This window comes from Thauera sp. DNT-1 (assembly GCF_055393985.1).
Window position 1 is genome coordinate 3,095,724 of the sequence record NZ_AP043752.1, and the last position, 112,498, is coordinate 3,208,221.

General features: G+C 69.0%; 98 protein-coding genes and 1 pseudogene (2 of these 99 only partly in view). 54 read left to right on the top strand and 45 right to left on the bottom strand.

The window, feature by feature from the left end; all coding sequences use genetic code 11:
* Together ACZ5PP_RS14285 and ACZ5PP_RS14290 are read right to left on the bottom strand one after the other, a co-directional pair.
* Positions 1-87, bottom strand: the 5' portion of a protein-coding gene (locus tag ACZ5PP_RS14285) for a Fic family protein (protein ID WP_012584460.1). The gene continues 1,095 nt to the left of window position 1, outside the view; the window shows 87 of its 1,182 coding nt (coding positions 1-87); the start codon lies at positions 85-87; its stop codon lies beyond the left edge, outside the window.
* Between the two features lie 209 nt (positions 88-296).
* Positions 297-1,922 (bottom strand): ABC-F family ATPase, encoded by a 1,626-nt coding sequence (locus ACZ5PP_RS14290; protein WP_273422348.1) that lies wholly within the window; start codon positions 1,920-1,922, stop codon positions 297-299.
* 220 nt (positions 1,923-2,142) lie between these two features.
* Here ACZ5PP_RS14290 and ACZ5PP_RS14295 point away from each other — a divergent pair, with 220 nt between their 5' ends.
* The 3 genes from ACZ5PP_RS14295 to ACZ5PP_RS14305 all read left to right on the top strand — a co-directional run bounded on the left by ACZ5PP_RS14295 (position 2,143) and on the right by ACZ5PP_RS14305 (position 3,477).
* Complete coding sequence (locus ACZ5PP_RS14295; protein WP_004265637.1) at positions 2,143-2,307, top strand: DUF1328 domain-containing protein; 165 nt, start codon at positions 2,143-2,145, stop codon at positions 2,305-2,307.
* Positions 2,308-2,396: 89 nt separating this feature from the next.
* A complete protein-coding gene (locus tag ACZ5PP_RS14300) occupies positions 2,397-3,032 on the top strand; it encodes a response regulator (RefSeq protein ID WP_004265641.1) in 636 nt (211 codons plus the stop codon).
* 13 nt (positions 3,033-3,045) lie between these two features.
* On the top strand, positions 3,046-3,477 hold the full coding sequence (locus tag ACZ5PP_RS14305) for a response regulator (protein ID WP_012584462.1): 432 nt from the start codon (positions 3,046-3,048) through the stop codon (positions 3,475-3,477).
* Positions 3,478-3,483: 6 nt separating this feature from the next.
* On the opposite strand, the gene ACZ5PP_RS14310 is transcribed toward ACZ5PP_RS14305, so the two are convergent.
* The 3 genes from ACZ5PP_RS14310 to ACZ5PP_RS14320 form a co-directional block, all read right to left on the bottom strand.
* Complete coding sequence (locus ACZ5PP_RS14310; protein WP_012584463.1) at positions 3,484-4,878, bottom strand: CHASE3 domain-containing protein; 1,395 nt, start codon at positions 4,876-4,878, stop codon at positions 3,484-3,486.
* 110 nt (positions 4,879-4,988) lie between these two features.
* Positions 4,989-5,300, bottom strand: coding sequence for a BON domain-containing protein (locus ACZ5PP_RS14315; RefSeq protein ID WP_012584464.1), 312 nt, complete (start codon positions 5,298-5,300; stop codon positions 4,989-4,991).
* Between the two features lie 257 nt (positions 5,301-5,557).
* Positions 5,558-6,013, bottom strand: a complete 456-nt coding sequence (locus tag ACZ5PP_RS14320; RefSeq protein ID WP_012584465.1) for a ferritin-like domain-containing protein — start codon at positions 6,011-6,013, stop codon at positions 5,558-5,560.
* A gap of 340 nt (positions 6,014-6,353) precedes the next feature.
* Here ACZ5PP_RS14320 and ACZ5PP_RS14325 point away from each other — a divergent pair, with 340 nt between their 5' ends.
* Both ACZ5PP_RS14325 and ACZ5PP_RS14330 read left to right on the top strand, forming a co-directional pair.
* Entirely contained in the window at positions 6,354-6,599 is a 246-nt protein-coding gene (locus ACZ5PP_RS14325; RefSeq protein ID WP_012584466.1) for a type II toxin-antitoxin system Phd/YefM family antitoxin, read from the top strand.
* Positions 6,596-7,021 carry a type II toxin-antitoxin system VapC family toxin gene (locus tag ACZ5PP_RS14330; protein WP_012584467.1) on the top strand — a complete coding sequence of 142 codons (426 nt, stop codon included), beginning with the start codon at positions 6,596-6,598 and terminating at the stop codon, positions 7,019-7,021. Before ACZ5PP_RS14325 ends, ACZ5PP_RS14330 begins: the two co-directional genes overlap by 4 nt.
* Here the strand turns inward: ACZ5PP_RS14330 and ACZ5PP_RS14335 are convergent.
* Positions 6,976-7,179: pseudogene (locus ACZ5PP_RS14335) on the bottom strand (hypothetical protein); the annotation flags it as partial. The gene ACZ5PP_RS14330 and the pseudogene ACZ5PP_RS14335 sit on opposite strands and share 46 nt — an antisense overlap.
* Positions 7,180-7,636: 457 nt before the next feature.
* On the opposite strand from ACZ5PP_RS14335, the gene ACZ5PP_RS14340 reads away from it, so the two are divergent.
* The 3 genes from ACZ5PP_RS14340 (at position 7,637) to ACZ5PP_RS14350 (ending at position 12,297) form a co-directional block, all read left to right on the top strand.
* Positions 7,637-9,142, top strand: coding sequence for a hypothetical protein (locus ACZ5PP_RS14340; RefSeq protein ID WP_464826171.1), 1,506 nt, complete (start codon positions 7,637-7,639; stop codon positions 9,140-9,142).
* A 398-nt stretch (positions 9,143-9,540) separates the two neighbouring features.
* Positions 9,541-10,554, top strand: coding sequence for an SIR2 family protein (locus tag ACZ5PP_RS14345; protein WP_004303621.1), 1,014 nt, complete (start codon positions 9,541-9,543; stop codon positions 10,552-10,554).
* Between the two features lie 9 nt (positions 10,555-10,563).
* Entirely contained in the window at positions 10,564-12,297 is a 1,734-nt protein-coding gene (locus ACZ5PP_RS14350) for an ATP-binding protein (RefSeq protein WP_464826172.1), read from the top strand.
* Between the two features lie 179 nt (positions 12,298-12,476).
* Here the strand turns inward: ACZ5PP_RS14350 and ACZ5PP_RS14355 are convergent, their stop codons facing one another.
* The 4 genes from ACZ5PP_RS14355 to ACZ5PP_RS14370 form a co-directional block, all read right to left on the bottom strand.
* Positions 12,477-13,430 carry a restriction endonuclease gene (locus tag ACZ5PP_RS14355; protein WP_004265719.1) on the bottom strand — a complete coding sequence of 318 codons (954 nt, stop codon included), beginning with the start codon at positions 13,428-13,430 and terminating at the stop codon, positions 12,477-12,479.
* Between the two features lie 133 nt (positions 13,431-13,563).
* The gene (locus ACZ5PP_RS14360; RefSeq protein ID WP_012584469.1) at positions 13,564-14,901 is read right to left on the bottom strand and encodes a ferredoxin reductase family protein; all 1,338 of its coding nucleotides are present in this window, start codon (positions 14,899-14,901) and stop codon (positions 13,564-13,566) included.
* A 164-nt stretch (positions 14,902-15,065) separates the two neighbouring features.
* Positions 15,066-15,395, bottom strand: coding sequence for a PepSY domain-containing protein (locus ACZ5PP_RS14365; protein ID WP_004265721.1), 330 nt, complete (start codon positions 15,393-15,395; stop codon positions 15,066-15,068).
* Positions 15,396-15,545: 150 nt separating this feature from the next.
* On the bottom strand, positions 15,546-16,430 hold the full coding sequence (locus tag ACZ5PP_RS14370) for a putative RNA methyltransferase (protein ID WP_464826173.1): 885 nt from the start codon (positions 16,428-16,430) through the stop codon (positions 15,546-15,548).
* A 119-nt stretch (positions 16,431-16,549) separates the two neighbouring features.
* Here ACZ5PP_RS14370 and ACZ5PP_RS14375 point away from each other — a divergent pair, with 119 nt between their 5' ends.
* From ACZ5PP_RS14375 to ACZ5PP_RS14415, 9 genes are all read left to right on the top strand, one after another.
* Positions 16,550-18,157 (top strand): bifunctional aminoglycoside phosphotransferase/ATP-binding protein, encoded by a 1,608-nt coding sequence (locus tag ACZ5PP_RS14375; RefSeq protein ID WP_012584471.1) that lies wholly within the window; start codon positions 16,550-16,552, stop codon positions 18,155-18,157.
* A 73-nt stretch (positions 18,158-18,230) separates the two neighbouring features.
* Positions 18,231-19,322, top strand: a complete 1,092-nt coding sequence (locus ACZ5PP_RS14380) for a metal-dependent hydrolase (RefSeq protein WP_464826174.1) — start codon at positions 18,231-18,233, stop codon at positions 19,320-19,322.
* Positions 19,319-19,951, top strand: a complete 633-nt coding sequence (locus tag ACZ5PP_RS14385; protein ID WP_004265725.1) for a redoxin family protein — start codon at positions 19,319-19,321, stop codon at positions 19,949-19,951. The genes ACZ5PP_RS14380 and ACZ5PP_RS14385 overlap by 4 nt, the downstream gene beginning before the upstream one ends.
* A gap of 48 nt (positions 19,952-19,999) precedes the next feature.
* Positions 20,000-20,296 carry a toxin-antitoxin system TumE family protein gene (locus ACZ5PP_RS14390; RefSeq protein WP_464826175.1) on the top strand — a complete coding sequence of 99 codons (297 nt, stop codon included), beginning with the start codon at positions 20,000-20,002 and terminating at the stop codon, positions 20,294-20,296.
* Entirely contained in the window at positions 20,277-20,624 is a 348-nt protein-coding gene (locus ACZ5PP_RS14395; RefSeq protein WP_004265728.1) for an HVO_A0114 family putative DNA-binding protein, read from the top strand. Before ACZ5PP_RS14390 ends, ACZ5PP_RS14395 begins: the two co-directional genes overlap by 20 nt.
* Before the next feature lie 12 nt (positions 20,625-20,636).
* Positions 20,637-21,617 (top strand): alpha/beta hydrolase, encoded by a 981-nt coding sequence (locus tag ACZ5PP_RS14400; RefSeq protein WP_004265730.1) that lies wholly within the window; start codon positions 20,637-20,639, stop codon positions 21,615-21,617.
* A gap of 398 nt (positions 21,618-22,015) precedes the next feature.
* Positions 22,016-23,047: a DctP family TRAP transporter solute-binding subunit gene (locus tag ACZ5PP_RS14405; protein ID WP_004265731.1), complete on the top strand. Its 1,032-nt coding sequence runs from the start codon at positions 22,016-22,018 to the stop codon at positions 23,045-23,047.
* 79 nt (positions 23,048-23,126) lie between these two features.
* Positions 23,127-23,612: a TRAP transporter small permease gene (locus tag ACZ5PP_RS14410; RefSeq protein ID WP_004265732.1), complete on the top strand. Its 486-nt coding sequence runs from the start codon at positions 23,127-23,129 to the stop codon at positions 23,610-23,612.
* The gene (locus ACZ5PP_RS14415; RefSeq protein ID WP_004265733.1) at positions 23,609-24,892 is read left to right on the top strand and encodes a TRAP transporter large permease; all 1,284 of its coding nucleotides are present in this window, start codon (positions 23,609-23,611) and stop codon (positions 24,890-24,892) included. Before ACZ5PP_RS14410 ends, ACZ5PP_RS14415 begins: the two co-directional genes overlap by 4 nt.
* 73 nt (positions 24,893-24,965) lie before the next feature.
* On the opposite strand, the gene ACZ5PP_RS14420 is transcribed toward ACZ5PP_RS14415, so the two are convergent.
* Positions 24,966-25,367, bottom strand: coding sequence for a DUF995 domain-containing protein (locus ACZ5PP_RS14420; protein WP_012584475.1), 402 nt, complete (start codon positions 25,365-25,367; stop codon positions 24,966-24,968).
* A gap of 128 nt (positions 25,368-25,495) precedes the next feature.
* The gene (locus tag ACZ5PP_RS14425; protein ID WP_464826176.1) at positions 25,496-26,119 is read right to left on the bottom strand and encodes a TetR/AcrR family transcriptional regulator; all 624 of its coding nucleotides are present in this window, start codon (positions 26,117-26,119) and stop codon (positions 25,496-25,498) included.
* A 198-nt stretch (positions 26,120-26,317) separates the two neighbouring features.
* On the opposite strand from ACZ5PP_RS14425, the gene ACZ5PP_RS14430 reads away from it, so the two are divergent.
* The 4 genes from ACZ5PP_RS14430 (at position 26,318) to ACZ5PP_RS14445 (ending at position 33,539) form a co-directional block, all read left to right on the top strand.
* Positions 26,318-27,517 carry an efflux RND transporter periplasmic adaptor subunit gene (locus ACZ5PP_RS14430; RefSeq protein ID WP_043742514.1) on the top strand — a complete coding sequence of 400 codons (1,200 nt, stop codon included), beginning with the start codon at positions 26,318-26,320 and terminating at the stop codon, positions 27,515-27,517.
* An 11-nt stretch (positions 27,518-27,528) separates the two neighbouring features.
* On the top strand, positions 27,529-30,684 hold the full coding sequence (locus tag ACZ5PP_RS14435) for an efflux RND transporter permease subunit (RefSeq protein WP_464826177.1): 3,156 nt from the start codon (positions 27,529-27,531) through the stop codon (positions 30,682-30,684).
* A 1-nt stretch (position 30,685) separates the two neighbouring features.
* A complete protein-coding gene (gene adeC, locus ACZ5PP_RS14440; RefSeq protein ID WP_464826178.1) occupies positions 30,686-32,164 on the top strand; it encodes an AdeC/AdeK/OprM family multidrug efflux complex outer membrane factor in 1,479 nt (492 codons plus the stop codon).
* Positions 32,165-32,405: 241 nt separating this feature from the next.
* Positions 32,406-33,539: a CobW family GTP-binding protein gene (locus tag ACZ5PP_RS14445; RefSeq protein ID WP_012584479.1), complete on the top strand. Its 1,134-nt coding sequence runs from the start codon at positions 32,406-32,408 to the stop codon at positions 33,537-33,539.
* A gap of 79 nt (positions 33,540-33,618) precedes the next feature.
* Here the strand turns inward: ACZ5PP_RS14445 and ACZ5PP_RS14450 are convergent, their stop codons facing one another.
* Positions 33,619-34,104: a hypothetical protein gene (locus tag ACZ5PP_RS14450; RefSeq protein ID WP_004265751.1), complete on the bottom strand. Its 486-nt coding sequence runs from the start codon at positions 34,102-34,104 to the stop codon at positions 33,619-33,621.
* Between the two features lie 65 nt (positions 34,105-34,169).
* On the bottom strand, positions 34,170-34,646 hold the full coding sequence (locus ACZ5PP_RS14455; protein ID WP_004265753.1) for a bacteriohemerythrin: 477 nt from the start codon (positions 34,644-34,646) through the stop codon (positions 34,170-34,172).
* Between the two features lie 208 nt (positions 34,647-34,854).
* On the opposite strand from ACZ5PP_RS14455, the gene ACZ5PP_RS14460 reads away from it, so the two are divergent.
* Both ACZ5PP_RS14460 and ACZ5PP_RS14465 read left to right on the top strand, forming a co-directional pair.
* Entirely contained in the window at positions 34,855-36,309 is a 1,455-nt protein-coding gene (locus ACZ5PP_RS14460; RefSeq protein ID WP_261789165.1) for a DUF2868 domain-containing protein, read from the top strand.
* Positions 36,306-37,694: a GTPase/DUF3482 domain-containing protein gene (locus ACZ5PP_RS14465; RefSeq protein ID WP_012584481.1), complete on the top strand. Its 1,389-nt coding sequence runs from the start codon at positions 36,306-36,308 to the stop codon at positions 37,692-37,694. The genes ACZ5PP_RS14460 and ACZ5PP_RS14465 overlap by 4 nt, the downstream gene beginning before the upstream one ends.
* Positions 37,695-37,818: 124 nt before the next feature.
* Here ACZ5PP_RS14465 and ACZ5PP_RS14470 read toward each other — a convergent pair whose 3' ends face one another.
* On the bottom strand, positions 37,819-38,097 hold the full coding sequence (locus tag ACZ5PP_RS14470; protein WP_004325032.1) for a type II toxin-antitoxin system HicA family toxin: 279 nt from the start codon (positions 38,095-38,097) through the stop codon (positions 37,819-37,821).
* Between the two features lie 34 nt (positions 38,098-38,131).
* Positions 38,132-39,580, bottom strand: coding sequence for a PEP-CTERM sorting domain-containing protein (locus tag ACZ5PP_RS14475; RefSeq protein ID WP_261789166.1), 1,449 nt, complete (start codon positions 39,578-39,580; stop codon positions 38,132-38,134).
* A gap of 187 nt (positions 39,581-39,767) precedes the next feature.
* Here ACZ5PP_RS14475 and ACZ5PP_RS14480 point away from each other — a divergent pair, with 187 nt between their 5' ends.
* Positions 39,768-40,823: a hypothetical protein gene (locus ACZ5PP_RS14480; RefSeq protein WP_012584483.1), complete on the top strand. Its 1,056-nt coding sequence runs from the start codon at positions 39,768-39,770 to the stop codon at positions 40,821-40,823.
* A 176-nt stretch (positions 40,824-40,999) separates the two neighbouring features.
* On the opposite strand, the gene ACZ5PP_RS14485 is transcribed toward ACZ5PP_RS14480, so the two are convergent.
* Both ACZ5PP_RS14485 and ACZ5PP_RS14490 read right to left on the bottom strand, forming a co-directional pair.
* Positions 41,000-42,676, bottom strand: coding sequence for an ATP-binding domain-containing protein (locus ACZ5PP_RS14485; protein ID WP_273422297.1), 1,677 nt, complete (start codon positions 42,674-42,676; stop codon positions 41,000-41,002).
* Between the two features lie 214 nt (positions 42,677-42,890).
* Positions 42,891-43,886 (bottom strand): DUF4351 domain-containing protein, encoded by a 996-nt coding sequence (locus ACZ5PP_RS14490; RefSeq protein WP_276658914.1) that lies wholly within the window; start codon positions 43,884-43,886, stop codon positions 42,891-42,893.
* 178 nt (positions 43,887-44,064) lie between these two features.
* Between ACZ5PP_RS14490 and ACZ5PP_RS14495 the strand changes: the two genes are divergently transcribed.
* Positions 44,065-44,658, top strand: a complete 594-nt coding sequence (locus tag ACZ5PP_RS14495; RefSeq protein WP_464826179.1) for an IMPACT family protein — start codon at positions 44,065-44,067, stop codon at positions 44,656-44,658.
* Positions 44,659-44,885: 227 nt separating this feature from the next.
* Here ACZ5PP_RS14495 and ACZ5PP_RS14500 read toward each other — a convergent pair whose 3' ends face one another.
* From ACZ5PP_RS14500 to ACZ5PP_RS14515, 4 genes are all read right to left on the bottom strand, one after another.
* The gene (locus tag ACZ5PP_RS14500; protein WP_464826180.1) at positions 44,886-45,656 is read right to left on the bottom strand and encodes a LamB/YcsF family protein; all 771 of its coding nucleotides are present in this window, start codon (positions 45,654-45,656) and stop codon (positions 44,886-44,888) included.
* A 94-nt stretch (positions 45,657-45,750) separates the two neighbouring features.
* On the bottom strand, positions 45,751-46,803 hold the full coding sequence (locus tag ACZ5PP_RS14505) for a 5-oxoprolinase subunit C family protein (RefSeq protein WP_464826181.1): 1,053 nt from the start codon (positions 46,801-46,803) through the stop codon (positions 45,751-45,753).
* Positions 46,800-47,561 carry a 5-oxoprolinase subunit PxpB gene (gene pxpB, locus ACZ5PP_RS14510; RefSeq protein ID WP_273422290.1) on the bottom strand — a complete coding sequence of 254 codons (762 nt, stop codon included), beginning with the start codon at positions 47,559-47,561 and terminating at the stop codon, positions 46,800-46,802. Before pxpB ends, ACZ5PP_RS14505 begins: the two co-directional genes overlap by 4 nt.
* A gap of 30 nt (positions 47,562-47,591) precedes the next feature.
* A complete protein-coding gene (locus tag ACZ5PP_RS14515) occupies positions 47,592-48,107 on the bottom strand; it encodes a winged helix DNA-binding protein (protein WP_004309481.1) in 516 nt (171 codons plus the stop codon).
* 182 nt (positions 48,108-48,289) lie between these two features.
* Between ACZ5PP_RS14515 and ACZ5PP_RS14520 the strand changes: the two genes are divergently transcribed.
* The 3 genes from ACZ5PP_RS14520 to ACZ5PP_RS14530 are packed head-to-tail and all read left to right on the top strand — an operon-like array spanning position 48,290 to position 51,167.
* The gene (locus ACZ5PP_RS14520; RefSeq protein WP_004309482.1) at positions 48,290-49,279 is read left to right on the top strand and encodes a TRAP transporter substrate-binding protein; all 990 of its coding nucleotides are present in this window, start codon (positions 48,290-48,292) and stop codon (positions 49,277-49,279) included.
* 58 nt (positions 49,280-49,337) lie between these two features.
* The gene (locus ACZ5PP_RS14525; protein ID WP_004309483.1) at positions 49,338-49,856 is read left to right on the top strand and encodes a TRAP transporter small permease; all 519 of its coding nucleotides are present in this window, start codon (positions 49,338-49,340) and stop codon (positions 49,854-49,856) included.
* A gap of 12 nt (positions 49,857-49,868) precedes the next feature.
* Complete coding sequence (locus tag ACZ5PP_RS14530; protein WP_004309484.1) at positions 49,869-51,167, top strand: TRAP transporter large permease; 1,299 nt, start codon at positions 49,869-49,871, stop codon at positions 51,165-51,167.
* A 28-nt stretch (positions 51,168-51,195) separates the two neighbouring features.
* Here the strand turns inward: ACZ5PP_RS14530 and ACZ5PP_RS14535 are convergent, their stop codons facing one another.
* On the bottom strand, positions 51,196-52,158 hold the full coding sequence (locus tag ACZ5PP_RS14535) for a LysR substrate-binding domain-containing protein (RefSeq protein WP_004309486.1): 963 nt from the start codon (positions 52,156-52,158) through the stop codon (positions 51,196-51,198).
* 142 nt (positions 52,159-52,300) lie between these two features.
* On the opposite strand from ACZ5PP_RS14535, the gene ACZ5PP_RS14540 reads away from it, so the two are divergent.
* From ACZ5PP_RS14540 to tdh, 4 genes are all read left to right on the top strand, one after another.
* On the top strand, positions 52,301-53,680 hold the full coding sequence (locus ACZ5PP_RS14540; RefSeq protein WP_464826182.1) for an L-serine ammonia-lyase: 1,380 nt from the start codon (positions 52,301-52,303) through the stop codon (positions 53,678-53,680).
* Between the two features lie 134 nt (positions 53,681-53,814).
* Positions 53,815-55,053: a serine/threonine transporter SstT gene (sstT, locus tag ACZ5PP_RS14545; RefSeq protein WP_004309489.1), complete on the top strand. Its 1,239-nt coding sequence runs from the start codon at positions 53,815-53,817 to the stop codon at positions 55,051-55,053.
* Between the two features lie 153 nt (positions 55,054-55,206).
* Positions 55,207-56,463, top strand: a complete 1,257-nt coding sequence (locus tag ACZ5PP_RS14550; RefSeq protein ID WP_276658904.1) for a glycine C-acetyltransferase — start codon at positions 55,207-55,209, stop codon at positions 56,461-56,463.
* Positions 56,464-56,496: 33 nt separating this feature from the next.
* Positions 56,497-57,534, top strand: a complete 1,038-nt coding sequence (gene tdh / locus ACZ5PP_RS14555) for an L-threonine 3-dehydrogenase (protein ID WP_004309492.1) — start codon at positions 56,497-56,499, stop codon at positions 57,532-57,534.
* Between the two features lie 66 nt (positions 57,535-57,600).
* Here tdh and ACZ5PP_RS14560 read toward each other — a convergent pair whose 3' ends face one another.
* Positions 57,601-59,136: a cryptochrome/photolyase family protein gene (locus ACZ5PP_RS14560; RefSeq protein ID WP_012584492.1), complete on the bottom strand. Its 1,536-nt coding sequence runs from the start codon at positions 59,134-59,136 to the stop codon at positions 57,601-57,603.
* A gap of 215 nt (positions 59,137-59,351) precedes the next feature.
* Between ACZ5PP_RS14560 and ACZ5PP_RS14565 the strand changes: the two genes are divergently transcribed.
* Positions 59,352-61,796: a sensor domain-containing protein gene (locus ACZ5PP_RS14565; protein ID WP_276658889.1), complete on the top strand. Its 2,445-nt coding sequence runs from the start codon at positions 59,352-59,354 to the stop codon at positions 61,794-61,796.
* Here ACZ5PP_RS14565 and ACZ5PP_RS14570 read toward each other — a convergent pair whose 3' ends face one another.
* On the bottom strand, positions 61,797-63,224 hold the full coding sequence (locus ACZ5PP_RS14570) for a fused MFS/spermidine synthase (RefSeq protein ID WP_004309499.1): 1,428 nt from the start codon (positions 63,222-63,224) through the stop codon (positions 61,797-61,799).
* Between the two features lie 176 nt (positions 63,225-63,400).
* On the opposite strand from ACZ5PP_RS14570, the gene ACZ5PP_RS14575 reads away from it, so the two are divergent.
* The 8 genes from ACZ5PP_RS14575 (at position 63,401) to ACZ5PP_RS14610 (ending at position 71,287) form a co-directional block, all read left to right on the top strand.
* The gene (locus ACZ5PP_RS14575) at positions 63,401-63,634 is read left to right on the top strand and encodes a hypothetical protein (RefSeq protein WP_004309500.1); all 234 of its coding nucleotides are present in this window, start codon (positions 63,401-63,403) and stop codon (positions 63,632-63,634) included.
* Positions 63,635-63,841: 207 nt separating this feature from the next.
* Positions 63,842-64,855: an extracellular catalytic domain type 1 short-chain-length polyhydroxyalkanoate depolymerase gene (locus ACZ5PP_RS14580; RefSeq protein WP_041589767.1), complete on the top strand. Its 1,014-nt coding sequence runs from the start codon at positions 63,842-63,844 to the stop codon at positions 64,853-64,855.
* An 845-nt stretch (positions 64,856-65,700) separates the two neighbouring features.
* A complete protein-coding gene (modA, locus tag ACZ5PP_RS14585; protein ID WP_004318987.1) occupies positions 65,701-66,501 on the top strand; it encodes a molybdate ABC transporter substrate-binding protein in 801 nt (266 codons plus the stop codon).
* A 292-nt stretch (positions 66,502-66,793) separates the two neighbouring features.
* Complete coding sequence (gene modB / locus ACZ5PP_RS14590) at positions 66,794-67,483, top strand: molybdate ABC transporter permease subunit (RefSeq protein ID WP_004318985.1); 690 nt, start codon at positions 66,794-66,796, stop codon at positions 67,481-67,483.
* Positions 67,483-68,631, top strand: a complete 1,149-nt coding sequence (gene modC, locus ACZ5PP_RS14595) for a molybdenum ABC transporter ATP-binding protein (RefSeq protein WP_004318983.1) — start codon at positions 67,483-67,485, stop codon at positions 68,629-68,631. Before modB ends, modC begins: the two co-directional genes overlap by 1 nt.
* Positions 68,632-68,708: 77 nt before the next feature.
* Complete coding sequence (locus ACZ5PP_RS14600) at positions 68,709-69,383, top strand: glutathione S-transferase family protein (RefSeq protein WP_004318981.1); 675 nt, start codon at positions 68,709-68,711, stop codon at positions 69,381-69,383.
* A 73-nt stretch (positions 69,384-69,456) separates the two neighbouring features.
* Positions 69,457-70,356 carry an LOG family protein gene (locus ACZ5PP_RS14605; RefSeq protein ID WP_004318979.1) on the top strand — a complete coding sequence of 300 codons (900 nt, stop codon included), beginning with the start codon at positions 69,457-69,459 and terminating at the stop codon, positions 70,354-70,356.
* A gap of 100 nt (positions 70,357-70,456) precedes the next feature.
* Positions 70,457-71,287 (top strand): IclR family transcriptional regulator, encoded by an 831-nt coding sequence (locus ACZ5PP_RS14610; protein ID WP_464826183.1) that lies wholly within the window; start codon positions 70,457-70,459, stop codon positions 71,285-71,287.
* A 4-nt stretch (positions 71,288-71,291) separates the two neighbouring features.
* Here ACZ5PP_RS14610 and ACZ5PP_RS14615 read toward each other — a convergent pair whose 3' ends face one another.
* The 4 genes from ACZ5PP_RS14615 to ACZ5PP_RS14630 form a co-directional block, all read right to left on the bottom strand.
* The gene (locus ACZ5PP_RS14615; RefSeq protein ID WP_004318975.1) at positions 71,292-72,686 is read right to left on the bottom strand and encodes an FAD-binding oxidoreductase; all 1,395 of its coding nucleotides are present in this window, start codon (positions 72,684-72,686) and stop codon (positions 71,292-71,294) included.
* A 28-nt stretch (positions 72,687-72,714) separates the two neighbouring features.
* A complete protein-coding gene (locus ACZ5PP_RS14620) occupies positions 72,715-73,995 on the bottom strand; it encodes a TRAP transporter large permease (RefSeq protein ID WP_464826184.1) in 1,281 nt (426 codons plus the stop codon).
* Positions 73,992-74,477 (bottom strand): TRAP transporter small permease, encoded by a 486-nt coding sequence (locus tag ACZ5PP_RS14625; protein WP_004318962.1) that lies wholly within the window; start codon positions 74,475-74,477, stop codon positions 73,992-73,994. The genes ACZ5PP_RS14620 and ACZ5PP_RS14625 overlap by 4 nt, the downstream gene beginning before the upstream one ends.
* Positions 74,478-74,566: 89 nt before the next feature.
* Positions 74,567-75,607 carry a TRAP transporter substrate-binding protein gene (locus ACZ5PP_RS14630; protein ID WP_276658873.1) on the bottom strand — a complete coding sequence of 347 codons (1,041 nt, stop codon included), beginning with the start codon at positions 75,605-75,607 and terminating at the stop codon, positions 74,567-74,569.
* A 306-nt stretch (positions 75,608-75,913) separates the two neighbouring features.
* Here ACZ5PP_RS14630 and ACZ5PP_RS14635 point away from each other — a divergent pair, with 306 nt between their 5' ends.
* Positions 75,914-76,543, top strand: coding sequence for an esterase/lipase family protein (locus ACZ5PP_RS14635; RefSeq protein WP_231570627.1), 630 nt, complete (start codon positions 75,914-75,916; stop codon positions 76,541-76,543).
* Between the two features lie 153 nt (positions 76,544-76,696).
* Here the strand turns inward: ACZ5PP_RS14635 and ACZ5PP_RS14640 are convergent, their stop codons facing one another.
* Entirely contained in the window at positions 76,697-77,332 is a 636-nt protein-coding gene (locus ACZ5PP_RS14640) for a hypothetical protein (protein WP_012584500.1), read from the bottom strand.
* Positions 77,333-77,430: 98 nt separating this feature from the next.
* Here ACZ5PP_RS14640 and ACZ5PP_RS14645 point away from each other — a divergent pair, with 98 nt between their 5' ends.
* Both ACZ5PP_RS14645 and ACZ5PP_RS14650 read left to right on the top strand, forming a co-directional pair.
* Positions 77,431-79,668: an ATP-dependent helicase gene (locus ACZ5PP_RS14645; RefSeq protein WP_464826185.1), complete on the top strand. Its 2,238-nt coding sequence runs from the start codon at positions 77,431-77,433 to the stop codon at positions 79,666-79,668.
* A gap of 146 nt (positions 79,669-79,814) precedes the next feature.
* A complete protein-coding gene (locus tag ACZ5PP_RS14650) occupies positions 79,815-81,806 on the top strand; it encodes an acyl CoA:acetate/3-ketoacid CoA transferase (RefSeq protein ID WP_464826186.1) in 1,992 nt (663 codons plus the stop codon).
* Between the two features lie 57 nt (positions 81,807-81,863).
* Here ACZ5PP_RS14650 and ACZ5PP_RS14655 read toward each other — a convergent pair whose 3' ends face one another.
* From ACZ5PP_RS14655 to cysK, 3 genes are all read right to left on the bottom strand, one after another.
* A complete protein-coding gene (locus ACZ5PP_RS14655) occupies positions 81,864-82,910 on the bottom strand; it encodes a patatin-like phospholipase family protein (RefSeq protein ID WP_374615400.1) in 1,047 nt (348 codons plus the stop codon).
* 179 nt (positions 82,911-83,089) lie between these two features.
* A complete protein-coding gene (locus ACZ5PP_RS14660; RefSeq protein WP_004313065.1) occupies positions 83,090-83,470 on the bottom strand; it encodes a DUF488 domain-containing protein in 381 nt (126 codons plus the stop codon).
* A 7-nt stretch (positions 83,471-83,477) separates the two neighbouring features.
* On the bottom strand, positions 83,478-84,455 hold the full coding sequence (gene cysK / locus ACZ5PP_RS14665) for a cysteine synthase A (RefSeq protein ID WP_004313067.1): 978 nt from the start codon (positions 84,453-84,455) through the stop codon (positions 83,478-83,480).
* Between the two features lie 173 nt (positions 84,456-84,628).
* Here cysK and ACZ5PP_RS14670 point away from each other — a divergent pair, with 173 nt between their 5' ends.
* The 4 genes from ACZ5PP_RS14670 to ACZ5PP_RS14685 all read left to right on the top strand — a co-directional run bounded on the left by ACZ5PP_RS14670 (position 84,629) and on the right by ACZ5PP_RS14685 (position 90,706).
* Positions 84,629-87,115 carry a patatin-like protein gene (locus ACZ5PP_RS14670; protein WP_004313069.1) on the top strand — a complete coding sequence of 829 codons (2,487 nt, stop codon included), beginning with the start codon at positions 84,629-84,631 and terminating at the stop codon, positions 87,113-87,115.
* Between the two features lie 69 nt (positions 87,116-87,184).
* Positions 87,185-88,456 (top strand): Eco57I restriction-modification methylase domain-containing protein, encoded by a 1,272-nt coding sequence (locus ACZ5PP_RS14675; protein WP_004313071.1) that lies wholly within the window; start codon positions 87,185-87,187, stop codon positions 88,454-88,456.
* 226 nt (positions 88,457-88,682) lie between these two features.
* Positions 88,683-88,991, top strand: coding sequence for a DUF485 domain-containing protein (locus ACZ5PP_RS14680; RefSeq protein WP_004313076.1), 309 nt, complete (start codon positions 88,683-88,685; stop codon positions 88,989-88,991).
* Positions 88,988-90,706: a cation acetate symporter gene (locus ACZ5PP_RS14685; protein WP_004313077.1), complete on the top strand. Its 1,719-nt coding sequence runs from the start codon at positions 88,988-88,990 to the stop codon at positions 90,704-90,706. The genes ACZ5PP_RS14680 and ACZ5PP_RS14685 overlap by 4 nt, the downstream gene beginning before the upstream one ends.
* 75 nt (positions 90,707-90,781) lie before the next feature.
* Here ACZ5PP_RS14685 and ACZ5PP_RS14690 read toward each other — a convergent pair whose 3' ends face one another.
* Both ACZ5PP_RS14690 and ACZ5PP_RS14695 read right to left on the bottom strand, forming a co-directional pair.
* Positions 90,782-92,224, bottom strand: coding sequence for a sensor histidine kinase (locus tag ACZ5PP_RS14690; protein WP_004313078.1), 1,443 nt, complete (start codon positions 92,222-92,224; stop codon positions 90,782-90,784).
* Positions 92,202-92,879 (bottom strand): response regulator, encoded by a 678-nt coding sequence (locus tag ACZ5PP_RS14695; protein WP_004313080.1) that lies wholly within the window; start codon positions 92,877-92,879, stop codon positions 92,202-92,204. Before ACZ5PP_RS14695 ends, ACZ5PP_RS14690 begins: the two co-directional genes overlap by 23 nt.
* 174 nt (positions 92,880-93,053) lie before the next feature.
* Here ACZ5PP_RS14695 and ACZ5PP_RS14700 point away from each other — a divergent pair, with 174 nt between their 5' ends.
* On the top strand, positions 93,054-94,316 hold the full coding sequence (locus tag ACZ5PP_RS14700; RefSeq protein WP_012584505.1) for an MgtC/SapB family protein: 1,263 nt from the start codon (positions 93,054-93,056) through the stop codon (positions 94,314-94,316).
* A 34-nt stretch (positions 94,317-94,350) separates the two neighbouring features.
* Here the strand turns inward: ACZ5PP_RS14700 and ACZ5PP_RS14705 are convergent, their stop codons facing one another.
* From ACZ5PP_RS14705 to ACZ5PP_RS14715, 3 genes are read right to left on the bottom strand one after another with little or no spacing between them, the layout of a single operon-like run.
* The gene (locus ACZ5PP_RS14705) at positions 94,351-94,518 is read right to left on the bottom strand and encodes a hypothetical protein (protein WP_004313084.1); all 168 of its coding nucleotides are present in this window, start codon (positions 94,516-94,518) and stop codon (positions 94,351-94,353) included.
* Between the two features lie 10 nt (positions 94,519-94,528).
* Positions 94,529-95,701 carry a YeeE/YedE family protein gene (locus ACZ5PP_RS14710; RefSeq protein ID WP_273423875.1) on the bottom strand — a complete coding sequence of 391 codons (1,173 nt, stop codon included), beginning with the start codon at positions 95,699-95,701 and terminating at the stop codon, positions 94,529-94,531.
* A 13-nt stretch (positions 95,702-95,714) separates the two neighbouring features.
* Complete coding sequence (locus tag ACZ5PP_RS14715; protein WP_004321574.1) at positions 95,715-96,710, bottom strand: sulfurtransferase; 996 nt, start codon at positions 96,708-96,710, stop codon at positions 95,715-95,717.
* A 229-nt stretch (positions 96,711-96,939) separates the two neighbouring features.
* On the opposite strand from ACZ5PP_RS14715, the gene ACZ5PP_RS14720 reads away from it, so the two are divergent.
* Positions 96,940-97,731: a DUF3750 domain-containing protein gene (locus ACZ5PP_RS14720; protein WP_043742579.1), complete on the top strand. Its 792-nt coding sequence runs from the start codon at positions 96,940-96,942 to the stop codon at positions 97,729-97,731.
* A gap of 81 nt (positions 97,732-97,812) precedes the next feature.
* Here the strand turns inward: ACZ5PP_RS14720 and ACZ5PP_RS14725 are convergent, their stop codons facing one another.
* From ACZ5PP_RS14725 to putA, 7 genes are all read right to left on the bottom strand, one after another.
* On the bottom strand, positions 97,813-98,736 hold the full coding sequence (locus tag ACZ5PP_RS14725; protein WP_004321577.1) for a DMT family transporter: 924 nt from the start codon (positions 98,734-98,736) through the stop codon (positions 97,813-97,815).
* Between the two features lie 344 nt (positions 98,737-99,080).
* Entirely contained in the window at positions 99,081-99,794 is a 714-nt protein-coding gene (locus ACZ5PP_RS14730) for an ABC transporter ATP-binding protein (RefSeq protein ID WP_004321579.1), read from the bottom strand.
* On the bottom strand, positions 99,794-100,627 hold the full coding sequence (locus ACZ5PP_RS14735; protein WP_004321581.1) for an ABC transporter ATP-binding protein: 834 nt from the start codon (positions 100,625-100,627) through the stop codon (positions 99,794-99,796). Before ACZ5PP_RS14735 ends, ACZ5PP_RS14730 begins: the two co-directional genes overlap by 1 nt.
* Complete coding sequence (gene livM, locus ACZ5PP_RS14740) at positions 100,624-101,955, bottom strand: high-affinity branched-chain amino acid ABC transporter permease LivM (RefSeq protein ID WP_004321583.1); 1,332 nt, start codon at positions 101,953-101,955, stop codon at positions 100,624-100,626. Before livM ends, ACZ5PP_RS14735 begins: the two co-directional genes overlap by 4 nt.
* Entirely contained in the window at positions 101,955-102,869 is a 915-nt protein-coding gene (locus tag ACZ5PP_RS14745; protein ID WP_004321584.1) for an ABC transporter permease subunit, read from the bottom strand. Before ACZ5PP_RS14745 ends, livM begins: the two co-directional genes overlap by 1 nt.
* Positions 102,870-103,078: 209 nt before the next feature.
* Positions 103,079-104,173, bottom strand: coding sequence for a branched-chain amino acid ABC transporter substrate-binding protein (locus ACZ5PP_RS14750; RefSeq protein WP_004321586.1), 1,095 nt, complete (start codon positions 104,171-104,173; stop codon positions 103,079-103,081).
* A 346-nt stretch (positions 104,174-104,519) separates the two neighbouring features.
* The gene (gene putA, locus ACZ5PP_RS14755; RefSeq protein WP_012584514.1) at positions 104,520-108,245 is read right to left on the bottom strand and encodes a trifunctional transcriptional regulator/proline dehydrogenase/L-glutamate gamma-semialdehyde dehydrogenase; all 3,726 of its coding nucleotides are present in this window, start codon (positions 108,243-108,245) and stop codon (positions 104,520-104,522) included.
* A 195-nt stretch (positions 108,246-108,440) separates the two neighbouring features.
* On the opposite strand from putA, the gene ACZ5PP_RS14760 reads away from it, so the two are divergent.
* From ACZ5PP_RS14760 to gshB, 4 genes are all read left to right on the top strand, one after another.
* Positions 108,441-108,905, top strand: a complete 465-nt coding sequence (locus ACZ5PP_RS14760; protein WP_004323527.1) for an Lrp/AsnC ligand binding domain-containing protein — start codon at positions 108,441-108,443, stop codon at positions 108,903-108,905.
* A gap of 158 nt (positions 108,906-109,063) precedes the next feature.
* Positions 109,064-110,926 (top strand): potassium transporter Kup, encoded by a 1,863-nt coding sequence (locus tag ACZ5PP_RS14765; RefSeq protein WP_012584515.1) that lies wholly within the window; start codon positions 109,064-109,066, stop codon positions 110,924-110,926.
* Between the two features lie 119 nt (positions 110,927-111,045).
* A complete protein-coding gene (gene gshA / locus ACZ5PP_RS14770) occupies positions 111,046-112,359 on the top strand; it encodes a glutamate--cysteine ligase (RefSeq protein ID WP_004323529.1) in 1,314 nt (437 codons plus the stop codon).
* Positions 112,360-112,408: 49 nt separating this feature from the next.
* On the top strand, positions 112,409-112,498 hold the 5' end (the start) of the coding sequence (gene gshB, locus ACZ5PP_RS14775; RefSeq protein ID WP_004323530.1) for a glutathione synthase. It continues 867 nt past the right edge of the window; 90 of the gene's 957 nt are visible here — the first part of the coding sequence; it begins with the start codon at positions 112,409-112,411; its stop codon lies beyond the right edge, outside the window.

A 112,498-nucleotide genomic window follows, 5' to 3' on the forward strand; every position in this document is an offset into this window, starting at 1 on the left:
AGTGTCGACGCCCACCTGAAAGAGGAAGGGGCCGAAGCGGTCGGTTTCGACGCGCAGCGCGAGCTCGGGAATCTCGGAGGCGATCATGTCTGCCGGAATGTCCGCTCAAAAAAACAGAATTTAATTCTATTTTCAATGAGATGGCGCGCGTTATCGGCGATCCGTGTCCGTCCGGATGTCCAGCGCTCGAGGCCTGATGGACCCGGCTCGGCAAAAGCGAAGGGGCGAACCGGCCGCCGCATCGCGCGGCAGCGGGTTCGCCCCTTGTCGTGCATGCGCGGCTATCGCCGCGCGGATCAATCCAGGCCTTGCGAGCTGAGATACTCCTCGTACGTCCCGCGGTAGTCGATGATCTGGTGGTCGAGCTTGATCTCGATGATGCGCGTCGCCAGCGAGCTCACGAACTCGCGGTCGTGGGAGACGAACACCAGCGTGCCGTTGAACTTGTCCAGGCCGGTGTTGAGCGACTCGATCGATTCCATGTCGAGGTGGTTGGTGGGCTCGTCCATCAGCAGCACGTTGGGCCGCGACAGCATCAGCTTGCCGAACAGCATGCGGCCCTGCTCGCCGCCGGAGATCACCTTCACCGACTTCTTCACCTCGTCGCCCGAGAACAGCAGGCGGCCGAGCGTGCCGCGCAGCAGGGTCTCGTTGTCCTCGCCGGTGGCGGCGGCGGTGATGCGCGAGTAGGGGGCGATCCAGTCGGTGAGGCTGACGTCCTCGGCGAAGTCGGCCGAGTGGTCCTGCGCGTAGTAGCCCGGCTTGGCCTTCTCCGCCCACTTGATGGCGCCCTTCTGCGGCGCAAGCTCCCCAACCAGCAGCTTGAGCAGGGTGGTCTTGCCGACCCCGTTCTCGCCGATGATCGCGACCTTCTCGCCGGCCTCGATGGCGATCGAGAAACGGTTGATCAGCGGCTTGTCCATGCCCGGATAGGCGAACGAGATGTTGTCCACCTCGCAGGCGAGGCGGTGCAGCTTGTCCTTGTCGTCGTAGTCGAAGCGGATCCACGGGTACTGGCGGGAAGACGGCTTGACGTCCTCGGGCTTGAGCTTGTCGATGAGCTTGAGGCGGCTGGTGGCCTGCTTGGCCTTGGACTTGTTGGCCGAGAAGCGGCGTACGAAGGCTTGCAGTTCCTGGATCTTGTCCTTGGCGCGCGCGTTGGCCGACGACTGGCGCTCGCGCGCCATGGTCGACGCTTCCATGTAGTCGTCGTAGTTGCCCGGGTAGATCGTGATCGTGCCGTAGTCCAGGTCGGCCATGTGGGTACAGACCTGGTTCAGGAAGTGGCGGTCGTGCGAGATGATGACCATCGTGCAGTCGCGGTTGTTGAGCACGTCCTCGAGCCAGCGGATGGTGTTGATGTCGAGGTTGTTGGTCGGCTCGTCGAGCAGCAGGATGTCGGGGTTGGCGAACAGCGCCTGGGTCAGCAGCACGCGCAGCTTCCAGCCGGGGGCGACCTCGCTCATCGGGCCGTTGTGCAGCTCGGTGGGGATGCCCACGCCGAGCAGCAGCTCGCCGGCGCGCGCCTCGGCGGTGTAGCCGTCGTACTCGCCGACCTTGCCCTCGAGTTCGGCGGCGTGCATGTAGTCGTCCTCGGTGGCGTCCGGGTTGGCGTAGATCGCGTCGCGTTCCTTGATCGCCGCCCACAGCTCCTCGTGGCCCATCATCACCACGTCGAGCACGCGCATGTCTTCGTAGGCGAACTGGTCCTGGCGCAGGTAGGCCATGCGCTCGTGCGGATCCTTGGAGACGTTGCCGGCGCTGGGGTCGAGGATGCCGCACAGGATCTTCATGAACGTCGACTTGCCGGCACCGTTGGCCCCGATGAGGCCGTAGCGGTTGCCGTCGCCGAACTTGACGGAGACGTTCTCGAACAGGGGCTTGGCCCCGAACTGCTGGGTGATGTTGGCTGCGACGAGCACGGAAGCGTCCTGATTTTCAGATAAAACAAAGCCTTGGATTATAGCGCAGCGACGCTGCGGCGTGCGCTGCGAGTCGGAGCCGATGCGCGGAGCTGTGCCCGCGTGTCGGAATCGTCCGACGCCGGTTTAGGACCGGGCCGATGGGGCGGAGCGGGGGTGGCGCCTAAAGTGAAGACGTGATCCGGGGCTGCACCGCCCGGCGCCCTCAAAGGAGAACATCATGCTGCACTACGCCGTCGTCTTCTTCGTCATCGCCCTCATCGCCGCCGTGTTCGGTTTCGGCGGCATCGCCGCGGGTGCCGCCGAGATCGCCAAGGTGCTCTTCGTCGTGTTCCTGGTGATGGCGGTCGCCAGCTTCGTCATCAACCTCGTCAAGGGACGGTGAGTCCATGGCCCGCGTCGTTGGTGGGGCCGGCCTCGCCGGCCCGCTTCGGCTATGCTCGCGCCCCTACACCGCATTCCGGACCTCCGCCCATGCTGCGCATCGCCATCGTCGACGACCACCAGATCGTGCGTGCCGGCTTTCGCGAGCTGCTGGCCGACGAGCTCGGCCTCGAGATCGTGTTCGAGGCCGCCTCGGGTGAGGCGGCGCTCGAGTCCCTTCGCGAACAGCCGGTCGACGTGCTGCTGCTCGATCTGTCGCTGCCCGGGCAGAGCGGCGTCGACGTGCTGCGCGCGGTGCGCCAGCGTTACGAGGGCATGCGCGTGCTGATGCTGTCGGGTTTCCCGGAAGAACGCTACGCGCTGGCGATGATCCGCAACGGCGCCGACGGCTACCTGTGCAAGGACTGCTCGCGCGAGGCGCTGCTGCAGGCCATCCGCACCGTGGCGCAGGGCCGGCGCTACGTGTCGGCGCGCACCGCCGAACTGCTCGCCGACGAGCTCGGCGGCGGGGGCGGCGGCGCGCCGCACGAGAAGCTGTCCGACCGCGAGCTGCAGGTCTTCCTGCGCCTGGCGCGCGGCGAGTCGGTGTCGGACATTGCCGCCGTGCTCAACCTGAGCGTGAAGACCATCAGCACCTACCGCACCCGCCTGCTCGAGAAGCTCGGCGTGGCCAGCAATGCCGAGCTGGCGACCTACGCGCTGCGCCACGGGTTGATCCTGGACTGAGGAGCTCGTGTCGATGAGCGCGCCACTCAATTCCGAATCTGCCACCGTCCCCGCGCTGCGCGTCGTGCTCGTGGAAGACTCCGCGATGCTGCGCGGGATGTTGTGCGAGATGCTCGCCGAGCTCGACGGCGTCGGCGTCGTGGCCGAGGCCGAGGACGAGCAAGGGGCGCTTGCCGCGCTCGAGGCGCAGCGCCCGGATCTCGCCATCATCGACCTCGAGCTGCGCATGGGCAGCGGCCTTGGCGTGCTGAGGCAACTGCAGGCCGAGCCGGAGCGCTTCGGCCGTCCGCGCGCGGTGGTGTTCTCCAACTACGGCCACGCGCCGGTGCGCGCGCGCTGCGAGCAGCTCGGCGTCGAGCGCTTCTTCGACAAATCCTTCCAGCTCGACGAGCTGATCGACTTCGTCCAGGGGGCCATTCCAGGCATTCCCGGCATTCCGGGCTGAGCCGCTTCAGTGCATGCGTGCGAACGGCACGCGTGCGGTGATGCGCGTGCCCTTGCCCGGCGCGCTGTCGATCTCCAGCCGACCGGCGAGCATCTGCACCCGGTGCGCCATGCCGGCCAGCCCGTGGCGGTTGTGGCCGCGCGCCGCCGGGTCGAAGCCCACGCCGTCGTCTTCCACCGCCAGCACCAGCTCGTCGCCTTCGACCCCCAGGCGCAGGCGCACCGAGCTCGCCTGTGCATAGCGGCGCACGTTGGTCAGGGCCTCCTGCGCGATGCGGTAGAGCGCAAGTGCCGTCTGCGCGGGCACATCGGGCAGGGCATCGGGCAGCTCGATCGCGAGCCGGCCGCCCTGTTCGCCGATGTCGCCGCTGTCGGGCAGGGCGCGCAGCGCTTCGAGCAGGCCGAGCTCGGACAGCAGCGGCGGACGCAGGCCGGCCACCACCTTGCGCTTGAGCGCGATGCCCTGGTTCAAGGTGTCGAGCAGGCGGTCGAAGCGGCTGCGCATCGGCGCCACGGTGTCGGCCGGAAGCTTGCGCGCGATCCAGGCGGCGTCGAGCTTGGCGGCGGTGAGCAAGGCGCCGAGTTCGTCGTGCAGCTCGCGCGCGAGGCGCGCCTGCTCGGCCTCGCGCGCATTGGTCAGGTAGGTCGCCAGGCTGCTCAGTTCCTCGGTGCGGTGGGCGACTTCGGTGTGCAGGCGCTCGTTCTCGGAGCGCAGCAACTGCGCCATGCGTTCGCGCAGGCGGTCCTGGCGGTAGAGCACCACGACCAGCACCAGCAGCAGCGCCAGCACGCTCGCGCCGAGCACCCGGTTCATCGTGCGCGCGTCGCCAAAGCGTGCGAAGGCGCCATCCTGGGTGGCGTCGATCTCGGCCTGGGTTGCGGTACGCAGGGCGAGGATGCGGGTGCGGATGTCGTCGGTGACCTGCTTGCCGGTGCCGCCGTCGGGCTGGTCGGCGCCGGGCGGAACCCCGCGTTCGATCGCCTGCGTGAGCAGGCTCCAGCGCATGTCGATCAGCAGCGCCAGGTGGTCGACGGTCTCGTGCTGGCGCTCGTCCGCCCAGGTGTCGGCGCGCAAGGCTGCGAGCGTGCTTTCCAGCGCGGCCTGGCCGTCCTGGTAAGGCCTCAGGTAGACCGGGTTCTGCGTCAGCAGGTAGCCGCGCACGCTCGACTCGGCGTCGAGCATCTGCAGCAGCAGGGTGTCGAGGTGATGCAGGCGCACCGAGCGCGCGCGCAGATCCTCCAGCGCGACGCGGCTCGACTCGGACTGCCACTGGCCGGCGAGCAGCCACGCCAGCCCGAGCACGAAGCTCAGCAGCAGCACGGCGATCAGGCGCCCCGCGCGCGGGTGCGGCAGGCGGGATGGGGCGGGGGGCAAGGGCAGAGGCTCCGGATCGGCATTCATGAACCTGTCCTATCCTGGCCCACGCCTGCGGGCTTGTCCGCAGCATGGGGCGGCAGCGCGCACGGCCCCGGGCGCGGGCTAGCGTGGAAACGGGGCTGCGGCGCGCGTCCTCAAGGACGGATCACGATGTCGTTCTTCACCGACTTCACGCCCGGGGTGGTGCGCGCGATCTCGACCGCGCGGTTGCGCTCGGCGGTGCTCTTGGCGAAGCCGGACAACTGCACCGTGCCCTTGAGCGTCTCCACGCTGATCGACATGGCGCTGACGGTCGGGTCTTCGGCGAACTTCGCCTTCACGCGCGTGGTCACGGTGGCGTCGTCGACGTATTCGCCGACCGTGGATTGGTCGCGGGTGACGGCGCAGCCGACGGCGGTGAAGGCGAGCAGGCCGGACAGGGCGAGGGTGGCGGCGGTGTGTTTCATGGCGGGTCTCCTGAGGGTTGTCGTGTCTTGGCGGGTCGGTCCCGCGAGTGGGTTGCAACTCCACTATAGGCGCGACTTCCTGCGGGCGTTGTCCGACGAGGCGGAAAACCGTGTAGGACGATTCCGTCACCTTCCCGTCGGGGGATGCCGATCATCGCGTGCCGGGGCGCTCGCCCGCGTCGCGCGGGAGCCTCCTGCGCGTGCGCAGGCCGCCGTCCTGCGCAGGGCGGACCGCCCTGGACGGTCCGCGTCCGCCCTCAGGGCCGCTGCGTCTGCGCGATCATCTTGTCGAGCGCCATCGTGTGGTCCGCCTCCTCGGTGGCGAACTCCATGGCCAGCGTCTTGATCTCCGGGTCGGTGCTGGTCTCGGAGACGGTGCGGTAGAAATTCATCGCGCGCGCCTCGTTCTCGCGCGCGTATTCCAGCGCCTGCCAGGCGTTCATGGTGTAGTCGAAGGCGTCCTCGTCGCCGACCTCGGTGGGCGCGACCCAGCGGTATTGCCAGGACTTGAGCCGCGGCAGCTCGTGGCCGGCGGCGCGCTCGACGATCGAGTCGCCGTGCATGTTGGAGTAGCGCACCATGTCGCGGAACAGCGAGGCGACCTCGAGGTTGTTGTGCGCCTCCATCATGTCGGCCAGTTCGAGGTAGCGTTCGGCGGCCTCGCGCTCCATGGCGATCGCGTGGGCGAGAAATTCGGGCATCGTGTAAGACATGGTCGTCCTCCTGGAATCGTGTCGTTTTGTTTGGCTTCACATATATCACGTGGTGAAACGGACGACAGGCTATACGCCGACGGTCTGCTTGTCTCGCCGCAGCGCACAAGGGGGGCCACGCACACACCGAAACCGGCTGTCGTCCATCTTCGTCAAGGCCGTCGCCCGGGCATCGGTCGTCGATGCACGCGCCGGAACGACCTCGCCCCCGCACTGGCCCGCACCCGCATGCCGTCTTGTGCCACTTGGCGCAGCTTCACCGTTGGAGAGCCTGTTGATGCCGTGCTTGATTCCCTTGTGAACTGGTCTATAAACTGGTCTATGGCAACCGGAGAACGTGATGAATCTTGAAATCGGCTCATACGAGGCCAAGACCAAACTGCCCGAACTGCTCCGCGGCGTGCAGGCGGGCAAGCGCTACACCATCACCCTGCGTGGCGAGCCCATCGCCGACCTGATACCGGCTGAAGGCGCCAAGCAAGCGGATGCCGCCGCGGCCGTCGATGCGATGCGCCAGTTCATGCGCGTGGCACCCGCCGTCGAGGGGATCGACATCAAGGCGCTGATCAACGAGGGGCGGGCATGAGCTTCGTGCTCGATAACTCGGTGGCGATGTGCTGGCTGCTGGCCGATGGCAAGCCGGCCGATGTGGCGTACGCCGAGGCCGTGCTCGATGCGCTGCGTGAGCAGCAGGCGCTGGTCCCATCGCTGTGGGCGCTCGAGGCCAGCAACATGATCGCCCGGGCCGAGGCCAAGGGGCTGCTCACCGAGGCACGCTCGCAGGCCTTCGTCGTCCTCCTGCAGCGACTGAACATCGCGACCGATCCGGCCACGGCCGCCCACGCCTTGGGTGACACCCTGCACCTGGCCCGGCGTCACAAGCTATCGGCGTACGACGCGGCCTATCTGGAGCTGGCCCTGCGAACCGGCCTGCCCCTCGCAACCCTGGACGCAGATCTCGAGAAGGCGGCGCAGGCCGCGGGCGTGGAGGCGTTCGCCCCGAACTGACCGGGCGCCGAGCCGTCGCCCTTGTAGCGGATGGGCTGATCGGCGATGGCCGTGAAATTGTCCAACTTCGCTTCGAGACGAAGTTCGTCGAAGCAGTTGCCCTTGATTTCCCAGGGGGGAGCCTGAAGCGGCGTCCCGAGTGAAGTGGGTGCGAATATCGCTGGTATCCCGGTGGAGAGACGGGCGTTTCCGAAAAGTTCGGGGGCTGACTGCTGGAGCGGCATGGGCAGCCACCCGGGATGTTGCTGCGTGCAGCCAGCCTGCGCGGACCGCAGCGTGGGTGCAGCTGTCGAGCAGCCCGGTGGGCCACGATCAACCACGGAGTCGATCGTATTCGCATGATGGTTGGAGCTCGTTTCCAATGATCAGTGGCCAATCGAGGCATCTGGCGGGTGACAGCAGCTCGGCCTGAGCCGACGTCCAAGAAGTCCAGCATCAACAGCCGCTCTTCGTCCGAACCGGTCGTGCATTACAATGGGATTATTGTCTGAACGACCGCTTGCGTCTGAGCGAAAGATCAGAAGATGCTGATTGTTACCTACGCCCATCTGCGGTCCCAGACGACTTCTGACCATTGCCAACAATGAGATTTGATGGAGATGCCGAGGCGATGACATGACGACAGCGGCAAAGATCTACTTCACCGACTTCTTTGAAGTCGTGCCCGAGGTGTTGGAAGACTATGGCGCGCTCAATATCTCCTTGATCAACGATCTCCCGCTGTTCGTCGATCCGTTCTTGCTTTTTGACAGCGAAGAGATTGAACACCAGCGCCTCCACGACGAAATTATCTGCTACGTGAAGTTTCTGCGCGATATATCGTGCGACCCTAGCATCAGCAAGGGACTGCTTGATAGCTGGTTCCGCTTTCCGGAGGTCAGCCAGAACTGGCTCGGATTCAGCAAGACGGGGAACAATGGAAGCGGCCTCGGCAAACAGTTTGCCGGAGCGCTTCATCGCAATCTCCATCAGGTATTCAAGGATTTCGGAAGCGAAACGATTAGTCGTGGAAGCCACCTCGAAAAGCTGTGTCTGCTAGCGGACGGCGTAGGTCGCGACCATTTAAGCGACTTTACAACCAATCTGATCAAGCAATACCTGCTTGACTATACACAGACTTTTGCGAAAACACATATTGCGTCGAGCTTCCGACGGAATTTCGCCGTCGAGAAGGTCGCCTTCGATTACAAGACAAGGCGGTGGAAGGGTGGGCGTTATGACCTGCCGGCTTTCGGCAACGACTATGTCCTGCTGACCCCGAAGGTGATTCTGACTAAAGACGAGGCATGGATTAATCGCAGCGACCTACTCGACAACTTTCAGGGCGTCTACAACTCGATCCCCGATGACCAATTGAGGGCGCAGGTTAATGAGTATTTCCTGCGCCGCTTGTCGGAGGACGCCAAGGAAGAAGAAATTCGAGAGGCTGCTGCGATCACCATCGAGCAGTTCCCGCAAGTGCTGGACTACTACATCCGACACAAGGAGGAGACGGGAGACGAGGCCCACAAGGTCAGCAACTCCAAGGTTCGCGACACAGAGCAGCAGTTCATTCATCAGATCCGTGCGCTGGTCGATCAGAAGCTGGTTGGTACAGAATTTTATCAAGAGGCGGATGACAGCTTCGAAGAATCCATGCGGCGCCTGCACTACCTGAAATCGGTCATCGAGGACCAAGATGGCTATCGCATGTTCTACCACAATGGCAAGCCGATTCATCGAGAGGCGGACCTGCAACTCATGTATAAGCTTACGTGGTGCGCCTCCATTTACGACGTGAATCGCGAGGTGAATAACGGCAGAGGTCCTGTCGATTTCAAGGTTTCCAAGGGCAGCCGGGACAAGACTCTGATCGAATTCAAGTTAGCATCGAATTCGAAGCTGAAACAGAACATGAAGCATCAGGTTGGCGTGTATGAGGCGGCGAACGACACGGCGAAGTCCATCAAAGCGATTCTGTACTTTTCGGAAAGCGAGTTCCGTAAGGTTCAAACCATTCTCGCCGAACTTGGATTGTCTGGGCGCCGAGATGTTGTCCTGATTGACGCATGTGCGACAAACAAACCATCAGCGTCGAATGTGTGCGATCCGCAGCAGGGTAGGCTGCCATGGATCGAATGAATCGCCCCTTGAGATCTTTACGCAGACCGTCAGGTCCACCCCGAAAACTGTCAGACGATCTACTTCGGCTGGTGGGCCGTTGCAGACTCTTGGTCGATTGCACAGGATGACAGCTCTCAGCTGCAACCAGACATTGCCCATCAGTTGATCACAATCGCATAATAGATAATTGCGCATCCTTTATATAGCCGATCCAACTGGAGCGCTCGTTACTTGTAGCCCCCTAAAGGTGGAGCGCTAGCATTGGGCAGGATGGTCTAATAAGAACCGGAGTTGTCTAGGATTGATGATCATCACTGGTCCCGATGGACATCGATAAGTTGAAGGTTTGGGGCATTGCTGACCGATAGAATTCTAGACTTTTTATTCGGACTGGCGTAATCAACGGGGATAATATTTTGTCTGACCTCAATTACCAAAAACAAGCGCAGGACTTTTACGGGAAGGCACCAGTCATCATTTTGGGCAGCGGCGCCTCGGCTGCACACGGCATGTCTGGAATGTGGGCGCTAGCGAACCATCTGGTCACAAATACCGACATTTCAGGCTTGAATGCTGCTGAAATCGAGGCATGGCAGAAATTCTGCCAGCTGCTGAAGGATAATGTTGACCTAGAAACCGCCCTACACCAAGTAACAGCTTCTGAAGAACTGACATCCAGAATTGTTAAAGCCACTTGGATCCTGATTGACTCTGAAGATAGCGAAATATTTCAAAAGAGTCTTCAGGATAATGCGATTTTTCCATTGAGCCGCCTTCTTGAACACATGTTCAAAAGCAGCCTCAAAGTCATAAATATCGTCACTACAAACTATGATCGCTTGGCGGAGTATGCCTGCGATCACGGGCGAATCCATCATTACACAGGGTTCACACACGGCTTCTGCCGCCAGCTCGCAGCCCCTACAGAAATTACCTCTGCGCGCAGGGCTAATATTTGGAAGGTCCATGGATCTCTGGATTGGTTCCAATCCCCTCTGGAAGATACTGTCGCACTCTCAAATATCCAAGGTATACCGGATGGCTACCAGCCGCAGATTGTGACTCCTGGTACGCAGAAATACCAAAAAACGCATCTTGAGCCGTTCCGCTCCATTATTAATAACGCTGACCAGGCTCTCAATGAAGCCGGTTCTTACCTTTGTATTGGCTACGGTTTTAATGATGAGCATATTCAGCCGAAACTGATGGTGAAGTGCCTTCGGCAGAGAACGCCTATAACCATTATCACCTATACGCTTTCCGACTCTGCGAAGAAGATTATTCTTGATGGTAAAGCACAGAACTACCTGGCAATAGAACGGGGCGAAACAGACGATCAATCCATCGTTTATTCCTCCCTAGATAGCGCTCCGTTGAAGGTGGAAAAGAATATCTGGAGTCTTGAAGGTTACCTTTCACTCATCATGTAGGACGAAGAGATGCCGACTTTTAACTTTAGGGACGAAGAAGCGCTTGGGAAGGTTGCCTCCGTCGACACCACAAATGTGATCGTAGAGGTGGAGAATGTCGACCAGCTCAAAAGGTTGCAGGTTAACCATCTCGCCGTGCTTCAAAGCAGCAGGCCCGGACAGCACCTCATCGGTCTCATTACGCAGGTGACTCGTAAGCGCGGCATCGAAGAAATTATCAATGACAGTATCAACGGCCACGCGTCAGAGTTAAATCTGTGCCGTATCGCTCTGATTGGCACGATGCTGGATCGTGACGGTGAAAAAGAAAACGTGTTCCGTCGTACGCTCGAAAGCGTTCCTGAAATTGACGCGAACTGCTTTTCGCTCGAAAGCGAAAACCTCACAGGTTTCATGCGTACCCTTTCCAGCGTCTCAGCCGGTGGGAATGCCCTGACTCTCGGCAAATACACGCTGGACGAGCACGCCGTTGCTTACCTCAACGGCAATAAATTTTTCCAGCGCCACGCCTTCATTGGCGGCAGCACCGGGTCGGGTAAGTCCTGGACGACTGCCAAGATCATCGAACAGATGTCGGGGCTAACTACGGCGAACGCTATTGTCTTCGACCTCCATGGCGAATACTCGCCACTAGTAGGACAGGGCATTCAACATTTCAAGGTCGCAGGACCAGCAGACGTTGAGGCCAAGAAAACCATCGGCGATGGTGTCCTCTATCTGCCGTACTGGCTGCTTTCGTATGAAGCGCTGGTGTCTATGTTCGTTGACCGCAGCGACCAGAACGCCCCCAACCAGGCCATGATTATGGCGCGCGAAATCAACCAGGCGAAGCAAAGGTACCTGGAGGAAAACGGCCAGCAAGATGTGTTGAAGCATTTCACCGTCGATAGCCCGGTTCCGTTCGATCTCGATGTCCTTATGGGGCGGCTGAATGACATCAACGTCGAAATGGTTCCCGGCGCTAAGGTAGGTACCGAAAAGCAAGGTGATTTCTTCGGGAAACTCGCCCGCATGATTTCCCGCCTTGAGAACAAGATATCCGATAGACGCCTTGGCTTTATGTTCAACGGCGGTGGAGATGTTCTGGATTTCACCTGGCTCGAGAAATTCACCACTGCCGTACTCGGGAGTGCCGATGAGAATGGCAAGGCCGGGATCAAAGTCATTAACTTCTCGGAAGTGCCTTCCGACGTTCTGCCGTTGATCGTATCCCTCGTTGCTCGGGTTACATTCTCCGTTCAACAGTGGACGCCCTCCGAGCTACGTCATCCGATTGCGCTTTTGTGTGATGAGGCACATCTCTACATGCCTCAGCGCAACATGGCCGACTCTGCCGACGACATCTCGCTCGATATTTTCGAGCGCATCGCGAAGGAGGGACGTAAATACGGGGTCAGCCTGGTGGTGATAAGTCAACGTCCGTCCGAAGTGAATAAAACGATGCTCAGCCAGTGCAGTAACTTCGTGTCCATGCGGCTGACCAACGCCGAGGATCAAGGCGTTATCAAGCGCCTGCTTCCCGATAGCCTTGGCGGATTTAGCGACGTCTTGCCCACTCTCGATACAGGCGAAGCTCTGGTTGTCGGTGACGCCAGTCTCCTGCCAAGCCGGATCAGGATTGATGAGCCCAAAAACAAACCGAATAGTGGTACGGTCAATTTTTGGGATGAATGGCAGAAGCCAGTCAAAGACAACCGTTTGTCGATTGCAGTCGATAACTGGCGTAAGCAAAACATTCAGTGAAGCACCCCGGGTGTCGTAGCCGCTGCGAAGCCTGCTTTTCCTTACAATCCCGCCGTTTGGATCGTAAGAGCCGAATGGCAGCAATGGCCGAGCTGCTGCCACACGTTTGACTTGACGTAAACGTCCTCGAAGTCGATCAGGACGTGCTTGGTGTGCAAGGCTGGCCTCCGGAGTGGCGGTCAGACGGCTGATCCGCGCATCTGCAGCGTCGCGCGGCATTTCGGGAAACGGACACAGCCCCAGAATCGCCCGTGCGTGCCGTCGCGCGCAGCCATCTTCACCCCGCAGGACGGGCAGGTGGGCGTCGTCCAGTCGCCTTCCGTCGCGAAGTCGAGCAGTTGTCGACGCAGGGCTGCGGGCAAGCGCTCGAGCATGGCGAGGAACAGTTTGCCGTCGAGCAGGGTGATGCGGTTCTCCGCGGCGAAGCTGCGGGCCTCGTCGGTGAAGCCGTTCGGGGCCATGAAGAAGGCCTTGTCGACGCGCTCGTGCGCCATCACACCCCGCAGTTCCCGCACCGGCTTTACGCCGACGGCCTGGTTCCAGGCCTTGCACTGGACGACGGCCGTGCAACGCTGGGGATCGGCGGCGTCCTGGAACAGGCGGATGTCGACGCCGCCGTCGGCGCCGAGCCGGGTGGTTTCGGCGCGGATGCCTTTCACCCGATAGAACTCGCAGCACAGGTCTTCGAAGCGCTTCCACTCGATGCGGTCGATGAGCTCGCGCGACCACGCGGTGGGCCGGGCCTCGGGCGCTGCGGCGCTGGTCGGGGGGGCGAATGATTCCGCAAGCGGGGCCTTGTCGACTTCCGGCAACGAGGCTTCGGTCGCGCGCGCTGCCGCTTGTGCCGGGCGGTTCGTGGGCGAGCGCGGCGGCACTGGCGAGTCCTGCGGGCGCTGCCGCAGCAAGCGGATCAGCGAGATGCCGCCGAAGACGACGGCCATCAGCCAGGCCAGCGGTACGAAGATCAGCACCAGACTGTCGAGCACGCGGCTGCTGCCGAGCAGGGCGGGGATGATGACGGTGGCGGCAAGGACGCACACGGCCGCCATGGCGGCAGAGACCTTCCAGTCGGACGTGGCGGCGATCTCGATCAGGCCCGGATCGCGGCGGGACTTGCGGTAAGGGCGGGGCATGTTGCAATTATGGTTTGCGCGAATGCATTCGGCATGTACCAGGCAATGACACCCGCGAACTACTTCTCGGATCTGGGCCGATTTGATGAGTGTGGTGCGAGGCGCGACGACCGCAGCCGCCGCGCCACTCGCCTCAGCGCATCTCGAACGCCTCGCGCCGGAAGCTCAGCCGACGTCCCCACAGCCGCGCCAGCCCGGCCTTGAGCTGGTCGCCGAAGCCACGCGGGCCGCAGAACCAGACTTCCGCGCGCTGGCCGTCGGTGGCCGTGGTGGCGAGGCGCTCGGGCGTGAGGTCGTCGCCGGCGGCGCGGTCGTGGATGTGCAGGCTCACGCTCGGCAACTCGGCGCACAGGCTGCGCAGGCGTTCGACGAAGGGGTCGTGTGCCGCGCCGCGGGTGCTGTAGTGCAGCTCCACCGTCGGGGCCGCGGCGGGGTCGGCGCGCAGGGCGTCGAGCCAGGCCAGGAAGGGGGTGACGCCGATGCCGCCGGCGATCCAGATCTGGCGCGCCTTGTGGTCCTGGCGGCCGAGCACGAAGCGGCCGTAAGGGCCTTCGACGGTGACCGCCTGGCCGACCGCGACGCGGCTGGCGAGCTGGCGGGTGTAGTCGCCCAGGGCCTTGATCTGGAAGGTGAGGCTGCGGTCGCCGTGGTCGGCGCTGGCGATGGTGAAGGGGTGCGAGCCTTCGAAGCGCTCGAGGCCGACGAAGGCGAACTGCCCGGCCTGGTGACCGCGCCAGGCGCCGTCGAGCCGGCAGACGATCTCGGTGACGTCGGGGGCAGGCGAGGACACGGCGGTGACCACGCCCTGCACCTTGCGATCGTGGCCGATGCGGCCCGTCAGCGCGATGACCGAGGCGACCGTGCCCGCAGCGAGCAGCAGCGCGAGCAGCACGCCGACCGGCTGCGTCCAGTAGTCGGGCGGCGCCAGCACGGCGGCGTGGAAGGCGAGCAGCAGGTAGAACACCGGCATCGCGCGGTGGAGGTGGCGCCAGAACTTGTAGGGGAAGCGCTTCCACAGGCTGAGCACGACCATCGCCAGCACGAGGTAGATGGCGAACTCGCCGAGCTCCTCGCCGGCGTCGCGCAGCATCTCGTAGAGGCCGCCGAACTCGTCGTGCGCTGGCTTCCCGGCCTTGCCGTAGAGCGACTTGATGACGTCGTCGGACATCTCGATCAGCCAGTGCAGCGCGGCGAACACCGCGGCCAGGATGCCGGCCCACTTGTGCAGGCGGAAGATGCGATCCATGCCGCCGAGCGGGCGCTCGAGCACGGTGGGGCGGGTGGCGAGCACCATCGCCAGCGACATCAGGCCGATGGCGAGCAGGCCGCTGAGGTACAGGCCCTGTTCGCGGATCAGCCAGGGCAGGGAGGCGATGCCGCCGTCGAGGGCGGCGACGTTGAGGCCCCAGGCCGCGGCGACAAGGGCGACGAAGGCGGCGAGGGCGGGGAGGGTTGAAAGCGTGGGGATCATGGCGCGAGCTCCCGGCGGTAGGTCGGACAGCGTGGGGTCGGACAGCGTGGGGTTGGGCGCGGCGTGCGCGAGTGGCGGGCGCGCGGTGCACGCGCGTGGCTGCGACGCGGCGATCGCGCACCGAAAGGGGGCGCCGGTCGAGCCGGCCCCCCCTGGGGTGGCGCTTACTTGCTGCGCTTGACCTCGGTCTTGAGGACGTCGCCGGTGACCGGATCGACGTCCAGCTCCACGCGCTGGCCCTGCGGGTCGGTGGCCTTGACCTCGTACTTGTTCTTGTCGCGCTCGATCTCGCGGAAGTCGGTGTAGCCGGCGGCTTCGAGCTTGGTCTGCACGTCCTTCAGGCTCATCCAGCTGGACTGGGCGGCGGGCGTCGTAGCCGCGGCCGGGCTGGCAGCCGGGGTCACGCTCTGGGCGAACGCGGGGGCGATGGCGGCGCCGGCGCCGATGAGTCCGCCGGTGAGGGCCAGGGTGGCGATGAGAGTGGTGGCACGCATGATGGCATCTCCTGTGTCGGTTGGGCGGTCCTGTTGCGACCGTGATGCCATGCTGCGCCGCGCTGGCTGAATCGATGCTGAAGATGCCGTTCATCCGCCGTTCATGTCGAGCGGGCGCTGCAGGTGCGGATTGCCTTGCGCGGTTCGGCTTCAGCCGGGCTGGCGGCGGTAGCGCGCCAGGCGCACGTCCACCGTCATCGTCAGCGCGACGAGCGCCGCCGCGCGGGCGCGGCCTTCGGCGCTGGCGCGGTAGAGGTGGGGCGTCATCGCCAGCAGGTCGGCGATCTGGGCTGCGCCGTCGACGTGGATCTGGAAGCGCAGGGTGTCGCTGGCGAGGTGCTCGAAGCCCGGGGGCGCCGCGCGGCTGGCCGGGCGCTCGGGCTTGAGTGCGGGGTAGATGACTTCGCGCAGCTCGCGCAGGTGGTCCGGGCCGGCGTCGACCTGCAGCAGTTCGCCGCCGGGGCGCAGCACGCGCGCGAACTCGGGGTAGACCGGGAATCCGAACATGCACAGCACGCGGTCGAGCGTGGCCGGCAGCACCGGCAGGCCGGCGTTGCTGCCGACGATCCAGGCGGTGGACGGATCGGCGCCGGCCCGGCTGCGGGCGTCCTGCAGATCGCGCTTCGCCGCCGCCTGCACCGCCCACTTCGAGATGTCCAGACCGGCGAGCGCGAGCGTGCGCGCTTCCACCGCCGCCGCCGCGGAGAGCTGGCGCAGGTAGTAGCCCTCGCCGCAGCCGGCGTCGAGGCAGGCGAGCGTCTGGCCGGGGGCCGCGCCCTCGAACACGGTGCGCGCTACCGCAGCGGCGATCGGCGCGTAATGCCCGGCCTCGAGGAAGCGCCGGCGCGCGGCGACCATCTCCTTGCTGTCGCCGGGGTCGCGCGAACGCTTGTTCTGCACCGGCAGCAGGTTCACATAGCCCTGGGCGGCGAGGTCGAAACAGTGCCCGTCCGCGCAGCGCAGGCTGCCGCCCTGGCGTTGCAGCGGCGCGCCGTCGAGCGGGCAGGCGAGGGCGGTGAAGGGAGTGGCGGGCATGGTCGGCGTCGGGCGATGGAGGCGGACGGGATGATAGGGGAGCCGACGTCGCGGCGGCGAGCGCTCCGGCTGCGCGCGTCCCGGGCTACCATCGGGCGGATGACCGAGGAGAGCTGCCGATGCATGCATCCGAAACCCTGCTGAACACGCTGCGCCGGCCCGGTGTGCTGCCCGGCTCGGAGGGCGGCGTCGAGCTGATCGAGACCCACATCTCCTGGGTGCTGCTCGCCGGCGAGCACGCCTGGAAGCTGAAGAAGCCGCTCGACCTCGGCTTCCTGGACTTTTCCACGCCGGCGCGCCGGCGCGAGGCCTGCGAGGCGGAGCTGCGGCTCAACCGCCGCACGGTGCCGGAGATCTACGAGGCGGTGGTGGCGGTGCGCGGCAGCCCCGAGGCGCCCCGCCTCGACGGTGGCGGCGAGCCCTTCGACTGGCTGCTGCGCATGCGCCGCTTCGACCAGGCCGGGCTGTTCTCGCGCCTGCTCGACGAGGGCAGGCTGGCGCCCGCGCTCTTCGATCGCCTCGCCCGCCATGTCGCCGCGTTCCACGCCGCCGCCGCGGTGGCGTTGCCGGGCGGGGCGTTCGGCGATGCGGCCGCGGTGCATGCGCCGGTGCGGCAGAACTTCGCGCAGATGCGCGAGCACCTCGATCCCGGCGTCCATGCCGACCTGCTCGCGATGCTGGCCCGGGTGGAGGCCTGGGCCGAGGCGCAGTACGCCGCGCTCGCGCCGGTGTTCGCCGTGCGCCTGGCTGAAGGTCGAGTGCGCGAATGCCATGGCGACCTCCACCTGGGCAACCTGGTCGTGCTCGACGGCGAGCCGCGCCTCTTCGACGCCATCGAGTTCAGCGCCGAGCTGCGCTGGACCGACGTCGTCGCCGACGTCGCCTTCCTGGTCATGGACCTGCAGGCGCGCGGGCGGGCCGCGCTGGGTTGGCGCTTCCTCAATGCCTGGCTGGAGCGCTGCGGCGACTACGCCGGCCTGCGCGTGCTCCCCTACTACCTCAGCTATCGCGCGATGGTGCGCGCCAAGATCGCCGCGATCCGCGCCAGCCAGCTCGACGGCGCCGAACGCAGCGAGAGCGTGGACGAATGCCGTCGCTACCTCGCGCTCGCCGAGGCGCAGAGGGCGCTGGGCGCGCCGGCCTTGCTGGTGGCCTGCGGCGTCGCGGGCGCGGGCAAGACCAGCCAGTCGCAGGCCCTGGTGGAGGCGGGCGGGGTGATCCGCGTGCGCGCCGACGTCGAGCGCAAGCGCCTCGCCGGCCTGGCGGCGGAGGCGACGAGCGGCTCCGGCCTCGGCGGCGGGCTATATACCCCGGAGGCCACCGCGCGCACCTATGCGCGCCTAGCCGTGCTGGCGCGCGTGGTGCTCGAGGCCGGGCGCCCGGTGCTGGTCGACGCCACCTTCCTGAAACGCGCCCAGCGCGCGGCGTTCGCCGGGCTCGCGCAGGAGCTCGGCGTGCCCTTCGCCATCCTCGCCTTCGATGCGCCGGAGGACGTCCTGCGTGCGCGCGTGCGCGCCCGCCTGGCCGCCGGCGGCGACGCCTCGGAGGCCGACGAGGCGGTGCTCGAGGCGCAACTGCGCAGCCGCGAGGGCTTCGCTGCCGAGGAACTCGCGCGCGTCCTGCCGATCGATACCCGGCCAGTGCCGGATTGGCGCAGCCTGCTGCCGGCGCTGTCGAGGCTGTGGCCGGGGGCTCCGCGCACGGACGGCCGGCTCACGTCCAATTGAACGCACCCTGCGGCGTGCCCGGTCTCCGTGCCACGGCGGCCGGGCAAGGCAACACAGAGAACCCCTGCACCCAATGGATACCCTTACCCACGCCCTCTCCGGTGCCCTCGTCGGCCGCGTGCTGGCCTCGCGTCGGCCTGCTGCCGGCACCCGGGCGGCGAACGCAGCGGCGGTGCCGGTCTGGCAGATGGTGGTCGCCGGCACCGCGGCGGCGATCTTCCCCGACCTCGACTTCGTGCTCGGCTGGATCTCCGAGCTCACCTACCTGCGCGGCCACCGCGGCGTCACCCACTCACTGATCCTGCTGCCGCTGTGGGGCGTGCTGATCGCCTGGCTGCTGGCGCGCTTCTGGCAGCGCGGCGGACGGGTGGCGGCGGGCTGGCGAAGCTTCTACCCGGTGGTGTGCGCGGCGATCTTCGTGCACATCCTCGGCGACCTCATCACCCAGTTCGGCACCATGATCCTGGCGCCCTTCTCCGACCACCGCTTCGGCTGGGGTACGAGCTTCATCATCGACCTGCCCTTCACCGGCATCCTCCTCGCCGGCCTGCTCGCGAGCGCGCTATGGCGCAGCAGCCGCGTGCCGGCGACGGCGTCGCTGGTGCTGCTCGCCGGCTGGGTGGGCGTGCAGGCGACGGGGCGCGCCGAGGCGATCGACGCCGCGCGCGCCTACGCCGCGGCCAAGGGCATCGCCGCAGTCGAGGTGGATGCCGCACCGCGCCCGGCCTCGCCCTTCAACTGGACCGCGATCGTGTTCGACGGCGAGCGCTACCACTACGCCCACCTCAACACCCGGCGCAGCGAACCGCTCCTAGCCACCGCGGACGACAACTTCATCCGCCGCTTCTCCGCGCCCTACCTGCCGGTGGCGATGGCGCAGTGGGAGGTGCGCGAGCGCTTCGGCACCGGCAGCACGCGCGCGCTCGCCGAGCAGGTATGGAACGCGGAGGACTTCGCCTTCTACCGCTGGTTTGCGATGTTCCCGGTGCTCGACCACGCCGGCGAGGCGGGCGACGGCCAGGCATGCGCCAGCTTCAAGGACCTGCGCTTCCTCACCCCCGGGCGCGATGCGCAGCCCTTCATCTACGGCCTGTGCAACGCCGCTGGCGGCTGGCGCCTGTTCGAGCGCGAGGCGGGCGGGCTGCGCTGGATCGATCCGCGATGACGAAGCCGACCGACGACATGGGAGATTCACGACCTGCGCCGGCGCCGCATGCGGAAGCGGAGGGCGCCGGCGCACGCTCGCCCGCGAACGCCGAGTGCGAAACGGCCGAGCCCGTCCGCAAGCCACCGCGCTGGCGGCGTTGGGGCGTGGAGATCGGCATCTTCGTCGTCATCTTTTTCGCGGTGCAGGCCTGGATGGCGCGCGACGTCCCGGCCGGCCTCGCGCCGGATTTCGCCACCGTCGCCGCCGACGGCCGCGGGCTCAGCCTCGCCGAATGGCGCGCCGCGCATCCGGGCAAGGCGGTCGGGGTGTATTTCTGGGCGGACTGGTGCCCGATCTGCACCGCGCAGCAGGGCACGATCGATGGCGTGCAGGCGGACCACCCGGTGCTCACCGTCGCCATGCAGTCGGGCGGCGCGGCGGAGGTGACAGGCGTGCTCGCCGAGCGCGGCCTGGCCTGGACCACCGCCATCGACGCCGACGGCCGCATTGCCGAGGCCTACGGCCTGCGCGGCGTGCCGGCCTTCGTCATCGTCGACCCGGCGGGCAAGATCCGCTCGGTGTCGCTCGGCTACGCCACCGGCTGGGGCCTGCGCGCGCGGCTGTGGTGGGCGGGTCTCCAGAGCTGAATGTTGTTGTCTTTGACAACATCCTTGTGTGTTGTCAATATGTCCAACATGAAAGCGATTCCCTTGATCCGCCGTCGGGTCGTGCTCGCGCCGGATGCTTTTGCAGAGATCGCCGTGTGGCGGGTTCCGGAGCCGGTGCCGCCTTCCGGGCATCCGTTCAAGTACCGCCTGGCCTACGTGGTCGGTGGCGAGCGTGTTCTGCGCTACGACAACGAGCGCGGCAAGGGCGATTACCGACATTACGGCGACACGGAAGCGGAATACGTCTTTTCCGATCCGGATCAACTCACCCGTGACTTCGGAGCGGACATTGCGAGGTGGAACCATGAACACGGTCGTTCTTGAAGTGCGCAGCCTGACGGACACGCTGGCGGACGCCGCGCGGGCAATGAAAACCGGGCGGGGTGACGCTCAGGTGCGGATCGCCTTCGCGACACCCGAACTGCTCTGGAAAGTCTTGAGCGCCAAGCGCTGGGAGTTGCTGAAGGCCTTGTGTGCGGCGGGTCCGGTGTCGATCCGCGAGGCCGCGCGCCGGGTCGGGCGCGACGTCAAGGCGGTGCATGGTGACGTCACCGCCCTGCTCGATGCCGGCGTGCTGTTGCGCACTGAAGATGGGCGGATCGAGTTTCCGTTCGATGCCGTGAAGGTCGAGTTTCTGCTGCAGGCGGCCTGAGGAGCAAACGGCATGGGCGCACCCGGACTGATCGCAGCCTTCACCGCCGGCGCCGCCACGCTTGCCGGCGGGCGGGCGCTGGTGCATTGGGGGATCCGCAAGGGTCTGGCGGCGCCGCGGGTGCCGCATCACACCGATCCGGGCGCGCTCGGGCTGGCGTTCGAGACGCTGCGCATCGGCACCGAGCATGGGAAGTCGCTGCATGCGTGGTTCATTCCGGCGCCGGGGAGCGCCTGTGATGGATCGGATCACGCTGCAAGCCCGGGCGCGGACCTTGCGGACGGCGAGCGCGATGACGCTCGTGCCGAGTTCGAATCCGCACCGGCCGTGGTGGTGATGCACGGCTGGGGCGGCAATGCGGCGCTGATGCTGCCGCTCGCCCGCCCGCTGCACGAGGCCGGCTACGCGATGCTGTTCGTCGACGCGCGCTGCCACGGCGCAAGCGACGACGACAGCTTCGCCTCGCTGCCGCGCTTTGCCGAGGACGCCGAGCACGCCTTCGCGTGGCTGGCGGCGCAGCCCGGGGTGGATCCGGCGCGCATCGCGCTGCTCGGCCATTCGGTCGGCGCCGGCGCGGTGCTGTTCGCGGCCTCGCGCAGGCCGCAGGTGGCGGCGGTGGTGAGCGTGGCGGCGTTCTCGCATCCGGCGGCGATGATGCGGCGCTGGCTGGCGGGCAAGCGCATCCCCGAGAAGCCGTTGGGGCGCTACATCCTCGACTACGTGCAGAAGACGATCGGCCACCGCTTCGACGACATCGCGCCGGTGAACACCATCGCCCGCATTCGCCGCCCGGTGCTGCTGGTGCATGGCGCGGACGACGAGGTGGTGCCGATCGACGAGGCCATGCAGATCTACGCGATGCGTGGCGATACGCCGGTCGAGCTGATGACGTTGTCGGGCGACCACGAATCCTTCGTCGACCTCGAGCACCACGTCGGGCGGCTGGTGGAGTTCCTCGGGCGGGTGCTCGCGCAGGGCGGTGCGCGGGAATAGCGGCACGCGCGGGTTTCGAGCGCTGCGATCGCGACTTGCGTCGCTCCTACAGGGGAGCCCTGGGCGTGGCGGTTTTTGTAGGAGCGACGCAAGTCGCGATCGCAGCGGTCAATGAACCGCCGCGCGCATGGCGAGTGCCCGACGCCCCCTCCCGACGCCCATCCGACGCCGCTCCCCCGACGCCCCTGGCTGCGCCACGCAAGTCGCAATTGTGGCCTTGAAACGAAGCGCCGCCCCCGGCCGCGTCCCGCGCCCGAAGCCCACACTCGATCGGCCCGCCGTCTCCGCGCTGGCCGTGGGGGCCTCCGGTTTGTAGAATCGACCCTCCTTCCCATCCTCCGGAGGCCCGCGCCGTGTGCCGCGCAGCCGGAAAAACAAGCACAACACGGAGACGCCTCATGCAGAAACGCCGCTTCACCGCCCTCATCGCCGGCCTGTTCGCCTCGACCGCGCTCGGTTTCTCGATGCCGGCCACGGCCCAGCAGTACAAGGACGAGTACAAGCTCTCCACGGTGCTCGGCGAGGCCTTCCCGTGGGGCTGGGGCGCCAAGCGCTGGGCCGACCTGGTCGCAGAGAAGACCGAAGGTCGCATCAAGATCAAGGTGTATCCGGGCACTTCGCTGGTGTCGGGCGACCAGACCAAGGAATTCACCGCGCTGCGCCAGGGCATCATCGACATGGCGGTCGGTTCCACGATCAACTGGTCGCCGCAGGTCAAGGAGCTCAACCTGTTCGCGCTGCCCTTCCTGATGCCCGACCACAAGGCGATCGACGCGCTCACCCAGGGCCGCGTCGGCAAGAAGATGTTCGACATCCTCGCCGAGCGCGACGTGGTGCCGCTGGCCTGGGGCGAGAACGGTTTCCGCGAGGTCTCCAACTCGAAGAAGCCGATCCGCACGCCCGAGGACGTCAAGGGCATGAAGATGCGCGTGGTCGGTTCCCCGCTCTTCCTCGCCACCTTCAACGCGCTCGGCGCCAACCCGACGCAGATGAGCTGGGCCGACGCCCAGCCGGCGATGGCGACCGGCGCGGTCGACGGCCAGGAGAACCCGCTCGCGGTGTTCAACGCCGCCAAGCTGCACACCGTGGGGCAGAAGAACCTGACCCTGTGGGGCTACGTCGCCGACCCGCTGATCTTCGTGGTGAACAAGTCCGTGTGGAACTCGTGGTCCGAGGCCGACCGCAAGGCCGTGTCCGAGGCCGCGCAGCAGGCTGCGAAGGAAGAGATCGCGCGCGCGCGCGCCGGCATCTCGGCGGCCGACGACGCGCTGCTGAAGGAGATCGAGGCCAACGGCGTGGCCGTGGTGCGCCTGACCGATGCCGAGCGCGACGCCTTCCGCCAGGCCACCGCGGGCGTGTACAAGGAGTGGGCCGAGAAGATCGGCGCCGACCTCGTCAAGCAGGCCGAGGAAGACATCGCCAAGCGCTGATCCGCACCCGCAGTGCGCGGGCCGGACAGTACCGAAGTCGGGCTGTCCGGCCTTTTTCCATTGAAGGCACCCTGAACCCATGAATATCGAATCACCCCCGCACGACGCCGAATCCCCCGCCTCCTACACGATCGAGCAGATCCTCTCCGGCACCGTCATGGGGCTGATCGTGCTGATCACCTTCGGCAACGTGCTGGCGCGCTACTTCACCTCGCAGTCCTTCGCCGCGACCGAGGAGTTCTCGATCGCGCTGCTGATCGTGCTGTCCTTCCTGGGTTCCTCGGCCGCCTTCGCCTTCGATCGCCACATCCGCGTCGATTTCTTCGTCCGCAAGCTGCCACCGGGCTTGCGCGCGTTCGCCGACTGGCTGTCGTTCGCGGTCACCGCCAGCCTGTTCGCCTTCATCGCCTTCTACGCCGGCAAGCTCACCTGGGACCAGTACCGGTTTGAAGAAACCTCGCCCGCGCTGGGCGTGCCGCAGTGGTGGTACACGGTGTGGATGCCGGTGCTGGCGGCGGCGCTGGTGCTGCGCCTGGTGCTGACCCGGGTGCGGGGGCGGGCATGATCGGCAGCGTGCTCATCGGCCTTTTCCTGCTCGCCCTGCTCGCGGGCATGCCGCTTGCCACCGGCCTGGGCGTGGCCAGCATCGCCGTGCTCGCGATGGCCGGCTTCGACCAGCTCGCGGTGCCGACCAACATCTACGCCGGCATCGCCAAGTACCCGCTGCTGGCGATCCCGATGTTCATCCTCGCCGGCATGATCTTCGAGCGCTCTGGCGTGGCCATCCGCCTGGTGCGCTTCGTCACCGCGATCGTGGGCGAATGGACGGGCTCGCTGGCGGTGGTGGCGGTGCTGGTGTCGATGCTGCTCGGCGGCATCTCCGGTTCGGGCCCGGCCGATGCGGCCGCCGTGGCGGCGGTGATGCTGCCGTCGATGATCGCGCGCGGCTATCCGAAGGGCTTCTCGGCCGGCCTGATCGCCGCCTCGGGTTCGACCGCGATCGTGATCCCGCCCTCGGTGGCCTTCATCGTCTACAGCGTGATGGTGCCGGCGGCGACCGTGCCGGCGCTGTTCGCCGCCGGCCTGTTCCCTGGCATCGTCGCCGCACTGTGCCTGCTCGTGCCGGCGATCGTGATCAGCCGCAAGTACGGCTTCGGCCGCGACTACAAGGCCGCGCGCCCGCCGCTCGGCAAGAGCTTCATCGAGGCGATCTGGGGCCTGCTGGCGCCGGTGATCATCCTCGGCGGCCTGCGCACCGGCATCTTCACGCCCACTGAGGCGGCGGTGGTGGCGGTGGCCTACGGCATCTTCGTCGGCATGGTGGTGTATCGCAGCATCAGCTTCAGAGGCCTGTTCCGCGTGCTGGTCGAGGCCGGCGAGCTGTCGGCGGTGGTGCTGATGATCATCGGCATCGCCTCGGTATTCGCCTGGGCGGGCAACACGCTGGGCATCTTCGACGCCGCGGCGAAGGCGCTGGTCGGCCTGCACTCCAGTGAATGGCTGATGCTGCTGTCGATCAACCTGCTGCTGCTCGCGGCGGGGATGTTCCTCGACGCGATCTCGATCTTCCTGATCCTGCTGCCGCTGCTGGTGCCGATCGCGGTGGCGATGGGCTGGGACCTGGTGTGGTTCGGGGTGATGATGACGATCAACCTCGCCATCGGCCAGTTCACCCCGCCGATGGCGATCTCCCTGATGATCACCTCGCGCATCGCCGGGATCGGCATGGAGGAGACCTTCAAGTGGGTGATCTGGCTGGTGCTGGCGATGGGTGCCGGGCTGACGCTGATGATCGTGTTCCCGCAGCTCGCGCTGTGGCTGCCGGGGAAGCTCGGCTACCTGTAAGGCCCGGATTCAGTGGGGTTGGACTCGATCGGTCGCCGACCGGGACGATCATCGAGTCCGACCCCATTGATTCTCAGAGCTTGTAGGGATTGCCCTGCTCGATCTTGAAGCGGCCAGCGTAGTTGCCGCCGTCGAAATAGCGGATTTCGCCGTCCGCCTCGTACAGCCGCGCGCAGCGCCGCTCGCCGCCGCGCCAGGAGGTCCAATGGTTGCAGTGCTGGCCGTCGGCGGTGACGTCCCACTTGCCGGTGTCGCTGCTGTTGCCGCTCTTGCCGCGCGTGGTGCCGTCGGGGGCGTTGTAGATCATGAAGCCGCTGCCGGACGCGGTGGTGCCGGTTGCAGTGTTGCCGGACAGCAGGATGCGGACCTTCGCCGCGTCGAGCGGCTTGATGCCCTTGTCGGCAAGTTCTTTCTCGGTGGATGCGCAGGCACTCAGCAGCAGTGCCGCCGCCGCGCAGGCGAGCAGTCTGTTCATTTGGGTCTCCGTCGGGACGTTGTTGTGGTCCTTTGCCGTTGCGCGGCGCGAGAGCAGTGCGCCGCTATGACTGGTCTAGGACTTGGTCATGCGTTCGTCAAGCCGAGGGGATGCCTGGTGCCGGAAGCTCAGCCCGGCTGGTCGAGCAGATCGTTGATGGCGAGCTGGATGCGCTGCGCCACGTGCTTGCGGTCGAGCTCGGGGTTGCGGATCGTGCGCAGCAGCAGGCCTTCGAACAGGGCTGCGAGCACTTCGACCATGTCGGCAGTTGCTTCCGGCGTGTCGTCGTGGCCGGCGGCGCTGCGGATGGCGCGGATGGTGACCATCAGTTCGCGCCGACACGTGGCGTCGGCCTCGCGGACGATCTGCGCCACGTGTGAGTTGCGCGCGGCCTCGGCGACGATCTCCACCTTCAGCGCTGCGCTGTCGGGGTCGAGCTGATCCAGCACGCCTTCGGCGGCGCGTTCGATCAAGGCATGGCGTACGTTGCAGGCGGCGCGCAGCTCGGCGGTCAGGGTCAGCAGGGTTTCAAGATCCTGCGCCACGATCGCGGCGATGATCGCCTCCTTGTTCTCGAAGTAGTGGTAGATATGGCCGGCGCTCATGCCCGCGATCTTCGAGATCCGTGCGATGCTGGCGCCATGAAAGCCGCGCTCGCGGAAGCACTGCGCGGCGGCGGCGAGGATCTGCTGGCGACGGGCGGTGGCGCGCGAGGCTTCGGTAGTGTGGGGCGTGGGGTCCGTGATCTGCATGCTGCTCCGGTCAGGCCTTCACTCCCGCCGGCGATGAACCACCGGGGCGGGACGATGTCCTTAAAAATCTTGCGATGCAGCAAACCATAACATAGAATGAGCGTTCGATATAGAATAACCATTCTAATGAGCGGGATGTCGGCCAGCGATCAACAGTCGCACGCCGGTGTCGTCGTTTCTCGCGTTCACGAGGCTCCAATGAAGACAAGCTCCCAACCCCTTTTCAGGTCCGCGGCTGCGGTGGCGCTGAGCGCCCTGGTCCTGGCCGCCTGCAGCGGAGGCAAGGAACAACAGGGCGGCGCGCCGGGCGCCGGGGCGCCGCCGCAGGCGCCGGCGGTGACCGTGATGACGGTCGCCAGCGGCAGCGTGCCGATGGTGACCGAGCTGCCCGGCCGCACCACGCCCTATCTGATCGCCGAGCTGCGCCCGCAAGTCACCGGCATCCTCACCCAGCGCGCCTTCGACGAGGGCAGCGAGGTCAAGGCCGGGCAGGTGCTCTACCGCATCGACGACGCCCCCTACCAGGCTGCCCACGACAGCGCCAAGGCGGCGCTCGCCCGTGCCGAGGCCAATGCCCAGGTCGCGCGCATCAAGGCCGAACGCCACGCCGGGCTGGTCAAGATCGACGCTGTCAGCAAGCAGGCCAACGACGACACCCAGGCCGCGCTGAAGCAGGCCCAGGCCGAGGTCGCCGCGGCGAAGGCGGCGCTCGACAAGGCGCGCATCGACCTCGACTACACCCGCCTCAAGTCGCCGATCTCCGGGCGCATCGGACGCTCGGCGGTGACGCCGGGCGCGCTGGTCACCGCCAACCAGACGCAGGCGCTCGCCACCGTGCAGCAGCTCGACCCGATCTACGTCGACCTCACCCAGTCCAGCGCCGACATGCTGCGCATGCGCGCGGAGATCGCCGCCGGCCGCATGCAGACGGGCGCCAAGGGCGAGGTGCCGGTGAAGCTGATCCTCGAGGATGGCAGCGAATACGCCGTCGAGGGCCGCCTGGCCTTGTCGGAGGTGACGGTGGACGAAGGCACCGGCAGCGTCACCCTGCGCGCGAAGTTCTCCAACGCGGACGGCGTGCTGCTGCCGGGCATGTACGTGCGCGCCCGCCTGCCGCAGGGTACGCGCAGCGACGCGATCCTGGTGCCGCACAAGGCGCTCAGCCGCGACCCGCTCGGCAACGCGCTGGTGATGGTGGTGAACGCCGAGAGCAAGGTTGAGGCGCGCCCGGTGAAGGTGGCGCAATCGCTCGGTTCGGACTGGGTGGTGACCGGCGGCCTGACGGCCGGCGAGCGCATCATCGTCGAAGGCCTGCAGAAGGCCCGCCCGGGCACGCCGGTGCAGGCGCAGGAAGCCGGGGCAGGTGCGCCGCCGGCCGCCGCGCCCAAGGCCAGCTGAGGTAGCCGACCATGGCCCGTTTCTTCATCGACCGACCCATCTTCGCGTGGGTCATCGCCATCGTCATCATGCTGGCGGGCGCCCTGTCCATCCAGCAGCTGCCGGTGTCCCAGTACCCGTCGATCGCGCCACCGGCGATCGTCATCAACGCCAAGTACCCCGGCGCCTCCGCCAAGGCGGTGGAAGACTCGGTGACGCAGATCATCGAGCAGAAGCTCACCGGCCTCGACGGCCTGCTCTACATGAAGTCGACCAGCGACGCCTACGGCAACGCTTCGACCACGCTGACCTTCTCCGCCGACACCGACCCGGACATCGCCCAGGTGCAGGTGCAGAACAAGATGCAGACCGCGCTGCCGCTGCTGCCGCAGGCCGTGCAGCAGCAGGGGGTGACGGTCGCCAAGTCGGCGATGAACTTCCTGATGGTGGTCGGCTTCGTGTCGAAGGACAACTCGATGACCGGCACCGACCTGTCCGACTTCCTGGTGTCCTCGGTGCAGGACCCGTTGTCGCGCGTCGATGGCGTGGGCGAGGTGCAGGTGTTCGGCGCGCAGTACGCGATGCGCGTGTGGATGGACCCGGCCAAGCTCACCAACTACCGCCTCACCCCGGGTGACGTGCGCACGGCGCTGATGGCGCAGAACACCCAGGTCTCGGCCGGCCAGCTCGGCGGCACGCCGGCGCTGCCCGGCCAGGGCTTCACCGCCACCATCACCGCCCAGAGCCGTCTGCAGACCGTGCAGGAGTTCGAGGACATCCTGCTGCGCAGCAGCACGCAGGGTGGCGAGGTGCGCCTGAAGGACGTGGCGCGCATCGAGATCGGCGCCGAGAACTACGGCACCGTCGCCCGCTTCAACGGCCAGCCTGCGGCCGGCGTCGGCATCCGCCTGGCCTCCGGCGCCAACGCGCTCGACACCGCGACCGCGGTGCGTGCCAGGCTCGACGAGATGAAGCGCTATTTCCCCGCGGGCGTGGAGTACGTCGTGCCCTACGACACCACGCCCTTCGTGAAGATCTCCATCCAATCGGTGGTGATGACGCTGATCGAGGCGGTGGCGCTGGTCTTCCTGGTGATGTACCTGTTCCTGCAGAACTTCCGCGCCACGCTGATCCCGACCATGGCGATCCCGGTGGTGCTGCTCGGCACCTTCGGCCTGATGGCGGCGTTCGGCTTCTCGATCAACACCCTGACCATGTTCGGCATGGTGCTGGCGATCGGCCTGCTGGTGGACGACGCCATCGTGGTGGTCGAGAACGTCGAGCGCGTGATGACCGAGGAGGGCCTGCCGCCCAAGGAAGCGACCAAGCGCTCGATGGACCAGATCACCAGCGCGCTGATCGGCATCGGCCTGGTGCTGTCGGCGGTGTTCGTGCCGATGGCCTTCTTCGGCGGCTCGACCGGCGTGATCTACCGCCAGTTCTCCATCACCATCGTGTCGGCGATGGGCCTGTCGGTGCTGGTGGCCATCGTGTTCACCCCGGCGCTGTGCGCCACCATGCTCAAGCCGGTGCAAAAGGGCCACGAACATGGCGAAGGCGGCCTGTTCGGCCGGTTCTTCCACTGGTTCAACCTCAAGTTCCACAACGGCACCCAGCGCTACGAGCGCAGCGTGGGCGGCATCCTCCAGCGCAGCGTGCGCTTCCTCGCCATCTACCTCGCCATCGTCGCGGTGCTCGGCCTGCTCTTCGTGCGCATGCCGACCTCCTTCCTGCCCGAGGAAGACCAGGGCGTGATGTTCAACCAGGTCATGCTGCCCGCCGGCGCCACCCAGGAGCGCACGCTCGAGGTGCTGAAGAAGGTCGAGCACCACTTCCTCGAGAACGAAAAGGACACCGTGCGCGCGATCTTCACGGTCGCCGGCTTTTCCTTCGGCGGCAGCGGCCAGCACATGGGCATCGGCTTCGTGAACCTCAAGCACTGGGACGAGCGCAAGGCGCCGGGCAAGGACGTGAAGTCGGTGGCCGGGCGCGCGATGGGCGCGTTCGCGCAGATCCGCGAGGCGATGGTGTTCGCCTTCGTGCCGCCGGCGGTGATCGAGCTCGGCACCTCGGGCGGCTTCACCGTGCAGATGCAGGACCGCTCCGGTTTGGGTCACGAGGCCCTGCTCGCTGCGCGCAACCAGTTCCTCGGCATGGCGGCGCAGGACAAGCGCCTCGTCGGCGTGCGCCCCAACGGCCAGGAGGACATGCCGGAGCTCAAGCTCGACATCGACCACGCCAAGGCGGGGGCGCTCGGCCTGTCGGTCGCCGACATCAACGACACCTTATCCACCGCTTGGGGCGGCAGCTACATCAACGATTTCCTCGACCGCGGTCGCATCAAGAAGGTCTATCTGCAGGGCGATGCGGGCTCGCGCATGACGCCCGAGGACCTCGACAAGTGGTACGTGCGCAACAAGGCGGGCGACATGGTGCCGTTCTCGGCCTTCGCCACCGCGCACTGGACCTACGGCTCGCCGCGCCTCGAACGCTTCAACGGCCATCCGTCGATGGAACTGCTCGGCCAGGCCGCGCCCGGGCTGTCGTCCGGCGAGGCGATGAAGGCGGTCGAGGAGATCATGGCCAGGCTTCCGCCGGGGATCGGCTACGACTGGTCGGGCACCTCCTACGAGGAACGCCGTTCGGGCTCGCAGGCGCCTGCCCTCTATGCGCTGTCGCTGCTGGTGGTGTTCCTGTGCCTGGCGGCGCTGTACGAGAGCTGGTCGGTGCCCTTTGCGGTGATGCTGGTGGTGCCGCTCGGCGTGCTCGGCGCGCTGCTCGCCGCCTCCGGACGCGGGCTGTCTAACGATGTGTACTTCCAGGTTGGCCTGCTCGCCACCATCGGCCTGTCGTCGAAGAACGCGATCCTGATCGTGGAGTTCGCCAAGGCGCAGATGGAGGAGGGCAAGGACCTGATCTCCGCCACGCTGACCGCGGTCCGCATGCGTCTGCGCCCGATCATCATGACCTCGCTCGCCTTTGGCTTCGGCGTGCTGCCGCTGGCGATCGCCACCGGCGCCGGCGCCGGCAGCCAGAACGCGATCGGCACCGGCGTGCTCGGCGGCACCATCGGCGCGACGCTGCTCGGCCTGTTCTTCGTGCCGCTGTTCTACGTCGTGATCAAGCGCATTTTCCCGGACAAGCCCAAGGGTGAGGCCGTGGCGCCGATCGCCCAGGAGGGACGTTGAGATGAAGACCCACGCAAAAGCCCTGCTCGTGCCGGATTCGGTGCCGGTGTCGAGCGTCCGTCGCGGGCGTGCAGCCACGCCGCTGCGCAGCCTGGTGGTGGCGCTCGCCGCCGCCACGCTAGGCGCCTGCTCGATGATCCCGGTGTTCGAGCGCCCCGCGGCGCCGGTGCCGGCGACCTTCCCGCAGGCGACGCCGACCGCGGCCCCGGTGGTGGCGCCCCTGGCCGACACCATCGCCTGGCGCGACTACTTCGCCGATCAGCGCCTGCGCGAGGTGATCGCGCTCGCACTCGAGAACAACCGCGACCTGCGCGTCGCCGCGCTCAACATCGAGCGCGCGCGCGCGCAGTACGGCATCCAGCAGGCGGACCTGTTCCCGTCGATCGCGGTCAGCGGCGGGCAGAGTGCGCAGCGCGTGCCGGGCGACCTGAGCATGACGGGTGACTCCAACGTCAGCCGCCAGTACTCGGCCAACCTCGGCTTCGCCAGCTACGAGCTCGATTTCTTCGGCCGCGTCCGCAGCCTCGAGGAGCAGGCGCTGCAGAACTACCTCGCGACCGAGGAGGCTCGCCGCAGCGCGCAGATCAGCCTGGTGGCCGAAGTCGCCAATGCCTGGCTTCGCCTGGCTGCAGACCGCGAACGCCTGGCGCTGGCGCACAACACCCGGCAGACCCGCCAGGCGTCGTTCGATCTCGTGCGGCGCAGCTTGGAGCTGGGGGCGGTGTCGGCGCTCGACGTGCATCAGGCCGAGACCCTGCTGCAGAGCGCGCGTGCCGATGCGGCACGTTTCGAGACGGTGGTTGCGCAGGACCGCAACGTGCTCGCGCAACTGGTCGGCGGTGGTGTCCCGGACACGCTGTTGCCGGACGGGCTCGAGCAGGCGGTTGCGACGGTGGCGGAGCTCCCCGCCGGGGTGCCCTCCGAGGTGCTCACGCGCCGTCCCGACATCGTGCAGGCCGAACGTGCCCTGCTCGCGGCCAATGCCAGCATCGGCGCTGCGCGTGCAGCCTTCTTCCCGCGCATTACGCTGACCGCCACCGCCGGCACCGCGAGCAGCACGCTCGATGGCCTGTTCGGCGGCGGCTCGGGGGCGTGGAGTTTCGTGCCGCAGTTGCGCCTGCCGATCTTCGAGGCCGGCCGCCTCCAGGCCAGCCTGGATCTCGCCGAGATCCAGCGCGACATCAACGTCGCCCAGTACGAGAAGGCGATCCAGTCGGCGTTCAGGGAAGTGGCCGACGCCCTTGCCGAGCGCGCGACCGTCGCCGAGCGCATCGACGCCCGGCGCAAGCAGGTGGCGGCGACGCAGAACAGCCTGAAGCTGTCCGACGCCCGCTACCGCGGTGGCGTCGACAGCTACCTGAGCCTGCTCGACGCCCAGCGCAGCCTCTACGCAGCCGAACTGGAGCTGATCGGCGTGCGCCTCATCGAGGCGACCAACCGCGTCGAACTCTACAAGGCGCTCGGCGGCGGCTGGCAGTGACCGCCCCTTCCCACCCACCGCGATCCGGCCGCCCGTAGGCGCGACGAGAGTCTCGACGCAGCGCCCATGTACTCGGCGGCATCGGTTGCCATCTGCAGCGCCGTATCGCGACTCGCGTCGCTCCTACACACGCCACTGCAAGCGCGGTGTTCCTTCGTAGGAGCGACGCGAGTCGCGATACGCCGCCTTGTGCTCGCGGCAGGCTTCTGATCGTCGGGTGCGCCGGCTACACTGCGGCGCCATGAACATTCCCGCGCAATCCGCCGACGTCGACCGCCGCATTCCGGTGACCCTCCTCACCGGCTTCCTCGGTGCCGGCAAGACCACCCTGCTCAACCACCTGCTGCGCCAGCCGCAGATGGAGGGCAGCGCGGTGCTGATCAACGAGTTCGGCGCCGTCGGGGTCGACCACCATCTGGTGGAGAAGGTGGACGAGAGCCTGGTCGTGCTCGACTCGGGCTGCATCTGCTGCAGCGTGCAGGGCGACCTGGTGCGCGCGCTCAAGAGCCTCTTCATGCGTGCGCTGCGGCGCGAGCTGAAGGGCCTGCGCCGGGTGCTGATCGAGACCACCGGGCTCGCCGACCCCGCGCCGGTGATCCACACCCTGATGGCCGAGCCCTTCCTGTCCGAGCGCTACCGGCTCGACGGCGTGGTGACCGCGGTCGACCTCACCCATGCGCGCGAACAGCTCGCCCACCACAACGAGGCGGTGCGCCAGGTCGCGATGGCCGACCGGGTGCTGCTGACCAAGGGCGATCTGGCCGCCGACGCGATGCGCGCCGAGGTGGGTGCGCTGGTGGCCGCGCTCAACCCCGGCGCGCGCCAGATCGAGGTGGCGGGCGGGGAGGTGGGGCCGGAGGCAGTGTTCGGCTGCGGTCTGTACGACCCCGCTGGCAAGACCCCCGACGTGGCCGCCTGGCTGGGCGAGGAGGCGGTGCGCGCCGCGCATCGTGCACCCGTTGCGCCGCTGTGGCGCAGGCCGGGCCGGAGCGGGGCCGGCGTTCACTCTCTCACGGCCGCGGAGCAGGAGAACTCGCGCCACACCCCCGGCGTGAGCGCCTTCGTGCTCGTCTTCGACGAGCCGCTCGACTGGTTCGGCTTCTCCGACGGGCTCGCCTTGCTGCTGCAGGTCTACGGCGGACGCATCCTGCGCATCAAGGGCCTGCTCAACGTCGCCGGCGACCCGCTGCCGCGGGTGCTGCAGTGCGTGCAGCACAGCGTCTATCCGGCGAGCAGCCTGCCGGCCTGGCCGGATTCGGCGCCCTACGACGACCGCCGCAGCCGGCTGGTGTTCATCGTGCGCGAGCTCGCCGAGGACGAGGTGATCTCCATCCTGGGCAGCTTCACCGGGCAGCTGCCGCGCCGCACGGACTGAAGGGACGAATCCGCCGCCGCCCGCGTTCGAGCTCCGGCCCCGCCGCCTGCGTCGCGGTCCCGCGGCCGGCTCGGCTTACTCAGTCGCAGCGCGCCTTGCACTCGGCGCCGCTGCAGTCCGCGGCCTCCACCACGCACTCCGACTTGGTGCGATGCACGAGGCGGTGGTCGTTCTCGTAGTCGCAGATCACGCGGGTGAGCGTCTTGACGCGCTCGACGCTCAGCTTCTGTGCCTTCGAGGCCTTGATCGAGGCCGCGTCGACGTTGCAGGACAGGTAGCCGTCGAACTTGCCGCCCTCGGCCTCCCACAGTGCGACGTTCTTCACTTCCTTGTAGTTCTCGAAGCTCGCGCAGGTGAGCACGTCGCGGCCGTACAGGCGGGCGTTGTCGCTGCAGTAGCCGGTGTAGGTGTACTTGAGTTCGTCCTCGGTCGGGCAGGGCTGGACCTGGGTCGCCGTGGACAGCGTGGGGCAGGCGAGCGCTTCGGCGTGTGCGGCGGTGGCGCCGAGGCTGCCGGCGAGGACGAGGGCGAGGAGGGCGAGTCGGACCGTGGAAGTGTGCTGCATCGTCGTGTTTCCGGAAGGGTGAGTCGGGTTGCCTGTGGAGGAGTCTGAGGCCTGGCCTGCCGTTCTTACCAGAACTTCCACCACCACTTGCGCTTCTTCATCGCCTGCTCGACGTGATCGGACCACTTGCTGGCTCCGCCGGCCTCGACGAAATACGCGCCGAAGCGCTTGTCCGCCTCGTTGATGTGGCGCGTGAGCCATACCTTGAGGAAGTGCAGGAGTTCGAAGGTGATGGTCGCCTGGCCGGAGTCGAGCTTGTCCTGCAGGGCCTGCACCTGGGCGATCAGGTCCTCGTGGTTCTGCTTGTGGGTGGCGAATTCGGGGTAATTCGACACCCGCATCAGGCTCTCCTCGACCGCGAAGTGGGTGCGGGTGTAGTCGGCGAGCTTGTCGAGGATCTGGCGCGAGGTGGTCGAGCCGTGGTGTTCCTTGATCGCGACGTGGAGCTGGTTGAGCAGCTCGACGAGCTCCTTGTGCTGCTCGTCGATCTCCTGCAGGCCGATGCTGAACTCGTCGGTCCAATGGAACAGGTCGGTACTCATGGGCGCGTCCGGTGGTGGGCGGAAGCCACAAGGCTAACGATTTTGGCTGGGTGTTTATTGATTGAGATCAATTCGCGCCCGGCTCAACCCATTTGCCATGGCGGATCGGCGCCGGATCCGTGCACAGGCGGTCGAGTCCATGCGCTTCGCCGGCGAGGTTGTTATCCTTCCGCTTCCCGACTTCGCCGACCTTTCGTCCGGACCCCGCGTGCCCACGTCATTTCCGCCGAACTCCCTGTCCCTGCGCTGGCTGGCCGAGCTCGTCCGCCGCCATGAAGAACGCCATCCGCCGCTCGACGAGGCGCGCGCGCACGCCGAGGCGCGTGCGGTCGCGGGCGATCTCGAGGCCCGCGTGCTGCGCCGCGCGGCCGTGCTCGAAGCCGCCGGCGGCTGGCGCGAGGCGATCCAGCGCTGGCAGGGGCGGGCGCGCCTGCTGCTGGTGCTCGCCTGCGTGCTCGCCTTCGTGTTCGGCTTCGGCGCCGCCGCGGGTGCGCTCGGCGACGGCACGCGGCCGGTGAATGTGGTGTGGACCCTCGGCGGTCTGCTCGGCGTGCATCTGCTGAGCCTGCTCCTGTGGCTCGCCAGCCTGATGCTGCAGGGACGCGCACAAGGCGGTGCCTTGCAGCACGGCGGCCTGCTCGGTCGTGCCTGGCTGGCCGTGACCGGCTGGCTCGACCGCAGCCGCGAAGCCGCCGACCTGCCGCTCGCGCTCGGCGGCCTGCTCGGCAGTGGCCGTAGTGCCGCGTGGGGCGTGGGCGCGGCCAACCACGCGCTGTGGTTCGGTGCCCTGTCGGGTGCGACCCTGGGCGTGCTGGCGCTGCTCGCCACGCGGCGCTACGGCTTCGTGTGGGAGACCACCATCCTGCCCGCAGACACCTTCGTCGCGCTGAGCGCGGCGCTTGGCGCGCTGCCCGGCATGCTCGGCTTTCCGGTGCCCGACGCCGCCACGGTACTGGCGAGCGGCGACGCCCCGATGCTGGACGAGGCCGGCCGGCGCGCCTGGGCCGGCTGGCTGGTGGGGGCGATGACGATCTACGGCGTGCTGCCGCGGCTGGCGCTCGCGCTGCTCTGCTTCGGGCTGTGGCGGCGCGCGACGCGTGCGCTTGCGCTCGACCTCGGCCGCCCAGGCTACGCCCGCCTGCGCCCGCTGCTGATGCCCGACAGCGAACGCATCGGCGTGCGCGACCCCGAGCCGGCGGCGATGCCCCACCCGCAGCGCCACGCCGCGGTCGCCCATGGCGACGGCGGAGCGGTGGCCGTGGCGCTCGAACTCGGCGACGACCTGGCGTGGCCGCATGCGCTCGCTGGCGCACACGACGCTGCGGTCGCGCTCGCCTGGCAGGACGGCGGCCGACTCGACAGCCGCGAGCAGCGCCGCAGCGTGCGCGCGCGCTTCGCCGCCCACCCGCCGGTGCGCCTGGTGGTCGCCGTCGATGCCCGCCAGACCCCGGATCGCGGCAGCCTCGGCCTCATCGCCGAACTTGCCGATCACGCGCAGGCGACCCGCATCTGGCTGGCCGGCGTCGATGCCGCGGCGGAGCAGGCCGGGCGGCTGCGCCAGTGGCGCGAGGGCCTGGCCGGGATCGGCCTGGGCGAGGCGGCGGCGCTGGCGGACGCGGGCGCCGCGTGCGGCTGGCTGGAACGGGGAGACGAGGCCCGATGAACGACATCCTGCGCGTGGCCGTGGTCGGCCACACCAACACCGGCAAGACCTCGCTGTTGCGCACGCTCGCGCGCGACGTGGGCTTCGGCGAGGTCTCCGATTCCGCCGGCACCACCCGCCACGTCGAGGGCCTGCGCCTGATGGCCGACGGCGTGCCGGCGGCGGAGCTCTTCGACACCCCGGGCATGGAGGACGCGATCGCGCTGCTCGAGTTCATCGACGATCTGGTCGACCCCGGCGAGCGTGTCGACGGCCCCGAGCGCGTGGCGCGCTTCCTCGCCCGCGACGAGGCCGCCGGCCGCTTCGAGCAGGAGGCCAAGGTGCTGCGCCAGATGCTGGCGAGCGACGCTGCGCTCTATGTGGTGGATGCGCGCGATCCGGTGCTGCCCAAGCACCGTGACGAACTCGAGCTGCTCGCCGCGTGCGCGCGACCGCTGCTGCCGGTACTCAACTTCATCGCCGATCCGGTGGCGCGGGCGGACGACTGGCGCGGCGCGCTCGCCCGCCTCGGTCTGCACGCGGTGGTCAGCTTCGACACCGTGGCGCCGCCGCTCGACGGCGAGCGCGAACTCTTCGACACCCTGGCGACGCTGATCCACAGCCACCGCGGCCGCCTGCAGGCCCTGATCGAGGCGCGTGCGCGCGAGGCCGCGGCGCGTCGCGAAGCCGCCCGCCGCCTGGTCGCCGAGCTGCTGGTCGAGCTCGCCGCGCGCCGTGACCGCCTCGCCGATTCCGAGGACGACGAGGCTGCGCTGCAGCGCGCGGTCGAGCGCCTGCGCGCGGACGTGCGCAGTCGCGAGCAGGCCTGCGTGGACGCGCTGCTGCGCCTGTACCGCTTCCGCGCCGACGACGCGCGCATGGCCGAGTTGCCGCTCGCCGACGGGCGCTGGGACGACGACCTCTTCAACCCCGAGACCCTGCGCCAGATGGGCGTGCGCCTCGGCACCGGCGCCGCCGCGGGCGCGGCAGCCGGCGTCGGCATCGACCTGATGACCGGCGGCCTCACGCTGGGCGCCGCCGCCGCCCTCGGCGCCATCGCTGGCGGCCTGTGGCAGACCTTCGGTCACTACGGAGAGCGCCTCGCCGCCAAGCTGCGCGGCCACCGCGAGCTCACCGTGGACGACGCCATCCTGCGCATCGTCGCGCTGCGCCAGCGCAGCCTGCTGGTCGCGCTGGACGGGCGCGGCCACGCCGCGGTGAAGCCCATCGAGCTCGATGCCGGGCGCGCAGGCATGCCGATGATCGCCGACCCGGTGAGCGTGCGCTGGCGCAAGGATGCATTGCCCGAGGCGATCGGCCGCGCCCGCGCCCACCCCGAGTGGGCGGAGGCGGACGGCGGCCACAAGGACGAGGCGATCGCGGAGCTCGCGCGCTCGCTCGCCTGAGCGACGCCCGTCGAGGACGCGCGCGGCCTGCCGGCTGGAGCGCCCGGATTCCTGCGTCGCACGCCTCCGGGCGCGTGGCGCGGCGGCGAAGCCCCGCGACCGCGATGCGGTCGGGCGCGCTGCGTCAGCCCGTGCCGTCCTGGTAGCTCGACGGCGACACGCCGGCGCTGGCGAGGAATTCGCGCAGGTCCTTCACCGCCTGCTTGCCGAAGTCGCTGCCGTGGTGCGGGTGGTGCAGGTAGAACTCGCGCCGGTTCAGCACGACGCGGAAGCGCGCGCCGTGGCCGCTTTCGACCTCGGCGCCGAGGTGGCTCAGCAGCGACTCGACCTCGCGCCAGTGCAGGTTGCCGGCCGGCGGATCGCGGAAGATCGCTTCCAGGGTGTGGCGATGCTTGTTGCTCATGGCGGACTCCGGGCGAAGCGGGAATCCGCTCATGCTAGCGCAGCGAGCCTCCGGCGCGGCAACTGCGTCGCAGTCCTCCGAGCGCCAGCACCGCCAGGGCCAGCAGCGCGAGCGAGGACGGTTCCGGCACGGGAGTGAAATTGGTGGTGATCGGGGTCATGCGACCGGTAAACCGGCCATTCCCGGTGAAACCGATCTCGGTCACGAAAGCCTGCACATCGGTCGGATCCAGTCCTGCCGACGGCTCGATGCCGAGCACGCGGAACCGATCCACGCCGCCGCCCGTGAAGTCGAAGCGCTCTCCTGCGTCCAGAAAGGTTTCGAACACGAAGTCGGCGAGGTTCAGGTCGTAAAGCCAGAGTTCGAAGATTCCGTCACCGACGTTCGGCAGGGTGACGCTTGCGAACAGTGGATCCCCGCTGCCGATCTGATAGTCATAGCCGACCGCGACCACCGGATCGATCAGGATGGTCTCGCCGGCCCTCACCTCGATGTCGAAGTTGAAGTTTCCCGCACTGTCCACGCTCGGCAGGTAGATCGTCCTGTCGCCGGCGTCGTCCGTGAGCGGGGTGAACTCGAAGAAGGTGCGTGCGCGGCCCTTGATCAGGCCGGGTTCGGCGGATTCGAGGATCACCGCCACTTCGTACTTGCTCCCCTGCTCCAGGCCGCTCGGCAGCCCGGGAAGCCCGCCGTTGCTGAAGGCCTGATCCAGGGTGTAGCCGTTGCTGCCCAGCGGCAGGACGGCCTCGTGCACGAGCGTCGCCGCGGTGATGCGCCCGGGCTCCTCGGCGTCGATGCGCCGAAGCTGGATACGGATGTTGGTGATCGGCGCGGTGGTGTCCGGGACGGTCCACGACAGGGTGGGGGCGAGGCCGCCGCCGGTGATCGCGACATCTTGCAGGAAGGGCAGGTTGACGCTGCTGTCGTAGTCCGGGGCTGTGACCCACTTCGTGGTTTCGCCGCCGGGGGCGGACGGGTTCTCGATTCGCAACGCGAACGGGGTCGCGTCCCAGGCGGCGAGCTGCCCCTGTACGAAGGGATTGGCGAGATTGAAGGTCGTCGTGTAGTCGTTCTTGCCGCCGCCGCCGCCGGATTGGAGGCCGACGAACTGCAGGCGGGTATCGAGCCCAGGAGTGGAGGGGTGCGTGACGAAGATCGCGGTCTCGCCGCCGTTCGAGCTCTGATCGTAGAAGTCCGTATCCGGCGAGGGGGTCACCCTTGCGCTCACGCGCAGGCGGTCCGTACCCGCACCGGCAAAGAAGCGGCCAGCGCCGAGCCGGTCGTTGAATACCTGGACCATGTCGACACCGATGTCGAAGGGTTGCGAGGCGATGGCTGCTGCGTGGCTGCTGGAGACGGTCGCCGCGGCGGCGAGGGCGAGCAGAAATCGATAGGCTCTTGGGGCGGACATTCGTGATCTCCCGAGCTGGATGTCATCGAGGAATGCGAGGGATGTCGGTGCGTGGGCTGCAATCGAGCGCATATTCAATATAGAACGTGTTCATGAATGCTCAACGAGTTTCTGATGCACCTCGAATACCTTCGCCCGTCGACGGCGCGGCGCGGGCTTCGGTCCCCGCAGATGGACTTCGAGGCGACCGATCGCGGTCAAGGAACGTGACGGGATGTCGTTAGGTGTACCGGTCAGTCACCTTTGCGAGGCCTTAGCCATGAAAGTCACCGCGTCCAGTGTCGAGCTCCAGTCCTCGCACCGTTTCGCCCAGTCGCTGGAGACCCGTGAGCGCCTCGAAGTCTGGCGAGGCACGCGCGATTCCGGCTCCGCAGCGGAGAGCACGCAGCCCCCGGTGGTGGCGCTCTCCGCCGCGGGCCAGAACGCCCTGGCGGCCGAGAGCGTGACTGCGGCGGTGGACGCGGTCGCCGAGGAGGCGGTCGAAGACGATCCGCGCCTCGCCATGCTGATCCGCATGATCGAGTTCCTCACCGGCGAGCCGGTGCGGCGCTTCAGCATGCGCGACCTGCAGTCTGCCGACGCCGCCGAGCCTGGCTATGAGACCGGCGCAAACCCGGGTACGAGCGGCCAGGCTGGCGCACGGCGCGCCGGCTTCGGGCTCGAATACGACTTCAGTAGCCGCTTCAGCGAGACCGAGACGATTGCCTTCGGTGCCGCCGGCGTGGTGCGCACCGCGGACGGTGCTGAGATCCGTTTCGAGCTCGGCTTCGAGATGTCGCGCAGCTACACCGAGTCGGTGGCGGTCAGTGTGCGCGCCGGCGACCAGCGCCTGAAGGATCCACTGGTGCTCGACTTCGGCGGCCCCGCGGCGGCGCTCTCGGAGGTGCGCTTCGACTTCGATCTGGATAGCGACGGCACCAGGGAGAAGCTTCCGCTGGTGAGCGGCAGCGGCTTCCTCGCCTTCGACCGTAACGCCAATGGCCGCATCGACGATGGCCGCGAGCTCTTCGGACCCGCCAGCGGCGACGGCTTTTCCGAACTCGCCCGCCTCGACGACGATGCCAACGGCTGGATCGACGAGGCCGATGCCGCCTGGTCGCAGTTGCGCGTGTGGCGGCCGGATGCGGCGGGCAAGGGCAGCGTGCGGTCGTTGAGCGAGGCGGGCGTCGGCGCCCTCCACCTCGGCCGCGTGGCGACACCGTTCAGCCTGAAGGGCGCTGCGAACGACACCCAGGGTGTGATGCGCGCGAGCGGCGTCTACCTGCGCGAGGACGGTGGGGTCGGCACGCTGAGCCAGGTCGACCTGAAGGTCTGAGCACGCAGCGGCGCGGCATCCTGCGTCGCAGCCCGACGGCCGCTCGCGACTCGCGTCGTTCCTGCAGCGCGGCTCCAGGAACGTGGTGTTTTTCGCAGGAGCGACGCGAGTCGCGATGGCGGCGGTTGGGTAGCGCTACGTTTCCCGGAGACCCGCCGCGTTCGGGGGGCGGCGCCTCAGCCCGCTTCCGCGACCGGCGCGAGCGCGGCCGCCGCACGCTCCGACGCCACCAGGATCAACTTCATCGTCGCCCGCGTGGCGCCGACGAAAAGCTTGCGCATGGTGAGCTCGTCCATTCGCCCGCCCGTCGTCTCGAAGTCGATCTCGGTAAACAGGATGCAGGGCGCCGACTGGCCCTTGAAGCGATACACCGAATCGATCAGCAGTTCGCCCTGCGAGTGCTCCGGCTCGCCGAGCAGGTCGTAGCGGCCGGTGAAGGCGCGCAGGCGGTGGGGGCCGAGGTGGTCGAGCGGGGTGAAGCGCGAATGCTCGCGGCCGCGGAAGGTCAGCAGCACGATCGCGTCGCGGCGGAAGCCCAGGCCGAGGGCGCGCGTGATCGCGCGTTTGGTGGCATCCATCAGCCCGGCTTCGTCGCGCCAGGCGAAGATCTCCGGTTCGCTGTCGGTCACCGGGCTGCCGGCGCGCACCGGGGCGGGCAGTGGCAGGCGGGCGTTGAGGAGTGCGAGCACGTCGGCCGGGGTGCGGTAGTTGGTGTCGGCGCTCAGCCCCACCCAGCCGGGCAGCGCCACCGGCGGACGGTCGTAGAGGTTCTGCAACGGGTCTTCCAGCCACCAGGCGCGCCCCGCCGGCTTCAGCAGCGCGAGCAGGGCATCGCGCCAGGGCTCGGTGAAGTCCTGGCCCTCGTCGATGATGAGCTCGTCGAACTGCCAGGCGGGATCGGGCTGCTCGCGCACCAGGGTGGCGAAGTCCGCCTCCATGCGGCGGAAGGCGCCGGGCGCGCCGAAGGCCGGCTTGCGGCCGGCGTCGCGCACGCGGCGGTCGCAGAGCTGGTGGTAGGTGGCGATCTCGCCGCCGGCGGGCGCGATACGCGCGAAGTGGTCGGCGAGCGGACGGTTGTAGCACACGTAGAGCGGGCGCCGGCCGGCGGCGAGCGCGTCGGTGTAGGCGGCGAGCGCGAGCTGGGTCTTGCCGCTGCCGGCGGTGGCGGTCACGCGCAGGCGGTGCGGCTCGACCACGATGCGGCGCGCCCACTCGGTGAGCCCGCCCGACAGCCGGGTGGTGAGGTCTTCGACCTGGCCGATGTGCGACTGCACGTCCGGCACCAGCTCGAGCAGGTCGGCGAAGAAGCGGTGGAGGGCCTGGCGGTGCGCGGCGTCGAGCGCCGGGTCGCCCTCCTGCGGCCGCGTCAGCGCGGCGACGATCGCGGGGAGCTGGTCGCGCCGGCCGGCGTCGACGATGCGCTCGGGGTCGAGTCCGGCGGTGCCGGGCTGGCGCACGCAGTGGTCGGGGCAGTGCAGCAGCACGTCGAGCACGGGCTCGGTGCCGTCGAGCAGCGGGCGCAGGCGGGCGCGCAGGGCGTCGGCGTTGCGCGCGAGCTCGACGCTGAGCTGCGCCGCGCGGCGCCTGCCGGGGCGCAGCAGGCCGGCAGGCGTCTCGTCGAGGAAGCCGGCCTGCTGTTCGACCAGCAGCACCCGCCCGCCCGGGCCGACCACGGCGAAATCGACCTCGCCGAACACCGCCGTGCGACCCTCGGCGCGCGTCCAGTGCAGGCTGTGGTAGATCGTGGTGTCCTCGGGCAACGCGGCGGCGAGGCGGGCGAGGGTGGCGAGCTCGCGCCCGCGCGCGCCCTCCGCGGGGAGCAGGCGCCAGCCTTCGGGGTGGGTGCGGGCCATGGTGGGCCTCAGTCGATGGGCTCGAACAGGCGGGCGACGATGCGCTGGCAAGACGGGAGCTCGAAGGCCTCGGGGTTCATGTCGAGAATGTAATGGCGTTCATCCGCTTTCACGGTTGCGGGGCGAAGTGGCCGGATCGCTTCACCCATCGGAGACCGGCGGGGTTGCGGCGGTTTGCGCACGCCGCTCACCCCGTCCAGCGTGAGCCCGTGCTTCAGTTCCCCGCGAACACCTCGTCGATCGTCCGCGCCTCGAGCACGCGCTCGGCCCAGATCTCGAGCTGCTCGGGCGTGGACTGGGAGAGACGCCGGATGATGTCGGGGGAGAGCGGGCCGAAGCGCCGGTTCAGCAGGCGCAGGAGGACGCTTGCACTGCCTTGGGCACGACCCTGCTCGATCCCCTTCTCGATACCGATTTCGAGCCCTTGCTCCATGCCCTTCTGCAGCCCGCGCTCGATCGCGAGTCGTTCGACGCTGGTGACGTACTTCACTTTGCGTTCTCCTTCAATATTTTCAATATCTTGCCACAGTCTCTGCTCGAACTCCCTGGGTAGTCGCATCATCCAGTCGAGCACCGAAAAGAAGTCGAGGATGCGTTGTCGCGTCCAGTCGCGTTCATAGAGTAGTCGCACCAGGCGGCGCTTGGCGTCGAAGCGGGCGATCGGGCTGCGGCGGGTGCGACGGGTGTAGAGGTGCGCGGCGGTGACGAGTGCGAAGGGGTTCGGGTTGCACAGCAGCGCGGCTTCGTCCGCTGCGTGGTCGACCAGCTTGGCGACCGGAAATTGCAGATTGTGCCGGCAGCCGAGGCGCTCGTAGCCGAAGCGGTCGGGGCGCCAGGCCGGGTCGTCATCGGCGAGCACGGCCAGGCTGGCGACCGGACGGTCGTAGCTGTCGTAGATGCGGTAGTTATAGACGAACATCCGGCGTGCGAAGTCGGGGTCCATGCTTCCCTGGACCTCGATGTGCACACACAGCCAGTCCTCCTCGCCGGCGTGCGTGGTGACGCTGGCGAGCTTGTCGACATGGCGCCGGCCGAGCGCGGCGTCGCGTACGATCTGCTGCAGCTCCTTGTCGAGGAAGCGGTGGCCGCGCGCCCAGTCGATCTGGCGGCCGGCATCGGGGAAGTAGAAGTCGATGAACTCCGGGAAGGCGTGCTCGACGGCCTCCTTCCACGGACTGTCGTAATCGTCCTGCGCGGCGCTGGCGGGCATTGCGAGCTCCTGGGTGAGGGAGCTGGAATGCTATTTGGAAATATGACAAAAGGGAATTGGGGCATTGGGATGCGTCCCCGAATTTTCGGAGTATCCGCGATTTTCGGGGGCTGCACGCCATGGCAATGCCGGCTGGCCGCCGCCGTGCCGCCGCGCGAATCGGACTAGAATCCCCCCCATGCCGCTGACCCTCGCCGCTCCCGTCCACAGCGAACTGATCATCAAGAAGAGCCGCTTCATCGGCTGCGTGCAGCCGATCAGCGACCGCGCCGGCGCGCAGAAGGTCGTGGCCGCGTTGTGGGCGCAGCATCCGGGGGCGCGCCATGTGTGCTGGGCGCTGCTTGCGGGCGGGCAGTCGGCGGCGGTGGACGACGGCGAGCCGAGCGGCACCGCCGGGCGGCCGATGCTCGACGTGCTGCGCCACCAGGACCTGGAGGGCGTGCTCGCCACCGTGGTGCGCTACTTCGGCGGCGTGAAGCTGGGCGCCGGGGGTCTGGTGCGCGCCTACACGGACGCGGTGGCGCAGGCCTTGCTCGAGGCCGAGAAGGTGCCGATCGTGCGCCTGGCGACGCTGCGCTGCGTGGTGCCGTATGCGATGGAGGGGCTGCTGCGGCGCGAGCTCGACGCCGCCGGGGCGAGCCTGCTCGCGGTGGCGCACGGGCAGGCGGTGGAGCTGTGCTTCAGCCTGCCCGAGGATGCCGCCGCAGCCCTGCGCGCGCGCCTTGCGGAGGCGGGGCAGGGCCGGATCGAGTGGATCGCGGAGGTCGAGTGAGCGTTGGGCGCCAAGGGGCGGCAGCGTCCGGGTTTGCGCGGGGGCGAGGATCGCGACTTGCGTCGCTCCTACAGGGCGCCTGGGGCGTAGGGTGTGGTCGTAGGAGCGACGCAAGTCGCGATCGAATCATCCGGAGTCCTCCCCCCCGGCGTATCCGGCGCATGCGCAGATCAAGCGCCGAAATCGCGACTTGCGTCGCTCCTGCCTGATCAGCCGGCGGGTCGGCCTCAGGAGAGCTGTGGCAGGGGGGCGATGGTCCAGCCGCGCGCTTCGAGTTCCGTGCGCAGATGTCGCGCGCTCTCCACTGCGCCCAGGGTGTCGCCGTGCACGCAGATGCTGTCCATCGAAGTCGGCAGCACCTTGCCGCTCTGGCTGACCACGCCGCCGGCCTCCAGCATGCGCAGCACGTGGGTGACGAGCTCGTCGTGGTCGTGGATGACCGCGCCGGGCTGGCCGCGCGGCACCAGCGTGCCCTTGTCGGTGTAGGCGCGGTCGGCGAAGACCTCGCCGGCGACCCTCAGCCCGGCGCGCGCGCCGGCCGCATGGAGTTCCGACAGCACCGGGGCGAGCAGGATCAGCCCGGGGTCGATGGCCTTGACCGCGCGCGCGACCGCGTCGGCGAGCGCTGCATCCTCGCAGGCCTGGTTGTTGAGTGCGCCGTGTGGCTTGACGTGGGTGACGCGGCCACCTTCGGCCGCGGCCATGCCGGCGAGCGCGCCGACCTGGTAGATGATCATCGCCTCGAGCTCGGCCGGCGCCATCTTCATCGGCCGGCGACCGAAGCCCTGCAGGTCGGGGTAGGCCGGATGGGCGCCGAGGCTCACCCCCGTCGCGAGCGCCGTGCGCACGGTGTGGCGCATCACCACCGGGTCGCCGGCGTGGAAGCCGCAGGCGATGTTGGCCGAGCGCACCACCTGCAGAAGGGCCTCGTCCTCGCCCATGGTCCAGGGGCCGAAGGATTCGCCGAGGTCGGCGTTGAGGTTGATCGTCTTGTTCATGGGCGGGGCTCCTTGGGGTGGGGAGATCGGGGCGTGCAGGCTGGGGGCCGGGATTGCGACTTGCGTCGCGCCAGGGCGGGCGGCGCTTGCGCGATCAATACAGCGGTCGGTATTCGGTGCCGAGGGCATGCACGACGCCGTCGACCAGGTTCCCGGTGTACAGCGCCATCAGGTCGATGCCATCGGGCGGCAGGGCGCGGATCGAGGCGATCAACGCCCGGGTCTCGGTCTCGGCGGCGCGCGCGATGCACGCGCCCTCGGCGGCGCTCACGGCGGCGAAGCGCAGGCTCTGACCGGGGCGCAGCGCGGCGAGACGGCCGAGGTCGGCGCCGATCACGGTGGCGATCTTGGGATAGCCGCCGGCGGTCTGCGCGTCGGCGAGCAGCACGATGGGCTGGCCGGCACCGGGCACCTGGATGGAGCCGGGCACGGTGGCGTCGGAGACGATCTCGGCGGCGCCGGCGTGCTCCAGCTGCGCGCCCTCGAGGCGGATGCCCATGCGGTCGGCCTCGGTGGTGACGCGATACTCGCCGCCCACCAGGGCGTCGAGCGCGGTGGGGCTGAAGTGGTCGGCCTGCGGACCGGGCACCAGGCGGATCGGACCGGTGTCGGCCGCGGGCGGCTGGGCGAGCACGCGGTCGCTGTCCCAGGGGTCGGCGTCGGCGGAGAGCGCCAGGCGCGTGCCAGGGCCGAGCGCACGGCCATCCACGCCGCCGATGCCGGCGCGCGCATAGGTCGAGGCGCTGCCCATCACCGCCGCCGGCTCGAGGCCGACGATCGCGACCATGGCGATGCGTCCGCCCTCCATCTTGCGGATGCGCAGCTGCTCGCCGTCGGCCAGCGTCACCGAGCGCCACGGCGCGAGCTGGCGCCGGCCCTCGGTGCCTTCGACCTCGACCACCGCGTCGCCGGCCACCGCGAGCTTCACCGCGCCGCCGCTCGCGGCGACGTGCAGGCCGCCGTCGAAGCATTCGATCACCGCGGCGTCCTCGGCGCGACCGGCGAGCGCATTGGCGATGCGCATCAGGCGGCGGTCGAGCACGCCCGCCCAAGGCACGCCGATGCGGCGGTGGCCGCGGCGGCCGCCGTCCTGGATGGAGGCGAAGGCGCCGGGGGAGAGGATTTCCACTTCGGTCCGGGTGCTCATGCTGCGTTCTCCGCGGGGGTCGGGGCGCTTTCCAGCCATTGCATGGGGTCGATTTCGGCGCTGGCGAGGCCGGCCTCGATGGCGCGGCATTCCTGGGCGCTCACCGGGACGAAGCGCACGCGGTCTCCGGCCGCGAGCAGCGAGGGCGAGGTGCGGCGGGCGTCGAACAACGGCACCGGGCAGCGCCCGAGCAGGTGCCATCCGCCGGGGCTCTCCCAGGGGTAGATCGCGGTCAGGCCAGTGGCGATCGCCACGCTTCCGGCGGGCACGCGCACGCGCGGCTGGGCACGGCGTGGCAGGCGCAGCGGCGCGGGCAGGTCGCCCATGAAGGGGAAGCCGGGCAGGAAGCCGATCATGTAGACCAGGTATTCCGCTCCGCTGTGCAGCGCGACGACCTCGTCCTCGCCGATGCCGATCGCGCCCGCCACCTCGGCGAGGTCGGGGGCGGCCTCGCCCTCGTAGCACACCGGCAGGCGCCAGTGGCGGCCGTCGGTGGTGCTGCCGTGCTCGGCGGCGGCGATCAGCGGCTGCAGCGCGGCGAGCACTGCATCGCGGTCGGTGACGAGCGGGTCGAAGAACACGGTCAGCGAGCGGAAGGTGGGCATGGTCTCGATCACGCCCGGCAGTTTGCCCGCCTGCTTCCGGCGCAGCACGGCGGCGTCGAGCGCATTGACCTCGGCCAGCAGGGCAGGGTCGATGATGCTGCCGAATTCGATGGTGAGCGCGGCGTCGCCGGCGTCGAGGATGCGAAAGCTCACGGGAGGGCTCCCTGGTGATGTGCAGCGGATTTACAGCGATGAAGTGGAGGCCGCGCGCGCGGCCTGGTCGTAGCGGCCGGACAGGGTGCGCAGCAGGCGGGCGAGTTCGCCGATCTGGGCGTTGTCCTCGGGGCTGCCGGTGAAGCCGGGCATCAGGCAGGCCTCGCGTACGTCGCGGTACGCCAGGCAGATCTCGCGGCCCCGCTCGGTGACGGAGAAGAACGCCTCCTTGCCCTTCTTGACGCTCTGCACCAGGCCGAGTCCGGCGAGCTTGCGCAGCGAGTAGGAGACGACGTGGGTGTCCTCGACGTTGAGCACGAAGCAGATGTCCGCAAGGCGCTTCTCGGAGTCGCGGTGCGACACGTGGTGCAGCACCAGCACGTCGATCGGCGTCATGTCCTTGACGCCGGCGGTGGTCATGCAGCGCATCATCCAGCGTGCGAAAGCATGCCAGGCGATGATGAGGCCGAACTCCATCTCGGAAAGTTCGGGCGATTTCGGCGAGATCAGGTGCTGGGAGGACACGATGCGGCTGGCTTCTTTCATGACTGCCTCCGGAGGTGGAAGACAAGGTTTCGCTGACGTTTTGCAAAAAAAACGTGTACGTTTTGTTGACAAGATACCCACAAAATCTCTATTGTGCAATAACGGTGACTTATCGAAGACCGGTCGCCGCCCGCCAATCCGCGTTCCGGGCTTCTCGCCCTCCTCTACCAGGAGTAATCGCCATGCGCTTCCCGCGTCCCCTCGTCAAGGTGATCGCCACTTCGCTCGTAGGCCTGGGTCTGGCCGCCGTCGCCCACGCCCAGACCGCGTGGGACATGCCCACCCCCTACCCGGCCAACAACTTCCACACCGAGAACATCCAGCAGTTCGCCAAGGAGGTCGACGAGGCCACCGGCGGCAAGCTCAAGATCACCGTGCACGCCAACGGCTCGCTGTTCAAGGCCAACGAGATCAAGCGCGCGGTGCAGTCCGGGCAGGCGCAGATCGGCGAGCTGATCATCTCCGGGCTGGCCAACGAGGACGCGCTCTACGCGCTCGACACCGTGCCCTTCCTGGCCACCGGCTATGCGGATTCGAAGAAGCTGTGGCAGGCCTCGAAGGCGGCGGTCGAAGCGCGCCTGGCGAAGAACGGCCTCAAGATCCTGTACTCGGTGGCCTGGCCGCCGCAGGGCCTGTACTCCATGACCGAGCTCAAGAGCATCGGCGACCTCAAGGGCATGAAGATCCGCTCCTACAGCCCGACCGTGGCGCGCATGATCGAGCTGATGGGGGGGCAGCCGGTGACCGTGCAGGCCGCCGACCTCACCCAGGCGCTGTCGACCGGCGTGGTGTCGGCCAACCTGACCTCCTCGGCCACCGGTTACGACACCAAGAGCTGGGAAAACCTGAGCCACTACTACGACATCCAGGCCTGGCTGCCGAAGAACATCGTGTTCGTGTCGAAGAAGGCCTTCGACGCGCTAGACCAGCCGTCGCGCGATGCCCTGCTGAAGGCCGCCGCCGCGGCCGAGGAGCGCGGCTGGAAAGTGTCGGAAGAGAAGACCGCCTGGTACATCGACCAGCTCAAGGCCAACAAGATGAAGGTCCAGCCCGCGCCGGAGGCGCTGCAGGCCGAGCTGCTCAAGGTCGGCGAGAAGATGACCGCCGAGTGGGTCGAGAAGGCCGGTCCGGACGGCCAGGCCATCCTCGACGCATACCGCAAGCTGAAGTGACCGGCGGATGCCGCATCGGCCCCGCCGTGGCGGGGCCTTCTTGTTCAGGAGATCGCCCATGAGAGCGTTCCTCGATTCCTTGTACCGCCTGTCCGGGGCGCTCGCCGCGGTCGGCATGGTGGCCACGCTGGTGCTGGTCGCGACCGGCGTCTTCACGCGTCCGCTCGGCATCTACCTGCCCGGCACCGACGACTACGCCGGCTACGCGATGGCGGCCTGCGGCTTCCTCGCGCTGGCCTACACCTTCAAGCACGGCGAGCACATCCGCGTGAGCCTGGTGCTCGAGCGCGTCGGCCCGCGTCTGCGCGCGGCGCTGGAGTGGTTCTCGCTCGCCGCCGGCACCGCGGTGGCGGCGATGCTGGCCTTCTACGCCGTGCGCATGGTGCTGCAGTCGCACGAATTCGAGGAAATCTCGCAGGGCGTGGACGCCACGCCACTGTGGATTCCGCAACTGTCGATGGCCTTCGGCTCGGTCGTGCTGCTGATCGCGCTGATCGACGACTTGGTGATGACCACCCTGGGGCGCGCACCGGCGCGACTCGCCACCCACAGCGGCGAAGCCGCGCGCATGGAATAAGAGGAGCGCGCCATGGAAGTCATGATTGCGGCCGTACTGATCGGCCTGATGCTGGCGCTGCTCGCCGGCGGCGTATGGATCGGCCTCGCGCTGATGGCGATCGGCATCCTCGGCATGCTCGGCTTCACGCCGCGCGCGCCGGGCGACGGCATGGCGGTGGCGATCTGGAGCCACGGTTCGAGCTGGACCCTGACCGCGCTGCCGCTGTTCCTGTGGATGGGCGAGATCCTCTTTCGCACCAAGCTGTCGGAAGACATGTTCAAGGGCCTGTCGCCCTGGCTGGAACGCCTGCCGGGCCGCCTGCTCCACACCAACATCATCGGCTGCACCTTGTTCGCCGCGGTGTCGGGCTCGTCGGCGGCGACCTGCGCCACCATCGGCAAGATCGCGCTGCCCGAGCTGCAGCGCCGCGGCTACCCCGAGTCGATGGCGCTGGGCACCCTGGCCGGTGCCGGCACGCTGGGCCTGCTGATCCCGCCCTCGATCATCATGATCGTGTACGGCGTGGCGGCGGACGTGTCGATCTCCAAGCTCTTCATCGGCGGCGTGCTGCCCGGCATCCTGCTGGCGAGCCTGTTCATGGGCTGGGTGGTGGTGTGGTCGCTGATGAACCCGGGCAAGATCCCCGCCGCCGACCTCAAGACCGACTTCATGGGCAAGCTGCGCGCCTCGAAGAACCTGATCCCGGTGATCCTGCTGATCGGCGGCGTGCTCGGCTCGATCTACAGCGGCATCGCCACCGCGACCGAGGCCGCCGCGATCGGCGTGATCGGCAGCCTGATCATCGCCGCCAGCCAGCGCACGCTCAATCGCAAGAGCTTCTTCGGTGCGCTGATGGGCGCCACCCGGCTGTACTGCATGATCGCGCTGATCCTCGCCGGCTCGGCCTTCCTGACCCTCGCGATGGGCTACATCGGCCTGCCCCGCCATCTCGCCGAGTGGATCGGCGGGCTCGGCCTCACCCCGGGCATGCTGCTGGTGGCGCTGGCGATCTTCTACATCCTGCTCGGCTGCTTCCTCGACGGCATCTCGATCGTGGTGCTGACGATGGCGGTGCTGATGCCGACCATCCAGGCCGCGGGCATCGATCCGCTGTGGTTCGGCATCTTCGTGGTGGTGGTGGTGGAGATGGCGCAGGTCACCCCGCCGGTCGGCTTCAACCTCTTCGTGCTGCAGGGCCTCACCGGGCGCGACATGACGGTGATCGCGCGCTACGCGCTGCCCTACTTCCTGCTGATGGTGCTGGCGGTGGTGCTGCTGTACACCTTCCCCGGCCTGGTGACCTGGCTGCCCGGGCACATGATCGGGTGACGGGCTCCGCGCCCGCGGCCGCTGGCGTTCAGTCGCCGGGCGCGGGCGCCGTATCTGCGCAAGGGCCGGCGGCGAGCTCCGCCGCACGCGCCTCGGCCGCCAGCCAGTCGTGCACCGTGGCCACGCGCGGATCGGCGAGCGCCCCGGCGGAATGGATCACGCAGTAGCGCTTGCCGGTGCGCACCGACTGCGCGAAGGGCGCCACCAGGCGGCCGCTGTCGAGCTCGTCGGTGATCAGGGTGCGGCGCGCGATCGCCACCCCCATGCCGGCGATCGCGCACTGCATGGTGATGTGGTTGCGGTTGAACATGTAGCCGCGCCGTACCTCCACCTGGGGTGCGCCGATGGCCTTCAGGTAGCGCTCCCACTCGGCGTAGGGCGGGCTCCCGCGCCAGGCGGTCATGTCGTGCAGCAGCGGGTAGTGGCGCAGGTCCTCGGCGCCGAGCAGCGGTGGACGGCCTTCGAGCAGGCGTGGCGAGCACACCGGGAAGATCTCCTCTTCCAGCAGCACGGTGCTCTGGAAGCCGGGGTAGCTGCCGTCGTTGAGGTCGATCGCGAGGTCGAACTCGCCGTCGCGTAGCGAGTACGTGCTGTCCTCGGCCTCGACCTGCAGCTCGATCTGCGGAAAGCGCGCCATCAGGCGCGGCAGACGCGGGACCAGCCAGGTGGCGAGGAAGGAGGGCAGGGTGCGCACCCGTACCACGCCGCTGAGCGCGCCGCCACGCAGGCGGCCGATGGCGAGCTCGACCGCGGCGTAGGCCGGATCGACCGCGGCGAGCAGGCGCTTGCCCGCGTCGGTGAGCTCGAGCCGGCGCGGCAGGCGGCGGAACAGGCGCTGGGCGAGCCAGTCCTCGAGCAGCTTGATCTGCTGGCTCACCGCGCCGGTGGTGATGCTGAGCTCCTCGCCGGCGCGGGTGAAGGACAGGTGACGCGCGACGGCGAGGAAGACGCGTAGCCGGGTATGGATCTGGGAGGGTGCGCTCGTAGCCATGGTTTAGTTTTGCTAAAGAAAAGATCAATAACTATCGATTGAGCACCCGCCCATCCAGCTGGAGAATGCCGCTCATGCACTGATAAATATTTTCGTGCTTAGCAGAATTAAATCAACAAGCCGTTTCCCCTCGGAGTCTCCCATGTCCATCAGCGTACTCGACCTGTTCAAGATCGGCGTCGGTCCGTCCAGCTCGCACACGGTCGGGCCGATGCGGGCCGCGCACGATTTCGTCGCCGAGCTGCAGCGCCGCGACCTGCTCGACCAGGTGCGCCGCATCGAGGCGAAGCTCTACGGCTCGCTGTCGGCGACCGGCGTTGGCCACGGCACCGACCGCGCGGTGGTGGCCGGGCTGATGGGCGCGCGCCCGGACGAGGTCGATCCCGACTTCCTGGTGGGCGCGGTCGATGCGGTGCGCATCGATGCCAGCCTGCCGCTAGGCGGCACGACGGCGGTGCCCTTCGAGTGGACGCGCGACCTGCGCCTGCTGCCGGTGAGCCTGCCCTACCATCCCAACGCGATGCGCCTGGCCGCGCACGGCGAGGCTGGCGTGCTGTACGAGAACACCTACTACTCGGTGGGTGGCGGCTTCGTGGTCGACGAGGCGCAGGCGCAGTCGGGCGCGCCGGCCGAGGCCGCGGTCGCCGTGCCCTATCCCTTCGACACCGGCGCAGAGCTGCTCGCCCAGTGCCGCCGCCACGGCCTGCGCATCAGCGAGCTGATGCTGGCCAACGAGTCGGCCTGGCGCAGCGAGGCGGAGACGCGCGCCGCGCTGCTGCGCATCTGGGACGTGATGCGCGCCTGCGTGACGCGCGGCGTGGGTCACGAGGGCGTGCTGCCCGGCGGGCTCAACGTGCGCCGGCGCGCGCCGGGGCTGTATCGCAAGCTCAGCGAGCAGGCGAGCGGGCGCAACATGATCAGCGACTCGATGAGCGCGCTCGACTGGGTCAACCTCTACGCGCTCGCGGTCAATGAAGAGAACGCCGGCGGCGGCCGCGTCGTCACGGCGCCCACCAATGGTGCGGCCGGTATCATCCCGGCGGTGATGCACTACTACATGAAGTTCATGCCCGGCAGCGACGAGCGCGACGTGGAGAACTTCCTCCTCGCCGCCGCCGCGGTCGGCGTGCTGTGCAAGAAGAACGCCTCCATCTCCGGCGCCGAGGTCGGCTGCCAGGGCGAGGTCGGCTCGGCCTGCGCGATGGCCGCCGCGGGCCTGGCCGAAGTGCTCGGCGGCACGCCCGAGCAGGTCGAGAACGCCGCCGAGATCGGCCTCGAGCACAACCTCGGCCTGACCTGCGACCCCGTCGGCGGCCTGGTGCAGGTGCCCTGCATCGAGCGCAACGCGATGGCCTCGATCAAGGCCATCAACGCCGCCCAGCTCGCCCTGCGCGGCGACGGCGCGCACACGGTCTCGCTCGACCAGGTGATCCGGACCATGCGCGACACGGGCCGCGACATGCTCGACAAGTACAAGGAGACCTCCCGCGGCGGCCTCGCCGTCAGCTTTCCGGAGTGCTGAGCGCCGCCACACCGGATCTCCAGCCGAATGTCCACCCGTTCCACCCCCGACCCGGCACAGCCCATCCCGCACGTGCCCGGGTCCAGCCTCACCCGGCTTCCCTAACCACAACGTCATCCACGAGGAGACACTCAATGACCACCGCAAACCCCACGGCTCTGCAGCGCGTGATGCGCATGAGCCTCATCTCCCAGATCGCCATCGGTCTGGTCCTCGGCATCGCACTGGCGCTGATCGCGCCGGGCGCCACCAAGTCGGTCGCGCTGCTCGGCGACCTCTTCATCGCCGCGCTGAAGGCGGTCGCGCCGATCCTGGTCTTCGTGCTGGTGGCGGCGGCGATCGCCAACCACAGGCACGGCCAGCCCACGCACATGCGCCCGATCCTCGTCCTCTACCTGCTCGGCACCTTCGCCGCCGCGGTGGTGGCGGTGATCGCCAGCTTCGCCTTCCCGACCACGCTGGTGCTCGACACCGCGGCCGCGACCGGCAACCCGCCGGGCGGCATCCTCGGGGTGCTCAAGAACCTGCTGCTGAGCGTCGTCTCCAATCCGGTGCGCGCGCTGATGGAAGCCAATTTCATCGGCATCCTGGCGTGGGCGATCGGCCTCGGCGTCGCGCTGCGCCATGCCGCGGAGAGCACCCGCAAGATGGTCAATGACGTCGCGGATGCGGTGTCCTCGATCGTGCAGGTGGTGATCCGCTTCGCCCCGCTCGGCATCTTCGGCCTGGTCGCCGCCACCATGGGCGAGTCCGGCTTCGACGCGCTGCTCGGCTACGGCAAGCTGCTGATGGTGATCGTGGGCTGCATGGTCTTCGTCGCCCTGGTGGTCAACCCGCTGTTCGTGTTCTGGAAGCTGCGCACCAACCCCTATCCGCTGGTGTTCACCTGCCTGCGCGAGAGCGGCGTCACCGCCTTCTTCACCCGCAGCTCGGCCGCCAACATCCCCATCAACCTCGAGCTGTGCAAGCGCATGGGCCTGCACGAGGACACCTATTCGATCTCGATCCCGCTCGGCGCCACGATCAACATGGCTGGCGCGGCGATCACGATCTCGGTGATGGCGCTCGCCGCGGCGCACACCCTCGGCATCGCGACCGACTTCCCGACCGCGCTGCTGCTGTGCCTGGTGTCCGCGCTCGCCGCATGCGGCGCCTCGGGCGTGGCGGGGGGCTCGCTGCTGCTGATCCCGATGGCCACCAGCCTGCTGGGCGTCCAGGCCGACGTGGCGATGCAGGTGGTGGCGATCGGCTTCGTCATCAGCGTGGTGCAGGACTCGTGCGAGACCGCGCTGAACTCCTCGACCGACGTCCTCTTCACCGCCGCCGCCTGCGCGGCGGAGAGCGGCGAGCCGCTCCAGCTGGATCGCACCTGATCCCGGCATGACCGTGCGCCTGCGCCACGGCGCAGGTGTCCGTCCGGCGGCCGTCGCGGCCTCCGGGCGTGGCGGGGCTCCGGCCCCGCGCCCTCCCTGAATCAAGCCCTGCCCGGGGGGCTTCCAATCCCCGGGCACTGCAACGGAGTCGTCATGAACAAGAATCCCGCAACCGCCGTCGAACAGAGCGGCAAGCCCCAATCCCCGGCGCGCGAGCGCTTCCTAGCCCATCTGCACGGTGTCGTCGATCAGATCCGCGCCGACGGCTTCTACAAGGCCGAGCGCGTCATCGACAGCCCTCAGGGTGCCCAGGTCCACCTCGGCACCGGTGCGGACGTCCTCAACTTCTGCGCCAACAACTACCTCGGGCTCGCCAACGACCCGCGCCTGGTCAAGGCCGCCCAGGACGGCCTGGCCGAGGACGGCTTCGGCATGGCGTCGGTGCGCTTCATCTGCGGCACGCAGTCGGTGCACAAGCAGCTCGAGGCGAGCATCTCGAAGTTTCTCGGCACCGAGGACACCATCCTGTACGGCAGCTGCTTCGACGCCAACGGCGGCCTGTTCGAGACCCTGCTCACCGAAGAGGACGCGGTCATCTCCGACGAGCTCAACCACGCCTCCATCATCGACGGCGTGCGCCTGTGCAAGGCCAGGCGCTACCGCTACCGCAACAACGACATGGCCGACCTCGAGGCGCAGTTGCAGGCCGCGGACGCCGCCGGCGTGCGCTTCAAGCTGATCGCCACCGACGGCGTGTTCTCCATGGACGGCGTGATCGCCGACCTGAAGTCGGTCTGCGACCTGGCCGACAAATATGGCGCGCTGGTGATGGTCGACGACTCCCATGCCGTCGGCTTCGTCGGCACGCACGGCCGTGGAACGGCGGAATACTGCGGCGTGGAAGGCCGCGTGGACATCATCACCGGCACGCTCGGCAAGGCGCTGGGGGGCTCCTCGGGAGGCTATACCTCGGGGCACAAGGAGATCATCGAACTGCTGCGCCAGCGCTCGCGGCCCTATCTGTTCTCCAACACGCTCGCGCCCTCCATCGCCGCGGCCTCGATCAAGGTGATGGAGCTGCTCGCGAGTGACGAAGGTCTTGAACTGTGCCGTCGCGTCAAGGAAAACGGCGAACATTTCCGCCGCGAGATGACCAAGCTCGGCTTCACGCTGGCGGGCAAGGATCACCCCATCGTCCCGGTCATGCTCGGCGATGCGCAACTGGCCGGTCGCATGGCCGAAGAGCTGCTGAAGGAAGGCATCTACGTGATCGGCTTCTCCTTCCCGGTCGTGCCCAAGGGCAAGGCCCGCATCCGCACGCAGATGAGCGCCGCGCACACCACGGCGCAGATCGACCGCGCGGTGGCGGCCTTCGCCAAGGTGGGCAAGGCACTCGGCGCGATTGCGTGAGCACGACCACTGATATCGATTGAGAGGAATCCCATGAAGGCCTTGGCCAAATTGACCCCGTCGGTGGGGCTCACGCTGACCAGCGTGGAAAAGCCGGAAGTCGGACCCAACGACGTCCTCATCAAGATCAAGAAGACCGCGATCTGCGGCACGGACATCCATATCTGGAAGTGGGACGAGTGGGCGCAGAAGACCATTCCCGTCCCCATGCACGTCGGCCACGAGTACGTCGGCGTGATCGCCGAGATGGGCCAGGAGGTGCGCGGCTTCAAGATCGGCGACCGCGTGTCGGGCGAGGGGCACATCACCTGCGGTTTCTGCCGCAACTGCCGCGCCGGCCGTCGCCACCTCTGCCGCAACACCGTGGGCGTCGGCGTGAACCGCGCGGGCGCGTTCGCCGAGTACCTGGCGATCCCGGCGGTCAATGCGTTCAAGATCCCCGACGACATCTCCGACGACCTCGCGGCGATCTTCGACCCCTTCGGCAACGCCACCCATACCGCGCTGTCCTTCAACCTGGTCGGCGAGGACGTGCTCATCACCGGCGCCGGCCCGATCGGCATCATGGCGGTGGCGATCGCGCGTCACGTCGGCGCGCGCCATGTCGTCATCACGGACGTCAACGATCACCGCCTGGAGCTCGCCCGCAAGATGGGCGCGACGCGCGCGGTGAATGTGAGCCGCGAGAACCTCGCCGACGTGAAGACCGAGTTGCACATGGTCGAAGGCTTCGACGTCGGCCTCGAGATGTCGGGCGTGCCGTCGGCGTTCACCTCGATGCTCGAGCACATGAACCACGGCGGCAAGATCGCGCTGCTGGGCATTCCGCCGTCCAACACCGCGATCGACTGGAACCAGGTCATCTTCAAGGGCCTGGAGATCAAGGGCATCTACGGCCGCGAGATGTTCGAGACCTGGTACAAGATGGTCGCCATGCTGCAGAGCGGGCTGGACCTGAGCCCGATCATCACCCACCACTACCCGGTCGAGGAGTTCAAGACCGGCTTCGAGACCATGCTCTCGGGCAACAGCGGCAAGGTGATCCTGGACTGGGAAGCGCTGGCCGCCTGATCCTTGTGCTGTGGCAAACAGGACAGAGCCCGCGCAGGCCCGGGCTCTGTCCGTTGGCGGGCCCGCTCAGAGTTCGTCCAGCCGCGCCAGCCAGTGCGCGGCCTGCGCCAGCGTGGCGGCGCGCTCGCCCGCGTCCATCTTCGCCCACGCCTTGTACGGCATCGCCATGCGCGGGTTGCGTGCGAAGCGCGCCTCGTGGCGCAGCAGGAAATCCCAGTACAGGCTGTTGAAGGGGCAGGCCGGCTTGCCGCTGGCGCCGTGGCGGCGCCTGGGGTCGTAGGCGCAGCCCTTGCAATAGTCCGACTGCTTGCCGATGTAGCTCGCCGCGCCGGCGTAGGGCTTGCTCGCGATCACGCCGCCGTCGGCGAACTGGCTCATGCCGCGGGTGTTGGGCATCTCCACCCACTCGAAGGCGTCGATGTAGATGCCCAGGTACCAGGCGTCCACCGCGTCCGGGTCGCAGCCCGCCAGCAGCGCGAAGTTGCCGGTGATCATCAGGCGCTGGATGTGGTGGGCGTAGGCGGTGTCGAGCGATTGCGCGATGGCGTGGCGCAGGCAGGCCATCTTCGTGTCGCCGCTCCAGTACCACTCCGGCAGCGGGCGCCGGGCGTCGAGCGCATTGGCCTGCGCATAGCCCGGCATGCGCGCCCAATACACGCCGCGCACGAACTCCCTCCAGCCCAGGATCTGGCGCACGAAGCCCTCGCAGCTCGCCAGCTCCACCTTGCCCGCCTGCCAGGCGGCGAGCGCGGCGTCGATGACCTCGCGCGGGTGCAGCAGCTTGACGTTGAGCGCGAACGACAGCCCGGAGTGGAACAGCGTGGTCGAGCGCGTGCTCATCGCGTCCTGGTAGGGGCCGAACCAGGGCAGGGCGTGCTCGATGAAGTGCGCCAGCCCGGCACGCGCCTCGCGCCGGGTGATCGGCCAGCGCAGCTGGTCGGCATGGGGCGCACCGATGGTTCGCACGCCCGCCGCGACGATCTCGTCCCACAGCGCGCAGAGGTCGTGGCCGCGCCAGGGCCATGCCGGCGCGGGCGGGTCGCCCGGCCATTTCTCGCGGTTCTGCGCGTCGAAGTTCCACACCCCGCCCACGGGGACGTCGTCGGCGTCGACCAGGATGCGGTGGCGGCGGCGCAGGTCGCGGTAGAAGAACTCCATGCGCGGCACCTTGGCGGCAAAGCGCTGCGCGAGTTCGGCACGCTCGGCGAGGAAGTGCTCGCTGCCGACCACCGCCTGCGGCAGGCCGAGCGTCTGCGCGGCCTCGTCCAGCAGGCGCTCCACCCGCCACTCGTCGGCCTCCATGCGCTCGAAGCGGGTCGCGCCGCACTCGGCCGCCACCTGCGCCAGGTTGGCGGCGAAGGACTGGCGGTTGTCGGCGTCGCCGATCTTCAGGTAGCGCACGCGATGACCGGCGGCCTGCAGCGCGGCGGCGAAGGCGCGCATCGCGGCGAAGATCGCCAGCACCTTCTGCGCATGGTGGCGGACGTAGTCGGTCTCGCTGCGCACCTCCATCATGAGGTACAGCGCGTCGGCGCGCGGGGCGCGGAACCAGGAGTGGGCGGCGTGGAGCTGGTCGCCGAGGATCAGGCGGAGAGTGGTCATCGTGACGAAGGGCGGGCGAGCTTGTGGTGTCGGCGTGCGTCGGTTCGGCGCGCCGTCATTCTAGGGCGAGGGGCCGCGACCGTGCCCGCTGCCCTGCCCGCGGGGGAAGTCCGTATGCATTTTGTGGTTGCAGTCGGTGCGCTTGATCCGGACACTGTTGTGCCCGAGTCGGGCTGCTCGACCGGCCGCGATCATCAAGGACAACAGGGCTGCACATGAACGACGACAACGCTCGCCTGAGGGCGGCCATCGACACGCTGCGCGTCCCGATCTACATGAAGGATGCGGACGGGCGCTATGTCTACGCCAACGATCTCGCGTGCTCGCTGCTGAAACGCTCGCGTGACGATGTCGTCGGCCGCTGCGACCAGGATCTTTTTCCGCCGGATCAGGCCGAGGTCCTGCGCCGCAACGACCTGCAGGTCATCGCGACCGCCAGGGCGGTGGTCATCGAGGAATATCTGAGCTTTCCCGACGCGCCCGTGCCGCGCTGCTGCATGAACATCAAGCAGCCGGTCGTCGACGCCGGCGGCCGCCCGGTCGGCGTGATCGGCCTTGCCATCGACATCGAGGCGCGCAAGCAGCAGGAGCGGGAGCTGGTCGGCCTCAAGAACGACTATGCCGCGATCCTCCAGGCCCTGCCCGATCCCTTGTTCGAGTTCGACATCGAAGGCCGCTGCCACGGCTACCGCACTCCCGACGAGGATCTGCTCGCCGCGCCGCCCGAAGTGTTCCTGGGGCGCACCGTGCGCGAGGTGCTGCCGCCGGAAGAGGCCGAGGTCTGTCTCGAGGCCCTGCGCGAGGCGGCGGCGAAGGGGCGCTCCACGGGCAAGGTGTTCAAGGTGGAGGCGCCCCAGGGCACGCGCTGGTTCGAGCTCTCGGTGGCGCCGATGGCCAGCGCGGCGGGCCGGACGCAGCGCTTCAACGTGCTTTCGCGCGAGGTGACCGCCCGCGAGCGCATGGAGCGCGCGCTGCAGGAGCAGGAGTCGCTGCTGCGCGCCGTGGTGGACAACACCCCGGTGGAATACTGGGCGCGCGACCTCGACGGGCGCTGCACCCTGCAGAACGCGATGACGGTGGCGCACTGGGGCGACCTGCTCGGCCAGCGTCCGGAAGAGAGCGCGAAGGAACCCGCGGCACGGACCGAGTGGCTGGAGACCAACCGCCGTGCCTACGCCGGCGAGACCGTCCATCGCGAGGTCGAGTACGAGGTCGACGGCGAGACGCGCATCTTCCAGTGCCTGGTCGCGCCGATCCGCGTGGGCGGCGAGGTGGTGGGCATCTTCGGTTTCAACCAGGACATCACCGAGCGCAAGCGCCAGGAGCACCAGATCCACGAGCTCGCCTTCTTCGATCCGCTGACCCGGCTGCCCAACCGGCGTCTGATGTTCGACCGCCTGGAGCGGGCCTTGAGCAGCAGTGCGCGTCGCCGGCACCAGGGCGCGCTGCTGCTGATCGACCTCGACCACTTCAAGGAGCTCAACGATTCCCACGGCCACGAGGCCGGAGACCAGCTGCTGATGAAGGTCGCCGCGCGCCTCGGGCTGAGCATCCGCGAGGGCGACACGGCCGCGCGCCTGGGGGGCGACGAGTTCGTGGTGATCCTGGAGGACCTCGAGGACGTCGCCGACGAGCTCCTGCACATCAAGGCGGTCGCGGACCGCATCGGCCGGGAGCTCGGCCGACCCTTCCAGCTGCAGCGCGGCACGGCGGGCGAGACGATCTCCTACCAGTGCTCGGCCAGCATCGGCATCAGCGCCTTCGGCGAACCGGGCGTCGGCGCGGCCGAGCTGCTGCGTCGTGCCGATACCGCGCTCTACCAGGCCAAGGCCGCGGGGCGCAACGCGGTCAGCTTCTTCGACCCGATCATGCAGGCCGCGGTCACCGCGCGCGCGCGCCTGCATTCCGACCTGCGCCAGGCGATCCGCGGAGGCCAGTTCGAGCTGCATTACCAGGTCCAGGTGGATGCGCAGCGACGGCCCGCGGGCGCCGAGGCGCTGGTGCGCTGGCGTCATCCCGAGAAGGGGCTGATCCACCCGGGCGGATTCATCGACCTCGCCGAGGAAACCGGGCTGATCGTGCCGCTCGGCCACTGGGTGCTGGCGACGGGGTGCCGGCAGCTCGCGCTGTGGGCCCGCCACCCCGCGACCGCGCACCTGCGGCTTGCGGTCAACGTGAGCGCGCGTCAGTTCCGTCAGCCGTCCTTCGCCGACGAGGTGCGTGCGCTGCTCGAACAGACCGGCGCGCCGGCGGACCGCCTCAAGCTCGAGCTGACCGAGAGCAGCCTGATCGAGGACACCGAGGCGGTGATCGAGCGCATGGAGACGCTGCGTGCGCTCGGCATCCGTTTCGCGCTCGACGACTTCGGCACCGGTTACTCCTCGCTCGCCTATCTCAAGCGCCTGCCGCTGGCGCAGTTGAAGATCGACCAGTCTTTCGTGCGCGACCTGATGTCCGATCCCAACGATGCCAGCATCGTGCGCACCATCCTCGCCCTCGGCGACAGCCTCGGCCTCGCCGTGATCGCCGAAGGGGTCGAGACCGAGGCGCAGTATGCCTTCCTGGCGGCGCACGGCTGCCGCGCCTACCAGGGCTACCTGTTCGGGCAGCCGGTCGCGCTGGACGTGTTCGAGGCCGGACTGGCGGCGTCGGACGGCTGATCAGCTGCCGCGCAGCACGTCGAGGTCGGCGCGGTTGCGCTCGTCGGTGTAGGGCAGGGCGGGTTCCTGCGCCGCGTGCGCCGTGGACGGGGCGGAGCAGATCACCAGCACGTTGCCCTGCGGGCGGTCGCGGAACAGCACCTCGACCGCGCACGCGCCGTACTCGGCCTGGATGCTCGCCAGCAGGCTGCGCGCGTAGGGGCTGGCGAGCTCGCGGTCGAGGATCAGGTTGGCGGCGAGGACGCCGCCCGGCTTCAGCACGGCACGGGTGGCGCGCCAGAACTCGCGCGTGACCAGGTGGGCGGGGATGCTGGTGAGCGCGCTGTAGACGTCGACCACCACCGCGTCGTGGCGCGCGGCGGTCTCGCGCAGGTGGGCACGCGCGTCGGCGGCGACGAACTCGCCGCGCACCGGCTCGCGCAGGAAGTCGCGCTCGGCGATCTCCTTCACTGCGGGGTCGATATCGACATAGACGTAACGATTGAGCGGCTCGCGGTGCGAGAGCGTGAAGCCGCCGGCGCCCAGCACCAGCACGCTGCGCCCGCGGAAGCCGAGCTCGTCGAGCAGCAGGTCGCGCAGGCGGCGGATGTAGCGCGCGTAGCGCGGCGGCTCGCCGGCGTCGAGGATGGAGGCCGGCGAGTTGTTGATGCGCAGGACCTCGGGTGCCACGTAGCCGGGGATCGCCACCGCCTCGACGCGGTAGGTGGCGTAGGCGGTCTCGATCTGCTGCGGCAGCACCAGGTTGGCCACCAGCGCCATGCCCGCGATCGCGAGCGCCGCCGCGGCCGACGGCAGGCGCGCACCAGCCGCGCGGCCGAGCGCCGGTACCGCTGTGAGCAACAGGCCGGCGCACACCAGCACCGCCGCGCCCACGCCCAGCCACTGCATCACCCCCATCGACAGCGTCAGCGCGCCCAGGAAGGAGCCCAGCGTTGACCAGTACAGCGCCGCCCCGCTGCGCGCGCCGACGCGCTCGTGGCGCAGCAGGTTGGTGAGGATGGGCACGGTCTGGCCGAGCAGCCAGGCCACCGGGCACAGCACGCCGCACACCACCACCGCCCAGGCCACCGGTGCCGGCTGCAGCCGGGCGAAGGCCAGCTCCACCACCGGACCCGCCAGCCCGAGCGCGATCAGCGCCGCGGCGAGCAGGAAGTTGCGCCGCACGCGCGCGAGGTAGTCGCCAGCCACCTGCCCGCCGGCCTGGTAGCCGAGCGCCAGCGCGAGCAGGAAGAAGGCGATCGTCGGCGCGGTGACCGTGATCGCGCTGCCCACGTGCGGCACCAGCCGGCGCAGCGCGAGGATCTCGGCGCCGAGCGAGACGAAGCCCTCGACGAAGACGAGCAGGAAGAGCAGGGCGGGCGACAGCGACAGGGCGGGGGAGGGCACGGCGGGCGCCGTCCCGGGGCTGCCGGAGACCGGAGCGTGCATCGCGGAGGTCCTCGCGTGGTGAAGGGGGCGCCTTGGAGGCGACCGATTATCCGGCGCGTTGCCGCCGTAGGCCAGCACGCCTGTGCGCAGTGTTGCGCTGCGCTCCCCCGGCCGATGCCGGCAAGGCCGGAATCGGCTACCCTGCCGCCTGTCTCCTTGTCCCGCCCCGTCTACCCATGGCCCAGCCCACCCTCAAGCAGCGCAAGACCTTCGCCCTCATCCGCATCTTCGGCGGCATGGTCGCCGCGCTCTACCTGAGCTTCGTCGTCGTCACCAACATGCTCGCCGGCCATGCGCTTGAAGGCGAGCTGCTTTATTCCGCCCTGGTCGCGCTCGCCGGCTACGGCTACGCGGCCTGGTACCTGCGCGAGCTCGCCGCGGTGGCGCGCGAGGAGCGCGGCGGCCGATGAGGGCGGCGCGAACGGACCTCGCCGCGGCTGGGTCCGCCAATCCGCCGTCGGCCAGTCTGCCGTCGGCCAACTCGCCCTCCGCTGCACGGACGCGCAACGCGGCGCCCTGCGACGATCGTCTGGCGTGAGCACGTCTGCACGGCCGCCCGAAGGCTGGCGCTCTCCTCCCTCGGGGAGGAGGTGGCGCAGCGACAGGAGGGTAGTGTGGTGAGCCGCCGCGTCCGCCCTTCGCCCCTGTTGCGTGCCATCGAGCGCGCCACCACCGCGATGACCCGGCGCGCGCTCCGCGCCGGCGCGGACGCCGCCGGCAAGGCCGCGGCGCGCGGCGTCGAGGCGATGTCCGCGCCCTACCGCCTGCCGGTGTCGGCCGGCGACTGGATCCCCGGGCAGGCGATCGGGCCGGCGGGCCTGCGCCGCTTCCGGCTGTTCCGCCCGGCAGACGTGCGCAGCAGCGATCGCCTGCCGCTGCTGGTGATGCTGCACGGCTGCGGCCAGAACGCCGCGGCCTTCGCGCGCAGCACGCGCATGGACCGGCTCGCCGCGCGCGAGCGCTTCCTGGTGCTCTATCCCGAGCAGGACCTGGCCGCCAATCCGCAGGGCTGCTGGAACTGGTACGACACGCGCAGCCATCGCGCCGAGGCCGAGGCGGCGACTCTGATCGCGGCGATCGACCAGGCCTGCCTGCTCTACCCGGTCGACCGCGACGCGGTGGCGGTGGCCGGCTTGTCGGCGGGGGCGAGCATGGCGGCCCTGCTCGCGGTGCGCTGGCCGGAGCGCTTCTGCGCGGTCGCGATGCACGCTGGTGTCGCGCCGGGCGCGGCAAACTCGGCGGCCGGGGTGCTGGCCGCGATGCGCGGCCGCAGCCTGCCCCCGACCGCGGTCGAGCGCGGGAACCGGCCGCCGCTGCTGGTGATCCACGGCAGCGAGGACCGCGTGGTGTCGGTTCGCAACGCCCACGCCGCCGCTGAGCAGTGGGCCGCCGCGCTCGGCGCGCGCGCCGCCGATCCGCGCCGGGTGCAGCGCGGGGCGCGCCACGCGATGACGGTGACCGACTGGCGTGTGCGGCGCCGGGTGTGCGTCCGCCTATGCGAGGTCGAGCGCCTCGGCCATGCCTGGAGCGGCGGCGCCGCCGGCGAGCACTTCAGCGACCCGCAGGGGCCGGATGCATCGACGCTGATCTGGCGCTTCGTGCAGGGGAGCCTGCTTGGGCCTGAGGCGTGAGGCGCCCGCGAAGAGCGGTGACGAGGATTCTCGTAGGAGCGACGCAAGTCGCGATTGCAGCGGCGAAGCGAGCGCAAGCGCATGACGGCGCCGCCCGCTCGCGACTTGCGTCGCTCCCACGAAAACCGCCGCGGCTGCGTGAATTCCCGTCTCGTACGGTCGAGCTGCACTGTAGGAGCGACGCGAGTCGCGATTGCAGCGGCGAAGCGAACGCAAGCGCATGACGGCGCCGCCCGCTCGCGACTTGCGTCGCTCCCACGAAAACCGCCGCGGCTGCGTGAATTCCCGTCTCGTACGATCGAGCTGCACTGTAGGAGCGACGCGAGTCGCGATTGCAGCGGCGAAGCGAACGCAAGCGCATGACGGCGCCGCCCGCTCGCGACTTGCGTCGCTCCCACGAAAGCCGCCGCGGCTGCGTGAATTCCCGTCTCGTACGGTCGAGCTGCACTGTAGGAGCGACGCAAGTCGCGATTGCAGCGGCGAAGCGAGCGCAAGCGCATGACGGCGCCGCCCGCTCGCGACTTGCGTCGCTCCCACGAAAACCGCCGCGGCTGCGTGAATTCCCGTCTCGTACGGTCGAGCTGCACTGTAGGAGCGACGCGAGTCGCGATTGCAGCGGCGAAGCGAACGCAAGCGCATGACGGCGCCGCCCGCTCGCGACTTGCGTCGCTCCCACAAGAACCGTCGCATCTCCAGCCCCCGTCGCGTCTCCAGCCTCCGGTGCGCCGGGGGGCTTGCAGGCGCGACGCAAGTCGCGGTCTCATGTGGCCGCGGTGTCGGCCTGCCGTGTCGGCTGTGCTGGCGTAACGCTGCAGGCCAAGTGTTCAACTGGAGGAGAACGATCGATGTGCCTGTCCAACTTGCCCCTGCGCCGTCGTGTGCTGGGTGCCCTGCTCGCCCTGGCCGCAGGCGTATTCGGACCCCACGCCGCGGCGGGCGAGCGCATCACGGTGGCGGCGGCCTCCGACCTCAAGTTCGCGCTCGACGAGATCGTGGCCGAGTTCGGCCGCGCGCATCCGGGCGACACCGTCGAGGTCGTCTACGGCTCCTCGGGCAAGTTCGCCACGCAGATCCGCCAGGGCGCGCCCTTCGACCTGTATTTTTCCGCCGACATCGCCTACCCGCGCGCGCTCGAGACCGAGGGCCTCGCCCACGGTGCGACGCGGCCCTACGCGCTCGGACGCATCGTGCTGTGGAGCGCGACGCGCGACGCGCGCATGCTCGAACTGAAGGATCTCGCCGACCCGGCGATCGGCCGCATCGCCATCGCCAACCCGCGCCACGCCCCCTACGGCAAGCGCGCCGAGGAGGCCTTGCGCGCCGCCGGCGTGTGGGAATCGGTGCAGCCGAGGCTGGTGCAGGGCGAGAACATCGCCCAGACCGCGCAGTTCGTGCAGACCGGCAACGCCGCGGTGGGCATCATCGCGCTGTCGCTGGCGCTCAACCCGACGCTGGCCGCGCAGGGGGGCTACACGCTGATCGACGCCGGCCTGCACGAGCCGCTGGAGCAGGGCTTCATGCTCACCCGCGCTGCCGCCGGCAAGCCGCTCGCCACGGCTTTTGCCGAGTTCATCGGCAGCGAGTCCGCGCGCGCGGTGCTGCGGCGCTACGGCTTCGAGCTGCCGGCCGTGTCCGCGGGGCGGTGAGCGGGGGCCGCGTAGCGGCGCTGCCGGATCGCGACTTGCGTCGCTCCCACGAAAACGGTCGCGTCTCGGGACATGCGGGATCGCGACTTGCGTCGCTCCCACGAAAGCCGTCGCGTCTCGGGACATGCGGGATCGCGACTTGCGTCGCTCCCACGAAAACCGTCGCGTCTCGGGACACGCGGGATCGCGACTTGCGTCGCGCCTACACGAGTGCTCCCCGGCGCGGCACAATGGGGCCCGCCGCCACCCGCGCGCGCTGCCGCGACGATCCTGCCTCCTTCATTCACCCACCATGCCCACCCTGAGCGGCGCCGACTGGTCCGCCATCCGCCTCACCCTGGAACTCGCCGCGGCCAGCACCGCGGTGCTGCTGCTGCTCGGCACGCCGCTGGCGTGGTGGCTGGCGTGCACGCGCTCGCGCTGGAAGGGCGTGGTGGGGGCGGTGGTGGCGCTGCCGCTGGTGCTGCCGCCGACGGTGATCGGCTTCTACCTGCTGGTGGCGATGGGGCCGAACGGGCCTGTGGGCAGGCTCACCGAGGCGCTCGGCCTCGGCCTGCTGCCGTTCAGCTTTGCCGGCCTGGTGGTCGGCTCGGTGGTGTATTCGCTGCCCTTCGTCGTGCAGCCGCTCGCCAACGCCTTCGAGGCCATCGGGCGCCGCCCGCTCGAGGTCGCCGCCACGCTGCGCGCCGGGCCCTGGGACCGCTTCTTCAACGTCGCGCTGCCGCTCGCGCGGCCGGGCTTCGTCACCGCCACCATCCTCGGCTTCGCCCATACCGTGGGTGAGTTCGGCGTGGTGCTGATGATCGGCGGCAACATCCCCGAGCGTACGCGGGTGGTCTCGGTGGCGATCTACGACCACGTCGAGGCGCTGGAATACGCCCAGGCGCACTGGCTGTCGGCCGGCATGCTGGCCTTCAGCTTCGTGGTGCTGCTCGCGCTCTACGGCCGGCGGCGCGGCCACGCAGGCGGAGGTGTGGGCTGATGGCCGATGTTCCGCAGCCAGGCGCCGCAGGCACCGCAACCGGCGCCGCCGCGGGCTGCGCCCGCCCGGCCGCCGGCATCGAGGCGCGCTTCGCCGTCGACTACGCCGGCTTCCGCCTCGATGTCGACCTGCGCCTGCCCGGGCGCGGCGTCACCGCCCTGTTCGGCCACTCCGGCTCGGGCAAGACCACGCTGCTGCGCTGCGTCGCCGGGCTGGAGCCGGCGGCGCGCGGTCGCCTGGTGGTCAATGGCGAGTGCTGGCAGGACGACGCGCGTCGCATCCTGGTGCCTACCCACCGCCGCGCGCTCGGCTACGTCTTCCAGGAGGCCAGCCTGTTCCCCCACCTGTCGGTGCGGCGCAACCTGGAGTTCGGCCTGCACCGCATCCCGGCCGCCGCGCGCCGCGTGCCGCTCGACCACGCGGTGGCCCTGCTCGGCATCGAGGCCCTGCTCGAACGCATGCCCGACCGCCTCTCCGGTGGCGAGCGCCAGCGCGTCGGCATGGCGCGCGCGCTGCTCACCAGTCCGCGCATCCTGCTCATGGACGAGCCGCTCGCCGCGCTCGACCACCGCCGCAAGCAGGAGATCCTGCCCTACCTCGAACGCCTGCACGACGAGCTCGACATCCCGGTGCTCTACGTCAGCCACGCGCCCGACGAAGTCGTGCGTCTGGCCGACCACGTGGTCATGCTCGGCGAGGGCAAGGCGATGGCCGCGGGCGAGCTGCACGCCACCATGGCGCGGCTCGACCTGCCCACCGCCTTCACCGAGGACGCCGGCGTGGTGGTCGACGGCACGGTGGCCGAGCACGACGACCACTACCACCTCACCCGGCTGGACTTCCCCGGCGGCGCGGTGTGGGTGCAGCGCCAGCCCGCGCCGCCCGGCCGCCGCCTGCGTTTCCGCATCCACGCGCGCGATGTCAGCCTCGCCGACCACCTGGTCGAGGGCAGCAGCATCCAGAACCTGCTGCCGGCGATCGTCGAGGAGGTCGTCGGTGCGGACACCCCCGCCCACGTGCTGGTGCGCCTGGACGCGGGCGGCACCGCGTTGCTGGCGCGCATCACCCGCCGCGCCGCCGAGCAGCTCGGGTTGCGCCCGGGGCGGCGGATGTGGGCGCAGATCAAGTCGGTGGCGCTGCTGGGTTGAGTTCCTGCCATCGTTTCAATCCTTTCCCACATCCCGAGTGCGGGGCTGTGACTGCTATTCTCCGGAGCGCAACGCCGATGACGACGACCCTTTATCACTGCATCAATGCCAGATCCTTCCGCGCGCTGTGGATGCTGGAAGAGCTCGGGCTGCCCTACGCGCTGAAAGTGCTGCCCTTTCCGCCGCGCAGCCGCGACGAGGAGTACCTCGCGGTGAATCCGCTCGGCACCATCCCCGCCTTCCTGGAGGACGACGTGTGGATGAGCGAGTCGGCTGCGATCTGCCAGTACCTGGCGGCGCGCCATTCGCCGCGCGCGCTCGATGTCGGTGTGGACGAAGCGGATTTCGGCGCCTACCTCAACTACCTGCACTTCGGCGAAGCCACGCTGACCTTTCCGCAAACCCTGATCCTGCGCTATGGCCGCTTCGAGCCGCCCGAGCGCCGCCTGCCGCAGGCGGCCGAGGACTACACGCGCTGGTTCCTGTCGCGTCTGCGCACGCTCGAACCCCGGCTCGAAACCCACGAGTTCCTGTGCGCGGGGCGATTCACCGCGGCCGACGTCGCGGTCGGCTACGCCTTGATGCTGGCCACGGACATCGGCCTGCAGGACCGCTTCAAGCCGGCGACCCTGGCGTATTGGCAGCGGCTGCAGGCGCGGCCGGGCTTCCTGCGCGCACTGGAGGCCCAGACGCGAGCCGCGCTGGAACAGGGGGTGTCGACCGCGTCCGTCGCGTGCTGGGACGGGCGCTGAACCGGGGACAGGGCTCGCGTCCCGTCACGCGCGGATGCGATGATGCGGCTCCCCGAACCGGACGGATTGACCGATGAGCAAGAATTCCCCCCTGCGCGCCCGCAACTTCCCCTCTGCCGAAGACGAGGCCAAGGCCGCGCAGCCGCAGGGCCGCTACGACGGCCCCGGCAGCTCCTTCCGCATGGCCTTCACCGACACCGAGTTCCTGCTGCGCGACGAGTTGCGCCCGGTGCGGCTGCAGCTCGAGCTGCTCAAGGCCGAGCTGGTGCAGCAGGAGCAGGGGGTGGAATCGACCGTGGTGGTGTTCGGCAGCGCGCGCTTCAAGGCGCCGGACGTGGCCGAGGCGATGCTGCGCGACGCGCTGGCGAGCGGCGACGAGGCGGCGACCGCGCGCGCGCGTCAGATGGTGAAGAACGCGCGTTGGTACGAGGAGGCGCGCCGCTTCGGCGAGCTGGTCACGCGCGAGTCCGAGGCGCTCGGCGAGCCGGTGATCGTCGCCACCGGCGGCGGCCCGGGGATCATGGAGGCGGGCAACCGCGGCGCCTTCGAGGCCGGCGGGCGCAGCATGGGGATGAGCATCTTCCTGCCCTTCGAGGAGGCGCCCAACCCCTACATCACGCCCGAGCTGTGCTTCCAGTTCCACTACTTCGCGATCCGCAAGATGCACTTCCTGATGCGCGCGGTGGCGCTGGTGAGCTTCCCCGGCGGGCTGGGCACGCTCGACGAACTCTTCGAGGTGCTGACGCTGACGCAGACGCGCAAGATCCGCCGCCGCCCGATCGTGCTGATCGGGCGCGACTTCTGGCAGCGCCTGATCGACTTCGACGTGCTGGTCGAGCACGGCGTGATCAGCCCCGAGGACAAGAACCTGTTCCACTACGCCGAGACCGCCGAGGAAGCCTGGGACGCGATCAAGGCCGCGTACAGTGGCGACAATCCCTCGCTGACGGCGCGGCAGTTGAAGGGCAACTGAGCGCGCCGTGCGACGGCAACCCCTCGGGCGGGGCGCTCGAATCGAGCGGCGGCTGCACCGGTGTGCAACAATTTCGCCAAGCGCAGGCGCTTGCGGTGCCATGCTGCCTTCCACCTCCACCCGACCCGCGCCACGTCGACGCAGCATGACTTCCTCGAAATCACGCGCCCTGAACGCCGATGCCCCCACGAAGGGGCAGACCATGCTGCGGGGACTCGACATTCTCGAGGCGATCGCGGAGGGTGCGCGCACGGTCGCCGAAATCGCCGCACAGACCGGCCTCAGCCTCAGCACCACCCATCGTCTCGCTTCGTCCCTGGCCGATCGCAACTACCTCAAGTTCGAGCCGCGCAAGGGCTACAGCCTCGGCCAGAAGCTCATCGAGCTGGGCTTTGCGGGCTATCGCGAGGCCGATCTTCGCAAGCTGGCCCGGCCTTACCTGGAGGAACTCGCCAGCCGGACGTACGACACCATCCATCTTGCCGCGCTGGTCCACGATGAGGTGACCTACCTCGACAAGATCGCGGGCAAGCGCCCGGTGGAGATCAGTTCCCGCGTCGGTGGGCGCAAGCCGGTGTGCTCCACCGGCGTGGGCAAGGCCCTGATCCTTGACCGCAGTGAAGATTTCTGGCGGCACTGCTATCGCAAGGAGTTCGGCGGCGAGTCCGACCCCGACGCCATGGCCCAATGGATGGCCAGGATGCGCAGCTACATCGGGCTCGATTACGCCGAGGATTTCGGCGAGAACGAAGGCGCCATCCGCTGCGTCGCCGCACCCATCCGCGATGGCAGCCAGCGTATCGTCGCGGCGGTCAGCGTTTCATCGGCCCGCGAGTACATGGACCGCCAGCGCATGCAGGGACTGATCAACGAAGTTCGCAACACCGCACGCGCCATCAGCGCGGAGCTCGGCGCACCGGGCAAGGACTGAACGCTCAGATCAGCTTGCCTGGATTGAGGATGTTCTTCGGATCCAGGGTGTGCTTCAAGGTCCGCATCAGCGCCAGCTCGGCCTCGCTGCGCGAGTAGTGCAGCCAGTCGCGCTTGAGCGTGCCGATGCCGTGCTCGGCCGAGATCGAGCCGCCGTAGCTGCGCACCACCGAATACACCGCGTCCTCGATGCGCATCTGGCTGTCGTGGTCGCTCGGCACCTTGCACACCACCACATGCAGGTTGCCGTCGCCGACGTGGCCGAAGAACAGCGCCTTGAGCGCCGGCCAGTCGCGGTCGAGCTCGGTGCGGATGCGCGCTGCGCACTCGCCGATCTGCGCGATCGGCACCGAGACGTCGAAGTTGAGCGTCGGCGCATAGTCGCGCAGCACTTCGGCGACGCCATCGCGGATCGCCCAGAAGGCTTCGGCCTCGGCCACCGACTGCGCCACCGCGCCGTCGAGGATCCAGCCCGCCTCGATGGCCTGTTCCAGCATCGCCTCGAAGCGCCCGGCGTCGGTCTCCGGCTGGCCGCAGTGCATGTCGATCAGCACGTACACCGGATAGTTCGTGTCGAGCGGCGCGCGCAGCTTGCCGGCAGCGACGGCGGTGACCAGGTAGTCGTTCCACATGATCTCGAAGGCGCTGACCTGTCCGGACAGGCTCTGCTGCGCATGGCGCAGGAAGCGCAGCGCGGCGGGGTAGTCGTGCAGTGCGACCACCGCGGTGCTCACGCCCTTGGGCAGCGGCTGCAGCTTGAACACCACCCTGGTGACGATGCCGAGCACGCCCTCGCTGCCGATGAAGAGATGCTTGAGGTCCATGCCGGCGTTGTTCTTGACCATCTGGTTGAGCATGCTCAACACCGTGCCGTCGGCGAGCACCACCTCGAGCCCGAGCACCAGGTCGCGGGTGTTGCCGTAGCGGATCACCCGGTTGCCGCCCGCGTTGGTCGACACGTTGCCGCCCACCTGGCAGGAGCCGCGCGCGCCGAGGTCGACCGCGAGCAGCGCGCCGGCGTCGCGGCAGGCTTCCTGCACCGTCTGCAGGATCGCGCCGGCCTCGACGATGACGGTGCCCGAATCGATGTCGATGCGCTCGATGCGGTTCATGCGCTCGAGCGACACCACCACCTCGCCGCCGGCCGGCACCGCGCCGCCACACAGGCCGGTGAGGCCGCCCTGCGGCACCACCGCCTGGCCGTGGGCGTGGCAGATCGCCAGCATGCGCGACAGTTCGTCGGTGCTGCGCGGGCGCAGGATCGCCAGCGGCTGGCCGCCGGCGCAGCCGCTCCAGTCCTGCAGGTACTTCGGACTGGCATCGCCGGGGAGCACGTCGGCGCCGAAAACGGCGGTCAGGGCTTCCAGCGCGGCAGCGGAAGAGGCATTCAGTGCGGTCATCGGCTCGGCTCTCTCGACAGCGTTGCGATCACTTCATCAGGTTGGGCAGCCACAGGGTGATCTGCGGCACATAGGTCAATACCAGCAGCACCACGATCATCGACAGCAGGAAGGGCGTCGCGCCACGAATGACGCCTTCCAGTTGGGCGTTGCCGACCCGCGAGCCGACGAACAGGTTGATGCCCATCGGCGGGGTGACCATCCCGATCGCCAGGTTGACGATCATCAGGATGCCGAAATGCACCGGATCGACGCCCACCTTCAGCACCACCGGGAGCAGGATCGGGGTCAGGATGATGATCGCCGCCAGCGTCTCCATGAAGCAGCCGACCACCAGGAACAGCACGTTGATCAGCAGCAGGATCATGATCGGATCGCTGGTCAGGGCCACGATCTCGTTGGCCAGCTTGACCGGGATGCCTTCGATCGCCAGCACGCGGCCGAACACCGTCGCCGTGCCGACGATCACCATCACCGTCGCGGAGGTCAGGGCGGAGTGTGCCAGCACTTTGTAGACATCGGCGAGCTTGAGGTCCTTGTAGACGAAAACGCCGACGAAGAAGCCGTAGGCCACCGCCACCGCCGCGGCTTCGGTCGGGGTGAAGATGCCGCCGTAGATGCCGCCCAGGATGATCACCGGCACCAGCAGCGCCCACTTGGCGTCCCACAGGATGCGGAAGATCTCGGCGCCGGTGTAGCTGCGCTCGATGCCGTGGTAACCGGCCTTGCACGCGATGAACCAGCTCATCAGCATCAGCACCACGCCGATCAGCACACCCGGGACGACCCCCGCGAGGAAGAGGCTGGACACCGAGGCGCCGGAGGAGGTGGCGTAGATCACCATCGGGATGCTGGGCGGAATCACCACGCCGATGCAGCCTGCGGACGCGACCAGGCCGACCGAGAAGTTGCGGTCGTAGCCGCGCTTGAGCATGGCCGGGAACAGGATGCCGCCGATCGCCGCCACCGTCGCCGGGCCCGAGCCCGAGATCGCGGCGAAGAACATGCAGGTGGCCACGGCGACCAGGCCGAGGCCGCCGGTGTAACGGCCGAACAGGATCTCGCCGACTTCGAGCAGGCGGCGCGAGATGCCGCCGTGGCCCATGAGGTCGCCGGCGAGGATGAAGAAGGGCACCGCCATCAGCGGGAAGGAGTCGATCGAGGTCACCAGGCTCTGCGCCAGATAGCTGCTGTCGACCACGCCGCCGTAGCCGAGCGCCGCCATCGCCGCGATGCCGAGCGAGATGCCGATCGGCACGCCCACGATCATCAGCAGGGCGAACAGCCCGAACAGGATCAGGGAGATCATGCTGCCACCCCCAAGGTGCGCAGGCGCTTGAATCCCGCGACGATGTTTTGAACGAGGCGGATGAACACCAGCGCGAAACCGACCGTCGGCGCCAGGTAGATCACCCCCATCGGCATGCCGAGCGCCGCCGACGATTGGCCGAACTTGAAGATCTTCATGCTCAGCACGAAGCCTTCCTTGACCACCAGCGCAGCGAACAGCAGGAACACCACCTGGGCCACGATGTAGGTGATCTCCCTGATGCGGGCGGGCAGGTAGCCGGTCACCGCCTCCACGCAGATGTGGGCATTCTTCTTCACGCCGTAGGCCACCCCGAGGTAGGTCGCCCACACGAAGATATAGCGGGCCAGTTCTTCGGACCAGGTCAGGGATTCCTGGACGACGTAGCGCATGAAGATCTGCACGACGATGAGGACGGTCATCGCTGCCATCAGCAGGACGATCAGTGCCTCCTCGAAGTGATCATCGAGTTTCTTGAGCATGGGGTCTCTCGGGGTCGCGGGCCGCGCCGGACGAACGCCGGGGCCGAAAGGACGGCGCCCCGGCTGCGTGCGGCCGGGGCGTCGCAGGCTTAGTTGGTGGCCTGCAGCACCTTTTTGACGATTTCCTCGCCGGCCTTCTTCTTCACCAGGTCGTACACCGGCCCCATCTTGGCGCGGAAGGCTTCCTTCTCGGCGTCGCTCAATTCGGTGAAGGTGATGCCGGTCATCTGCGCTTCGGCCTCGGCGTCGCTCTTCTGCGCGAGGTCGCGCTGGTACGCCTTGGCGGCTTCGAAGGCTTCGGCCATGGCCTGCTTGTCGGCCTCGCTCAGACCGTCGTAGAGCGGCTTGCTCATCAGGATGACGAAGGGCGAGTAGAGGTGGCCGGTCTTGGTGATGAACTTCTGCACCTCGAAGAACTTCATGTCGCGGAACAGGTTGATCGGGGTTTCCTGGGCATCGAAGGTGCCCTGCTGCAGCGCGGTGAACAGCTCGCCGAAGGCCAGCGGCGCCGGGTTGGCACCCAGCTCCTTCCAGGCGGCGAGGTGGACCTCGTTCTCCATCGTGCGCATCTTGATGCCCTTCAGGTCATCCGGCGTCTTCACCGCCACCTTGCTGTTGCTGAGCTGGCGGAAACCGTTCTCCCAGAAGCCGAGGCCCTGGATGTTGATGTCCTGGAGGCTCTTCAGCAGGTACTGGCCGGGTTCGCCGTCGAGCACCTTGTAGACGGTGGGACGATCCTTGAACACGAAGGGCAGGTCGAGGGCGAAGAACTCCTTCTTGAAGCCGCCCAGCGGGGCCGAGGACACGAAGGTCATGCCGACGCTGCCCAGTTGCACCGCTTCGATCAGCTCGCGTTCGCTGCCGAGCTGCGAGTTGGGGTAGATCTCCAGGCTGATGCGGCCGCCCGTCTTTTCGCCCAGCAGGCGGTTGAACTCGACCAGCCCCTTGTGGCCGGTGTTGGACTCCGTGGCGGCGTGGCCGACCTTGATCACCAGCTTCTGGTTCGTCGCTGTGGTCGCGGGTTGCGTGCCTTTCTGTTCGCCCGAGCATCCGGCGAGTGCGAAAGCGGCGAGGGCGAGGCCTGTCGCGAGGATGCGGCGGCGGAGGGGGGTTGCGAGCTGGTTGGACATGGAGTGTAGTTCCTTCATTGGGTACCGACAGGCTGCCTGCGGCTCTCGAGGACTCGCATTTGTCCGGTACGCGGCTGGGTGGAATCCAAACTGGATAATCGATTAAAGCCATGAATGCTGGGGTTTGAGGAAAGCCATGTCAATATGTGAATATAGATCTCAAATATTGAGATTTTTCCGGTGTGTCGAGCTGCAGGATTTGCATGAAGTGCGCGCAAGGAGAGGGACGCCCCCTTTCCTGCAGGGTGCCCCTGCCTGTCTTGTGCGTGGAACGCGGGGGCGCTTGTGGTAGCCGGCGCGGAGTCCGTGATCCTCTTCGTCCACGGCCTGTGGATGCACGGCGTGGTGTTTTCCGCGCACCGTCGCGAGCTGCGCCGCATGGGGCGCGAGAGCCGGGTGTTCTCATGGCATTCGCTGCTCGGCTCGCTCGACGGCGCGGCAGATGATCTTGCGGCGCACATCGCCGCGCTCGGCCGCCGGCCGCTGCATCTGGTCGGGCACAGCCTGGGCGGCTGTGTCGTGCTGAACATGCTCGCCCGCCATCATCCGGAAGGCATCGGCCGCGTGGTCCTGCTCGGTTCGCCGTGCTGCGGGTCCCATGCGGGCGAGCGCATCCTGCGCGTCCCGCTTCTGCGCGGCGCGCTCGGCCGCGTGCTGCCGCAGTGGCTGGCGCGGCCGCTGCCCGAGGTGCCGCCCGGCTACGAGATCGGCGTGGTCGCCGGCAACCGCCCGGTCGGCATGGGGCGCATCGTGCCCGGCATGGAGAAGCCCAACGACGGCATGGTGACGGTGGCCGAGACGCGCTGGCCGGGCGCGCGCGACCACACCGTGCTGCCGGTCACCCACATGCAGATGCTGTGGTCGCGCGCCTGCCTGATCCAGACCCTGCACTTCCTCGACACCGGGCGCTTCCTGCGCGGGGGCGTGCGCGGCTGATCGCGCGCAGCGCGCCCCCGGTCGGGGGCGGGGGCTCAGATCGCGTCGCGGATCCGCCGCAGGCGATCTCCCAGGCGTGGCCGCCGTCGCGGTCATGAGGGGTCTGCGCTGGACCTTCGGATTGCGGGCCTGCCGCGCCCGGCTCGATTCAGCCTAGTCCGGCAGCGGGGGGCTGCCAGCCGGATCGTGCGGTCGCAGCTCGCGGGTGTCGATGTGGAGGACGTGGCCGCGGTGGCGGCTTACCTCCTCGACCATATGCGCGGTGCCCCCGGCGCCGTCGCCGCGGCGCCCGTCCCACAGGCACAGCAGCCAGACGCGTTCGCCGCCGCAGGCGAGCGCGGTGTCGAGCAGCCAGCGGTTGCAGCGCTCGAAGGGGTTGTCGGCCGCGGCCGCGGGGGCGGGCGGCATGGCGTGCGGCGGGCTGGCGAGGCGGGCGGCCACCGCGCGGTAGCGCGCCACCCACTGCTCGCCCGCGCTCACCGGGCGTACCGAGCGCGCGATGAACTCGTCCTCGCCGAAGGGCTGCAGGAAGAGCAGCGGCAGCGCGCGCGCCTGCGCCGCCTCGGCGAAGAGCAGGTCGCCGCCCGCCGCGCCCTGGGTGAGGCCGAGGTCGAGCGGGCCGGCCTCCAGGCGATCGAGCGCTTCGGCGATGCGCGCCGCCGCCGCGGGCGCGAGTGCGGGCGGGAAGCGCGGTTCGGCACGGCCGGGCGCATCGATCATGTGGCCGCTGAAGAGGATCACGCGGCGTGGCTGCAGGCAGCTCGGCAGAAGTGGTTCGGGGGCGGGCATCGCGGATCTCCGGTGGTCGGTCGGTGCTGTGCACATTCTGGAGCGATCGCCTCTGCCGCGGCTATCTGCGCGCGCCGAGGCTGAATATACTTACAGCCATGTCGCCCCCTATCGAGACCCTTCCCGGGCCGAACTCCGAGCCTCGCTCCAAGACCTCCTCCCCGCGGCCGCCGGCCGCCGATCCGCTCGCGGCGCTCGACCCCGCCCAGCGCGCCGCGGTCGGGCACGGCATCGGCGCCGATGGCCGCATCGACGCCGGGCCGCTGCTGGTGATCGCCGGCGCCGGCTCGGGCAAGACCGGCACGCTCGCGCACCGCGTGGCGCGCCTCGTGGCGGCCGGGGCCGATCCCGCGCGCATCCTGCTGCTGACCTTCTCGCGCCGCGCCGCGGACGAGATGGGCCGGCGCGTGCGTCGCATCCTCGCGCAGGCCGCCGCCGACCGTCCCGGCCTGGCGCGCGCCGAGCTGCAGTGGGCGGGCACCTTCCACGCCATCGGCGCGCGCCTGCTGCGCGACCACGCCGGCCGCATCGGGCTCGACCCCGGCTTCAGCATCCACGACCGCGAGGACTCCGCCGACCTGATGAACCTGGTGCGCCACGAGCTCGGGCTGTCGGCGACGAAGCAGCGCTTCCCGCAGAAGGGCACCTGCCTGGCGATCTATTCGGCGGTGGTCAACACGCGCGCCGCGCTCGCCGAGGTGCTGCAGGCGAGCTTCCCGTGGTGCGCGCAGTGGGAGGACGAGCTCAAGCGCCTGTTCCGCGCCTACGTCGAGGCCAAGCAGGCGCAGCAGGTGCTCGACTACGACGACCTGCTGCTGTACTGGGCGCAGATGGTGGGCGAGGCGGAGCTCGGTGCCGAAATCGGCGGCCTCTTCGACCACGTGCTGGTCGACGAATACCAGGACACCAACGCACTGCAGGCGGCGATCCTGCTCGCGATGAAACCGGACGGCCGCGGCCTGACCGTGGTCGGCGACGACGCGCAGTCGATCTACGCCTTCCGCGGCGCCACGGTGCGCAACATCCTCGACTTCCCGGCGGCCTTCGCGCCGCCGGCGCGGGTGGTGACGCTGGAGCGCAACTACCGCTCCACCCAGCCCATCCTCGACGCCGCCAACGCGGTGATCGCGCTCGCCGCCGAGCGCTTCGCCAAGAACCTGTGGAGCGAGCGCGCCTCGGCGCAGCGCCCGTGCCTGGTGACGGTGAAGGACGAGGCGGCGCAGGCCGACTTCGTGGTCGACAGCGTGCTGGCGCGCCGCGAGGAAGGGCTGAAGCTCAAGCAGCAGGCGGTGCTGTTCCGCGCCTCGGCGCACAGCGCGCGCCTGGAACTGGAGCTGACCCGGCGCAACATCCCCTTCGTGAAGTACGGCGGGCTCAGGTTCCTCGAGGCCGCCCACGTCAAGGACGTGCTCGCGCTCCTGCGCTGGGCGGAGAACCCGCGCGACCGCATCGCCGGCTTCCGTGCCATCCAGCTGCTCGCCGGCATCGGCCCCAGGACTGCCGGGCGCGTGCTCGACAACGTCTGCAGCGCGCCGCCGGGCTGCGTGCTGCTCGCCGAGCAGCCGGTGCCGGAGGCGGCGCGCCCGGGGTGGCTGGAGTTCGCCACGCTGGTCGACCGGCTTTCCGGGCGGGAGGAGGCCTCGACCGCCGCATTCGCGCCTGGCGGCGCTCCTGCACGAACCACCGCGCCTGTCCGTGCGGAGGGTCTTGCGGGCGGGGCGAGGGGCGGCCTGCCGTGGCCGACCGACTTCGAGCTCGCCTGCCGTTGGTACGAGGCGCAGATGCCGCGCCTGTACGACGATTTCCAGGTGCGCGTGCTCGACATCCAGCAGCTCGCGCGCATCGCCGCCACCAGCCCGAGCCGGCAGCGCTTTCTCACCGAACTCACGCTCGACCCGCCCAGTGCCACCAGCGCCGAGGCCGGCATGCCGTTGCTCGACGAGGACTACCTGATCCTGTCGACCATCCACTCGGCCAAGGGCCAGGAGTGGAACGCGGTGAGCGTGCTCAACGTGGTCGACGGCTGCATCCCTTCGGACGTCGCCACGCGCAACAGCGCCGAGATCGAGGAGGAGCGCCGCCTGCTCTACGTGGCGATGACGCGCGCCAAGGACGCCCTCGACCTGATCGTGCCGCAGCGCTTCCACGTCACCCAGCAGACGGGCCTGGGCGATCGCCATGTCTATGCCGGGCGCAGCCGCTTCATCCCCAACCGTCTGCTCGGGCACTTCGAGCAGATGAGCTGGCCGTTGCCTGCGCCCGAACTCCAGGGCTCGCCGGCCTCGCGCCAGGCGGCGATCGACCTCGCCGCGAAGATGCGCGACATGTGGCGATGACTGCGCGGTCGCGACCGCGGAGGGCTCGTGCCCTGGCGCTCGATCGCTCCGGATAGGGTAGTCTTTTCGTTCGTCGCGCTGGTGGTGGTGATCACCCGCCGAACACGGTCCGGCCGCTTCCCGGCGCGGCGCGAGGGAGATCCGCCATGGCAAGAAAAACGCATCCGATGGTGGCGTCGCTGCGCGCCGCCGACACCGGCAAGATCGTTTCGGCGCGCGAGGCGGTGCGCCTGATCCGCAGCGGCGACACGGTCGCCACCGGCGGCTTCGTCGGCATCGGCTTTGCCGAGAGCGTCGCGATCGCGCTCGAAAAACGCTTCCTCGAGGCGGAGGGCGGCCCGGGCAGCCCGCGCGACCTGACCCTGGTGTATGCGGCCGGGCAGGGCGACGGCAAGGCGCGCGGCCTCAACCACCTCGGCCACGAGGGCCTGGTGGCGCGCGTGATCGGCGGCCACTGGGGGCTGGTGCCGCGCCTGCAGGCGCTTGCGGTCGATAACCGCATCGAGGCCTGGAACCTGCCGCAGGGGGTGATCACGCACCTGTTCCGCGACATCGCCGCCGGCAAGCCGGGCACGCTGACCCGGGTCGGGCTGGGCACCTTCGTCGATCCGCGCTTCGGCGGTGGCAAGCTCAACGCGCGCACCACCGAGGATCTTGTGCGGCTGATGCCGATCGACGGCGAGGACTACCTGTTCTACAAGGCCTTTCCGATCCATGTCGGCATCATCCGCGGCACCACCGCCGACCCCGACGGCAACGTCACCATGGAGAAGGAGGCGCTGACCCTGGAGGCGCGAGCGATCGCCATGGCCGCGCGCAACTCCGGCGGTATCGTCATCGTGCAGGTCGAGCGCATCGCCGAGCGCGGCTCGCTCAATCCGCGCCAGGTGCAGGTGCCGGGCGTGCTGGTCGACTGCGTGGTGGTGGCGGATCGTCCCGAGCACCACATGCAGACCTACAGCGAGCAGTACAACCCGGCCTTCTCCGGCGAGATCCGCGTGCCGATGTCGGCGATCTGCGCGATGCCGATGAGCGCGCGCAAGATCATCGCCCGCCGGGCCGCGATGGAGCTGCAGTCGGCTGCGGTGGTGAACCTCGGCATCGGCATGCCGGAGGGGGTCGCGACCGTGGCCGCGGAGGAGAAGCTCATCGACCTGCTCACGCTCACCGCCGAGCCGGGCGTGATCGGCGGCATTCCCGCCGGCGGGCTGAGCTTCGGCGCGGCGGTGAACACCCAGGCCATCATCGACCAGCCCAGCCAGTTCGACTTCTACGACGGCGGCGGGCTGGACATCGCCTTCCTCGGCCTCGCCCAGGCCGACCGCGAGGGCAACCTCAACGTGTCGAAGTTCGGCCCGCGGCTCGCGGGCGCGGGCGGCTTCATCAACATCTCGCAGAATGCCAAGAAGGTCGTCTTCGTCGGCACCTTCAGCGCGGGCGGGCTGGAGGTGGCGGTGGAGGATGGATGCCTGCGCATCGTCCGCGAGGGCGAGACGAGGAAGTTCGTCGACGCGGTCGAGCATCGCACCTTCAGCGGGACGCAGGCGGCGAAGTGGCGGCAGGACGTGCTCTACGTCACCGAGCGCTGCGTGCTCCGGCTGTGCGAGGACGGACTCGAGCTCATCGAGATCGCGCCGGGGATCGATCTGCAGCGCGACATCCTCGCTCGCATGGACTTCGTACCGGTGATGAAGGGCCCGCCCGTGCGGATGGACGCGCGCATCTTCGCCGACGCGCCGATGGGCTTGCGCCACGACCTGCTCGACGTTCCGCTCGAGCGTCGGCTGGCCTACGACGCGCAGCAGGACGTGTTCTTCGTCGACTTCGAGGGGCTGTCGGTGCGCACGCCGCAGGACATCGCCGCGATTCGCGACGCGGTGCGCGCCGCGCTCGCTCCACTCGGGCGCAAGGTGGATGCGGTGGTCAACTACGACCGCTTCTCGATCGTGCCGGAACTGGTGGACGACTACGTCGAGATGGTGAAGGGACTGATGGATGCCCATTACCACACCGTGACCCGCTACACCGCCAACGGCTTCCTGCGCATGAAGCTCGGCGAGGAGCTCGAGAAGCGGCGCATCCCCGCGCACTTCTACGCGAGCGCGAGCGAGGCCTGGCACGGGCTGGAGACCCCGTAGCGGGGCGCTGCGCCGCCGCGCTGCGCCCGCACGGGGCCGGTGTCGGGCATGCAGGCCTCACAGGAACAGGGCGCCGACATCGATCGTCTCGCGCCGGCCGACCTCGTGGGCATGCGCCTGCAGCCAGGTTTCGGCGCGTGCGCGGCCGAGTTCGCGCAGCCGGAGCAGGGCGCTGGCGGTGGCATCGAGCTTGCTCGCGCTGCCGGCGTCGCCGAGCTCGGGAGCATCGATCAGGTGGAAGCGCTCGCGCAGCAGCTTGCGCTCGAGGCGGCCGATCGGCGACCAGCGCGGACGCTCGGCGATGAACTGGCGGGCGTGGGCGATCATGCGCATCTCGCGCAGGAAGGTGGTGGAGAAGCCGAGCTCCATGCTGCGCGCCGCGATGTCTTCGGCGCTGCGGGGGGCCTGCTCGTGCTGCAGAGGGTTCAGCAGCACCATCAGCAGGTCCGGCGTGTCGCATTCGTAGAGCAGCGGGTAGATCGCCGGGTTGGCGGTGAAACCGCCGTCCCAGTAGTGCTCGCCGTCGATCTCCACCGCGTGATGCAGCGTGGGCAGGCAGGCCGAGGCCAGCAAGGCCGCTTCGCCGAGCTCGGCGGTGCGGAAGAGCCTGACCTTGCCGGTGCGCACCGCGGTGGCGGCGATGAAGAGCTTGAGCGGGCACGCGCTGCGGATGCGCTCGAAGTCGAACTGCGCGCGCACCACGTCGCGCAACGGATTGAGCTCGAAGGGGTTGAGCTGATAGGGCGAGAACACGCGGGCGAGCCCGAGCATCATGTTCATCGGCGAGGGGAGGCTGCCGTCACCCGAGGGGCTGAGGCTTTGCAGCAGCTCGAGGTGGAAGGGAACGCTGTCGCCGACGGCCGTCCAGAAGCGGTCGAGCGCGGCGCGCGCGCCCTCCGCCCCGCCCGTGGTCCAGCCCTCGGCGAGCGCCACGGCATTCATCGCGCCGGCGCTGGTGCCGCTGATGCCTTCGATCGGCACTCCCGCCTCGAGCAGGCGGTCGAGCACGCCCCAGGTGTACGCGCCATGCGCGCCACCGCCCTGCAGCGCGAGCGCGACGGGGGTGGAGGCATCCTTCCTGGTTGGCCACGGCAAGCGAAACATCGAAACCCCCTTCGGGTCCGGGCGGACGGCAGGGGAGTCCCTTGGCGCCTGTCCGGCAAGCTGCAGGTCTGCATTGTGCACTGCACAATGCAGATTATCACGCAGTCCGGATTACAGCCGTGCGTACCGGTAACAGGATGCGCGGGCGCGGGCGTCGTGCGCGCCGGCCCGCCGCCGGGTCAGGCATTGCCGGGTCGGGAAGCGGCTCCGCACGCCAGCCACAGGCGCAGCGCCTCGGCGTTGTTGTGCGTGGTGTCGCGCGCGGCGTGGAGCAGGGTGAGGACCGGATGCGCGGCGATCAGGCCGTGCAACTCGGCGAGTGCCGCGGCGGCCGCGGGGGCGCGCAGCTCGTCGGCGTAGCGGCGGCGGAATTCGTCCCAGCGCGCCGGGTCGTGGGCGAACCACTTGCGCAGCTCGCTCGAGGGCGCGAGCTCGCGCAGCCAGTGCTCGATCCGTGCGTTCTCGCGCGCGAGTCCGCGCGGCCACAGGCGATCGACCAGCACCCGGCAGCCGTCCCCGGCTGCGGGTGGGTCGTACGCGCGGCGCACGCGGATCGTCATGGTCTGGTCAGATCGCCATGCCCTTCTCGTCGAACAGGCCCTCGAATAGGATCGAGCTCAGGTAGCGCTCGCCCGAGTCGGGCAGGATCACCACGATGGTCTTGCCGGCGTTCTCGGGCTGCTTCGCGACGCGCGCCGCGGCGGCCACCGCCGCGCCGCAGGAGATGCCGGCGAGGATGCCCTCCTCGCGCGCCAGGCGGCGGGCGTAGAGCACCGCGTCTTCGTTGCTCACCTGCTCGACCGCGTCGATCAGCGAGAGGTCGAGCACTTTCGGCACGAAGCCCGCGCCCAGGCCCTGGATCTTGTGCGGCGCAGGGGTCAGCGGCTGGCCGGCGAGGGTCTGGCTGATCACCGGGCTGGCGGCGGGCTCGACCGCGATCGAGCGGATGTCCTTGCCGCGCACGCGCTTGATGTAGCGCGAGATGCCGGTGATGGTGCCGCCGGTGCCCACGCCCGACACCAGGATGTCGATGCCGCCGTCGGTGTCGTTCCAGATCTCCGGGCCGGTGGTGGTCTCGTGGATCGCCGGGTTGGCGGGGTTCTCGAACTGCTGCAGCAGCACGTAGCGGCCGGGGTCGCTGTCGACGATCTCCTTGGCCTTGGCGATGGCGCCGTTCATGCCCTTGGGGCCTTCGGTCAGCACCAGTCTGGCGCCATAGGCGACGAGCAGCTTGCGGCGCTCCACGCTCATGGTCTCGGGCATGGTCAGGGTCAGCGGGATGCCGCGCGCGGCGCACACGAAGGCGAGCGCGATGCCGGTGTTGCCGCTGGTGGGCTCGACGATCTCCTGGCCGGGGCCGAGGCGGCCGTGGGCGATCGCGTCCTTGACCATCGCCGCGCCGATGCGGCACTTGACCGAGTAGGCCGGGTTGCGGCCCTCGATCTTCGCCAGCACGGTGGCCTGCGCGCCGTCGAGCACGCGGTTCAGGCGCACGAGCGGGGTGCGGCCGATGGATTCTGCATTGTCGGGGTACCAGGTGGACATCGGTTCTCTTCTCCTCGTTGGGGGTGCTCCGGAAGTATAGGCAAAGCGCGCCGCACGGTCGCGCCGGATCGTCGCGCGTGGTGGCGGACGGCGCTTGACGGCGGCGCACCCAGGTGCAAGCTTCAATCCCTTGCGCGAGGTCCGGCACGCGGTCTGGCACGTGGGAGGGGGCGATGAAGGAAAAGGAACTGCGGCTCGCACTGGTGCTGTTCGGCGGCGTTTCGCTCGCGGTGTACCAGCACGGCATCAACCGCGAACTGCTCAACCTCGCGCGCGCCTCGCGCGCCTACCACCGCGTCGAAGGGCCCGCCGCCAAGCAGGCGCCCGGCCATGTGTATCCGGCGGGCGCGGGCGCCGACGCGTGGACCGCCGAGGTGTATTTCGACCTGCTCAAGCGCCTCGGGCGCATGGTGGACCTGCGCGTGCTGGTCGACGTGATCTCGGGCGCGTCGGCGGGGGCCATCAACGGCATCGCGCTCGCGCGCGCGCTCGCGCACGATCTCAGCCTGGCGCCGGTGACGCGGCTGTGGCTGGAGCGCGCCGACATGCAGCGCCTGATCGCACCGGAGGCGCGCGCCGGGAAGTGGGACAAGTGGTACTTCCGCCCGCTGCTGCGGCCGCTGCTGGCGTGGGCCCGGCGCGAGGGAATGCTCGAGACCCAGCCCGACCCCGAGACGCTCGAGCGCGCGCTCGCCTTCGTGCGTTCGCGCTGGTTCAGCGCGCCGCTCGACGGGGCCTTGCTGAGCGCGGAGCTGCTCGACGGCCTGCTCGCGATGGAGACGGGTTCGGTGGCCGCCGGCTCGCTGCTGCCCTCGGGTACCTGCCTGTCGCTGGCGGTCACGGTGACCGACTTCCGCGGCATCGAGCGCGCGCTGTTCACCCACGACCCGCCGCTGCTGCGCGAGCGCGAGCATCGCCACCTGCTGCGCTTCGCCTGCGAGCATCGCAGGACCGGCGAGCTCGACAGCGACTTCGGTCTCGACAACGCGCCCTCGCTCGCCTTCGCGGCGCGCGCCTCGGCGTCCTATCCGGGCGCCTTCCCGCCCGCCCGGCTGGCCGAGATGGACGCCCTGCTGGCCGCGCGCGGGCTGACGTGGAGTACGCGCGAGCGCTTCCTGGCGCGCAACTTCGCGCACTACCGCGCGAGCGGCATGAACCCGGCGGAAGTGGTGTTGCTCGACGGCAGCGTGCTCGACAACAAGCCCATCCTCGCCGCGGTCGGCTACATCCGGGTCCATCGCGCCTTCCGCGAGGTGGACCGGCGGCTGATCTTCATCGATCCGCATGCCGAGGCGCGCGTCGGCGAGGGCGCCGGCAGCGATGGCGGGGAGGGCGAGCCGGGCTGGTTCGAGGTCCTGCGCAGTGCCCTGTCCGACCTGCCGCGCCACCAGCCGATCCACCAGGAGCTTGCCGAGATCAGCCGCTACAACCGCCAGATCCGCCGCCTCAAGGCGACCATCGTGCAGAGCCGGCCCGAGGTCGAGGCGCTCGTCGAGCGCGCCACCGGTGGTGCCCTGTCGGGGCCCTTCACGGCCGTCGAGTTGCGCCACTGGCGGTTGACCTCGACCAACATGCTGGGGGCGATGCCGCTGGTGTACGACCCGTGGTGGCGTGCGCTGGTGCTGGAAGCGCTCGATTTCCTCGCCGGCCTGCTCGGCAGCCTGTGCGGCTGCGCACGCGAATCGCCGGGCGCGCGCTGGCTGCAGCAGGTGGTGGAGGCGTGGGCGGCGCACGCCGGGATCCTGCGCGAGCACTACCGCATCGCGGACGATGTGGGCGAGGATGCCGACATGCCCGCGTTCGCGCGCGTCGTGATCCGTTTCGGCATCGAGTACAAGCGCCGCCGCATCAACTTCGTGCTGCACGAGCTCAACACCCTCTACCACGCCCTGCCGGGCGAGGGCCGCTGCACCACCGCCCCGGGCGTGCTCGACGTGGTGAAGACGCGCATCCACGAGTGCCTCGACGCATTGGCGATCTACGACGACTGCGCCTTCGTCGATGCGCCCGCCGCCGCCGCGGTGCGTGCCCTGCTGCAGCCGGCGACCGCTGCTGCGGCGGTGCGGTCCGAGGCGGATGCGGCGGCGTTCGCGATGCGCAACGCGGTCGCGCTCGACGCCTTGATCGAGCGCATCGGCGACGCCTGCCGGATCGGCGAGGCCAACGCGAACATGGACGCGGTGCTGGTCTCCGACGCGGTGCGGGCGATCGAGCCGCACTGCCGCCGCCAGTTGTTGACCGCCTATCTCGGCTACTTCTACTGGGACGTGATCCTGCGCCCCGCGCTGGGGGCACTCGCGCTCGGCAGCGGGCCGCTGGAGGAGGTGCTGATCGATCGCATCAGCCCACAGGATGCGACCGCGCTCGCCTCCGTGACGGAGGGGCGCCCGGCGCTCGCGGGCACCGCGTTCGCGGGCTTCGGCGGCTTCCTCAGCGCGGCCGCGCGCGAGAACGATTACCTGTGGGGGCGCCTGCATGCGGCCGAGCGGCTGGTCGGCATCGTCGCCAGCGCCGTCGGCGGACCCGGTGCACCCGACGCGTCGGAGCTGCGCGTGTTTCGCAAGCGTGCCTTCGAGGCCATTCTCGACGAGGAGGCGAGCCGGCTGCGCGCCGTGCCCGGGCTGATCGCCCGCCTGCGCGTCGCGATCGCCGCGCTCTGAGGGCAGCGCTCCGCGCAGCGCCGTGAATCCGGGCCCTCGCCGCGCGCGCGCTTGGTAAGATCGCGCCCCATGTCCTCTCCGATCGCCGCCTCTTCCTCCCTGCCCGCCCAGCTTCCCCTGGGCCTGCGCGACGTCGCCGCGCTCGGCCAGGTGTTCACCCCCGAGCCGGTGGTGCGCGCCATGGTCGCCCTGCGTCGCAACGCGGGCCGCGTGCTCGAGCCCTCGTGCGGCGACGGCGCCTTCCTGCGCCATCTGCCCGGCGCGGTCGGTCTCGAGCTCGATCCCGACCATTGTCCGCCCGGCGCGCAGGCGATCGACTTCTTCGCCTACCCCGAGCGCGAGCGCTTCGACACCATCATCGGCAACCCGCCCTACGTGCGCATCCAGGACATCGCCGAGAGCACGCGGGCGCTGATCGAGCGCGGCGCCTACGGGGACCTCCTCGATGGCCGCGCCAACCTCTACCTCTTCTTCATCGCCAAGTGCCTGCGCCACCTGCGCCCGGGCGGCGAGCTGATCTTCATCACCCCGCGCGACTTCCTCAAGGCCACCTCGGCGGTGAAGCTCAACCGCCTGCTGGTCGAGTCCGGCTCGATCACCGACGCGATCGAGCTCGGCGACGCGCGCGTGTTCGACGACGCGGTGCCGAACTGCCTGATCTGGCGCTTCGAGAAGGGGCGCAGCGCGCGCGCGATGCGCTACTGCGCGCTCGGCGTCGGTGACGACCTCGCCGCCGGGCTGGCGGCGCCGGCCTGGGAGGAGCGCCACTTGGTCGAGGCCGGCGGCCACCTGATGTTCGCGCGCGGCGACTACCCGCTGCGCCTGGCCGACGTGGCCTTCGTCAAGGTCGGCGCGGTGTCGGGCGCGGACGAGCTGTTCACCGACGCGGTAAATGGCAACCGCGACTTCGTGTGCTCGTCGACGGTCAGCACCGGGCAGACCCGGCGCATGATCTGGAGCGAGCCGGGCGATCCGCCGCCGGCGCTGCTGGCGCCGCACAAGGCGCGCCTGCTGCAGCGCAAGGTCACCCGCTTCGACGAGTCGAACTGGTGGATGTGGGGCCGCCTGCACCACCGCAGCGCGCAGCCGCGGGTGTATGTGAACGGCAAGACGCGGGTGCCGAAGCCCTTCTTCGTCCATCCCTGCACCGACTACGACGGCGCCGTGCTGGCAATCTTCCCGCGCCGCGCCGACGTGGACATCGAGGCCTTCCGCGACGCCCTCAACGCGGTGGACTGGGAGGACCTCGGCTTCGTCTGCGACGGCCGCTTCCTGTTCACCCAGCGCAGCCTGGAGCACGCGCCGCTCCCAGCGGACTTCGAGGCCTTCCTGCCCGCCTGAGTCGGGTACGCCCCGAGCTTGCTCATCCCCGCGGCCCCGGCGGCCGCCGTTGTCCTGTCCATCCGGATGGAATTGGAGGAGAATGTGCAAGCTTCACGCAAGAATCCGTTAAGTATCTGTTGGAAAAGAAATTTTTATGCGCTCGTAAGCGGAGTGTAAGTCTCCGCCCCTAAGGTGCGCACAACCGGGCAGGCGTCCGGTCCTTTCACCGCAGAAGGAGGGAGATATGGAAAACGATATGGCGACCAAAATCGCCGCAAACCCCAAGTACCAGAAACTGGTACGCACGCGCTCCAGCTTCGGCTGGATCCTCACCGCGATCATGATGTTCGTGTACTACGGCTACATCGCGCTCATCGCCTTCAACAAGGAATCGCTCGCCGCCCGCCTGGGCGAGGGCGTGATGACGGTCGGCATTCCCGTCGGCTTCGGCGTCATCGTGTTCACCATCCTGATCACCGGCTTCTACGTGCGCCGCGCGAACTCCGAGTTCGATCAGCTCACCCGTGAAATCGTCGAGGAGGCGGGCAAATGATCGGTACCAACGCGAAACTCGCGGGCGGCCTCGTGCTCGCCCTGCTGTCCTCGGTGGCGCTTGCCGCGGGCGGCGATCTCGGCCAGGCCGAGAAGCAGGCCACCAACTGGACGGCGATCCTGATGTTCGCCGCCTTCGTGGCGGGTACCCTGTACATCACCAAGTGGGCGGCGGCCAAGACCAAGTCGGCGGCCGACTTCTACACCGGCGGTGGCGGCATCACCGGCTTCCAGAACGGCCTCGCGATCGCCGGCGACTACATGTCGGCGGCGTCCTTCCTCGGGATCTCCGCGGCGGTGATGGCGAGCGGCTATGACGGCCTGATCTACTCGATCGGCTTCCTGGTCGGCTGGCCGGTGATCACCTTCCTGATGGCGGAGCGCCTGCGCAACCTGGGCAAGTTCACCTTCGCCGACGTGGCGGCCTACCGCTTCCAGCAGACCCCGATCCGCGCCTTCGCGGCCTCGGGCACCCTGGTCGTGGTGGCCTTCTACCTGATCGCGCAGATGGTCGGCGCCGGCCAGCTTATCAAGCTGCTGTTCGGCCTCGAGTACTGGATGGCGGTGGTCATCGTCGGCGCGCTGATGATGATCTACGTGCTGTTCGGCGGCATGACGGCGACCACCTGGGTGCAGATCATCAAGGCCTGCCTGCTGCTTGCCGGCGCAAGCTTCATGGCCTTCATGGTGCTGCTGAACTACGGCTTCTCGCCCGAGGCGCTGTTCGCCGATGCGGTCCGCGTCAAGACCGAAGTGTCGGCTGCCACCGGGAAGACCGCTCTGGAAGCTTCCACCGTCGGCCAGGCGATCATGGGACCGGGCTCCTTCATCAAGGATCCGATCTCCGCGATCTCCTTCGGCATGGCGCTGATGTTCGGCACCGCCGGCCTGCCGCACATCCTGATGCGCTTCTTCACCGTGCCGGATGCCAAGGAAGCCCGCAAGTCGGTGTTCTGGGCGACCACCTGGATCGGTTACTTCTACGTCCTCACCTTCATCATCGGCTTCGGCGCGATCGTGCTGGTGTCCACCAATCCGACCTTCCTCGATGCCAAGGGCGGCCTGATCGGCGGCAGCAACATGGCGGCGATCCACCTCGCCAACGCGGTCGGCGGCAACGTCTTCCTCGGCTTCATCTCCGCGGTGGCGTTCGCGACCATCCTCGCGGTGGTGGCCGGCCTGACCCTGTCGGGTGCCTCGGCGGTGTCGCACGACTTGTACGCCACGGTGTTCAAGAAGGGCAAGGCCGACTCGGCTTCCGAGCTCAAGGTCTCGCGCATCACCACCCTGGTGCTGGGTGCGATCGCTGTCGTGCTGGGGATCGCGTTCGAGAAGCAGAACATCGCCTTCATGGTGTCGCTGGCCTTCGCGATCGCAGCCTCGGCCAACTTCCCGGTGCTGTTCATGTCGGTGCTGTGGAAGGATTGCACGACCCGCGGCGCGACGATCGGCGGCTTCCTCGGCCTGATCACCGCGGTGGTGCTGACCGTCGTGTCGCCGTCGGTGTGGGAAGTCACGCTCGGCAACCCGAAGGGTTCGGCGCTGTTCCCCTACGCTTCGCCGGCGCTGTTCTCGATGGCCGCGGGCTTCATCGGCATCTGGCTGTTCTCGATCCTCGACAACAGCGCGCGTGCCAAGGAAGACCGTGCCGGCTACATGGCGCAGAAGGTGCGCTCGGAGACCGGTATCGGCGCGGCGTCGGCCTCGGCGCACTAAGCAGCAAGCGCTCCGCCGGCATCCGCGAGGGTGCCGGCGGGCAGCACGCAAGACCGCGGGGCGGTGGGCGAAGGCTCACCGCCCCGCGGTTTTTCCGTGATGGCCGTCGATCGGCAGCGTTACGCGCACGCGGGTCCCGCGCCCGTCCGGGCCGTCGTCGATCGCGATGCTGCCGCCGTGGCCACGCACGATCTCGCGCGCGATCGACAGACCCAGGCCGCTGCCGCTGGCGCGGGTGCCGGCGTGGCGGTAGAAGCGCTCGAAGACCTGTTCGCGCACTTCGCGGGGGATGCCCGGACCGTCGTCGTCGACCTCGATGCACACCTGGCCCTCTTCGCGCGCGCAGCGCAGCGAGACCTTGCCGCCTTCGTCGCAGTACTTGAGGGCGTTGTCCATCAGGTTGGCGATCAGCTCCTGCAGAAGGGTGGGGTCGCCGACCATGCGCACCGCCTCGCGCTCGACGCCGAGATCGATCGCGCGGGCGTCGGCACGCTCGATCCAGTCCTCGACCAGGGGGTCGATCAGCGCGGTCAGCTCCACTTCCGACGCATCCGCGACCAGGCGGCCGCCTGCTTCTGCGCGGGCGAGCGCGAGCAACTGGTTGGCGAGCCGGATCACCCGCGCCACCGAGACGCGCAGGCGGTGCCGCGCGGCCTCGTCGAGCGGGCGCGACTCGAGCAGCTCGAGCTGCATCTGCAGGCCGGCGAGCGGGGTGCGCAGCTGGTGTGCGGCATCCTGCAGGAACTCGCGCTGGCGGGCGCTGGCATTGCGCTGGCGCTCGAGCAGGCCGTTGAGTGCGCGCACCACCTCGCGCACCTCGTCGGGAACGGCCTTGGGGTCGATCGGCGACAGGTCGGCGCCCGCGCGCCGGCGCAGCGACTCCTCCAGGCGCTCGAGCGGGGCGAGACCGCTCGGAATGCCCAGTCCGGCGGCGATGCCGGCGGCGAGCAGGAGCAGGGCGCCGGCGGAGACGAAGCCGAGGAGCAGTCGGTCCATCGCCGCCTCGCGCTTGACCAGGGTCTCGGCGACGGTGACGTAGTAGCCGCCCGCGGGTGTTTCGCGATACAGGCGCAAGGCGCGGATCGGCTCGCCCGCATGGACGAGATCGCGGAACAGCGGTCGCGTGGAGGGCGCGCGCGGCGGTTGCGGTGTCTCGCGGCCGACCGGGGAGTAGGGCACCGGCAAAGCGGATGCCGCATCGCTGTCGTCGAGCAGCGGCAGGGCCGCGTCGCCGCCGAGCAGGCGCCCGCCCAGGTCGCGTACGCGGAAGTAGATGCGGTCCTGGGTGTCGCTGCGCAGCACCGCCTCGACTTCGGACGACAGCCTCAGGTTGAGCCCGTCCGCTTCGGGGTGCACATGGGTGGCGATCGCGTGGGCGAGGTTGAGCAGGTTGTGGTCGTAGGCATCGCCGACCATGCCCTTGGCCGTGCCGTAGGCCACCGCGCCGGCGATCGCCAGCAGCAGGCCGGTGGGTGCGGCGAGGCTGCTGAGGAGCTTACGCCGGAGGCTGGTCTGCACCGTCGCGCTGCTCCTTGCTGCGTTCGAGGCGGTAGCCGAAGCCGCGTACGGTGCGGATCAGCAACCCTGCCGCCTCCACGCGCGGGCGCAGGCGCGAGATGCACACCTCGAGCGCGTTGCCGCTGCCGTCGCCTTGCAGGTTCTCGCGCGTCACCGTGCGCCCGTCGGCGCGCACCAGCGCCTCCAGCACCTCCCACTCGCGCCCGCTGAGCGTCATCGGCGCGCCGTCGAGCTCGGCGAGGCGGCCGTCGAGGTCGAGGGCCAGCGCCCCGAAGGCCAGCCTCGCCCCGGCGCCACCCCCGCGCCGCTGCACCGCGCGCATGCGCGCACTGAGCTCGGCGAGCTCGAAGGGCTTCACCAGGTAGTCGTCGGCGCCGAGGTCGAGCCCGTAGATGCGGTCGTCGAGCGCGTCGCGCGCGGTGATCACGATCACCGGCATGCGCTGGCCGCGCTTGCGGATGCGACGCACCAGCTCGTAGCCGCCGAGCCCGGGCAGGCCGACGTCGAGCAGGACGAAGTCGTAGCCGTTGTTCTGCAGCAGGCGGTCTGCACGCATGCCGTCGCCTTCCACCTCGACCTCGTCGCCCTGGCCGCGCAGGAATTCCGCGATGCCCTCCGCGAGCGCGGGGTCGTCCTCGACCAGCAAAAGTCTCATCTGTGCTTCTCCATGCCGCGCCGCGCGGGCGGACCCCGCGTCCATCGCGCAGCCGCGAGCGTCGTGTGGAGCGAATCGTATCCCGGCACGGGCGTGCTTGCATCGCCGCGCACGCCCCGGCGTATGATCGGGCTGTCGATCGCCCTCTGCCGGGGCCGCACCCGGCCCGCCGCCATGTCGGACATGCTGCCGCTCGATGCCGAACAGATCGAAGCCTTCCTGATCGCGACCGGAATCGGCCTGCTGATCGGCTTGGAGCGCGAGCGTGTGCCCTCGGCGCGTGCCGGGCTGCGCACCTTCGGCCTGGTCGGCATGCTCGGCGCGCTGGTGTCCATGCTCGGCGAACAGCTCGGCAGCCCCGCGCCCTTCGTCGCCGGCTTGGTGCTGGTGGGCCTCACCATCATCGCCGCCTACCTGCGCCACCCCGATTCTTCCGATCCCGGCACCACCTCGGTGGCGGCGCTGGTGCTGTGCTACTGCCTGGGCGCCGCGAGTTGGCTCGGCCACGCGCAGCTCGCGGTGATGCTTGCGGTGGGGGCCACCGTGCTGCTCTATTTCAAGGCACAACTCCGCGGCGTGGCGACGCGGCTGGAACAACGCGACTGGATCTCGATCCTGCAGTTCGGCGTGCTCTCGCTGGTCATCCTGCCGATGCTGCCGGACGAGGAGATGGGCCCCCACGGCGCGCTCAATCCGCGCCAGATCTGGTGGATGGTGGTGCTGATCGCCGGTGTCGGCCTGGCCGGCTATGCGGCGCTGAAAATCGCCGGCGTGCGCTACGGTGCCGCCTTCGTCGGTGTCTTCGGCGGCCTGGCATCGAGCACGGCGACCACGCTGCTGTACGCGCGTCAGGCGCGCGAGCTGCCCGCGGCGGGTGCGATGGCCGCGCTCGTGATCGTGATCGCCAACCTGGTGATGGTGTTGCGGGTATGGGGGATCGCCGCCGTGGTCGCACCCGGCGTCGCCGCGCCGCTGCTGAAGCTGATCGTGCCGGCGCTCGTGCTCGGCACCCTTGGTGCGCTGTGGCTGTGGCGCCGGCTCGCCGAACGTCACGAGACCGTGCTGCCCGCCACCGGCAACCCGACCGAACTGAAGACCGCGCTCGGTTTCGGTGCGGCCTATGCGCTGGTGCTGCTGGCCGCGGCCTGGCTGTCGGACTATGCGGGCAATCGCGGCTTGTACGTGCTGGCCTTCGTCTCCGGCCTCACCGACGTCGATGCGATCACCCTGTCCAGCCTGCGCCTGTACGCGCTCGAGCGCCTCGAACTGGTCGCCACGGTCACCGCGCTCGGCATCGCCATGCTCGCCAACCTCTGCTTCAAGCTCGGCCTCGCCAGCGTGATCGGGGGCCGCGCCCTCGCGCTACGTGCCGCCGCCGGCATGGCCAGCGTCGCGCTCGGCCTGCTCGCCGGCCTGGCCTGGGTGGGACTCGGGTAAGGCGCGTCCGGCTTTCGCGCCTTAGGCCTTACGCCTAACGTCCCGAGCAATGCCCCCCCGAGGCGGCCTGGCCGCTGCCGAGCGCGATCGGCGGCGGTTCCACGCGGATCCTGCTGCTGCTCATGGTGTCGAGCACCAGCAAGCCGAGGGCGATCAGCCAGAAGGCCGCGAAGCCGGTGCGGAAGAGTCTTTCCTTATCCATGTCTTCCTCCTCACGCACCGACGCGGCGGCGGATGCGCACACCGAGGATGGAGCCGGCAAAGGCGAGCGCGAACCACACCCAGCCGTGCAGGCTGGCCGAGGCGATGCCGCCCAGGTAGGCGCCGACATTGCATCCGAAGGCCATGCGTGCGCTGTAGCCCATCACCAGCCCGGCCACCGCGGCGGCGGCGAGGCGGCGCCCGGAGGGCGCGGAGAACTTCGGCGCGCCGTTCCAGCGCGAGGCGGCGATCGCGCCGTAGATCAGGCCGATGTTGGTCACCGAGGTGACGTCGGCGAGGATGGGCTCGACCAGGCGCTGCGCATGCGGCGCCACGCCCCAGAAGGCGTCGCCCGAGAGGTCCCAGCCGAGCGTGGAGACCGCCTTCGCGCCCCACACGCCCATGCCATACACGATGCCCCAGGGCTGGCCTGCGACGACCAGGTGGGCCAGGTAGAGCACCGCCAGCAGCAGCGCCCCCAGCCACCAGCGCGTCGCCCAGCGCGACTGCGCGGGCCCGGCCGCGGCGACGAAGCTCGCCGTGCCGGTGCGTACGAGCCGCTCGGCGATGGCCTGCGGCGAGGGCGGTGCGTCGCCACCCGCCCTGCGTGCGGCGCGCCCGGCCAGCCAGGCCACCAGGCCGCAGCCGGCCACGGTGAGCGCGAGTGCGGTCGGCCAGCCGAAGGCGAGCAGGTTCACCGCCGGCAGGCCGCCGAGCCCGATCCAGGCGGGCTGGTGCGAGGCGCCGAGGAAGCTGCCGAAGGCGAAGGTGGGCAGCACCACGAGGGACAGCGGCGAGCCGCCGCCGGCCTTGTAGAGCGTGCCCGAGCCGCAGCCGTCGGCGAGCTGCATCGCCGCACCGAACAGGAAGGCGCCGAGCACCAGGCTGATCGTCAGCGGCGCCACTGCGCCGACCAGCTCGCCGCCGCTGCCGGCGAGCAGCGGCAGGGTGAGCGCCGCTGCCAGCACCATCAGCAGCATCTGCGCCCACAGGCCCTGCGGGTCGCGGCGCTCGATCATGTCGCGCCAGCCGGTGGTGAAGCCGAAACGTGCGCCCTGCAGTACCGCGCCGAAGCCAACGCCCAGCAGCGCGAGCAGGCCCTGGCGCAGGCCAGCCGCCAGCGTCACCGCGAGCACGCCCGCGAGTGCGCCGAAGACCAGCAGGAATCGGAAGAACCAGCGCATCGTCGCGTCCGCCTTACTTGTCGAGCGCGCGCTTGGCGTCCTGCACCAGCGCGCTCAGGCGCGAGGGCTGGTTGTCCATCGGGAGCTCGGACTGGCTCCATTCCACCACCGAGGAGGGGTAGAGCTTGACCGCCTTGTTGCCGGCGATCTCCGACATCACGAACCAGTTGGTGGCGGCCCAGTGGCCGGTGTTGCAGAAGGACACCGCGGGTGCGGCGGCGGCGCCGGACTGCGCGACCAGGGCCTTGAGCTCGCTCGCCGGCTTGAGCGTGGTGCCGCCCTGGGGGAAGAACTGCGCGTTGTCGAACGACTTCGCGCCCGGCAGCGTACCGTAGCGCGCGGCGGCGTCGGTGCGCGTCTCGCCGGCGAAGAACTTGGGCGGGCGAGCGTCGACCAGCAGCGGTGCGTTGCCGGCCTTGACCGCGGCGGCGAGCTCCTCGCTGGTGACGACCTGCTCCTGGTCGTAGCGGTAGCTGAACTGGCTGGGCGCGACCTGCGGCGCGGCGGTCTCGAGCGCGCCGCCGGCGGCCTGCCAGGCCTTGCTGCCGCCGTCGAGGATGGACAGGCGGGTGAGGCCGCCGACCTTGAGCGTCCAGTACACGCGCGCCGCGGCGCCGAAGTCGGTGTGGTCGCTGCCGGCATGCACGACGACCACGTGGGTGTCGCGATCGACCCCGGCGGCCTGCAGGAGCTGGGTCAGGGCGGCCTCGGCGGGCAGCTGGCCGGGATTTTCCTTCGGGCCGCGATACTTGCCATAGGGGGTGTTCACCGCGCCGGGCACGTGGCCAGCGGCATAGTCCTTTTCGGCGCGGATGTCGAGCACGCGCACACCGGGCTGGCCGAGGAGGGTCTTCAGTTCGGCCGGCTGGAGCAGCGGGGCGGGGGCGGCGGTCGTCGCCACCGCGGCGGCGGGGCTTTGTCCAGTGGTGCTGGCGAAGGCGGGCGTGGCGAAGCCGAGGCTGGCGGCGAGCGCGATGGTCAGGGGAAGGGGGGCGAGTTTCTTCAGCATGGTCGTGTCGTCCGTCGGTTCCGTTTGCTGGGGGCCGGCGCGCCGGACTGCGCGGCGCTGCCATGATGCGCCGCAGAATACGGGAAAGCTGAAATACTCGAAACGTCTTTCAAAGAAAAAGTTTATAACTTTTCAGAATGAAAGCGACGGCTGCGCCGGCGTAGAACTCGATGCGCGAGCGGCGATCGAAACACAATTGGCCTTGCGGCCCCGCAACAGGAAAAACCGCTTGAACACCCTCTCGATCGGCTTGCGCATCCTTGCCGTCCTGCTGCTGCTTGCGGTGGGGCTCAGCTTCGCCAATGATCCGCGTCCCGCGGCGTCTGGCGCGGAGGGTGGCTGGCGCGGCGCGGCGCGCCACTCCGCCGGCATCGCACCCGACCCCGAGCGCTTCGCGGATACCGCGATCGTGCAGGTGTATGCCGCGGCCACCTACGGCTGGCGCGGCTACTTCGCGGTGCATCCGTGGATCATCTACAAGCGTGCCGGCGACACCGTCTACACCCGCTACGACGTCATCGGCTGGGGACGTGGAAACGTGGTGCGGCGCAACTACGCCTTGCCCGACGGGCTCTGGTTCGGGGCCGTGCCGAGGGTGCTGGTCGAGCACCGCGGCGAAGGCGTGGAGGCGATGATCGGGCAGATCGAGGCCGCGGTGGCGAGCTACCCGCACGCGGACGAGTACCGCAGCTATCCGGGCCCGAACAGCAACACCTTCCTCGCCCACATCGGCCGCGAGGTGCCGGCGCTGCGCCTCGACCTGCCGGCGAACGCGATCGGCAAGGACTATCGCCCCGTCACGCGTCCGCTGGGCGTGTCGCCCTCGGGGTCGGGCGTGCAGTTCTCGCTGCTCGGCTTGCTGGGCTTGAGCGTGGGCGTGCAGGAAGGCATCGAGCTGAACGTCCTCGGGCTCAGTTTCGGCCTCGATCTCAACCGTCCCGGCCTGCGTCTGCCCGCGATCGGCCGCCTCGGCCTCGACGACACGTCGGTGTCCGAGCGCGGCGCCGCCGGGCTGCAGTGACGCCGAGAGGCCGGCGCGCGGGCTTCGGCAGCGCCGCGCTCCTCGCCGCCGCTTCGGGATCGATGCGTTGCGGTCGCCTCGTCAATCGCTTCCCGCGCCCTTCTCGGCCCTCTCGCCCTTCGCCGCCAGGTAGATGCCCACCAGCAGCAGGCTGAAGCCCACGAACTGCAGCGGCGCGAAGCCTTCTCCGAAGACGAGGAAGGCCATCAGCGCGCTGCCCACCGGCTCGCCCAGCGTGACCACCGCGACGAAGGTGGCAGACACGTAGCGCAGCGACCAGTTGTAGGCGGTGTGGCCGAGCAGTTGTGGTCCGAGCGCCATCGCCAGCAGCACCAGCCAGGCGGTGTTCGACAGGCTGAACAGTTCCACGCCGCCCGCGCCGCTGGCGGCGAACAGGAACAGCGCCGCGGCGCCGTAGGCGAGCCAGATGTAGGCCGGCAGCCCGAGGCCGGCGCGCAGGCGGCGGCCGATCAGCAGGTAGGCGGAGAAGCACCAGCTGCCGACGAGCGCGAGGAGGTTGCCGAACATGGGGTTGCTGCCGGCGCCGGCGGTCTGGCTGTCGCTCCAGAAGATGAACAGGCTGCCGGCGAAGGACAGCGCGATGCCGCCGATCATCATCTTCGTCGGCGTCTCGCGGAAGATGAGAAAGGAGGCCAGGCCGATCCACAGCGGGTTGGTGGTGACGAGCGCGGTGCTCGAGGCGACCGAGGTGTATTCGAGCGAGCTGATCCAGGTGGCGAAGTGGAGCGCGAGGAAGAAGCCCGCGGCCAGCGCCATGCCGATCTGCCTGCGGGTGAGGCGGGCGAGCTCATGGCGCGATTGCAGGAAGGCGACCGGCGTGATGATGAGCGCGGCGAAGCCCAGCCGCCAGGTCGCGACCGCGAGCGAGCTCACCCCCTCGGCCTGGGCGAGGCGGGCGAAGATGGCGCCGAAGGAGATCGCGGCGAGGCCGATGCCGAGGACGACGAAGGGGAGCCAGCGGGCGGGTTGGGGGGTGTGGGACATCTGGAGAGGGGCGATTGGTGGGTGAGGTGGGTCGAGAGCACCCTGAGGGGCTTCGACCGGTGGCGATGCGTGTTCGAACCGTTCGCGGGGACGGCACATGTGTGCCGGCACTCGGGTGCTTCCGGAGGCGTGGCGGTTTTCCGTAGGAGCGACGCAAGTCGCGATTGCAGCGGGCGGAAATCGCGACGGCGCTGCGGCACTACCCGATCGCGACTTGCGTCGCTCCTACCCGACGCGATGCGGCGCGATTGTGCCGCATCGCGTCGAAACCGCGGCGTTTCGTCTGATCGCGGAGCGGCCCCGGTTGGCGCCATTCCTCTCGCGTCGCACGCCTCACGCGCCTCTCAGGCGTGGCCGCCCTCCAGATACGCCGCCCGCACCTCCGGACTCGCCAGCAGTTCCGCCCCGGTGCCGGCGAGGGTGATCTCGCCGTGCTGCAGCACATAGCCGCGATCGGCCACGCGCAGGGCCTGGTTGGCGTTCTGCTCGACCAGCAGGATGGTCATGCCGTGGTCGCGGTTGAGCTCCCTGACGATCTGGAAGATCTTGCGGATGTAGATCGGCGCCAGGCCGAGCGAGGGCTCGTCGAGCAGCAGCAGCTTGGGGCGGCTCATCAGCGCGCGGCCGATCGCCAGCATCTGCTGCTCGCCGCCCGACAGGGTGCCGGCGCGCTGCGCCTGGCGTTCCTGCAGGATCGGGAACATCGCGAACACGCGCGCGGTGTCGGCGGCGTAGTTGGCCGGGTCGGCGTGCGCGGTGCCCATCTGCAGGTTCTCGATCACCGTCATGCGCGGGAAGATGCGCCGGCCTTCGGGCACCAGGGCGATGCCGCGGCGGGCGATCTCGTGCGTGTGCACGCGGGTGATGTCCTCGCCGTCGAAGACGATGCGCCCGGCGCTGGCCTTGGGGTTGCCGAACAGGCTCATCATCAGCGTCGATTTGCCGGCGCCGTTGGCGCCGATCAGGGTGACGATCTCGCCCACCTGGACCTCGACGTCGATGCCGCGCAGCGCGTGGATGTGGCCGTAATGGGCGTGCACGCCCTCCATCTTGAGCATCATGCCGCGGCCCCTCCAGTCACTTCTTCTTCCTCGTCCTCGCCCAGGTAGGCCTTGATCACCTGCGGGTCGTGCTTGACCTGCGCCGGCGTGCCCTCGGCGATCTTGCGCCCGTAGCTGATCACGCCGATGTGGTCGGACACGTTCATCACCACGCTCATGTCGTGCTCGATGAGCAGGATCGCGATGCCCATCTCGCCGCACAGGTAGAGCAGGAGTTCGTTCAGCTCCGCCGACTCGCGCGGGTTGAGGCCGGCGGCCGGTTCGTCCAGGCACAGCAGCACCGGATCGACGCACAGCGCGCGTGCGATCTCGATGCGGCGCTGGATGCCGTAGGGCAGGTCGCCGGCGGCGTCGTCGGCGAGGTGGGTGAGCTTGAGGCGCTCGAGCCACATCGCCGCGCGTTCGATCGCCTGCCGCTCCGCCTGGCGGTAGCCGGGGAGCTTGAAGATACCGGCGATGGAGAACTTCGAGGCGCGCTGCAGCACGTTGTGCTGGGCGACGATCAGGTTCTCCAGCACCGTCATCTTGGGGAACAGGCGGATGTTCTGGAAGGTGCGCACCACCTGGGCGTCGCGTGCGACGCGGTGGCTGGGCAGGGACTCCAGGCGCATCTCGCCGCGCGTGGGGTGGGCCAGGCGCAGCGTGCCGGTGGTGGGCTTGTAGAAGCCGGTGAGGCAGTTGAACAGCGTGGTCTTGCCGGCGCCGTTGGGGCCGATGATGCCGGTGATCTTGCCGGCCGGCACTTCCAGCGAGAGGTCGTCGATGGCGGTCAGGCCGCCGAAGCGCATGGTCAGGTTGCGCACCGACAGCAGGGTTGCGGGCGTGTTCATCGCGCAGCCTCCTTCGTCGCGGCAGTCTTGCCCGACGCGTTCAGGTGCACCGTCGGTTCGCGGTGCGACAGCAGGCCGCCCGGGCGCCACACCATGATCAGCACCATCGCCAGGCCGAACAGCAACATGCGGTACTCGGCGAAGTTGCGTCCGAACTCGGGGATCAGCACCAGCAGCGTGGCCGCCAGCACCACGCCCATCTGCGAGCCCATGCCACCGAGCACGACGATGGCGAGGATGATCGCCGACTCGGTGAAGGTGAAGCTCTCGGGCGAGATGAAGCCCTGGCGCGCGGCGAAGAACACCCCGGCGAAGCCGCCCAGCATGGCACCGATGGCGAAGGCCGAGAGCTTGATGTTGGTGGTGTTCATGCCCATCGCCTGGCAGGCGATCTCGTCCTCGCGCAGCGCCTCCCAGGCGCGCCCCACCGGCAGCTTGCGCAGGCGCGACACGAAGGCGTGGGTGAGCAGGGCCAGCACCAGGATCAGGTAGTAGAGGAAGATCAGGCGGTGCATCGGCGAGAATTCGAGGCCGAAGAAGCCGGCGAAGGTCTGCCCGCCTTCCGGCGCGCTGCGCGTGAAATCGAGGCCGAAGAAGCTCGGGCGCGGGATCGAGCTGATGCCGTTGGGGCCGTTGGAGAATTCGGTCCAATTCACCAGGATGATGCGGATGATCTCGCCGAAGCCCAGCGTGACGATCGCCAGGTAGTCGCCGCGCAGGCGCAGGATCGGGTAGCCGAGCAGGATCCCGAAGCTGGCGGCGAGCGCGCCCGATACCGGCAGCGCCTCCCAGAAGCTCCAGCCGAACTGGGTCGACAGCAGCGCGTAGGAATAGGCGCCCACCGCGTAGAAGGCGACGTAGCCGAGGTCGAGCAGGCCGGCGAGGCCGACGACCACGTTGAGGCCCCAACCCAGCATCACGTAGATCAGCACCGTGGTGGCGGTGTCGACCACGTAGCGGTTGTCGGAGAACACGATCGGCAGCGCGATCGAGGCGCCGAGCGCCACCCAGCCGAGCACGTTCACCACGCGCTGCGCGCCATGGGCGCGGTCGGCGGCGGTGGCGGTGCTGGCGCGGTCGCGTTCCTGCTTGCGGTTGCGCGCCTGGTCGATCGCCCAGCGCAGCAGCAGGCGGCCGGCGAACACCGCGGCCACGGCTGCGGCGAGCAGGCCGAAGCGGGTCTCCACGCCCAGCCGGCCGCCCACGTCCACCGTGGTGAGGCCGACCAGCGGGATGCCCAGGATGAGGCCGACGAAGGCCACCCAGCCGGCGTCGCGCAGACGCTCGGCCGGCGTCATCGCGTGACGCGCAAAGACGACGGCGCTCATCAGACCTTCTCCACTTCAGGCCGGCCGAGCAGGCCGGATGGGCGCAGCATCAGCACCAGGCACAGGATGCCGAAGGTGGCGACGTCCTTGTATTCCGCCCACAGGTAGGCGGCCCAGAAGGATTCGATCAAGCCGATCAGCAGGCCCCCGAGCATCGCCCCCGGCAGCGAGCCGATGCCGCCCAGCACCGCCGCGGTGAAGGCCTTGATGCCGGCGAGGAAGCCGATGAAGAAGTCCACCACGCCGTAATACACCGTGACCATCACCCCGGCGACCGCGGCGAGCGCCGCGCCGAGCATGAAGGTGTAGGAGATGGTGCGGTCGACGTTGACCCCGAGCAGCGCGGCCATGGTGCGGTCCTGCTCGCAGGCGCGCTGCTGGCGACCGAAGGGGGTCTGCGTGATCATCCAGGTGAAGGCGCTCATCAGGATCACCGTGGTGACGATGATCAGCATCTGGCTCCAGCCGATCTGAACCGTGAAGCCCGGCGCCTCCCACAGCACGATGCCGCCTTCGAGCACCGGCGGGATCGGCTTCACGCGTGCGCCCTGGGTGAGCTGCACGCTGTTCTGCAGGAAGATCGACATGCCGATCGCGGAAATGAGCGGCGCCAGCCGGGTCGAGCCGCGCAGCGGGCGATAGGCGGTGCGCTCGACCGCCCAGCCGTAGGCCGAAGTGAAGAAGATCGACACGATCAGCACGAAGGTGAGCGCGAGCGGGATCGAGGTGACGTCGGCCGCGGCGAGGATGGTGAAGGCGGTGACCGCGATGAAGGCGCTCACCATGAAGATGTCGCCATGGGCGAAGTTGATCATGCCGATGATGCCGTACACCATCGTGTAGCCGATGGCGATCAGGCCGTACATGGCGCCGAGCGTGAGCCCGTTGATCAGTTGCTGGAGTGCATAGGCCACGATGTCTCCTGCTGTGGCGGTGCGGATGGCGCGGATCCCGCTCGGGGCCGCGTCCCTGTAGGCGCGGCGCAAGCCGCGATGACGCGCTGGATCGGAAGTCGTCGCTCGCAACCCGTCGCCGGCCCCCTGTCTCCTTGTTGGCCGACGGGGGCACGGACACCGGCGCCGCGATTGCGGCGCCGAAGACTCGGGTGGGACGGGCTTGCGACTTACTTCGCGTAGTCGTACTTGCCGCCCTGCCAGCGATAGACCACGAAGCCCGGCGCCTTCTGGTCGCCCTTGGCGTCGAAGGCGAGATCTCCGATCACGGTCTTGAAGCTGCCGCCGCGCATCGCCTTCTCGAGGTCGGCGTACTTGGTGCTCTTGGCCGTGGTGGCGGCCTGCTCGAAGAGCTGCATCGCGGCGTAGGCGTAGAGCACGTAGCCTTCGGGCTCGGTCTTGGCGGCGCGGAACTTCTCCACCACCGGCGCGGCGTCCGGGTTCTTGCGCGCGTCGGGCGAGAACGTGAACATCACGTTGTCGGCGGCCGGGCCGGCGGCGGTGACGAGCTCGGAGTTGGTCATCGTGTCGCCGCCCATCACGGTGAGCTGCAGGCCGGCGGCCTGGGCCTGGCGCAGGATCAGCGCGACCTCGGTGTGGTAGCCGCCGTAGGCCATGACCTCGACGCCGGCCTGCTTGAGCTTGGTGACGATGCCAGAGTAGTCCTTCTCGCCGGCGGTGATGGATTCGCGCAGCGCGGGCTTCAGGCCCTTGCCTTCCATCGCCTTGGCCATCTCGTCGGCGAGCCCCTTGCCGTAGGCGCTCTTGTCGTCGACCACGGCGACCTTCTTGCCCTTGAAGTGGTCGGCGATGTAGCCGCCGGCCACCAGGCCCTGCTGGTCGTCGCGACCCATGATGCGGAAGACGTTCTTCAGGCCGCGCTCGGTCACCTGCGGATTGGTCGACACCGTGGCCATCGGGATGTCGGCCTCGACATAGACCTCGGAGGCCGGGATCGTCGAGCTCGAGCACCAGTGGCCGTGCATGAACACGATGCCCTTGTTGACCATGGTGTTGGCGACCGACACCGCCTGCTTCGGGTCGCAGGCGTCGTCGCCGACCTCGAGCTTCAGTTTCTGGCCGAGCACGCCGCCGCGGGCGTTGATGTCGGCGATGGCCATCTCCGCGCCCTTGCGGATCTGGTCGCCGGCGGAGGCGTACTGGCCGGTCATCGGACCGGCGATGGCGACCGCGAGGTCGGCCAGGGCGGCATTCGAAAAGCCGCCGAGTGCGAGGACGGCGGTGGCGAGCAGGGTCTTTTTCATGAAACGTCTCCTTCGTGGTTGTGGTTTTGGGCCTTGGACGGGGCAGACGGCGCCAAATGGGGCCATCTGCGTCCGGCAAAGGTAAGCGAATTTTTCAAAATTGCCATCCGTGATGGCCCTAGCTGCGACTACCGCGCAGGTTCGTTGTCATCCAGCACCCCTCCGGGGGCATCCGGAAGTGCGTTGGTTTTCCGTAGGAGCGACACAAGTCGCGAATGCAGCGGCTCCGATGGCGCCGCGCCGGATTCCGTGCGCTGAAGATCGCGACTTGCGTCGCTCCTGCGGGCAGGTCCACTCCTCGCCGGGTTGCCAGCGCTGCCGCGGTGCGGGCGCGAATCGCGCACACTCATGCCCCCATCGCCATCAGGCTGGCGTTGCCACCCGCGGCGGCGGTGTTGATCGACAGGGTGCGTTCGTGCACCAGGCGGCCGAGGTCGTAGTCGGGGCAGGGCTGCAGCAGCTGCAGGATCGGGCCGCTGCGCCCGGCGACGCGCACCTGCAGCGCGTCGGCCTCGGCGTCGCTGCCGTCGAACAGCACCGCGCCGAGCGCCTTGTCGAACCAGGCGGCATCCACCGCGACGTATGCGCGCAGCGCCTCGGGGAGCGCGGCCTGCACCGTGCGTGCGGCGGCGCGGTCGGCGAGCAGCAGGCGATTGCCGCTGGCGAGCGCCGCCATCACCTGATGCAGCACGGCGGCCGCGCTGTCCGCCACGCCGGCGATGGTGCCGCGCGCGGTGAAGCGCAGGCTGTCGTCCTCGCCGGTGGGGCCGGGCAGCGCCAGGCGCAGGCCAGCAATACGGCGCGCACGGCAGGCGTCGGCGCGGTCGCGTAGCGCGGCGAGCTCGTCGCCCTCGAGCAGGCCGCGGCCGGCGCCGTCCAGCCATTCCAGGAAGCCGGAGAACGCGGCATCCGCGGCGCGGGTTTCGTCGCTGTCGGTCACCGCGAGCGCGCCATCGGCCAGCACCGGGCCGGGCGTACGCGCAAGCAGCCGGTGCAGGTAGAGCGGTCCGCCCGCCTTCGGGCCGGTGCCGGACAGGCCCTCGCCGCCGAAGGGCTGCACGCCCACCACCGCGCCGATGATGTTGCGGTTCACATACAGGTTACCGACGTGCGCGCGCGCGGCGACGCGCTCCACGGTCTCGTCGATGCGGGTGTGCACCCCCATGGTGAGGCCGTAGCCGCTGGCGTCGATCGCGTCGATCAGGCTGTCCAATTCGGACGCGCGGTAGCGCAGCACGTGCAGGATGGGGCCGAACTGCTCGCGGCCCAGTTCGCTCAGGGCACCGATCTCGATGATCGACGGCGCGACGAAGGTGCCGTGCGCGCATGCGGCGGGCAGCGGCAGGCGGGTGATGCGGGCGCCCTTGGCAAGCATCGCGGCGACGTGGGCCTCGAGACCGTCGCGCGCCCCGGCGTCGATGACCGGGCCGATGTCCACGCGCACGTCCGCCGGATTGCCCAGGCGCAGTTCGGCGAGCGCGCCCTGCAGCATGTGGAGGACGTCGTCGGCGATGTCCTGCTGCAGGCACAGCACGCGCAGCGCCGAGCAGCGCTGGCCGGCGGAGTCGAAGGCGGAGGCGAGGACGTCCGTCACCACCTGCTCGGGGAGTGCGGTGGAGTCCACGATCATCGCGTTCTGGCCGCCGGTCTCGGCGATCAGCGGCACCTTGCCGCCACGCGCGGCGAGGCTGCGGTTGATCAGCGCGGCGACCTCGGTGGAGCCGGTGAACATCACCCCACGCACGCGCGCATCGGCCACCAGCGCGGCGCCGACGGTCTCGCCGCGGCCGGGCAGCAACTGCAGCGCTGCAGCCGGGATGCCGGCCTCGTGCAGCAGGCGCACTGCATGGGCGGCGATCAGCGGGGTCTGCTCGGCCGGCTTGGCGAGCACCGGATTGCCGGCGGCGAGCGCGGCGGCGACCTGGCCGCTGAAAATCGCCAGCGGGAAGTTCCACGGGCTGATGCACAGCACCGGACCGAGCGCCACGTGGCTGGCAGGGTCGAAGCCACGCGCCTGCTGGGCGTAGTAGCGCAGGAAGTCGACCGCCTCGCGCAGCTCGGCCACCGCGTTGGCCCACGACTTGCCGGCTTCGCGCACTGCAAGCGCGAGCAGGGTGTCGGCCTCGCGTTCGAACAGCGCCGCGGCGCGCTCCAGGCGTTCGCTGCGCGCCGCAGCCGGGGTGGCGGCCCAGTCGGCTGCGGCCGCACTGGCGGCGGCGAGCGCGTGCTCGAGGTCGTCGGTCGTCGCTTCGGCGACGCCGCCGACGACCTCGCCGCGGTCGGCCGGGTTGGAGACCGGGGTCACGTCCGCGGGCACCGCGCTGCGGCCGGCGACGATCGGACCGGCCGCGAAGGGCGTGGTGCGCGAGTTGGCCAGCGCCGCGGCGATGCGGGCGCGCACCGGCTCGCTGGCGAGGTCGATGCCGGCGGAGTTGGTGCGCAGGCCACCGAACAGCTCGGCGGGCAGCGCAATCTTCGGATGCGGCGCGCCGGCGAGCGGGGCGGCCTGCTCGACCGGGTCGGCAATCAGCTCCTCCACCGGCACGCGCTCGTCGACGATGCGGTTCACGAAGCTGGTGTTGGCGCCGTTCTCGAGCAGGCGGCGCACCAGATAGGCGAGCAGGGTCTCGTGGCTGCCCACCGGGGCGTAGATGCGCACCAGGCGGTGACGGTCGGCGCGGCCGACGATCTGGTCGTAGAGCGGCTCGCCCATGCCGTGCAGACACTGGAACTCGTAGTCGCCCGGCTGCCATGCGCGGCCGTCGGCGGCGGCGAGGTGGAAGATCGCCGCCAGCGAATGTGCGTTGTGGGTGGCGAACTGCGGGTAGATGACGTCGCGTGCGGCGAGCAGCTTCTTCGCGCAGGCGAGGTATGACACATCAGTGTACACCTTGCGCGAGTACACCGGGTAGCCGGCCAGCCCGTCGATCTGCGCGCGCTTGATCTCGGCGTCCCAGTACGCGCCCTTGACCAGGCGCACCATCATGCGCTGGCCGCTGCGGCGCGCGAGGTCGATGACGAAGTCGAGCACGTGGGGGGCGCGCTTCTGGTAGGCCTGGACCACGAAGCCCAGTCCCGTCCAGCCGGCGAGCGCGTCGTCGGTGGCGAGCGCCTCGAGCAGGTCGAGCGAGAGGTCGAGGCGGTCGGCCTCCTCGGCGTCGATGTTCAGCCCGATGTCGTGGCGCCTGGCCTGCAGGCACAGGGTCTTCAACTTCGGCAGCAGCTCGGCCAGCACGCGCTCGCGCTGCGACCAGGTGTAGCGCGGATGCAGGGCCGAGAGCTTGACCGAGATGCCGTTGCCGTCGACCACGCCGCGGCCCCGGGAGGCGACGCCGATGGCCTGGATGGCGCGCTCGTAGTCGCGGAAATAGCGCTCTGCGTCGCTTGCCGTCATCGCCGCCTCGCCGAGCATGTCGAAGGAGTAGCGGTAACCCTTGTTCTCGTGCTCGCGGCCGCGCTCGAGGGCCTCGTCGATGTCGCGCCCGGTGACGAACTGCTCGCCGAGCATGCGCATCGCCAGGTCCATGCCCTTGCGGATCAGCGGCTCGCCGCCGCGCGCCACCAGGCGGGTGAGCGCGGAGGACAGGCCTTGTTCGCTGCTGGTCGACACCAGCCGGCCGGTGATCAGCAGGCCCCAGGTGGCAGCGTTGACGAACAGCGAGGGGCTGTTGCCGATGTGTGCGCGCCAGTCGCCGTCGGCGAGCTTGTCGCGGATCAGGCGGTCGGCGGTGGCCTTGTCGGGCACGCGCAGCAGGGCCTCGGCCAGGCACATCAGCGCCACGCCTTCCTGGCTGGAGAGCGAGAATTCCTTCATCAGGGCGTCGACGCCGGACGAGCGCGTGCGCGTGGCGCGCAGGCCGACGACGAGGTCGTGGGCGAGGGCGCGCACGGGTTCGCGCAGGGCCGCGGGGAGGCGGGCGGCCTCGACGAGCGCGGGCACGCACTCCGGCTCGGGCGTGCGCCAAGCGGCGTCGATGGCGTGGCGGACGGTGCTGCGCGCGGTCGGCGGAAGGGCGGCGGCGGCATCTAGGGCCGCTGCGGCGCGGGCGCTGGAGGGGATGTTGTCGGTCACGGCCGGGCACTCCTGGCATTGCGCACGCTGCGTCGGGCGGGCGTGCTGCAAGCGGTTGCGGGGGCGGCGGAAGACCCGCCGGAATGGCCGAATTCTTCGCCAAAAACCGTAGTTAATGGCTCCAAAATTTGCATTTATATGGTCATAATGACCAAAGTGAGATCACTTCACAGGCCAATCGCCTGCTGCACCGCAATGGACCGCATCGACCAGAAGATCCTCCAGGAATTGCAGGCCGACGCCCGCCTGTCGATCGTCGAGCTGTCGCGCCGGGTCGGCCTGACCAAGACCCCCTGCGCCGAGCGTATCCGCCGCCTCGAGAAGTCCGGGGTGATCCGCGGCTACCACGCCGCGCTCGACCCCGACGCGGTCGGCGCCGGCCACATCGTCGTCGTCCAGGTCCTGCTCACCAGCACTACCGAGCAGGACCTGCGCCGCTTCAACGAGGCCGTGCGGCGCATCCCCGAGATCGAGTCCTGCCTGATGATCGCGGGCGACTTCGATTACCTGCTCAAGGTGCGCACGCGCGACATCAACGAATACCGCCGCGTGATGGGCGAGCAGATCTCCGGCCTGCCGTGCGTCAAGCAGACCCATACCTACGTGGTGATGGAGGTGGTCAAGGACGAGCGCAAGCTGCCGCTGCGCGGCAGCGCGTGAGGCGCCCGGGGGGCGACGCGGACTCTTGAGCACGGTCAACACGGGCGCGAAGTTGCGTCGCACAATCGCGCATGGTCCCGGACGATCGACGCTGCGGGCATGTCGTGCGCGGATGGTGGCGCGGAGCTTGCCTCGATGGCGCAACAAAGGTGCAAGTGATGGACTCGAAGCGTGCAATGCCCTCCCTCACCATCGGTGCCATCGGCGTCGTGTTCGGCGACATCGGCACCAGCCCCCTGTACGCCCTGCGGGAGATCTTCAACGGCCACCATCCGATACCGGTCACGCCGGGGAACATCCTCGGCATCCTGTCGCTCGTGCTGTGGGCGATCATGGTGCTGGTCACGCTCAAGTACGTGCTCATCCTGATGCGCGCGGACAACCGCGGCGAGGGCGGCTCGCTCGCCCTGCTGTCGCTGGTGGTGACGCATGCGCGCAGCGCACGCCTGGCCTGGGTGGTGTCGATGCTCGGCATCTTCGCCGCCGCCTTGTTCTTCGGCGACAGCATGATCACGCCGGCGATCTCGGTGCTGTCGGCGGTGGAGGGAATCGGCATCGTGGCGCCGGGGCTCGAGGCCTGGGTGGTGCCGGTGACGGTGCTCATCCTCACCGTGCTGTTCGCGATCCAGCGCCGCGGCACCGGGGTGGTGGGGCTCTTCTTCGGCCCGGTCATGGTGGTCTGGTTTGCCGTGCTGGGTGCGCTCGGCATGGTCGAGATCGTGCGTTATCCGGAGATCCTCGCGGCCCTCAGTCCGCTCCATGCGGTCGCCTTCGTCGTCGATCATCCGGCGCTCGCCTTCCTCGCGCTGGGCGCGGTCGTGCTCGCGGTGACCGGCGGGGAGGCGCTCTACACCGACATGGGACATTTCGGCCCGGCCCCGATCCGGCTGGGGTGGTTCGGCTTCGTGTTGCCGGCCCTGGTGGTGAACTACTTCGGCCAGGGGGCGCTGCTGCTGCACGAGCCGGCGGCGATCGAAAGCCCGTTCTACCACCTCGGGCCGTCGTGGGCGATGATCCCGCTGCTGGTGCTCGCCACCCTGGCCACGGTCATCGCCTCGCAGGCGGTGATCTCGGGCGCCTTCTCGGTGGCCCGCCAGGCGGTGCAGATGGGGCTGCTTCCGCGCATGCTGATCGTCCATACCTCGGGGCACGAGCAGGGGCAGATCTACGTCCCCTTCACCAACTGGACGCTTTACCTGGCGGTGGTCGCACTCGTGGTCGGCTTCCAGAACTCGTCGAACCTCGCTGCGGCATACGGCATCGCGGTGACCGGCACGATGCTGATCGACACGGTGCTGCTCGGCTTCGTGATGGTGCTGATCTGGCGCTGGCGTCCGCTGCTGGCCGGACTGTGCGCGGGGACGCTGCTGCTGGTGGACCTCGCCTTCTTCAGCGCCAACGCGATCAAGATTCCCCAGGGCGGCTGGTTCCCGATCGCCATGGCGCTGGTCTCGTTCACCGTGCTCACCACCTGGCGCCAGGGGCGTCGCCTGGTGCAGCAGGAGATCGCCGCCCAGGGCCTGCCGCTGAACGTGTTCATCGACATGGTCGGGGAGGTGCATCGGGTGCAGGGCACGGCGGTGTTCATGACCAGCACCAAGGATGGCGTCCCCGCCGCGCTGCTGCACAACCTCAAGCACAACCAGGTCCTGCACGAGCGGGTCGCGCTGGTGACCGTGGAGACCGCCGACACCCCGCATGTGAGCGAGCTCGACCGCATCTACCTGCATCGCATCAGGAACGGGTTCATGCGCGTGATCGTGCGCTACGGCTTCATGGAGGATCCCGACATCCCGAGTGCGCTGAAGCACTGCAGCCGCTTCGGCGAATCGTTCGAGATGATGGAGACCACCTTCTTCGTCTCGCGCGAGACGGTGATCCCCAGGCTCAGCCGCAGGCTGTTTTCCGACTGGCGGGCGCGGCTGTTCGCCTTCATGTCCAAGAACGCCACCAGCGCGACCGACTTCTTCCGCATCCCCAACAACCGGGTGGTCGAACTCGGCACGCAGTTGGTGATCTGACGCGGCCACGCGCCATCGGGGCGGCCGGAAGGCGCCCCCGGGCTTTGGTGTAACATTCCGGCCAAAGCATCGGCTGCCGCCCGCCGGGTGGCGGCCCCCTCACGAGAGACACCCAATCCATGGTTCCGCACCTCACCACCGCGCTTACCGGCCCCCTGCTGGAGCTGGAGCGCCAGTTCCTCGACAACGCCTGCGACATCGAAAAGTGGTTCCGTACCCAGTGGCAGGACCACATGCCGCCTTTCTACGGTTCCACCGACCTGCGCAACTCGGGCTTCAAGCTCGCGCCGGTCGACCTGAACCTGTTCCCGGGCGGCTTCAACAACCTCAACGACGTCTTCATGCCCCTGTGCGTGCAGGCGGCGCAGGCGGCGATCGAGCGCATCTGCCCGGACGCCAGCAAGCTGCTGTTGATCCCCGAGAACCACACCCGCAACCAGTTCTACCTGCAGAACGTCGCCAAGCTGGCGTCCATCCTGCGCCTCACCGGCCTCGACGTGCGCATCGGCAGCCTGCTGCCCGAGATCGCCGCGCCGACCGTGCTGGAACTCGCCAACGGCGCCACGCTGACCCTGGAGCCGCTGCGCCGCAGCGGCAGCCGTATCGGGCTCGACGACTTCGATCCCTGCGCGGTGCTGCTCAACAACGACCTGTCTGCGGGCATTCCGCAGGTGCTCAAGGGCCTCGACGAGCAGTGGCTGATCCCGCCCCTGCACGCCGGCTGGCACAAGCGCCGCAAGTCGAAGCACGCCGAGTGCTACGACCGTGTCGCGCGTGAGTTCGCCGCCGCGATCGGCATCGATCCGTGGCGGATCAACCCCGAGTTCGGCGTGTGCGGCCAGATCAACTTCCAGGAACGCACCGGCGAGGAGTGCCTCGCCGCTCAGGTGGATTCGCTGCTCACCCGCATCCGCGCCAAGTACAAGGAATACGGCGTCACCGACGAGCCCTTCGTGGTGGTCAAGGCCGACGCCGGCACCTACGGCATGGGCGTGATGACGGTGAAGGACGCCTCCGAGGTCGTCGGCCTCAACCGCCGCCAGCGCAACAAGATGGCGGTGGTGAAGGAAGGCCTGCAGGTGCACGAGGTCATCATCCAGGAGGGCGTGCACACCTTCGAGACGGTGGAGGACGGCGTCGCCGAGCCGGTCGTCTACATGATGGATCACTACGTGGTGGGTGGCTTCTACCGCGTCCACACCGAGCGCGGCCGCGACGAGAACCTCAACGCGCCGGGCATGCACTTCAAGCCGCTCGCCTTCGACACCAGCGGCACCATGCCCGATGCCGCGCAGGGGCCCGATGCGCCGCCGAACCGCTTCTACGCCTATGGCGTGGTGGCCCGCCTGGCGCTGCTCGCGGCCTCGGTGGAGATCGAGGAGACCGCCCCGGCCGAGGAAGAGGATGCAGGTGGAGACGCCCTGGCAGCCTGAAGTCTCGCGCCGCCTCCGACGGGAATCGACACGAACCGGTGATGAATCCATGACCCGCAAGCTCAAGCTTCTTTTCATCCTCGACCCGCTCGAGGGCCTCAAGGCCTACAAGGACTCGAGCATCGCGATGATGCGCGCC

Bases quoted from the DNA above. Each gene is read 5' to 3' on its own strand.
- ACZ5PP_RS14560 (WP_012584492.1), bottom strand. From the start codon at position 59,136: ATGACCACTCTCCGCCTGATCCTCGGCGACCAGCTCCACGCCGCCCAC.
- ACZ5PP_RS14600 (WP_004318981.1), top strand. From the start codon at position 68,709: ATGACGACGACCCTTTATCACTGCATCAATGCCAGATCCTTCCGCGCG.
- ACZ5PP_RS14670 (WP_004313069.1), top strand. From the start codon at position 84,629: ATGAAGGAAAAGGAACTGCGGCTCGCACTGGTGCTGTTCGGCGGCGTT.
- ACZ5PP_RS14390 (WP_464826175.1), top strand. From the start codon at position 20,000: ATGAAAGCGATTCCCTTGATCCGCCGTCGGGTCGTGCTCGCGCCGGAT.
- ACZ5PP_RS14475 (WP_261789166.1), bottom strand. From the start codon at position 39,580: ATGCGCTCGATTGCAGCCCACGCACCGACATCCCTCGCATTCCTCGAT.
- ACZ5PP_RS14385 (WP_004265725.1), top strand. From the start codon at position 19,319: ATGACGAAGCCGACCGACGACATGGGAGATTCACGACCTGCGCCGGCG.
- modC (WP_004318983.1), top strand. From the start codon at position 67,483: ATGGCCGATGTTCCGCAGCCAGGCGCCGCAGGCACCGCAACCGGCGCC.
- ACZ5PP_RS14615 (WP_004318975.1), bottom strand. From the start codon at position 72,686: ATGACCGCACTGAATGCCTCTTCCGCTGCCGCGCTGGAAGCCCTGACC.
- ACZ5PP_RS14325 (WP_012584466.1), top strand. From the start codon at position 6,354: ATGAATCTTGAAATCGGCTCATACGAGGCCAAGACCAAACTGCCCGAA.
- ACZ5PP_RS14315 (WP_012584464.1), bottom strand. From the start codon at position 5,300: ATGAAACACACCGCCGCCACCCTCGCCCTGTCCGGCCTGCTCGCCTTC.
- ACZ5PP_RS14660 (WP_004313065.1), bottom strand. From the start codon at position 83,470: ATGACGATCCGCGTGCGCCGCGCGTACGACCCACCCGCAGCCGGGGAC.
- ACZ5PP_RS14765 (WP_012584515.1), top strand. From the start codon at position 109,064: ATGGACTCGAAGCGTGCAATGCCCTCCCTCACCATCGGTGCCATCGGC.
- ACZ5PP_RS14610 (WP_464826183.1), top strand. From the start codon at position 70,457: ATGCTGCCTTCCACCTCCACCCGACCCGCGCCACGTCGACGCAGCATG.
- livM (WP_004321583.1), bottom strand. From the start codon at position 101,955: ATGAGCGCCGTCGTCTTTGCGCGTCACGCGATGACGCCGGCCGAGCGT.
- ACZ5PP_RS14400 (WP_004265730.1), top strand. From the start codon at position 20,637: ATGGGCGCACCCGGACTGATCGCAGCCTTCACCGCCGGCGCCGCCACG.
- ACZ5PP_RS14505 (WP_464826181.1), bottom strand. From the start codon at position 46,803: ATGAGCACCCGGACCGAAGTGGAAATCCTCTCCCCCGGCGCCTTCGCC.
- ACZ5PP_RS14445 (WP_012584479.1), top strand. From the start codon at position 32,406: ATGAACATTCCCGCGCAATCCGCCGACGTCGACCGCCGCATTCCGGTG.
- ACZ5PP_RS14405 (WP_004265731.1), top strand. From the start codon at position 22,016: ATGCAGAAACGCCGCTTCACCGCCCTCATCGCCGGCCTGTTCGCCTCG.
- ACZ5PP_RS14350 (WP_464826172.1), top strand. From the start codon at position 10,564: ATGCCGACTTTTAACTTTAGGGACGAAGAAGCGCTTGGGAAGGTTGCC.
- ACZ5PP_RS14365 (WP_004265721.1), bottom strand. From the start codon at position 15,395: ATGCGTGCCACCACTCTCATCGCCACCCTGGCCCTCACCGGCGGACTC.
- ACZ5PP_RS14570 (WP_004309499.1), bottom strand. From the start codon at position 63,224: ATGCACGCTCCGGTCTCCGGCAGCCCCGGGACGGCGCCCGCCGTGCCC.
- ACZ5PP_RS14685 (WP_004313077.1), top strand. From the start codon at position 88,988: ATGATCGGTACCAACGCGAAACTCGCGGGCGGCCTCGTGCTCGCCCTG.
- ACZ5PP_RS14455 (WP_004265753.1), bottom strand. From the start codon at position 34,646: ATGAGTACCGACCTGTTCCATTGGACCGACGAGTTCAGCATCGGCCTG.
- ACZ5PP_RS14550 (WP_276658904.1), top strand. From the start codon at position 55,207: ATGAACAAGAATCCCGCAACCGCCGTCGAACAGAGCGGCAAGCCCCAA.
- ACZ5PP_RS14305 (WP_012584462.1), top strand. From the start codon at position 3,046: ATGAGCGCGCCACTCAATTCCGAATCTGCCACCGTCCCCGCGCTGCGC.
- ACZ5PP_RS14650 (WP_464826186.1), top strand. From the start codon at position 79,815: ATGGCAAGAAAAACGCATCCGATGGTGGCGTCGCTGCGCGCCGCCGAC.
- ACZ5PP_RS14375 (WP_012584471.1), top strand. From the start codon at position 16,550: ATGCATGCATCCGAAACCCTGCTGAACACGCTGCGCCGGCCCGGTGTG.
- ACZ5PP_RS14355 (WP_004265719.1), bottom strand. From the start codon at position 13,430: ATGCCCCGCCCTTACCGCAAGTCCCGCCGCGATCCGGGCCTGATCGAG.
- ACZ5PP_RS14525 (WP_004309483.1), top strand. From the start codon at position 49,338: ATGAGAGCGTTCCTCGATTCCTTGTACCGCCTGTCCGGGGCGCTCGCC.
- ACZ5PP_RS14620 (WP_464826184.1), bottom strand. From the start codon at position 73,995: ATGATCTCCCTGATCCTGTTCGGGCTGTTCGCCCTGCTGATGATCGTG.
- ACZ5PP_RS14520 (WP_004309482.1), top strand. From the start codon at position 48,290: ATGCGCTTCCCGCGTCCCCTCGTCAAGGTGATCGCCACTTCGCTCGTA.
- ACZ5PP_RS14725 (WP_004321577.1), bottom strand. From the start codon at position 98,736: ATGTCCCACACCCCCCAACCCGCCCGCTGGCTCCCCTTCGTCGTCCTC.
- ACZ5PP_RS14575 (WP_004309500.1), top strand. From the start codon at position 63,401: ATGGCCCAGCCCACCCTCAAGCAGCGCAAGACCTTCGCCCTCATCCGC.
- ACZ5PP_RS14430 (WP_043742514.1), top strand. From the start codon at position 26,318: ATGAAGACAAGCTCCCAACCCCTTTTCAGGTCCGCGGCTGCGGTGGCG.
- ACZ5PP_RS14485 (WP_273422297.1), bottom strand. From the start codon at position 42,676: ATGGCCCGCACCCACCCCGAAGGCTGGCGCCTGCTCCCCGCGGAGGGC.
- ACZ5PP_RS14535 (WP_004309486.1), bottom strand. From the start codon at position 52,158: ATGGCTACGAGCGCACCCTCCCAGATCCATACCCGGCTACGCGTCTTC.
- ACZ5PP_RS14625 (WP_004318962.1), bottom strand. From the start codon at position 74,477: ATGCTCAAGAAACTCGATGATCACTTCGAGGAGGCACTGATCGTCCTG.
- ACZ5PP_RS14320 (WP_012584465.1), bottom strand. From the start codon at position 6,013: ATGTCTTACACGATGCCCGAATTTCTCGCCCACGCGATCGCCATGGAG.
- ACZ5PP_RS14700 (WP_012584505.1), top strand. From the start codon at position 93,054: ATGTCGGACATGCTGCCGCTCGATGCCGAACAGATCGAAGCCTTCCTG.
- ACZ5PP_RS14605 (WP_004318979.1), top strand. From the start codon at position 69,457: ATGAGCAAGAATTCCCCCCTGCGCGCCCGCAACTTCCCCTCTGCCGAA.
- ACZ5PP_RS14410 (WP_004265732.1), top strand. From the start codon at position 23,127: ATGAATATCGAATCACCCCCGCACGACGCCGAATCCCCCGCCTCCTAC.
- modB (WP_004318985.1), top strand. From the start codon at position 66,794: ATGCCCACCCTGAGCGGCGCCGACTGGTCCGCCATCCGCCTCACCCTG.
- gshA (WP_004323529.1), top strand. From the start codon at position 111,046: ATGGTTCCGCACCTCACCACCGCGCTTACCGGCCCCCTGCTGGAGCTG.
- ACZ5PP_RS14450 (WP_004265751.1), bottom strand. From the start codon at position 34,104: ATGCAGCACACTTCCACGGTCCGACTCGCCCTCCTCGCCCTCGTCCTC.
- sstT (WP_004309489.1), top strand. From the start codon at position 53,815: ATGACCACCGCAAACCCCACGGCTCTGCAGCGCGTGATGCGCATGAGC.
- cysK (WP_004313067.1), bottom strand. From the start codon at position 84,455: ATGTCCACCTGGTACCCCGACAATGCAGAATCCATCGGCCGCACCCCG.
- ACZ5PP_RS14695 (WP_004313080.1), bottom strand. From the start codon at position 92,879: ATGAGACTTTTGCTGGTCGAGGACGACCCCGCGCTCGCGGAGGGCATC.
- ACZ5PP_RS14750 (WP_004321586.1), bottom strand. From the start codon at position 104,173: ATGAAAAAGACCCTGCTCGCCACCGCCGTCCTCGCACTCGGCGGCTTT.
- ACZ5PP_RS14415 (WP_004265733.1), top strand. From the start codon at position 23,609: ATGATCGGCAGCGTGCTCATCGGCCTTTTCCTGCTCGCCCTGCTCGCG.
- ACZ5PP_RS14710 (WP_273423875.1), bottom strand. From the start codon at position 95,701: ATGCGCTGGTTCTTCCGATTCCTGCTGGTCTTCGGCGCACTCGCGGGC.
- ACZ5PP_RS14530 (WP_004309484.1), top strand. From the start codon at position 49,869: ATGGAAGTCATGATTGCGGCCGTACTGATCGGCCTGATGCTGGCGCTG.
- ACZ5PP_RS14680 (WP_004313076.1), top strand. From the start codon at position 88,683: ATGGAAAACGATATGGCGACCAAAATCGCCGCAAACCCCAAGTACCAG.
- ACZ5PP_RS14735 (WP_004321581.1), bottom strand. From the start codon at position 100,627: ATGAACACGCCCGCAACCCTGCTGTCGGTGCGCAACCTGACCATGCGC.
- ACZ5PP_RS14330 (WP_012584467.1), top strand. From the start codon at position 6,596: ATGAGCTTCGTGCTCGATAACTCGGTGGCGATGTGCTGGCTGCTGGCC.
- ACZ5PP_RS14715 (WP_004321574.1), bottom strand. From the start codon at position 96,710: ATGCTGAAGAAACTCGCCCCCCTTCCCCTGACCATCGCGCTCGCCGCC.
- ACZ5PP_RS14310 (WP_012584463.1), bottom strand. From the start codon at position 4,878: ATGAATGCCGATCCGGAGCCTCTGCCCTTGCCCCCCGCCCCATCCCGC.
- ACZ5PP_RS14540 (WP_464826182.1), top strand. From the start codon at position 52,301: ATGTCCATCAGCGTACTCGACCTGTTCAAGATCGGCGTCGGTCCGTCC.
- ACZ5PP_RS14500 (WP_464826180.1), bottom strand. From the start codon at position 45,656: ATGAACAAGACGATCAACCTCAACGCCGACCTCGGCGAATCCTTCGGC.
- ACZ5PP_RS14565 (WP_276658889.1), top strand. From the start codon at position 59,352: ATGAACGACGACAACGCTCGCCTGAGGGCGGCCATCGACACGCTGCGC.
- ACZ5PP_RS14490 (WP_276658914.1), bottom strand. From the start codon at position 43,886: ATGCCCGCCAGCGCCGCGCAGGACGATTACGACAGTCCGTGGAAGGAG.
- ACZ5PP_RS14675 (WP_004313071.1), top strand. From the start codon at position 87,185: ATGTCCTCTCCGATCGCCGCCTCTTCCTCCCTGCCCGCCCAGCTTCCC.
- ACZ5PP_RS14470 (WP_004325032.1), bottom strand. From the start codon at position 38,097: ATGAGCAACAAGCATCGCCACACCCTGGAAGCGATCTTCCGCGATCCG.
- ACZ5PP_RS14480 (WP_012584483.1), top strand. From the start codon at position 39,768: ATGAAAGTCACCGCGTCCAGTGTCGAGCTCCAGTCCTCGCACCGTTTC.
- ACZ5PP_RS14395 (WP_004265728.1), top strand. From the start codon at position 20,277: ATGAACACGGTCGTTCTTGAAGTGCGCAGCCTGACGGACACGCTGGCG.
- ACZ5PP_RS14655 (WP_374615400.1), bottom strand. From the start codon at position 82,910: ATGTTTCGCTTGCCGTGGCCAACCAGGAAGGATGCCTCCACCCCCGTC.
- ACZ5PP_RS14630 (WP_276658873.1), bottom strand. From the start codon at position 75,607: ATGTCCAACCAGCTCGCAACCCCCCTCCGCCGCCGCATCCTCGCGACA.
- ACZ5PP_RS14515 (WP_004309481.1), bottom strand. From the start codon at position 48,107: ATGAAAGAAGCCAGCCGCATCGTGTCCTCCCAGCACCTGATCTCGCCG.
- ACZ5PP_RS14360 (WP_012584469.1), bottom strand. From the start codon at position 14,901: ATGATCCCCACGCTTTCAACCCTCCCCGCCCTCGCCGCCTTCGTCGCC.
- ACZ5PP_RS14295 (WP_004265637.1), top strand. From the start codon at position 2,143: ATGCTGCACTACGCCGTCGTCTTCTTCGTCATCGCCCTCATCGCCGCC.
- ACZ5PP_RS14425 (WP_464826176.1), bottom strand. From the start codon at position 26,119: ATGCAGATCACGGACCCCACGCCCCACACTACCGAAGCCTCGCGCGCC.
- ACZ5PP_RS14465 (WP_012584481.1), top strand. From the start codon at position 36,306: ATGAACGACATCCTGCGCGTGGCCGTGGTCGGCCACACCAACACCGGC.
- modA (WP_004318987.1), top strand. From the start codon at position 65,701: ATGTGCCTGTCCAACTTGCCCCTGCGCCGTCGTGTGCTGGGTGCCCTG.
- ACZ5PP_RS14645 (WP_464826185.1), top strand. From the start codon at position 77,431: ATGTCGCCCCCTATCGAGACCCTTCCCGGGCCGAACTCCGAGCCTCGC.
- ACZ5PP_RS14760 (WP_004323527.1), top strand. From the start codon at position 108,441: ATGGACCGCATCGACCAGAAGATCCTCCAGGAATTGCAGGCCGACGCC.
- ACZ5PP_RS14340 (WP_464826171.1), top strand. From the start codon at position 7,637: ATGACGACAGCGGCAAAGATCTACTTCACCGACTTCTTTGAAGTCGTG.
- ACZ5PP_RS14380 (WP_464826174.1), top strand. From the start codon at position 18,231: ATGGATACCCTTACCCACGCCCTCTCCGGTGCCCTCGTCGGCCGCGTG.
- ACZ5PP_RS14705 (WP_004313084.1), bottom strand. From the start codon at position 94,518: ATGGATAAGGAAAGACTCTTCCGCACCGGCTTCGCGGCCTTCTGGCTG.
- ACZ5PP_RS14640 (WP_012584500.1), bottom strand. From the start codon at position 77,332: ATGCCCGCCCCCGAACCACTTCTGCCGAGCTGCCTGCAGCCACGCCGC.
- ACZ5PP_RS14370 (WP_464826173.1), bottom strand. From the start codon at position 16,430: ATGCCCGCCACTCCCTTCACCGCCCTCGCCTGCCCGCTCGACGGCGCG.
- ACZ5PP_RS14730 (WP_004321579.1), bottom strand. From the start codon at position 99,794: ATGCTCAAGATGGAGGGCGTGCACGCCCATTACGGCCACATCCACGCG.
- adeC (WP_464826178.1), top strand. From the start codon at position 30,686: ATGAAGACCCACGCAAAAGCCCTGCTCGTGCCGGATTCGGTGCCGGTG.
- ACZ5PP_RS14300 (WP_004265641.1), top strand. From the start codon at position 2,397: ATGCTGCGCATCGCCATCGTCGACGACCACCAGATCGTGCGTGCCGGC.
- ACZ5PP_RS14420 (WP_012584475.1), bottom strand. From the start codon at position 25,367: ATGAACAGACTGCTCGCCTGCGCGGCGGCGGCACTGCTGCTGAGTGCC.
- ACZ5PP_RS14495 (WP_464826179.1), top strand. From the start codon at position 44,065: ATGCCGCTGACCCTCGCCGCTCCCGTCCACAGCGAACTGATCATCAAG.
- ACZ5PP_RS14435 (WP_464826177.1), top strand. From the start codon at position 27,529: ATGGCCCGTTTCTTCATCGACCGACCCATCTTCGCGTGGGTCATCGCC.
- tdh (WP_004309492.1), top strand. From the start codon at position 56,497: ATGAAGGCCTTGGCCAAATTGACCCCGTCGGTGGGGCTCACGCTGACC.